Source organism: Streptomyces sp. NPDC006140, from assembly GCF_040628815.1.
GTDB lineage: Bacteria > Actinomycetota > Actinomycetes > Streptomycetales > Streptomycetaceae > Streptomyces.
In genome coordinates, this window is record NZ_JBEXTS010000018.1 from 61,318 (window position 1) to 164,831 (window position 103,514).

Annotated in this window: 92 protein-coding genes, 1 pseudogene and 1 riboswitch; of the genes and pseudogenes, 42 read left to right on the forward strand and 51 right to left on the reverse strand. The window is 71.8% G+C overall.

Annotated features, from left to right (window positions below):
• Window positions 1-220: 220 nt before the first annotated feature.
• Window positions 221-952, reverse strand: coding sequence for a class II aldolase/adducin family protein (locus tag ABZ386_RS34905; RefSeq protein ID WP_358967595.1), 732 nt, complete (start codon window positions 950-952; stop codon window positions 221-223).
• A 194-nt stretch (window positions 953-1,146) separates the two neighbouring features.
• On the opposite strand from ABZ386_RS34905, the gene ABZ386_RS34910 reads away from it, so the two are divergent.
• The 16 genes from ABZ386_RS34910 to cobC all read left to right on the forward strand — a co-directional run bounded on the left by ABZ386_RS34910 (window position 1,147) and on the right by cobC (window position 21,056).
• Window positions 1,147-1,899 (forward strand): lysozyme, encoded by a 753-nt coding sequence (locus ABZ386_RS34910; protein WP_358967597.1) that lies wholly within the window; start codon window positions 1,147-1,149, stop codon window positions 1,897-1,899.
• A gap of 143 nt (window positions 1,900-2,042) precedes the next feature.
• Entirely contained in the window at window positions 2,043-3,281 is a 1,239-nt protein-coding gene (locus ABZ386_RS34915; protein WP_358967600.1) for an inorganic phosphate transporter, read from the forward strand.
• A 31-nt stretch (window positions 3,282-3,312) separates the two neighbouring features.
• Window positions 3,313-3,534: a hypothetical protein gene (locus tag ABZ386_RS34920; RefSeq protein WP_031108151.1), complete on the forward strand. Its 222-nt coding sequence runs from the start codon at window positions 3,313-3,315 to the stop codon at window positions 3,532-3,534.
• A 178-nt stretch (window positions 3,535-3,712) separates the two neighbouring features.
• A riboswitch (cobalamin riboswitch) is annotated at window positions 3,713-3,787 on the forward strand.
• A 122-nt stretch (window positions 3,788-3,909) separates the two neighbouring features.
• A complete protein-coding gene (locus ABZ386_RS34925; protein WP_356504015.1) occupies window positions 3,910-4,851 on the forward strand; it encodes a cobalamin biosynthesis protein in 942 nt (313 codons plus the stop codon).
• On the forward strand, window positions 4,848-6,356 hold the full coding sequence (locus tag ABZ386_RS34930) for a cobyric acid synthase (protein WP_351346712.1): 1,509 nt from the start codon (window positions 4,848-4,850) through the stop codon (window positions 6,354-6,356). Before ABZ386_RS34925 ends, ABZ386_RS34930 begins: the two co-directional genes overlap by 4 nt.
• On the forward strand, window positions 6,353-10,009 hold the full coding sequence (cobN, locus tag ABZ386_RS34935; protein WP_358967603.1) for a cobaltochelatase subunit CobN: 3,657 nt from the start codon (window positions 6,353-6,355) through the stop codon (window positions 10,007-10,009). Before ABZ386_RS34930 ends, cobN begins: the two co-directional genes overlap by 4 nt.
• On the forward strand, window positions 10,006-12,000 hold the full coding sequence (locus tag ABZ386_RS34940) for a putative cobaltochelatase (RefSeq protein ID WP_351346716.1): 1,995 nt from the start codon (window positions 10,006-10,008) through the stop codon (window positions 11,998-12,000). Before cobN ends, ABZ386_RS34940 begins: the two co-directional genes overlap by 4 nt.
• Window positions 12,000-12,599: a cob(I)yrinic acid a,c-diamide adenosyltransferase gene (gene cobO, locus ABZ386_RS34945; protein WP_356614384.1), complete on the forward strand. Its 600-nt coding sequence runs from the start codon at window positions 12,000-12,002 to the stop codon at window positions 12,597-12,599. Before ABZ386_RS34940 ends, cobO begins: the two co-directional genes overlap by 1 nt.
• Complete coding sequence (locus tag ABZ386_RS34950) at window positions 12,596-13,972, forward strand: cobyrinate a,c-diamide synthase (RefSeq protein WP_358967606.1); 1,377 nt, start codon at window positions 12,596-12,598, stop codon at window positions 13,970-13,972. The genes cobO and ABZ386_RS34950 overlap by 4 nt, the downstream gene beginning before the upstream one ends.
• Window positions 13,969-14,700 (forward strand): precorrin-2 C(20)-methyltransferase, encoded by a 732-nt coding sequence (cobI, locus tag ABZ386_RS34955; protein ID WP_355726387.1) that lies wholly within the window; start codon window positions 13,969-13,971, stop codon window positions 14,698-14,700. The genes ABZ386_RS34950 and cobI overlap by 4 nt, the downstream gene beginning before the upstream one ends.
• Window positions 14,701-14,750: 50 nt before the next feature.
• Complete coding sequence (gene cobM / locus ABZ386_RS34960) at window positions 14,751-15,569, forward strand: precorrin-4 C(11)-methyltransferase (RefSeq protein WP_351346724.1); 819 nt, start codon at window positions 14,751-14,753, stop codon at window positions 15,567-15,569.
• Window positions 15,566-16,801, forward strand: a complete 1,236-nt coding sequence (cbiE, locus tag ABZ386_RS34965; RefSeq protein WP_358967609.1) for a precorrin-6y C5,15-methyltransferase (decarboxylating) subunit CbiE — start codon at window positions 15,566-15,568, stop codon at window positions 16,799-16,801. Before cobM ends, cbiE begins: the two co-directional genes overlap by 4 nt.
• Window positions 16,798-18,498 (forward strand): precorrin-3B C(17)-methyltransferase, encoded by a 1,701-nt coding sequence (cobJ, locus tag ABZ386_RS34970; protein WP_358967611.1) that lies wholly within the window; start codon window positions 16,798-16,800, stop codon window positions 18,496-18,498. The genes cbiE and cobJ overlap by 4 nt, the downstream gene beginning before the upstream one ends.
• Window positions 18,495-19,082, forward strand: coding sequence for a precorrin-8X methylmutase (locus ABZ386_RS34975; protein WP_037756942.1), 588 nt, complete (start codon window positions 18,495-18,497; stop codon window positions 19,080-19,082). Before cobJ ends, ABZ386_RS34975 begins: the two co-directional genes overlap by 4 nt.
• Entirely contained in the window at window positions 19,079-20,011 is a 933-nt protein-coding gene (locus ABZ386_RS34980; protein ID WP_356504025.1) for a sirohydrochlorin chelatase, read from the forward strand. Before ABZ386_RS34975 ends, ABZ386_RS34980 begins: the two co-directional genes overlap by 4 nt.
• Complete coding sequence (gene cobC, locus ABZ386_RS34985) at window positions 20,001-21,056, forward strand: Rv2231c family pyridoxal phosphate-dependent protein CobC (RefSeq protein ID WP_358967615.1); 1,056 nt, start codon at window positions 20,001-20,003, stop codon at window positions 21,054-21,056. Before ABZ386_RS34980 ends, cobC begins: the two co-directional genes overlap by 11 nt.
• A 4-nt stretch (window positions 21,057-21,060) precedes the next feature.
• Here the strand turns inward: cobC and ABZ386_RS34990 are convergent, their stop codons facing one another.
• The 3 genes from ABZ386_RS34990 to ABZ386_RS35000 all read right to left on the reverse strand — a co-directional run bounded on the left by ABZ386_RS34990 (window position 21,061) and on the right by ABZ386_RS35000 (window position 24,146).
• Window positions 21,061-21,711 (reverse strand): hypothetical protein, encoded by a 651-nt coding sequence (locus ABZ386_RS34990; RefSeq protein WP_351346735.1) that lies wholly within the window; start codon window positions 21,709-21,711, stop codon window positions 21,061-21,063.
• Between the two features lie 269 nt (window positions 21,712-21,980).
• Window positions 21,981-22,895 (reverse strand): SCO1860 family LAETG-anchored protein, encoded by a 915-nt coding sequence (locus tag ABZ386_RS34995; RefSeq protein ID WP_358967618.1) that lies wholly within the window; start codon window positions 22,893-22,895, stop codon window positions 21,981-21,983.
• A 159-nt stretch (window positions 22,896-23,054) separates the two neighbouring features.
• Window positions 23,055-24,146, reverse strand: a complete 1,092-nt coding sequence (locus ABZ386_RS35000) for an amidohydrolase family protein (RefSeq protein WP_351346741.1) — start codon at window positions 24,144-24,146, stop codon at window positions 23,055-23,057.
• 160 nt (window positions 24,147-24,306) lie between these two features.
• Here ABZ386_RS35000 and ABZ386_RS35005 point away from each other — a divergent pair, with 160 nt between their 5' ends.
• The 6 genes from ABZ386_RS35005 to thpD all read left to right on the forward strand — a co-directional run bounded on the left by ABZ386_RS35005 (window position 24,307) and on the right by thpD (window position 29,759).
• Complete coding sequence (locus ABZ386_RS35005; protein ID WP_351346743.1) at window positions 24,307-25,407, forward strand: aminotransferase class V-fold PLP-dependent enzyme; 1,101 nt, start codon at window positions 24,307-24,309, stop codon at window positions 25,405-25,407.
• 266 nt (window positions 25,408-25,673) lie between these two features.
• Window positions 25,674-26,207 (forward strand): DinB family protein, encoded by a 534-nt coding sequence (locus ABZ386_RS35010; protein ID WP_358967621.1) that lies wholly within the window; start codon window positions 25,674-25,676, stop codon window positions 26,205-26,207.
• Window positions 26,208-26,546: 339 nt separating this feature from the next.
• Window positions 26,547-27,053: a diaminobutyrate acetyltransferase gene (ectA, locus tag ABZ386_RS35015; RefSeq protein WP_190049214.1), complete on the forward strand. Its 507-nt coding sequence runs from the start codon at window positions 26,547-26,549 to the stop codon at window positions 27,051-27,053.
• A gap of 76 nt (window positions 27,054-27,129) precedes the next feature.
• A complete protein-coding gene (ectB, locus tag ABZ386_RS35020) occupies window positions 27,130-28,401 on the forward strand; it encodes a diaminobutyrate--2-oxoglutarate transaminase (protein WP_351346748.1) in 1,272 nt (423 codons plus the stop codon).
• Between the two features lie 43 nt (window positions 28,402-28,444).
• Window positions 28,445-28,843 (forward strand): ectoine synthase, encoded by a 399-nt coding sequence (locus tag ABZ386_RS35025; RefSeq protein ID WP_351346750.1) that lies wholly within the window; start codon window positions 28,445-28,447, stop codon window positions 28,841-28,843.
• A 16-nt stretch (window positions 28,844-28,859) separates the two neighbouring features.
• The gene (thpD, locus tag ABZ386_RS35030; RefSeq protein ID WP_198678409.1) at window positions 28,860-29,759 is read left to right on the forward strand and encodes an ectoine hydroxylase; all 900 of its coding nucleotides are present in this window, start codon (window positions 28,860-28,862) and stop codon (window positions 29,757-29,759) included.
• A gap of 84 nt (window positions 29,760-29,843) precedes the next feature.
• Here thpD and ABZ386_RS35035 read toward each other — a convergent pair whose 3' ends face one another.
• From ABZ386_RS35035 to ABZ386_RS35055, 5 genes are all read right to left on the reverse strand, one after another.
• On the reverse strand, window positions 29,844-30,896 hold the full coding sequence (locus ABZ386_RS35035) for an aminotransferase class V-fold PLP-dependent enzyme (protein WP_356614397.1): 1,053 nt from the start codon (window positions 30,894-30,896) through the stop codon (window positions 29,844-29,846).
• A gap of 95 nt (window positions 30,897-30,991) precedes the next feature.
• Window positions 30,992-31,714: a DsbA family oxidoreductase gene (locus ABZ386_RS35040; protein WP_358967623.1), complete on the reverse strand. Its 723-nt coding sequence runs from the start codon at window positions 31,712-31,714 to the stop codon at window positions 30,992-30,994.
• A 74-nt stretch (window positions 31,715-31,788) separates the two neighbouring features.
• Window positions 31,789-32,295, reverse strand: coding sequence for a GNAT family N-acetyltransferase (locus tag ABZ386_RS35045; RefSeq protein ID WP_351346756.1), 507 nt, complete (start codon window positions 32,293-32,295; stop codon window positions 31,789-31,791).
• A gap of 55 nt (window positions 32,296-32,350) precedes the next feature.
• Window positions 32,351-32,959 (reverse strand): DUF1349 domain-containing protein, encoded by a 609-nt coding sequence (locus ABZ386_RS35050; protein ID WP_351346758.1) that lies wholly within the window; start codon window positions 32,957-32,959, stop codon window positions 32,351-32,353.
• A gap of 100 nt (window positions 32,960-33,059) precedes the next feature.
• A complete protein-coding gene (locus ABZ386_RS35055) occupies window positions 33,060-34,589 on the reverse strand; it encodes an aldehyde dehydrogenase (NADP(+)) (protein WP_358967626.1) in 1,530 nt (509 codons plus the stop codon).
• 132 nt (window positions 34,590-34,721) lie between these two features.
• Here ABZ386_RS35055 and ABZ386_RS35060 point away from each other — a divergent pair, with 132 nt between their 5' ends.
• The 6 genes from ABZ386_RS35060 to ABZ386_RS35085 all read left to right on the forward strand — a co-directional run bounded on the left by ABZ386_RS35060 (window position 34,722) and on the right by ABZ386_RS35085 (window position 40,514).
• Window positions 34,722-35,495, forward strand: coding sequence for an IclR family transcriptional regulator (locus tag ABZ386_RS35060; protein WP_031117296.1), 774 nt, complete (start codon window positions 34,722-34,724; stop codon window positions 35,493-35,495).
• A 4-nt stretch (window positions 35,496-35,499) separates the two neighbouring features.
• Window positions 35,500-35,970: a GNAT family N-acetyltransferase gene (locus ABZ386_RS35065; RefSeq protein WP_351346763.1), complete on the forward strand. Its 471-nt coding sequence runs from the start codon at window positions 35,500-35,502 to the stop codon at window positions 35,968-35,970.
• Between the two features lie 114 nt (window positions 35,971-36,084).
• Entirely contained in the window at window positions 36,085-37,086 is a 1,002-nt protein-coding gene (locus ABZ386_RS35070) for a hypothetical protein (RefSeq protein WP_355727683.1), read from the forward strand.
• Window positions 37,083-38,342 (forward strand): histidine kinase, encoded by a 1,260-nt coding sequence (locus ABZ386_RS35075; protein WP_351346767.1) that lies wholly within the window; start codon window positions 37,083-37,085, stop codon window positions 38,340-38,342. Before ABZ386_RS35070 ends, ABZ386_RS35075 begins: the two co-directional genes overlap by 4 nt.
• A complete protein-coding gene (locus ABZ386_RS35080) occupies window positions 38,339-39,001 on the forward strand; it encodes a response regulator transcription factor (protein ID WP_351346769.1) in 663 nt (220 codons plus the stop codon). The genes ABZ386_RS35075 and ABZ386_RS35080 overlap by 4 nt, the downstream gene beginning before the upstream one ends.
• Window positions 39,002-39,056: 55 nt before the next feature.
• Window positions 39,057-40,514: a penicillin-binding transpeptidase domain-containing protein gene (locus ABZ386_RS35085; protein ID WP_358967631.1), complete on the forward strand. Its 1,458-nt coding sequence runs from the start codon at window positions 39,057-39,059 to the stop codon at window positions 40,512-40,514.
• A 69-nt stretch (window positions 40,515-40,583) separates the two neighbouring features.
• On the opposite strand, the gene ABZ386_RS35090 is transcribed toward ABZ386_RS35085, so the two are convergent.
• Window positions 40,584-42,041: an NCS2 family permease gene (locus ABZ386_RS35090; RefSeq protein ID WP_355727159.1), complete on the reverse strand. Its 1,458-nt coding sequence runs from the start codon at window positions 42,039-42,041 to the stop codon at window positions 40,584-40,586.
• A 272-nt stretch (window positions 42,042-42,313) separates the two neighbouring features.
• Between ABZ386_RS35090 and ABZ386_RS35095 the strand changes: the two genes are divergently transcribed.
• The 3 genes from ABZ386_RS35095 to ABZ386_RS35105 all read left to right on the forward strand — a co-directional run bounded on the left by ABZ386_RS35095 (window position 42,314) and on the right by ABZ386_RS35105 (window position 44,686).
• Window positions 42,314-42,913, forward strand: a complete 600-nt coding sequence (locus tag ABZ386_RS35095) for a SigE family RNA polymerase sigma factor (RefSeq protein WP_351346775.1) — start codon at window positions 42,314-42,316, stop codon at window positions 42,911-42,913.
• Window positions 42,910-43,767: a hypothetical protein gene (locus ABZ386_RS35100; protein ID WP_356504046.1), complete on the forward strand. Its 858-nt coding sequence runs from the start codon at window positions 42,910-42,912 to the stop codon at window positions 43,765-43,767. The genes ABZ386_RS35095 and ABZ386_RS35100 overlap by 4 nt, the downstream gene beginning before the upstream one ends.
• A gap of 85 nt (window positions 43,768-43,852) precedes the next feature.
• On the forward strand, window positions 43,853-44,686 hold the full coding sequence (locus tag ABZ386_RS35105; RefSeq protein ID WP_351346779.1) for a pectate lyase: 834 nt from the start codon (window positions 43,853-43,855) through the stop codon (window positions 44,684-44,686).
• 549 nt (window positions 44,687-45,235) lie between these two features.
• Here the strand turns inward: ABZ386_RS35105 and ABZ386_RS35110 are convergent.
• Genes ABZ386_RS35110 through ABZ386_RS35120 form a run of 3 tightly spaced genes read right to left on the reverse strand, consistent with a single transcriptional unit; the run spans window position 45,236 to window position 47,472 of the window.
• On the reverse strand, window positions 45,236-45,721 hold the full coding sequence (locus tag ABZ386_RS35110; RefSeq protein WP_358967634.1) for an erythromycin esterase family protein: 486 nt from the start codon (window positions 45,719-45,721) through the stop codon (window positions 45,236-45,238).
• Window positions 45,621-46,298: a 2-phosphosulfolactate phosphatase gene (locus tag ABZ386_RS35115; protein WP_356504124.1), complete on the reverse strand. Its 678-nt coding sequence runs from the start codon at window positions 46,296-46,298 to the stop codon at window positions 45,621-45,623. The genes ABZ386_RS35110 and ABZ386_RS35115 overlap by 101 nt, the downstream gene beginning before the upstream one ends.
• Before the next feature lie 19 nt (window positions 46,299-46,317).
• A complete protein-coding gene (locus ABZ386_RS35120) occupies window positions 46,318-47,472 on the reverse strand; it encodes a right-handed parallel beta-helix repeat-containing protein (protein WP_356668713.1) in 1,155 nt (384 codons plus the stop codon).
• Window positions 47,473-47,707: 235 nt separating this feature from the next.
• On the opposite strand from ABZ386_RS35120, the gene ABZ386_RS35125 reads away from it, so the two are divergent.
• Complete coding sequence (locus ABZ386_RS35125) at window positions 47,708-49,915, forward strand: family 43 glycosylhydrolase (protein WP_351346783.1); 2,208 nt, start codon at window positions 47,708-47,710, stop codon at window positions 49,913-49,915.
• 3 nt (window positions 49,916-49,918) lie between these two features.
• Here ABZ386_RS35125 and ABZ386_RS35130 read toward each other — a convergent pair whose 3' ends face one another.
• From ABZ386_RS35130 to ABZ386_RS35230, 21 genes are all read right to left on the reverse strand, one after another.
• On the reverse strand, window positions 49,919-51,076 hold the full coding sequence (locus ABZ386_RS35130) for an alpha/beta fold hydrolase (protein WP_356668712.1): 1,158 nt from the start codon (window positions 51,074-51,076) through the stop codon (window positions 49,919-49,921).
• The gene (locus ABZ386_RS35135; protein ID WP_358967637.1) at window positions 51,063-52,343 is read right to left on the reverse strand and encodes a pectate lyase; all 1,281 of its coding nucleotides are present in this window, start codon (window positions 52,341-52,343) and stop codon (window positions 51,063-51,065) included. The genes ABZ386_RS35130 and ABZ386_RS35135 overlap by 14 nt, the downstream gene beginning before the upstream one ends.
• Complete coding sequence (locus tag ABZ386_RS35140) at window positions 52,321-53,439, reverse strand: pectinesterase family protein (RefSeq protein WP_358967639.1); 1,119 nt, start codon at window positions 53,437-53,439, stop codon at window positions 52,321-52,323. Before ABZ386_RS35140 ends, ABZ386_RS35135 begins: the two co-directional genes overlap by 23 nt.
• 102 nt (window positions 53,440-53,541) lie before the next feature.
• Window positions 53,542-54,849: a pectate lyase gene (locus ABZ386_RS35145; protein WP_351346791.1), complete on the reverse strand. Its 1,308-nt coding sequence runs from the start codon at window positions 54,847-54,849 to the stop codon at window positions 53,542-53,544.
• Window positions 54,850-54,882: 33 nt separating this feature from the next.
• Window positions 54,883-55,680, reverse strand: a complete 798-nt coding sequence (locus ABZ386_RS35150) for a rhamnogalacturonan acetylesterase (protein WP_351346793.1) — start codon at window positions 55,678-55,680, stop codon at window positions 54,883-54,885.
• 100 nt (window positions 55,681-55,780) lie between these two features.
• Window positions 55,781-57,130: a sugar ABC transporter substrate-binding protein gene (locus tag ABZ386_RS35155; protein WP_351346795.1), complete on the reverse strand. Its 1,350-nt coding sequence runs from the start codon at window positions 57,128-57,130 to the stop codon at window positions 55,781-55,783.
• A gap of 49 nt (window positions 57,131-57,179) precedes the next feature.
• Entirely contained in the window at window positions 57,180-59,171 is a 1,992-nt protein-coding gene (locus ABZ386_RS35160; protein ID WP_356504058.1) for a pectinesterase family protein, read from the reverse strand.
• A gap of 30 nt (window positions 59,172-59,201) precedes the next feature.
• The gene (locus ABZ386_RS35165) at window positions 59,202-60,710 is read right to left on the reverse strand and encodes a family 43 glycosylhydrolase (RefSeq protein WP_356614603.1); all 1,509 of its coding nucleotides are present in this window, start codon (window positions 60,708-60,710) and stop codon (window positions 59,202-59,204) included.
• 14 nt (window positions 60,711-60,724) lie between these two features.
• Complete coding sequence (locus tag ABZ386_RS35170) at window positions 60,725-61,573, reverse strand: PmoA family protein (RefSeq protein ID WP_351346799.1); 849 nt, start codon at window positions 61,571-61,573, stop codon at window positions 60,725-60,727.
• Window positions 61,570-62,757 carry a Gfo/Idh/MocA family oxidoreductase gene (locus ABZ386_RS35175; protein WP_358967641.1) on the reverse strand — a complete coding sequence of 396 codons (1,188 nt, stop codon included), beginning with the start codon at window positions 62,755-62,757 and terminating at the stop codon, window positions 61,570-61,572. The genes ABZ386_RS35170 and ABZ386_RS35175 overlap by 4 nt, the downstream gene beginning before the upstream one ends.
• Window positions 62,754-64,040, reverse strand: coding sequence for a pectate lyase (locus ABZ386_RS35180; RefSeq protein WP_351346803.1), 1,287 nt, complete (start codon window positions 64,038-64,040; stop codon window positions 62,754-62,756). Before ABZ386_RS35180 ends, ABZ386_RS35175 begins: the two co-directional genes overlap by 4 nt.
• On the reverse strand, window positions 64,037-64,906 hold the full coding sequence (locus ABZ386_RS35185; RefSeq protein WP_351346876.1) for a carbohydrate ABC transporter permease: 870 nt from the start codon (window positions 64,904-64,906) through the stop codon (window positions 64,037-64,039). Before ABZ386_RS35185 ends, ABZ386_RS35180 begins: the two co-directional genes overlap by 4 nt.
• Before the next feature lie 23 nt (window positions 64,907-64,929).
• On the reverse strand, window positions 64,930-65,865 hold the full coding sequence (locus tag ABZ386_RS35190) for a sugar ABC transporter permease (protein WP_114251309.1): 936 nt from the start codon (window positions 65,863-65,865) through the stop codon (window positions 64,930-64,932).
• 156 nt (window positions 65,866-66,021) lie between these two features.
• Window positions 66,022-67,752, reverse strand: a complete 1,731-nt coding sequence (araD, locus tag ABZ386_RS35195; protein WP_358967644.1) for an L-arabinonate dehydratase — start codon at window positions 67,750-67,752, stop codon at window positions 66,022-66,024.
• Window positions 67,749-68,660, reverse strand: a complete 912-nt coding sequence (locus ABZ386_RS35200) for a dihydrodipicolinate synthase family protein (RefSeq protein ID WP_358967647.1) — start codon at window positions 68,658-68,660, stop codon at window positions 67,749-67,751. Before ABZ386_RS35200 ends, araD begins: the two co-directional genes overlap by 4 nt.
• Complete coding sequence (locus tag ABZ386_RS35205; RefSeq protein WP_114251312.1) at window positions 68,657-69,316, reverse strand: GntR family transcriptional regulator; 660 nt, start codon at window positions 69,314-69,316, stop codon at window positions 68,657-68,659. Before ABZ386_RS35205 ends, ABZ386_RS35200 begins: the two co-directional genes overlap by 4 nt.
• Window positions 69,317-69,467: 151 nt before the next feature.
• Window positions 69,468-70,079: a TIGR03086 family metal-binding protein gene (locus tag ABZ386_RS35210; protein WP_356504064.1), complete on the reverse strand. Its 612-nt coding sequence runs from the start codon at window positions 70,077-70,079 to the stop codon at window positions 69,468-69,470.
• A 241-nt stretch (window positions 70,080-70,320) separates the two neighbouring features.
• Window positions 70,321-71,619: a YrhB domain-containing protein gene (locus ABZ386_RS35215; protein WP_351346813.1), complete on the reverse strand. Its 1,299-nt coding sequence runs from the start codon at window positions 71,617-71,619 to the stop codon at window positions 70,321-70,323.
• Between the two features lie 3 nt (window positions 71,620-71,622).
• Window positions 71,623-71,940 carry a YrhB domain-containing protein gene (locus ABZ386_RS35220; protein WP_037756979.1) on the reverse strand — a complete coding sequence of 106 codons (318 nt, stop codon included), beginning with the start codon at window positions 71,938-71,940 and terminating at the stop codon, window positions 71,623-71,625.
• On the reverse strand, window positions 71,941-73,689 hold the full coding sequence (locus ABZ386_RS35225; protein WP_358967651.1) for a putative T7SS-secreted protein: 1,749 nt from the start codon (window positions 73,687-73,689) through the stop codon (window positions 71,941-71,943).
• Entirely contained in the window at window positions 73,689-74,039 is a 351-nt protein-coding gene (locus tag ABZ386_RS35230) for a hypothetical protein (RefSeq protein ID WP_355720125.1), read from the reverse strand. Before ABZ386_RS35230 ends, ABZ386_RS35225 begins: the two co-directional genes overlap by 1 nt.
• Window positions 74,040-74,653: 614 nt before the next feature.
• On the opposite strand from ABZ386_RS35230, the gene ABZ386_RS35235 reads away from it, so the two are divergent.
• Window positions 74,654-75,892 carry an MFS transporter gene (locus tag ABZ386_RS35235; RefSeq protein WP_356668703.1) on the forward strand — a complete coding sequence of 413 codons (1,239 nt, stop codon included), beginning with the start codon at window positions 74,654-74,656 and terminating at the stop codon, window positions 75,890-75,892.
• Here ABZ386_RS35235 and ABZ386_RS35240 read toward each other — a convergent pair.
• Both ABZ386_RS35240 and ABZ386_RS35245 read right to left on the reverse strand, forming a co-directional pair.
• Window positions 75,829-76,992, reverse strand: a complete 1,164-nt coding sequence (locus ABZ386_RS35240; protein WP_358967655.1) for a hypothetical protein — start codon at window positions 76,990-76,992, stop codon at window positions 75,829-75,831. The genes ABZ386_RS35235 and ABZ386_RS35240 overlap by 64 nt on opposite strands.
• Window positions 76,989-77,930, reverse strand: coding sequence for a 5-dehydro-4-deoxyglucarate dehydratase (locus tag ABZ386_RS35245; RefSeq protein WP_351346824.1), 942 nt, complete (start codon window positions 77,928-77,930; stop codon window positions 76,989-76,991). Before ABZ386_RS35245 ends, ABZ386_RS35240 begins: the two co-directional genes overlap by 4 nt.
• A 221-nt stretch (window positions 77,931-78,151) precedes the next feature.
• Here ABZ386_RS35245 and ABZ386_RS35250 point away from each other — a divergent pair, with 221 nt between their 5' ends.
• From ABZ386_RS35250 to ABZ386_RS35275, 6 genes are all read left to right on the forward strand, one after another.
• Window positions 78,152-78,961, forward strand: coding sequence for an NAD(P)-dependent oxidoreductase (locus ABZ386_RS35250; RefSeq protein ID WP_351346826.1), 810 nt, complete (start codon window positions 78,152-78,154; stop codon window positions 78,959-78,961).
• Between the two features lie 291 nt (window positions 78,962-79,252).
• Window positions 79,253-80,020 (forward strand): DeoR/GlpR family DNA-binding transcription regulator, encoded by a 768-nt coding sequence (locus ABZ386_RS35255; protein ID WP_358967658.1) that lies wholly within the window; start codon window positions 79,253-79,255, stop codon window positions 80,018-80,020.
• Window positions 80,021-80,099: 79 nt separating this feature from the next.
• Window positions 80,100-81,473 (forward strand): sugar ABC transporter substrate-binding protein, encoded by a 1,374-nt coding sequence (locus ABZ386_RS35260; RefSeq protein ID WP_358967661.1) that lies wholly within the window; start codon window positions 80,100-80,102, stop codon window positions 81,471-81,473.
• Window positions 81,470-82,411: a sugar ABC transporter permease gene (locus ABZ386_RS35265; protein WP_358967664.1), complete on the forward strand. Its 942-nt coding sequence runs from the start codon at window positions 81,470-81,472 to the stop codon at window positions 82,409-82,411. Before ABZ386_RS35260 ends, ABZ386_RS35265 begins: the two co-directional genes overlap by 4 nt.
• Entirely contained in the window at window positions 82,408-83,232 is an 825-nt protein-coding gene (locus tag ABZ386_RS35270) for a carbohydrate ABC transporter permease (RefSeq protein WP_351346834.1), read from the forward strand. The genes ABZ386_RS35265 and ABZ386_RS35270 overlap by 4 nt, the downstream gene beginning before the upstream one ends.
• The gene (locus tag ABZ386_RS35275) at window positions 83,229-84,224 is read left to right on the forward strand and encodes a zinc-dependent alcohol dehydrogenase family protein (RefSeq protein ID WP_358967667.1); all 996 of its coding nucleotides are present in this window, start codon (window positions 83,229-83,231) and stop codon (window positions 84,222-84,224) included. The genes ABZ386_RS35270 and ABZ386_RS35275 overlap by 4 nt, the downstream gene beginning before the upstream one ends.
• On the opposite strand, the gene ABZ386_RS35280 is transcribed toward ABZ386_RS35275, so the two are convergent.
• From ABZ386_RS35280 to ABZ386_RS35295, 4 genes are read right to left on the reverse strand one after another with little or no spacing between them, the layout of a single operon-like run.
• Window positions 84,130-84,831, reverse strand: a complete 702-nt coding sequence (locus ABZ386_RS35280; RefSeq protein ID WP_351346838.1) for a hypothetical protein — start codon at window positions 84,829-84,831, stop codon at window positions 84,130-84,132. The two genes, ABZ386_RS35275 and ABZ386_RS35280, sit on opposite strands and share 95 nt — an antisense overlap.
• 36 nt (window positions 84,832-84,867) lie before the next feature.
• Complete coding sequence (locus tag ABZ386_RS35285; RefSeq protein WP_356504075.1) at window positions 84,868-85,818, reverse strand: polyprenyl synthetase family protein; 951 nt, start codon at window positions 85,816-85,818, stop codon at window positions 84,868-84,870.
• A 5-nt stretch (window positions 85,819-85,823) separates the two neighbouring features.
• Entirely contained in the window at window positions 85,824-86,732 is a 909-nt protein-coding gene (locus ABZ386_RS35290; protein WP_358967670.1) for a UbiA family prenyltransferase, read from the reverse strand.
• Between the two features lie 2 nt (window positions 86,733-86,734).
• On the reverse strand, window positions 86,735-87,505 hold the full coding sequence (locus tag ABZ386_RS35295; protein ID WP_351346844.1) for a class I SAM-dependent methyltransferase: 771 nt from the start codon (window positions 87,503-87,505) through the stop codon (window positions 86,735-86,737).
• Window positions 87,506-87,678: 173 nt separating this feature from the next.
• On the opposite strand from ABZ386_RS35295, the gene ABZ386_RS35300 reads away from it, so the two are divergent.
• Window positions 87,679-88,899 carry a TerD family protein gene (locus ABZ386_RS35300; protein ID WP_351346846.1) on the forward strand — a complete coding sequence of 407 codons (1,221 nt, stop codon included), beginning with the start codon at window positions 87,679-87,681 and terminating at the stop codon, window positions 88,897-88,899.
• Between the two features lie 338 nt (window positions 88,900-89,237).
• Here ABZ386_RS35300 and ABZ386_RS35305 read toward each other — a convergent pair whose 3' ends face one another.
• The 6 genes from ABZ386_RS35305 to ABZ386_RS35330 form a co-directional block, all read right to left on the reverse strand.
• Window positions 89,238-89,819: a helix-turn-helix domain-containing protein gene (locus ABZ386_RS35305; RefSeq protein WP_351346847.1), complete on the reverse strand. Its 582-nt coding sequence runs from the start codon at window positions 89,817-89,819 to the stop codon at window positions 89,238-89,240.
• Between the two features lie 68 nt (window positions 89,820-89,887).
• Window positions 89,888-90,757 (reverse strand): carbohydrate ABC transporter permease, encoded by an 870-nt coding sequence (locus tag ABZ386_RS35310; protein WP_358967673.1) that lies wholly within the window; start codon window positions 90,755-90,757, stop codon window positions 89,888-89,890.
• Window positions 90,747-91,766, reverse strand: a complete 1,020-nt coding sequence (locus ABZ386_RS35315; protein WP_351346851.1) for a sugar ABC transporter permease — start codon at window positions 91,764-91,766, stop codon at window positions 90,747-90,749. Before ABZ386_RS35315 ends, ABZ386_RS35310 begins: the two co-directional genes overlap by 11 nt.
• 1 nt (window position 91,767) lies before the next feature.
• Window positions 91,768-93,060 carry an extracellular solute-binding protein gene (locus tag ABZ386_RS35320; RefSeq protein ID WP_358967676.1) on the reverse strand — a complete coding sequence of 431 codons (1,293 nt, stop codon included), beginning with the start codon at window positions 93,058-93,060 and terminating at the stop codon, window positions 91,768-91,770.
• A 280-nt stretch (window positions 93,061-93,340) separates the two neighbouring features.
• Window positions 93,341-94,378 carry a LacI family DNA-binding transcriptional regulator gene (locus tag ABZ386_RS35325; RefSeq protein WP_355722971.1) on the reverse strand — a complete coding sequence of 346 codons (1,038 nt, stop codon included), beginning with the start codon at window positions 94,376-94,378 and terminating at the stop codon, window positions 93,341-93,343.
• A 56-nt stretch (window positions 94,379-94,434) separates the two neighbouring features.
• The gene (locus tag ABZ386_RS35330; RefSeq protein WP_351346857.1) at window positions 94,435-94,839 is read right to left on the reverse strand and encodes a VOC family protein; all 405 of its coding nucleotides are present in this window, start codon (window positions 94,837-94,839) and stop codon (window positions 94,435-94,437) included.
• Window positions 94,840-94,975: 136 nt separating this feature from the next.
• Between ABZ386_RS35330 and ABZ386_RS35335 the strand changes: the two genes are divergently transcribed.
• The gene (locus tag ABZ386_RS35335) at window positions 94,976-95,491 is read left to right on the forward strand and encodes a DinB family protein (RefSeq protein ID WP_351346859.1); all 516 of its coding nucleotides are present in this window, start codon (window positions 94,976-94,978) and stop codon (window positions 95,489-95,491) included.
• Between the two features lie 60 nt (window positions 95,492-95,551).
• Here the strand turns inward: ABZ386_RS35335 and ABZ386_RS35340 are convergent, their stop codons facing one another.
• The 4 genes and pseudogenes from ABZ386_RS35340 to ABZ386_RS35355 all read right to left on the reverse strand — a co-directional run bounded on the left by ABZ386_RS35340 (window position 95,552) and on the right by ABZ386_RS35355 (window position 100,256).
• Window positions 95,552-96,613 carry a 1-aminocyclopropane-1-carboxylate deaminase gene (locus tag ABZ386_RS35340; protein ID WP_358967679.1) on the reverse strand — a complete coding sequence of 354 codons (1,062 nt, stop codon included), beginning with the start codon at window positions 96,611-96,613 and terminating at the stop codon, window positions 95,552-95,554.
• Between the two features lie 139 nt (window positions 96,614-96,752).
• A pseudogene (locus ABZ386_RS35345) lies at window positions 96,753-97,199 on the reverse strand (FCD domain-containing protein); the annotation flags it as partial.
• Window positions 97,200-97,242: 43 nt separating this feature from the next.
• The gene (locus ABZ386_RS35350; RefSeq protein WP_351346861.1) at window positions 97,243-98,685 is read right to left on the reverse strand and encodes an alkaline phosphatase PhoX; all 1,443 of its coding nucleotides are present in this window, start codon (window positions 98,683-98,685) and stop codon (window positions 97,243-97,245) included.
• Between the two features lie 152 nt (window positions 98,686-98,837).
• Entirely contained in the window at window positions 98,838-100,256 is a 1,419-nt protein-coding gene (locus ABZ386_RS35355) for a hypothetical protein (protein WP_351346863.1), read from the reverse strand.
• Window positions 100,257-100,562: 306 nt separating this feature from the next.
• On the opposite strand from ABZ386_RS35355, the gene ABZ386_RS35360 reads away from it, so the two are divergent.
• Window positions 100,563-102,392 carry an endonuclease/exonuclease/phosphatase family protein gene (locus ABZ386_RS35360; protein WP_358967682.1) on the forward strand — a complete coding sequence of 610 codons (1,830 nt, stop codon included), beginning with the start codon at window positions 100,563-100,565 and terminating at the stop codon, window positions 102,390-102,392.
• Between the two features lie 44 nt (window positions 102,393-102,436).
• Here ABZ386_RS35360 and ABZ386_RS35365 read toward each other — a convergent pair whose 3' ends face one another.
• Window positions 102,437-103,138 carry an antibiotic biosynthesis monooxygenase gene (locus ABZ386_RS35365; protein WP_351346867.1) on the reverse strand — a complete coding sequence of 234 codons (702 nt, stop codon included), beginning with the start codon at window positions 103,136-103,138 and terminating at the stop codon, window positions 102,437-102,439.
• Window positions 103,139-103,514: the final 376 nt, after the last annotated feature.

Genomic DNA, 103,514 nt, shown 5'->3' on the forward strand with positions numbered 1-103,514 from the left:
GCCTGCCGGCCGGGAGCGGAAGCGATGTCGGCCTGCCGGCCGGGAGCGGAAGCGATGTCGGCCTGCCGGCCGGGAGCGGAAGCGATGTCGGCCTGCCGGCCGGGAGCGGAAGCGATGTCGGCCTGCGGGGATGGGGTCGGAAAGGCTGTGGCGGAGCGGGTCGGCTTGTGCGGGCGGTGGTGGCAGGTGGTGCCGTGTGATCCCCGCCCGGGCGGCGCGGTTACCGGCGCTGGCCGTAGTCGCGCAGGCGCTCTTCCACCTCCGTCAGTTGTTCGCGGGAGAGCAGGCTCGGGGACATGCCCGGCACCGACGTGGCGGTCAGCCACAGGCGGCACATCCATTCCAGTTGGGCGGTGCGGTCGTAGGCCTGGTCGAGGGTGGCGCCGTAGGTGACGGTGCCGTGGTTCTGGAGGAGGCAGCCGGAGCGGCCGGGGAGGGCGCGGAGCATGTTCTCGGCCAACTCGTCGGTGCCGTACGTGGCATACGGGGCAACCCGGACGGGCCCGCCGAGGGCGGCGGCCATGTAGTGGATCAGCGGGAGCTCGCTCACGAGCGTCGAGACGGCCGTCGCGTGCACGGCGTGGGTGTGGACGACGGCGCGGGCGTCGGCCGTGCGGTAGACGGCGAGGTGCATGGGCAGTTCGCTGGTCGGGACGAGCGTGCCGAGGACCTGTCGGCCGTCGAGGTCGACGCCGGTCACGTCGCCGGGGGTCAGCCGGTCGTAGGGGACGCCCGACGGCGTGACCAGGACGGTGTCCCCGACGCGCACCGAGACGTTGCCCGACGTGCCGACGACGAGCCCCTCGGCGACCGTCCTGCGGGCCGTGGCGACGAGGTCCTCCCAGGCGCTCGCCTCCTCGGGCCGGACCCCCCTGCGCCGCGGCTCCCCCGCGCCCGGTCCGCCGTCCCGGACGTCCCGTCCGCCCCGTTCGTCACCTCGCTGCTCAGCCATGCGGCGATCCTGCCAGCCGGCCCCTCGGCCCGCCGCCGAGCGGGGGCACTTTAGACCGGAAGCCGAACATCCGTAAGGGTGCAGACCGGCACAAAGCACTCCCGATCTTTCTTGGCCGGAGATCTCCGGGCATTCAACGATCTTCCAGTACGCTCTGGGGGATTTGCCTACACGTCGCCATTCCGGGGGGAAACATGGCCCGTGACCGCACACCGACCCGACGCCGCGGCCGATGGCTCGCGCTGTACGCGGCGGCACTCGCCCTGGGAGGGACGGCGCTGGCCGAGGCGCCGGCCTCGGCGGCGAGCCGTCCGAAGGGACACGACGTCTCGTCCCACCAGAAGAACGTCGACTGGCAGAGCGCGAAGAAGAAGGGCGCCCGGTTCGTCTACGTCAAGGCGACCGAGTCCACCACCTACCGCAACCCGTACTTCGGTCAGCAGTACAACGGCTCGCGCAACGCGGGCCTCGTCCGCGGCGCGTACCACTTCGCACTGCCGAACCGGTCGTCGGGCGCGGCGCAGGCGGCGCACTTCGTGGGCAACGGCGGCAGCTGGAGCGCGGACGGCTGGACGCTGCCTCCCGCGCTCGACATCGAATACAACCCGTACGACAAGAAGCGAAAGTGCTACGGCCTGAGCAAGGCGCGGATGGTCGGCTGGATCAGGTCGTTCAGCGACGAGGTCAAGCGGCTCACCGGCCGCCGCCCGGTGATCTACACGACCACCCACTGGTGGAAGACGTGCACGGGCAACAGCTCCGCCTTCGCCGCCGACCACTCGCTGTGGATCGCCCGCTACGACTCGGCGAGCGCGGGGACGCTGCCCGCGGGGTGGTCGTCGTGGACCTTCTGGCAGTACGACAACGGCAGCGGCGCCCTGCCGGGTGACCAGAATCTCTTCAACGGGTCACTCGATCGACTGAAGCGGTTCGCAAGGGGCGCCTGATCGTAGGGGCGCAAGGCCTGCTCAGCGGGGTGGAACGCCGACCTTCCGCTGCGGACACCCCTGCGCCCCTCCCAGTTCATCTTCCGTTCACTCAGGTTACCTACGTTCGTCTGGCCAACGACCTCGAACGATTGCCTGGGTAAATGGAAAGCTTCTCGCTGATCCTCGCGATTGTGGTGGTAACCGCACTCGCGTTCGATTTCACGAACGGTTTCCACGACACCGCGAACGCGATGGCCACGACCATTTCCACGGGCGCCATGAAGCCCAAGGTCGCAGTGGCCATGTCCGCTGTCCTCAACCTGGTCGGCGCCTTCCTGTCCGTCGAAGTCGCCAACACGATCTCCAAAGGCCTCGTCGACGAGGCCGGTATCCGTCCCGAGGTCATCTTCGCCGCCCTGGTCGGCGCGATCCTCTGGAACCTGCTGACCTGGCTGGTCGGTCTGCCGTCCAGTTCCTCGCACGCCCTGATGGGCGGTCTGATCGGCGCCACGATCGCCTCGGCGGGCGTCGGCGCGGTGCACGGCGACGTGCTGGTGACGAAGGTGCTGATCCCGGCGATCGCCGCCCCGCTGGTCGCGGGCATCGCGGCGATGCTCGCCACGCGGCTGACGTACTCCCTGGGCAGGAAGGCCGACGGCAAGGCCTCCGAGAAGGGCTACCGGGCCGGCCAGATCGCCTCCGCGGGCCTGGTCTCCCTGGCGCACGGCACCAACGACGCGCAGAAGACGATGGGTGTCATCACCCTGGCCCTGGTCGCCGGCGGCGCCGTCGCGCCCGACTCCGACCCGCCCATGTGGGTCATCCTCTCCGCGGGCATCGCGATCGCGCTCGGCACCTACCTCGGCGGCTGGCGCATCATCCGCACCATGGGCAAGGGGCTGACCGACCTCCAGCCGCAGCAGGGCTTCGCCGCCCAGACCAGCGCGGCGACGGTCATCCTGGCCTCCTCCCACCTCGGCTTCTCCCTGTCCACCACGCACTCCGTGTCCGGCTCCGTGATGGGCGCCGGTCTCGGCCGCAAGGGCGGCGTGGTCCGCTGGTCGACGGCGACGCGCATGTTCGTCGCCTGGGGTCTGACCCTGCCGGCGGCGGCCCTGGTGGGCGCGCTCGCCGAGTACGTGACCGGCTTCGGCGACTGGGGCACCGCCGTGGTGGCCGTCTTCCTCGTCGCCTCGTCGGCGGCCATCTGGAAGATCTCCCGGCGGGAGGTCGTCGACCACACCAACGTCAACGACACGGACGACGCGGAGCCCGCCGGTGTGGTGACCACGGCGATGGCCGCGGTGACGCCGCCGCCGGCCGGTGCGGCCGCCGACGCGCCGCCGTTCCCGGCCCAGGCCACCGCCGAGCGCACCCCCTCCACGACCACCACGGTCTGACCCGCCCACCGGCAGCGAGAAGGAAGCAGAGATGAAGATCGACTGGGCGGCCCTCGGTTCCGTCTTCGGCGTGAGCCTCGTCGTCACCGTGGCCCTCGTGGGCCTGTTCACCCTCGGCATCACCGGCCTGTCGCGCCGCGAGCGCGCGGTCGCCGAGGGCGGGTCCGCGGGCCTCGCCGTCACGGGCGCGTACGCGTGCTTCGCGGCGTGCGCGGCGGCCGTCGGGTACGGCATCTATCTGATCGTGGCCTGACGGCCCGACCGCACATCGTGTCCCCCGGGCGGCACGGGACCCCGGTCCCGTGCCGCCCGGTCGTCGTGTGCCGGCAGGGGCCGGTGTGGGGTTCTCCACACTCTCCCCGCGCAGGTCAAGGGCAAGTTGACGGCGGTTCGCGGCCGTGGTGGACTTCCGGGGCCAGTACGGCGGCAGGAGAGGAAGCCGGTGTGAGTCCGGCGCGGTCCCGCCACTGTCACCGGGGTAGCCATCCCCCGGGAGCCAGGAACTCTCACCGCCGGTCACGTCGAACCAGGGCGCGGACACCCTGAGTGAGGACACGTATCGCCATGCGCGGCTGCCGATCGAGGTTCAGCACACCACCCCTGCCTGCCCTGTTGGCCGGCTGAGCCCATGGGTGCCGGTCGCGTCTTCGCGTACGGTGCCGCCGCCGGCCTGATCGGTGACCTGCTGCTCGGCGATCCCCGCCGGGGGCATCCGGTCGCCGCGTTCGGGCGGGCCGCGGGTGCCGTGGAACGGGTGTTGTGGCGGGACCACCGCGGGTGGGGCGCGTCGCACACCCTCGTGTGCGCGGGAGGCGCCGTCGCGCTGGGGGCCGTCGCCCAGCGTGCGGTGCGCTCCTCCGCCGTCGCCTCCGTCGCGCTCACCGGTGCCGCCACCTGGGCCGTTGTCGGGGGGACTTCGCTCGCGCGCGAGGCGCGGACCATCGGACGGGCCCTGGAGACGGGCGACGTCGAGGCGGCCCGGGCTCGGCTGCCGCATCTGTGCGGGCGGGACCCGCAGGCCCTCGACGCCGACGGCATCGCCCGGGCCGTGGTGGAGTCCGTCGCCGAGAACACCTCCGACGCGGTCGTGGGGGCGCTGGTGTGGGGGGCCGTCGGCGGAGTGCCGGGGCTGCTCGGGTTCCGGGCCGTCAACACCCTCGACGCCATGGTGGGGCACAAGTCGGCCCGTTACCGCCGCTTCGGGTGGGCCTCCGCGCGGCTGGACGACCTCGCGGGGTGGCCGGGGGCGCGGCTGACGGCCGTCCTGGCGACGCTGGCCGGGCCGGATCCGCGCGGTGCCGTGCGCGCCTGGCGGGCGGACGCGGCGCGGCACCCGAGCCCCAACGCCGGGCCTGTGGAGGCCTCGTTCGCGGGGGCGCTCGGGGTGCGGCTGGGCGGGACCCTGTCCTACGGCGGGCGGGTGGAGCACCGGCCCGTGCTCAACGGGGCGGGGCGGGGCGTCGGCATCCGGGACGTCGAACGGGCCGTGCGGCTGTCCCGGCGCGTCGGCTGGCTCGCGCTCGGCGTCTGTGTCGCCGCGCGCCACATCACGAAGGGGCGTACGTCATGAGCGGTGGGCTTCTCGTCGCCGGAACCACCTCCGACGCGGGCAAGAGCGTCGTGACGGCCGGGATCTGCCGGTGGCTGGTGCGTCAGGGCGTCAAGGTCGCGCCCTTCAAGGCGCAGAACATGTCCCTCAACTCGTTCGTGACACGCGAGGGCGCCGAGATCGGGCGGGCGCAGGCCATGCAGGCGCAGGCCTGCCGGATCGAGCCGACCGCGCTGATGAACCCCGTGCTGCTCAAGCCCGGGGGCGAGCAGAGCAGTCAGGTCGTGCTGCTGGGCAAGCCGGTCGGGGAGATGAGCGCGCGCGGCTACCACGGCGGGCGGCAGCAGAAGCTGCTCGGGACGGTGCTGGACTGCCTGGAGCAGTTGCGGGGCACGTATGACGCGGTGATCTGTGAGGGGGCCGGTTCGCCCGCCGAGATCAACCTGCGGCGGACCGACATCGTCAACATGGGCATCGCCCGCAACGCCGGGCTTCCGGTGCTCGTCGTCGGCGACATCGACCGGGGCGGTGTCTTCGCCTCGTTCTTCGGGACGGTGGCGCTGCTGTCCCGCGAGGACCAGGCGTGCGTCGCCGGGTTCCTCGTCAACAAGTTCCGCGGGGACGTCTCCCTGCTGGAGCCCGGTCTGGAGATGCTCCAGGACCTCACGGGACGGCGGACGTACGGCGTGCTGCCCTTCCGGCACGGGCTCGGCATCGACGAGGAGGACGGGCTGCGGGTGTCCCTGCGGGGAGCCGTGCGGGAGTCCGTCGTCGCGCCGCCGCTCGGGGAGGACGTGCTGCGCGTCGCCGTGTGCGCCGTGCCGCTGATGTCCAACTTCACCGACGTGGACGCCCTGGCCGCCGAACCGGGCGTCGTGGTGCGGTTCGTGGACCGGCCCGAGGAACTGGCCGACGCCGACCTCGTCGTCGTGCCCGGCACCCGCGGCACGGTCCGCGCGCTGGACTGGCTGCGCGAGCGGGGGCTCGCCGACGCCCTGGTCCGCAGGGCCGCCGAGCAGCGTCCGGTGCTCGGCGTCTGCGGCGGCTTCCAGCTCCTCGGCGAGCACATCGAGGACGACGTCGAGAGCCGCCGCGGGCATGTCGACGGGCTCGGGATCCTGCCCGTGCGGGTGCGGTTCGCCCGTGAGAAGACCCTCACCCGGCCGGAGGGCGAGGCCCTCGGCGAGCGGGTCGAGGGCTACGAGATCCACCACGGGGTCGCCGATGTCACCGGCGGCGACCCCTTCCTGGACGGCTGCCGGGTCGGCCAGACCTGGGGCACCCACTGGCACGGCTCGCTGGAGTCGGACGGCTTCCGGCGGGCGTTCCTGCGCGAGGTGGCGGCCGCCGCGGGCCGCCGTTTCGTGCCGGCTCCGGACACCTCGTTCGCCGCGCTGCGCGAGGAGCAGCTCGACCGGCTCGGCGACCTGATCGAACAGCACGCGGACACGGACGCGCTGTGGCGGCTCATCGAGTCCGGCGCGCCGCAAGGACTGCCCTTCATCCCACCGGGAGCACCCGCATGAGCACTGTCTTGTTGTTGTCGACCGCCGACACGGACCTGCTGGCGGCCCGGGCCGCCACGGGTGCCTCGTACCGGATCGGCAATCCGACCCGCGTGGACGTGCGCGAGGAGCTGCCGGCGCTGCTGGACGGCGCCGACCTCGCCGTGGTGCGGCTGCTCGGCGGCAAGCGGGCCTGGGAGGACGGGCTCGCCGCGCTGAAGGCCTCGGGGGTCCCCACCGTGCTGCTGGGCGGCGAGGCCGTGCCGGACGCGGAGCTGATGGCCGAGTCGTCCGTGCCCGCCGGGGTCGTCGCCGAGGCGCTGAAGTACCTCGTGGAGGGCGGGCCGGAGAACCTCACCGAGCTGGCCCGGTTCCTGTCCGACACCGTGCTGCTCACCGGTGAGGGCTTCGCCGCGCCGCGGAAGATGCCCGAGTACGGCGTGCACGGCGAGCGGGCGCACCACGAGGGGCGCCCGACCGTCGGTGTGCTCTTCTACCGGGCCCACGAGCTGAGCGGCAACACGGCCTTCGTGGACACCCTGTGCGACGCGATCGAGGCCCACGGCGCCAACGCGCTGCCGGTGTACTGCGGTTCGCTGCGCGGGGCGGACGAGGGGCTGTACGAGATCCTGGGCCGGGCGGACGCCCTGGTCGCCACCGTCCTGGCCGCCGGCGGCACGCACGCCTCGCAGGCCTCGGCCGGCGGTGACGAGGAGGCCTGGGACATCGGCGCCCTGGCCGAGATGAACATCCCGGTGTTGCAGGGGCTGTGCCTGACGTCCTCGCGGCAGGCCTGGGAGGAGTCGGACGCCGCCCTGTCCCCCATGGACGCCGCGATGCAGGTGGCGATCCCGGAGTTCGACGGGCGGCTGATCACCGTGCCGTTCTCCTTCAAGGAGCAGGGCCCGGACGACGTGCCCGTGTACGTGGCCGACCCGGAGCGGGCCGCGCGGGTCGCCGGCATCGCCGTACGGCACGCCCGGCTCAAGCACAAGGAGAACGCGGAGAAGAAGCTCGCGCTGGTCTTCACCGCGTACCCGACCAAGCACTCGCGGGTCGGCAACGCGGTCGGGCTCGACACGCCGGCCTCGGCGGTGCGGGTGCTGGACGCGCTGCGGGACGCCGGGTACGCCGTCGAGGGCTATCCGGACAACGGTGACGAGCTGATCCACCGGCTGATCGAGGCCGGCGGGCACGACGTGGAGTGGCTGACGGAGGAGCAGCTCGCCTCGGCGCCCGCGCGGGTGCCGCTGGCGGACTACCGGGCCTGGTTCGACAAGCTCGACCCGGAGCTGAAGGACGCCATGACCGAGGCGTGGGGCGAGCCGCCGGGCGGCCTCTACGTCGACGGGGACGACATCGTGCTGGCGTCCCTGCAGTTCGGGAACGTCGTGGTGATGATCCAGCCGCCGCGCGGCTTCGGCGAGAACCCGATCGCGATCTACCACGACCCGGACATGCCGCCCTCGCACCACTACATGGCCGCCTACCGCTGGCTGGAGCACAGTTTCGGCGCCGACGCCATCGTGCACATGGGCAAGCACGGCACCATGGAGTGGCTGCCGGGCAAGGGCCTCGGGCTGAGCGGCGGTTGCGCCCCGGACGCCGTCCTCGGCGACCTGCCGCTGATCTACCCGTTCATCGTCAACGACCCCGGCGAGGGCACCCAGGCCAAGCGCCGCGGCCACGCCACCGTCGTCGACCACCTCGTGCCGCCGATGGCCCGCGCCGACACCTACGGCGACCTCGCCAAGCTGGAACAGCTCCTCGACGAGTACGCGCTCGTCTCCGACCTGGACCCGGCCAAGGCCCCGGCCGTGCGGGCGCAGATCTGGACGCTGGTGAAGGCGGCCGAACTCCACCACGACCTGCACGTCGACGAACAGCCCGACGACGAAGAGTTCGACGAGTTCGTCATGCACATCGACGGCTACCTGTGCGAGATCAAGGACGTGCAGATCCGCGACGGACTGCACATCCTCGGCGGCGGCCCGGTCGGCGAACCGCGCGTCAACCTGGTGCTGGCCGTGCTGCGCGCCTCTCAGGTGTGGGGCGGGCAGGCCGGCGCGCTGCCCGGGCTCCGGGCGGCGCTGGCGGAGCACTTCGGGCTGGTGGAGAAGGAGCTGCTGGCCGAGCCGGGCGCCCCGGTGAAGGTGCCGGCCGAGCTGGCGGACCTGGTCGACGGCCCCGCCCGCAGCGCCGCCGACGCGATCGACCTGCTGGAGCAGCTGTGCCGGCGGTTCGCCGAGGGCATGGAGGAGCGCGGCTGGGCGGTCGCCGAGAGCGCGCCGCTGGTGCGGGAGGTCCTCGGCGCCGAACTGCCCGAGGCCGTCGCCGTGCTGGAGTTCGCCTGCAATGAGGTCGTGCCCCGGCTGGCGCGCACCACCGACGAGATCGGGCACATCCTGCGCGCCCTGGACGGCGGTTACGTCCCGGCCGGTCCCTCCGGCTCGCCGACCCGCGGTCTGGTCAACGTCCTGCCGACGGGCCGCAACTTCTACTCGGTCGACCCCAAGGCGATCCCGTCCCGGCTCAGCTGGGAGGTCGGGCAGTCGCTCGCGGACTCGCTGGTGCAGCGGTATCTGACGGACACCGGCGAGTACCCCAAGTCCGTCGGCCTGACGGTGTGGGGCACCTCGGCCATGCGCACCCAGGGCGACGACATCGCCGAGATCCTGGCGCTGCTGGGCTGCCGCCCGGTGTGGGACGACGCCTCGCGCCGGGTGACCGGGTTCGAGGTGATCCCCCTGGCGGAGCTGGGCCGGCCGCGCATCGACGTCACGGTCCGCATCTCCGGGTTCTTCCGGGACGCGTTCCCGCACGTGGTGGGGCTGATCGACGACGCCGTGCGCACGGTGGCCGAACTGGACGAGCCCGCCGACGCCAACTACGTCCGGGCGCACGCCGACGAGGACACCGCCGAGCACGGTGACCGGCGCCGCGCCACCGCCCGTATCTTCGGCTCCAAGCCGGGGGCTTACGGGGCCGGTCTGCTGCCGCTGATCGACGCCCGCAACTGGCGCTCCGACGCGGACCTCGCCGAGGTGTACGCGGTGTGGGGCGGCTACGCCTACGGGCGGGGGCTCGACGGGCGGGCCGCGCGCGGGGACATGGAGACGGCGTTCAAGCGGATCGCGGTCGCCGCGAAGAACGTCGACACCCGCGAGCACGACCTGGTCGACGCCGACGACTACTTCCAGTACCACGGCGGCATGGTCGCCATGGTCCGCCACCTCACCGGCGCCAGCCCCGAGGCGTACGTCGGCGACTCGGCCACCCCGGACCAGGTGAAGACCCGCACGCTGGGCGAGGAGACCCACCGCGTCTTCCGGGCCCGGGTGGTCAACCCGCGCTGGATGGCGGCCATGCGGCGGCACGGCTACAAGGGCGCCTTCGAGATGGCGGCGACCGTGGACTACCTGTTCGGGTACGACGCCACGGCCGGGGTCGTGGACGACTGGATGTACGAGAAGCTCAGCGCCGAGTACGTCTTCGACCCGGAGAACCGGGACTTCATGAAGAAGTCCAACCCGTGGGCGCTGCGCGGGATCACCGAGCGGCTGCTGGAGGCCGCAGAGCGTGGGCTGTGGGCCGAGCCGGACGCCGAGACGCTGGAACGGCTGCGCGCCACCTACCTGGAACTCGAAGGCGACCTGGAGGGCGACGAGAAGTGACCACCCCCTTTCCGTTCACGGCCGTCGTCGGCCAGGACGACCTGCGGCTCGCGCTGCTGCTGAACGCCGTGTCACCGGCGGTCGGCGGTGTGCTGGTGCGCGGCGAGAAGGGCACGGCCAAGTCGACGGCGGTTCGGGCGCTGTCGGCGCTGCTGCCTCAGGTCCCGGTCGTCCCCGGCTGCCGTTTCTCGTGCGACCCCGCCTCCCCCGACCCGGGGTGCCCGGACGGGCCCCACGAGGCCGGCGGCGGTGTCGAACGGCCCGCGCGCATGGTGGAGCTGCCCGTCGGCGCCTCCGAGGACCGGCTCGTGGGCGCGCTGGACATCGAGCGGGCGCTGTCTGAGGGCGTGAAGGCCTTCGAGCCCGGCCTGCTCGCCGACGCGCACCGCGGGATCCTCTACGTCGACGAGGTCAACCTCCTCCACGACCACCTGGTCGACCTGCTGCTGGACGCCGCCGCGATGGGCGCCTCGTACGTGGAGCGCGAGGGCGTCTCCGTGCGGCACGCCGCGCGGTTCCTGCTCGTCGGCACGATGAACCCCGAAGAGGGCGAGCTGCGGCCGCAGTTGCTCGACCGGTTCGGGCTCACCGTCGAGGTCGCGGCCTCCCGGGAGCCGGACCAGCGGGTGGAGGTCGTGCGCAGGCGGCTGGCCTACGACGACGATCCGGCCGGGTTCGCGGCCCGGTGGGCCGAGGAGGAGGCGGAAGTACGGGCGCGGATCGTGGCGGCGCGTGAGCTGCTGCCGTCGGTGCGGCTGGGCGACGGGGCGCTGCGGCAGATCGCGGCGACCTGCGCGGCCTTCGAGGTGGACGGCATGCGCGCCGACATCGTGATGGCCCGCACCGCGACCGCGCTGGCGGCCTGGGCGGGGCGTACGGACGTGCTCGCGGAGGACGTGCGGCAGGCGGCCCTGCTGGCCCTCCCCCACCGGCGGCGGCGCAATCCCTTCGACGCGCCGGGGCTGGACGAGGACAAGCTCGACGAGACGCTGGAGGAGTTCGGCGGCCCGGAGGACGACGACCCGGACCCGGACCCCGGGCCGGACGGGCCCGGCGGGGGCGGCGGGCAGCCTGACCCCGGCGAGGGTCCCGAGGGTGGTGACACCGGTGCCCGGCCCGAGGCCGGGGAGGGCGGGCAGCCGCAGCCGTCGGGCGGCGGCGAGCAGTCGGCGGTACGGCCCTCCGAGCCGTTCCGCACGAAGGTGCTGAGCGTGCCCGGGATCGGCGAGGGTGCGGCCGGGCGGCGTTCGCGGGCGCGGACCGAGCACGGGCGGACGACCGGGGCCCGGCGGCCCCGGGGCGCGCTCACCAAGCTGCACCTGGCGGCGACCGTGCAGGCCGCGGCCCCGCACCAGCGGGCGCGCGGACGGTCCGGGCCGGGCCTGGTCGTGCGCCGGGACGATCTGCGGCAGGCCACCCGCGAGGGGCGCGAGGGCAATCTCGTGCTGTTCGTCGTGGACGCCTCCGGGTCGATGGCGGCGCGGCAGCGGATGAGCGCCGTGAAGGGTGCCGTGCTGTCGCTGCTGCTGGACGCCTACCAGCGGCGGGACAAGGTGGGGCTGGTGACCTTCCGGGGCACGGGCGCGGACGTCGCGCTGCCGCCGACCTCGTCGGTGGACGCGGCGGCGGCCCGGCTGGAGTCGCTGCCGACGGGCGGGCGGACGCCGCTCGCGGCGGGGCTGCTGCGCGCGCACGACGTGCTGCGGGTGGAGCGGCTGCGCGATCCCGCGCGGCGGCCGCTGGTCGTGCTGGTGACCGACGGGCGGGCCACCGGTGGCCCCGAGCCGGTCGCCCTGGCCGGGCGTGCGGCTCGGCTGTTCGCGGCCGACGGGGTCGCCTCCGTCGTCGTGGACTGTGAGTCGGGGCCCGTGCGGCTGGGGCTCGCCGGGCAGCTCGCGGGTGAGCTGGGCGGTACGGCCGTGACGCTGGACGAGCTGCGGGCGGACAGCATCGCCGGGCTGGTGAAGGACGTACAGAGGAGGGCAGCGTAATGCCGCAGGGACAGCCGAGTGTGGTGCCGGACGACGGACTGACGACCCGGCAGCGCCGCAACCGGCCGCTGGTCGTGGTGCACACGGGCGTGGGCAAGGGCAAGTCCACCGCCGCGTTCGGGCTCGCGTTGCGGGCCTGGAACCAGGGGTGGCCCATCGGGGTGTTCCAGTTCGTCAAGTCGGCGAAGTGGAAGGTCGGCGAGGAGAACGCGCTGCGGGTGCTGGGGGCGTCCGGGGAGGGCGGGTCCGTCGACTGGCACAAGATGGGCGAGGGCTGGTCGTGGGTGCAGCGCGACGACCAGATGGACAACGAGGAGAAGGCCCGCGAGGGCTGGGAGCAGGTCAAGCGGGACCTGGCGAACGAGACGTACCGGCTGTACGTGCTCGACGAGTTCGCGTACCCGATGCACTGGGGGTGGGTCGACACCGACGAGGTCGTCGACGTCCTGCGGGACCGGCCCGGGACCCAGCACGTGGTGATCACCGGGCGCAACGCCCCGGAGAAGCTCGTGGACTTCGCCGACCTCGTGACCGACATGTCCAAGGTCAAGCACCCCATGGACGTCGGGCAGAAGGGGCAGAGGGGCATCGAGTGGTGAGTGCTTCCGTCCCCCGGCTGGTCATCGCCGCGCCGTCGTCCGGCAGCGGCAAGACCACCGTCGCCACGGGGTTGATGGCCGCGTTCGCCGCGCGGGGGCTCGCCGTGTCCCCGCACAAGGTCGGGCCGGACTACATCGACCCCGGGTACCACGCGCTCGCGACCGGGCGGGTGGGACGGAACCTGGACGCCTACCTGTGCGGGCCCGACCTGATCGGGCCGTTGTTCCTGCACGGGGCGCGGGGGTGTGACATCGCCGTCGTCGAGGGCGTGATGGGGCTGTACGACGGGGCGGCCGGGGAAGGGGAGCTGGCCTCCACCGCTCAGGTCGCGAAGCTGCTGCGGGCGCCGGTGGTGCTGGTCGTCGACGCGTCGTCGCAGTCGCGGTCCGTCGCGGCGCTGGTGCACGGGTTCGCGTCCTGGGACCCGGAGGTGCGGGTCGGGGGCGTGATCCTGAACAAGGTCGGGTCAGACCGGCACGAGGAGCTGCTGCGGGAGGCGCTGGATTCGGCCGGGGTGCCGGTGCTGGGGGTGTTGCGGCGGGCGGAGCAGGTGGAGACGCCGTCGCGGCATCTGGGTCTTGTGCCGGTCGCCGAGCGGCGGGCCGCGGCGGTGGAGGCCGTGGCGGCGATGGGGGCGCAGGTCTTGGACGGCTGTGACCTGGGGGCGTTGGAAGCCCTGGCGCGTGCAGCCGGTGCCGTATCAGGGGGCTCCGTCCCCTGGACCCCCGCCTCGCCCACCCACCGCCCGACGCGGTCGGACGAGCAGCAGGCGCCCGTCGTCGCCGTCGCCGGTGGCCCCGCCTTCACCTTCTCCTACGCCGAACACACCGAACTGCTCACCGCCGCCGGGGCGCAGGTCGTCACGTTCGACCCCCTGCGGGACGAGGAACTGCCCGAAGGGACCGCCGGGTTGGTGATCGGGGGCGGGTTCCCCGAGGTGTACGCCGCCGAGCTGTCCGCCAACGAGCCGTTGCGCAAGGCCGTCGCCGAGCTGGCGAACAGCGGCGCTCCCGTGGCCGCCGAGTGCGCCGGGCTGCTGTACCTGTGCCGGGAGCTGGACGGGCTGCCGATGTGCGGAGTGCTGGACGCCGGGGCGCGGATGAGCGAGCGGCTCACGCTGGGCTACCGGGACGCCGTGGCCGTCGGCGACAGTGTGCTCGCGGCGGCCGGGACGCGGATGCGCGGGCACGAGTTCCACCGGACCGTCGTGGAGCCCGGGTCGGGGGCGGAGCCCGCCTGGGGCGTCCGCACACCCCGGCCCCGGGTCGAAGGTTTCGTACAGCGCGGTGTGCACGCGAGTTATCTGCACACGCACTGGGCGTCCGAGCCCGGTGTCGCCCGTCGGTTCGTGGAGAGGTGCCGGACGTCATGAGCAGCAGGCTGGTCGGAGTCGGGGTCGGCCCCGGGGATCCGGAGCTGGTGACCGTCAAGGGCGTGAACGCCCTGCGCGCGGCGGACGTGGTCGTGGTGCCCGTGATGGACACGGGCGAGCGCGGGCGGGCCGAGGCGACCGTGGTGCACTACGTGCCCGAGGAGAAGGTCGTCCGGGTCGTGTTCGCGCTGAACGAGCGCAGCGACCGGGCCCGGCGCGAGGCGGCCTGGGACGCGGCGGGCGAGCGGGTCGCCGAACTGCTGCGCGCCCACGCGACCGTGGCCTTCGCGACCATCGGCGACCCCAATGTCTACTCGACCTTCACCTATCTCGCGCAGACCATCGCCGAGCTGGTGCCGGGGACCGTCGTCGAGACCGTGCCCGGGATCACCGCCATGCAGGACCTCGCCGCCCGGTCGGGTGCCGTGCTGACCGAGGGGACCGAGCCGCTCACGCTGGTGCCCGTCACCGCGGGGGCGACCGTGCTGAAGGAGGCCCTCGCCGGGCCCGGGACCGTCGTCGCCTACAAGTTCGGCCGGCAGGCGCACGAGGTCGCCGAGGCGCTGCGCGAGACCGGGCGGATCGGGGACGCGGTGTGGGGGTCGGCGCTGGGGCTGGCGGAGGAGTCGATCCGCCCGGCCGCCGACCTCGACGGCGCTCCCCTGCCCTATCTGTCGACGCTCATCGCGCCCGCCCGGCGCGAGGGCGGCCGGGGCGGAAAGCTCTGACCGGGCCGCCCGTTCATCACCGTCCAACCCCTGTACGAGAGGACCCACCCATGGCCGACGCCCCCGCCGGCAAAGTGACCTTCGTCGGTGCCGGCCCCGGCGCCGCCGACCTGCTGACGTTCCGCGCCGCGCGCGCCATCGCCGAGGCCGACGTCGTGATCTGGGCGGCCAGCCTGGTCCAGGCCGAGGTCCTCGACCACGCGCGCGAGGGCGCGGAGATCCTCGACTCGGCGACCATGTCCCTGGAGGACGTCGTCGCCGTGTACGAACGGGCCCGCCGCGAGGGCCTGAAGGTCGCTCGTATCCATTCCGGTGACCCCGCCCTGTGGGGCGGTACGCAGGAGCAGCTGGACCGGTGTGCCGAGATCGGGATCGCGACCGAGATCGTGCCCGGGGTGTCGTCCTTCTCGGCCGTGGCGGCGCTGGCGCAGCGCGAGCTGACCATCCCGGAGGTCGCGCAGTCCGTGGTGCTGACCCGGCTCGGCGGCGGCAAGACGCCCATGCCGCCCGGTGAGGAGGTCCGCGAGTTCGCCAAGCACGGCACGACCATGGCGGTGTTCCTGTCCGCAGCCCGCAGTGGGCAGCTGGTGCGGGAGCTGCTGGAGGGCGGGTATCCGACGACGACCCCGGTCGTGGTGGCGTACCAGGCGACCTGGCCGGAGGAACTGGTCGTGAAGTGCACGATCGGCACGCTGGAGGAGACGGTCAAGGAGCACAAGCTCTGGAAGCACACGCTGTTCCTGGTCGGACCCGCCCTCGACGCGCACGGCACCCGCTCGCACCTGTACCACCCGGGGCACTTCCACGGCTACCGCAAGGCCGACCCCGAGGCCCGCCGGGCGCTGCGCGAGCGGGGGGCGAGTACGTGATCACGGTGATCGGCACGGGGACGGGGGCGGCGCCTTCCGGTGACGTCCTCGCCGGTGCCGAGCTGGTCGTGGGCGGGCGGCGGCATCTGGACGCCGCCCGGCTGCCGGAGGGCGCCGAGCGGGTCGTGCTCGGGCCGCTCGCGCCTGCCCTCGACACCATCGGGGAGTACGTCGCGAAGGACCGGCCGGTGCTGGTGCTGGCCTCCGGGGACCCCGGGTTCTTCGGGATCGTCCGGGTGCTGGCCGAGCGGTTCGGGCCGGAGCGGCTGGACGTGCGGCCCGGGGTGTCGTCGGTCGCCGCCGCGTTCGCGCGGATCGGGCTGCCGTGGGACGACGCCGTGGTGGTGAGTGCCCACGGGCGTGGGCTGCGCACGGCCGTCAACGTGTGCCGGGCGCGGGCCAAGACGGCCGTGCTGACCGGGCCGGGTGCCGGTCCGGCCGAGCTGGGTGCGGCCCTGGCGGGCTGGGACCGGGTGCTGGTCGTCGCCTCCGGGCTCGGCTCGGCGGACGAGCGCGTGGAGCGGGTGACGCCCGCCGAGGCCGCCGCCCGGGACTGGGGCACGGCGGTGAACGTGGTGCTGTGCCTGGAGCCGGCGCGGGCGCTCGGACCCGTGCGCACGGTCGCGGGCCCTGGGGAGCAGCCGGCCGGCTGGGCCCTGGACGAGGCGGAGTTCGCCCACCGCGACTCGATGATCACCAAGTTCGAGGTGCGGGCGCTGGCCCTGGCCCGGCTGGGTCCCCGGCTGGGTGACCTGGTGTGGGACGTGGGCGCGGGCTCCGGCTCGGTGGCCGTGGAGTGCGCCCGGCTCGGGGCGGCGGCCGTCGCCGTGGAGAAGGCGCCCGACGGGGTGGAGCGCGTCCGCGCCAACGCCGCCGCGCACGGGGTGGACGTACGCGTGGTGCACGGCGCTGCGCCGGCCGCGCTGGAGGAGCTGGCCGACGACCCGGACGCCGTGTTCGTCGGGGGCGGCGGGCGGGAACTGCCCGCGATCGTCGCCGCGTGCGCCCGGCGGGCCCGGCGCACGGTGGTCGTCGCGATGGCCGCGCTCGACCGGGTGCCGGCCGCGCGCGAGGCCCTGACGAGCGCCGGGTTCTCCTGCGACGGGGTGCTGTCGCAGTCGTCCCGGCTCGCGCCGCTGCCGGGCGATGTGACCCGGCTGGCGGCGACCAATCCGGTTTTCCTGTTGTGGGGTGTCCGTGAGCCCCTGGATCGTGAGGGAGTTGCCCAGTGATCGGCCTCATTTCCGCCACCGCGGCGGGGGCGGCGGCACGCGACCGGCTGGCCGCGGCGTGGCCGGACCGCACCCGCGTGTACGACGGGCCCGTGGGGGACGCCGTCCGGCGGGCGTTCGCGGAGTGCGAGCAGCTCGTGTGCTTCCTGGCGACCGGCGCGGTCGTGCGGATCGTCGGCCCGCTGCTGGCCGACAAGGCGAGCGACCCGGGCGTGGTCTGTGTGGACGAGGCCGGGCGGTTCGCCGTGTCGCTGGCCGGCGGGCACGGCGGCGGCGCGAACGAACTGGCCCGCGCGGTCGGTGAGGTGCTGGGCGCCGAGCCCGTGGTGACCACGGCGACGGACGCCGTCGACCTGCCCGGCCTGGACACGCTCGGCCTGCCCGCGGAGGGCGATGTCGCCGGTGTCTCGCGGGCCCTGCTCGACGGTGAGCCGGTGGCGCTGCGGGCCGAGGTGCCCTGGCCGCTGCCGCCGCTGCCGGTGGCGGCGGAGGGGGCGTACACGATCCGGCTGACGGACCGGCTCGTCGAAGCGGCCGAGCGGGAAGTGGTGCTGCGGCCCCCGTCCCTCGTCGTCGGCGTGGGCGCCTCCTCGGGCGTGCCGGCCGAGGAGGTGCTGGGGCTGGTCGAGTCGGCGCTGCGGGAGGCGGGGCTGTCCGCCCGCAGCCTCGCCGAGGTCGCCACCGTCGACGCCAAGGCCGAGGAGCCCGGGATCGTCGAGGCCGCGCGGCGGCTCGGGGTGCCGCTGGTGACGTACCCGGCCGGGGAGTTGTCCGGCGTCGAGGTGCCCAACCCGTCCGACGCGCCCCTCGCCGCCGTCGGCACGCCCTCCGTCGCGGAGGCGGCGGCGCTGGTGCGCGGCGGCGAACTGCTCGTGCCGAAGCGGAAGTCGGAGCGCGCCGACGGCACCCCGGCGATGGCGACCTGTGCCGTCGTACGGCGGCCCGGGCGCGGGCGGCTCGCGGTGGTCGGGCTCGGGCCGGGCGCCCGGGACCTGCTGACGCCGCGTGCGAAGGCCGAACTGCGGCGCGCCGCCGTGCTCGTCGGGCTCGACCAGTACGTCGACCAGATCAGGGACCTGCTGCGGCCCGGCACGCGGGTGCTGGAGTCGGGTCTCGGCGCCGAGGAGGAGCGGGCCCGCACCGCCGTCGAGGAGGCCCGCAGGGGGCAGGCCGTCGCGCTGATCGGCAGCGGCGACGCGGGCGTGTACGCGATGGCCTCGCCCGCGCTCGCCGAGGCCTCCGACGACATCGACGTGGTCGGGGTGCCCGGCGTGACGGCGGCCCTCGCGGCGGCCGCGATCCTGGGTGCGCCGCTCGGCCACGACCACGTGTCGATCAGCCTGTCCGACCTGCACACGCCCTGGGAGGTCATCGAGCGCCGGGTGCGGGCGGCGGCCGAGGCGGACATCGTCGTCACCTTCTACAACCCGCGTTCGCGCGGCCGCGACTGGCAGTTGCCGAAGGCCCTGGCGATCCTCGCCGAGCACCGCGAGCCCGAGACGCCGGTCGGTGTCGTGCGGAACGCCTCGCGGCCGGACGAGTCCAGCCGGCTCACCACGCTGGGCGCTCTCGACCCGGCGACGGTCGACATGATGACGGTCGTGACCGTGGGCAACACGGCGACCCGGGACATCGCGGGGCGCATGGTGACGCCGCGCGGCTACCGCTGGCAGAGCGGGCGGGAGGGCGCCGAGTGAACCGCGTCGTGCATCCCATCGAGGTGGAGTCCTACCGTCGGCTGCGTGCCCGGCTGGACACCTCCCACTTCCCGCCGCTGACCCGGGCGGTCGTGGAGCGGGTCATCCACTCCGCCGCCGACCTCGACTACGCCACCGACCTCGTGATGGCCGAGGCCGACCTGGAGAAGGCGCACGCCGCGCTGCACGCGGGGGCGCCCGTCGTGGTGGACGTGGAGATGGTCGGGGCCGGCATCACCCGCCGCGAGACCGTCTGCCGTCTGCGGGACGCCGAGGCCGGGCCCGGGCTGACCCGGTCCGCGCACGCGATCCGGCTCGCCTACGAGCAGGTCGGCCCGGGCGCCCTGTGGGTGATCGGCAACGCCCCCACCGCGCTGGAGGAACTGCTGACCCTGGACGCCGACCCGGCGCTCGTCATCGGCCTGCCCGTCGGGTTCGTCGGCGCCGTCGAATCGAAGGCCGCGCTGCGCGAGAGCGGGCTGCCCGCCGTGAGCAACGTGTCCGAGAAGGGCGGTTCGGCGGTCGCCGCCGCCGCGCTCAACGCCCTGCTGTACCACCCCACTTCCGCCGAGGAGAAACTGTGACCACCCCGCCCGCCCTGCTCATCGCCGGCCACGGCACCCGGGACGACGCCGGAGCCGAGGCGTTCCGCGACTTCGTACGGGAGCTGGGGGCCCGCCACCCCGAACTGCCCGTCGCGGGCGGCTTCATCGAACTGTCCCCGCCGCCGCTCGGCGAGGCCGTCACCGAGCTGGTCGAGCAGGGCGTGCGGCGCTTCGCCGCGGTGCCGCTGATGCTGGTGTCGGCCGGGCACGCCAAGGGCGACATCCCGGCCGCGCTGGCCCGCGAGAAGGAGCGCCACCCCGGCATCTCGTACACGTACGGGCGTCCGCTGGGCCCGCACCCGGCGCTGCTGAGCGTGCTGGAGCGGCGGCTGGACGAGGCGCTGGGCGCCGGGTCCGGGCGGACGCCCGGGGACCGCTCCGACGTGACGGTGCTGCTGGTGGGGCGCGGGTCGACGGACCCGGACGCCAACGCCGAGGTGCACAAGGCGGCGCGGCTGCTGTGGGAGGGGCGCGGCTACGCGGGCGTGGAGACGGCGTTCGTGTCGCTGGCGGCGCCGGACGTGCCGAGCGGGCTCGACCGGTGCGTGCGGCTGGGCGCGAAGCGGATCGTGGTCCTGCCCTACTTCCTGTTCACGGGCATCCTGCCGGACCGGGTACGGCAGCAGACGGAGGGCTGGGCGGCCGCCCACCCGGAGGTGGAGGTGCGCTCGGCCGACGTCATCGGTCCCGAGCCGGAGCTGCTGGACCTGGTGTGGGAGCGGTACGAGGAGGCTCTCAAGGGTGATCTGCGGATGAACTGCGACTCGTGCGTGTACCGCATCGCGCTGCCGGGCTTCGAGGACAAGGTGGGGATGCCGCAGCAGCCGCACTTCCACCCGGACGACGACGACCACCACCACGGTCACGGGCACGGGCACCACCACGGCGCGCACTCGCATGCCCACTGACGACGGGCCCGATCTGCGGCACCACGGGGACGCGGAGGTCCGTGACGACGGCGGCTCGCTGATCGACCTGGCCGTGAACGTCCGCGCGGACACACCGCCGGCCTGGCTGCGGGAGCGCATCGCCGGGTCGCTGGGCGGGCTCGCGGCCTACCCGGACGGCCGGGCGGCGCGCGCGGCGGTGGCGGCCCGGCACGGGCTCCCGGTGGAGGGGGTGCTGCTGACGGCGGGCGCGGCGGAGGCGTTCGTGCTGCTGGCGCGGGCGCTGAAGGTGCGGCGGCCGGTCGTCGTCCATCCCCAGTTCACCGAGCCGGAGGCGGCGCTGCGGGACGCGGGGCACACGGTCGACCGGGTGCTGCTGCGGGAGGAGCACGGCTTCCGGCTCGACCCGGCGGCCGTCCCCGAGGACGCGGACCTTGTCGTGATCGGCAACCCGACGAACCCGACGTCGGTGCTGCACCCGGCGGACGCGATCGCCTCCCTCGCCCGGCCCGGGCGGATGCTGGTGGTGGACGAGGCGTTCATGGACGCCGTGCCGGGCGAGCGGGAGTCCCTGGCCGGACGGGTCGACGTGCCCGGGCTCGTGGTGCTGCGCAGCCTGACCAAGACCTGGGGGCTGGCCGGGCTGCGCATCGGGTACGTGCTGGCGGCGCCGGAGACCGTCGAGGAACTGGAGCGGGCCCAGCCGCTGTGGCCGGTGTCGACGCCGGCGCTGGCGGCGGCCGAGGCGTGCGTGGGGCCGCGGGCGGTGGCCGAGGCGGCGCACGCCGCTCACCGCATCGCGGCGGACCGGGCCCACCTCCTGGCGGGCCTCGCCCGGTTCGCGCCGGCCGGACTGCGGGTGGCCGGGCCCGCGGAGGGCCCCTTCCTCCTGGTCCGTCTGCCGCACGCGTCCGCCGTACGCCGGCGCCTGCGCGACCTCGGCTACGCCGTGCGCCGCGGTGACACGTTCCCGGGCCTCGGCGGGGAGTGGCTGCGGCTGGCGGTGCGGGACCGGAGGACGAGTGACGGTTTCCTCCGGGCGCTGGAGCGTGCCGTGGAGGGCTGACGGCTCAGATCCCTGTCGCCTTGGGCGGGGCCGTCCCGGCCGGGGCGCCGTCCTGGGGGCGGCGGGACAACAGGACGCTGGTGACGGCGATCCACAGGCCGCCGGCCATGAAGGCGAAGAACCCGGCCCAGGGGACGAAGACCAGCACGCCGATCACGACGGCGGCCCAGGCCAGCCAGCGGGGCAGCGGGCTGACCGCGGCGCGGACGGTGGCCAGGCCCGCGCCCAGCAGCAGCACGCCCAGGCCGCCGACGAACGGGATGAAGAAACTCTCGCTGAGGGCGTTGAGGGCCTGGAGCGCCGGGCCGGACGCCGTCGGTTCGTCGGCGAGGTCCACCAGGGCCAGCGTGAGCGCGGACCCGGTCAGGAAACCGAGGGCGAGCAGCAGCCCGCCGCCCAGGACCACCCGGTGCAGCCAGCCGCCGCCGGCCGGGACGTCCCGGACGACGTGGGCCAGGTGGGCGGCGAAGAAGACGAAGAAGACCGCCGCCAGCACCAGCAGGTACAGGCCCGCTCCGGTCTGGGCCTCGTGGTCGGCGTAGAACGCCCTGGCCTCGGACCCGGTGGCGTCGTAGTCGGGGGTATCGCCGAAGAGCAGGAAGCCGACCAGGGTCAGGACGACGGCCACCAGTCCGGTCAGCGGTGCGATACGCATGAGGACCTCCCGCCCGGCAGGGTCCACCCCCTCACCTTCCACGCTGGCAGAGGTGTGCGCGGCCCGCCATGCGGGGCCGGTCGTCGCCCGCCATGCGGGCCCGGGCGTCGGCTCCGGCGGCGGGCGGGACGTCCGCGTGGTTCGCCGTGCAGGCCCGGGCGTCAGCTCCGGCGGCGGGCCGGAGGCCCGGGTGGCCCGCCGTGCGGGCCCGGGCGTCAGCTCCGGCGGCGGGCCGGAGGTCCGCGTGGCCCGCCATGCGGGCCCGGACATCAGCTCCGGCGGCGGGCCAGGACGACCGCTCCCCCGCCGGCGGCGAGCAGGGCGAGCGCGCCGCCCACGAGGTACGGCGTGGTCGAGCCGCCGCCCGTCTCGGCCAGGTCCTCTTCCTCGGCGGGTGCCCCCTGCGGCCTGACGCCGGCGGGCGGGGCGGAGGGTTCGGCCGGGGGCCGGGCCGCGGCTTGCGGTGCGGGTGTCCGGCAGCTCGCCTCGGCCAGGGTGAGCGTGCCGGTGACCTCGGCGACGTTCAGCTTCCCCGGGTTCACGGACACCTTGAGTTCGAGGGCGGTGGCGGCGGCCGAACGGGCCGTCGTCCGGGTGCTGGACAGGTCCAGGCGCACCTCGCCGACGCCCGGTACCCGGACGTCCGTCGGGCCCCCGGCGGTCAGGGTCACGCGCTTGCCGAGGACGGTCACCGAGCCGGGCAGGTCGGTCGTGGCGACCGGCTCGCGGCCGACCTCGCAGACGGCCCGGGACGTGATCTGCTCGACCTCGATGAGGGACAGCAGCGGCAGGCCGGGGACGTGCAGGCGGGCGTGGGCCAGGGTGGTGCTCGCCTCGGCTTTCGCGGCGGTCGTCGTGGCGCTCGCCCGTGCCGCCTCCGCGCGCAGCACGCTGAAGGGCCGGCCGCCGTCCACGGCGTCCAGGCGGGCCGTCAGCGTGGTCTTCTCGGCGCTCCGAGGGGCCGCGACCTCGTTGAGGGAGACGGCGAGCGGGACGTTCACCGACTTGTTCAGCAGCGAGACGTCCAGGCCGGTGCGCAGGACGGCGGCGCTCGCGCGGCCGTGGTCGCCGGTGGCGTGCGCCGGGCTCACGCCGGTCAGGGCCGCGGGCCCGGCGGCGAGGGCCGTGGCCGTGGCGACGGTCGCCAGCCGGCGTGCGGGCATGCGGAAGGAAGTGCTGTTCACGGTGGGGACTCCCAGGAGAGACAGGCTCGGGACCCGCAAAGAATCGCGCCGCCCGGGGAACGGCGTCAGCGAACTGACGCCGCTTCACTCCAACGTGACGAGACCGACGGTGTATTCGAATCCCTCGGCACAGGCGTTCCCCGCCGTCACCCCTGGTGGCTAGCCGACCACGCGCCCGTTCAGCACCACGCGCCGCGGTGACGTCAGCACCCGTACGTCCGTGCGCGGGTCCTCGTCGTAGACGACCAGGTCGGCGGGGGCGCCCTCGTCGAGGCCGGGGCGGCCGAGCCAGGTGCGGGCGCGCCAGGTGCCCGCCGCCAGGGCCTCGACGGGCGGGATGCCGGCGGTGACCAGTTCGGCGACCTCCGCCGCCGCGAGGCCGTGGGCGAGGCCGCCGCCGGCGTCGGTGCCGACGAAGACGGGGATGCCGGCGTCGTAGGCGTTGCGGACGGTGTCGTAGCGGCGGGCGTGGAGCCGGCGCATATGGTCCGACCAGCGCGGGAACTTGGCCTCGCCGCCGTCGGCGAGCTGCGGGAAGGTCGCGATGTTGACGAGGGTCGGCACGATGGCGACGCCGCGATCGGCGAACAGCGGGATGAGGTCCTCGGTGAGTCCCGTGGCGTGCTCGATGCAGTCGATGCCCGCCTCGACGAGGTCCCGCAGGGAGTCCTCCGCGAAGCAGTGCGCGGTGACCCGGGCGCCCAGGCGGTGCGCCTCGGCGATCGCCGCCTCCACCGCGCCGCGGGGCCAGCAGGCCGACAGGTCGCCGAGGTCGCGGTCGATCCAGTCGCCGACCAGCTTCACCCAGCCGTCGCCGCGCCGGGCCTCCTGGGCGACGTAGGCGACCAGGTCCTCGGGCTCGATCTCCCAGGCGTAGTTGCGGATGTAGCGGCGGGTGCGGGCGATGTGCCGCCCCGCGCGGATGATCTTGGGCAGGTCCTCGCGGTCGTCGACCCAGCGGGTGTCGGACGGCGAGCCGGCGTCGCGGATCAGCAGGGTGCCCGCGTCCCGGTCGGTCAGCGCCTGCTTCTCGGCGACGTCCTGCGGGACCGCGCCGTGCCGGTCGAGCCCGACGTGGCAGTGGGCGTCGACGAGGCCGGGCAGGGCCCAGCCCTCGACGCTGTGGATGTCGCGGGCGCCGGCGGGGCGGTCGTAGGAGACGCGGCCGTCGACGACCCACAGTTCGTCCCGGACGTCCTCGGGCCCGACGAGCACCCGTCCCTTCACGTGCAGCACCGCGTGATCGCTCATGTACGGCACCTTAGTGAGCCGCCGGTCGTGGCCTGAAGGGGCCCGGTGTGCGGGATTCCGCCTCGAGGGGGACCGGTGCCTGGGGCTCCGCCGCGAAAGGGCGCGGGGGCCGCCGGTTACCCTCGATGCGGTCGAACCTGTGAGTGAAGAGAGCTTTGCCGTGACGCATCCGTTTCTGGACCTGGCCCCGCTCGGCGCGGACCGCTTCGCCGCGATCGAGGACAGCGTGGCGCGGCTGCTGAGCACCGATCAGGACGTGGTGATCATGCAGGGTGAGGCGCTGCTGCCGCTGGAGGGCGCGATCCGCGCCGCGGCCGGGCCGGGCACGACGGCGCTGAACGTCATCACGGGCCCGTACGGGCAGACGTTCGGCGACTGGCTGCGGGACTGCGGCGCGACGGTGGTCGACCTGGCGGTGCCCTTCCACACGGCGGTCACGGCCGAGCAGATCCGGCAGGCTTTCTCCGAGCACCCGGAGATCGACTTCGTGTCCCTGGTGCACGCGGAGGCCGCGACCGGCAACACCAACCCGGTCGCGGAGATCGGCGAGGTGGTGCGGGCGCACGGGGCGCTGTTCTACCTGGACGCGGTGGCGTCGATCGGGGCCGAGCCGGTGCTGCCGGACGCGTGGGGCGTGGACCTGTGCGTGATCGGGGCGCAGAAGGCGATGGGCGGCCCGGCCGGGGTGTCGGCGGTGTCGGTGAGCGAGCGGGCCTGGGCCCGGATGGCGGCGAACCCGAAGGCGCCGCGACGGTCGTACCTGTCGCTCCTCGACTGGAAGGAGCGGTGGATCGACGGCGGCCGCAAGGCGCTGCTGCACGCGCCGGCGCAGCTGGAGATGCTGGCGCTTCAGGCGTGCGTGGAGCGGATCGAGGCGGCCGGGCTGGACACGGTGATGGCCCGGCACGCGTCGGCCGCGGCGGCCACCCGGGCCGGGGCGCTCGCGCTCGGGGGCGGGCTGGAGCCGTACGTGTACGAGGCGCGGGACGCGGCACCGGTCGCGACGACGCTGCGGGCGCCGGCGGGGGTGGTGGCGTCGGAGCTGGTGGGCCGGGCCCTGGAGGCGGATCCGGCAGCGCCGGTGGCCGCCGGCGGAGGTGCCTTGGCCAAGGAGATGATCCGCGTCAACCACTACGGCGCGGACGCGACACCCGGCGCGGTACGGGCAAGCCTGACGGCACTGGGGGCCGCCCTGTCGGAGAAGGGGCTGTCGGTGGACGTGGAGGGGGCACTGCGGGCGGCGGAGACGGCGTGGCGGTAGTGGCCGCGGGCCGCCGGGGCGGTGGCGGGGGCACTGCAGGCCGCTGACGCGGCTTGGCGATGGCCGCCGGCCGCCAGGGCAGCGCGGCGACAGCCGCTGACCTCCAGACGGCGCGGCGGTCGCCGTCGGCTGAGATCCACCAGGGGTTCCTCCCTCGGCCCCTGGCCCCCAGCCAGCGTCGCCCGCGGACGCCGGACCGGCCGGATCATGGCGGTCGGCGGTACGCGGCACCCGGCGGTGCCGGGGGCCCGTGCCATGCTCCCCGTATGACCACCGACACGCCTTCCGGTGCCACCCTCCCCGACGGCCGTCCCGTCCCCCTGCTCACCGGCGACGAGCGGGCCATGCTCGAGAGCTGGCTCGACTTTCACCGGGCCACGCTGGAGCTGAAGTGTGCCGGGCTGGACGACGCGCAGGTGCGGATCCCCTCGGCGCCGCCGTCGCAGCTGACGCTGCTGGGGCTGGTGCAGCACCTCGCCGAGGTCGAGCGGAACTGGTTCCAGCGGGTGGCCGGCGGCGCCGACGTGCCGCCCGTGTTCGAGGACGAGACCGGCTACGCGCTGAATCCCGCGCGGGGCCTCGACGAGGCGCTCGGGATCTGGCGGCGGGAGATCGCGCGGGGGCGGGAGCTGTGCGCCGGGCTGCCGCTGGACCACGTCGGGCGGGTGGCCGGGGGGCCGGTGCCCGGGATGGAGGTCGGTCTGCGCTGGGTGCTCCTGCACATGATCGAGGAATACGCGCGGCACAACGGTCACGCCGATCTCCTGCGGGAACGTATCGACGGAGTGACCGGGGCCTGAATTACACGTGCTTTCCGCAACATCTCACATGTAAGCTGGCACACAATTAAGAATACTTCCAAGAACAGCTTCCCGTATTCTTATGCCCGCTTTTCCCGGTCGTAAACGCGTAGATTTTGAGGATACTCGGCGAGGCAATTCGGGGAGATCTCGTGGCGGTTACACGGCTGTGACGCGTTACACACTGTGACGGCTTTGCCCGGTATTATCCGGACAATATCGGGCATAACTCCGCCCTCTCCTGCGTGTCCTCGCGCCCGCGTGATAACACAGACCAGCCTCATTCGTAACCCCCACCGGCGATGCAATTTTGAATTTCGCTGGGTAAGTTCAATTCGCATGACTGCCGTACAAGCAGATCCGCAAATCGACCGCCCCACGGTGGCTGACGGAGCCGCACTCTGGCGGATGGCGAAGGACTCGAAGGTTCTCGACCTGAACTCGTCCTACAGCTATCTGCTGTGGTGCCGTGACTTCGCCGCCACGTCGGCCGTCGCGCGTGACGAGCACGGCGAGCCGATGGGCTTCATCACCGGGTACGTGCGGCCGGACAGCCCGCGCACCCTGCTGGTCTGGCAGGTGGCGGTGGACGAGGCCCACCGCGGGCGCGGGCTGGCGGCCGCGCTGCTCGACGGTCTGGTCGCGCGGACCGTGGCCGAGCGCGGGGTGACGACGGTGGAGACCACGATCACCCCGGGCAACACCGCCTCGGAGCGCCTGTTCACGTCCTTCGCCGAGCGTCACGGCGCGCGACTGGAGCGCGAGGTGCTGTTCGACACGGGCCTGTTCCCCGACGGGCCGCACGACCCGGAGGTCCTGTACCGCATCGGCCCGCTGCCCCACTGAGACTTCCCCACCGAGACTCCCCCCTGACTCCCGCAGACTTCGCAGACTTCCCCCACGCACCGAGGAGCGATTCGTCGTGACCATCACCCAGCCCGACCTGAGCGTCTTCGAGACCGTCGAGTCCGAGGTACGCAGCTACTGCCGCGGCTGGCCCACCGTCTTCGACCGTGCGGTGGGCAGCCGCATGTACGACGAGGACGGCCATGAGTACCTCGACTTCTTCGCCGGAGCCGGGTCGCTGAACTACGGGCACAACAACCCGGTCCTGAAACGCGCGCTGATCGACTACCTGGAGCGGGACGGCGTCGCGCACGGGCTCGACATGTCGACCACCGCCAAGCGCACGTTCCTGGAGGCCTTCCAGAACCTGCTGCTGCGCCCGCGCGACCTGCCGTACAAGGTCATGTTCCCCGGCCCCACCGGCACCAACGCCGTCGAGGCCGCGCTGAAGCTGGCGCGCAAGGTGAAGGGGCGCGAGTCGATCGTGTCGTTCACCAACGCCTTCCACGGCATGTCGCTGGGCTCGCTGGCCGTCACCGGCAACGCCTTCAAGCGGGCCGGCGCCGGCATCCCGCTGGTGCACGGCACGCCGATGCCGTTCGACAACTACTTCGACGGCCAGGTCCCGGACTTCCTGTGGTTCGAGCGGATCCTGGAGGACCAGGGCTCCGGCCTGAACAAGCCCGCCGCCGTGATCGTCGAGACCGTGCAGGGCGAGGGCGGCATCAACGTGGCGCGGCCCGAGTGGCTGCGCGCGCTGGCCGACCTGTGCGAGCGGCAGGACATGCTGCTCATCGTCGACGACATCCAGATGGGCTGCGGCCGTACCGGTGCGTTCTTCTCCTTCGAGGAGGCCGGCATCACGCCGGACATCGTCACCGTCTCCAAGTCCATCAGCGGCTACGGCCTGCCCATGTCGCTCTGCCTGTTCAAGCCCGAGCTCGACGTCTGGGAGCCCGGCGAGCACAACGGCACCTTCCGCGGCAACAACCCCGCCTTCGTCACGGCCACCGCCGCGCTGGAGACGTACTGGGCGGACGGCTCCGCGATGGAGAAGCAGACCCGCAAGCGGGGTGAGCAGGTCGAGCAGGCGCTGATCTCCATCACGGAGGAGAACCTGGCCGACGTGAAGGAGTACCGGGGCCGCGGCCTGGTGTGGGGCATGGAGTTCCACGACAAGGCCCGCGCCGGCAAGGTTGCCAAGCGCGCCTTCGAACTCGGGCTGCTGATCGAGACGTCCGGCCCGGAGAGCGAGGTCGTGAAGCTGCTTCCCGCCCTCACCATCACGCCCGAAGAACTGGACGAGGGCCTGACGACGCTGGCCCGTGCCGTCCGCGAGACCGCCTGACCAACCAACCGGCACCACCCCACCTAGGAGGCATCGCAGCACCGTGATTGTCCGTTCGTTCAAGGAGATCGAAGGTACCGACCGGCACGTGAAGGCGGCGTCCGGCACGTGGGAGAGCAAACGCATCGTCCTCGCCAAGGAGAAGGTCGGCTTCTCCCTGCACGAGACGGTCCTGTACGCGGGCACGGAGACGTCGATGTGGTACGCGAACCACATCGAGGCCGTCGTCTGCGTGGAGGGCGAGGCCGAGCTGACCGACCACGAGACCGGGAAGTCGTACACCATCACGCCCGGCACCATGTACCTCCTGGACGGGCACGAGAGGCACACGCTGCGGGTCAAGCAGGACTTCCGCTGCCTCTGCGTGTTCAACCCGCCCGTGACCGGACGGGAGGACCACGACGAGAACGGCGTATACCCGCTGCTCACCGAGGAGGTGTGACGTTTCCATGACGACCATCACCGACACCACCACCGGTATCCCGGACCTCTACCCCAGCCGCGGCGCCACCGAGGTGCTGACCCCGCGTCAGGACCCGGTCGTCTGGGGCGCGCCGGACGCGCCCGGCCCGATCGATCCGGCCGACCTGCTGTCCTACGAGCGCGACGGCTTCCTCGCCATCGACCAGCTCATCACGGACGACGAGGTCGCCGTCTACCGCAACGAGCTGAACCGGCTGGTGAACGACCCGGACATCCGTGCCGACGAGCGGTCGATCGTCGAGCCGAAGTCCAAGGAGATCCGCTCGGTCTTCGAGGTCCACAAGATCAGCAAGGTCTTCGCCGACCTGGTCCGTGACGAGCGGGTCGTCGGCCGGGCCCGGCAGATCCTCGGCTCGGACGTCTACGTCCACCAGTCGCGGATCAACGTCAAGCCGGGCTTCGGGGCGAGTGGCTTCTACTGGCACTCGGACTTCGAGACCTGGCACGCCGAGGACGGTCTGCCGCGGATGCGCACGGTGTCGGTCTCGATCGCGCTGACCGAGAACTACGACACCAACGGCGGTCTCATGATCATGCCGGGGTCGCACAAGACGTTCCTCGGGTGCGCGGGGGCCACGCCGAAGGACAACTACAAGAAGTCGCTGCAGATGCAGGACGCCGGGACGCCCTCCGACGAGGCGCTGACCCAGCTGGCCTCGCAGCACGGCATCAAGTTGTTCACGGGCAAGGCCGGTTCGGCGACCTGGTTCGACTGCAACTGCATGCACGGCTCGGGCGACAACATCACGCCGTTCCCGCGCAGCAACGTGTTCATCGTGTTCAACAGCGTGGAGAACCCGGCGGTGGAGCCGTTCGCGGCACCGGTGCGCCGCCCGGAGTTCATCGGGGCGCGGGACTTCACTCCGGTGCGGTGACGTGACGGTGTGACACAGCTGCCGGGTGGGGCCTCCTCGTGTGGGACGGGAGGCCCCACCCGGTTTTCTCATGCCTTCATGCCTTCATGCCTTCAGGGCGTCCAGGAGCCGGTCGACGTCCGCCGCCGTGTTGTACAGGTGGAACCCGGCGCGCAGGTTCCCCGCCCGGTCCGACACCTCGATGCCCGCCCGGCTCAGCTCCCCCTGCCGGTGGCCGAGCCCCGGCACGGACACGATCGCCGACCCGGGCGAGGGCACCGGCGCGTGGCCCAGTTCGGCCAGCCCGGCGCGGAAGCGGTCCGCGAGGGCGACATCGTGGGCGTGGACGGCGTCGACGCCGATCTCCTCGATCAGTTCCAGGGAGGCGCGCAGCCCGGCGTAGCTGAAGAGGGACGGGCTGATGTCGAACCGCCGTGCCGACTCGGCGAGTTGCTCGACGGGTCCGTAGCAGCTCTCCCAGGGGACCTCACCGGCGACCCATCCGGCGAGCAGCGGGGTGAGTCCGCCGAAGTCCGGCGGGGCGACGAAGAACGCGGCCCCGTGCGGCCCCAGGAGCCATTTGAAGCCGACGGCGGCGAGGAAGTCGTCCGCGTCGGCGTCCATCGGCAGCCAGCCGGCGGACTGGGAGGCGTCGACGTAGGTGCGGGCGCCGTGCGCCCGGGCGGCCTCGCGCACGGCGGGCAGGTCGGCGAGGCGGCCGTCGGCGGACTGGACGGTGCTGACCGCGACGAGCGCGGTGCCGGGCCGGACGGACTCGGCGAGCCGCTCCAGGGGGACGGCCCGCACCTTGAGGTCGCCGCGCGCGTGGAACGGGTGCACCAGGGAGGCGAAGTCGCCCTCCGCCGTGAGGACTTCGGCGCCGGCGGGCAGGGCGGCGGCGATCAGCCCGCCGTACTCGGCGATCGAGGCCCCGGTCGCGACGCGCTCGGCCGGCACGCCGGCGAGCCGGGCGAAGCAGGCGCGGACGATCTCCACGTTCTCGTACAGGGGACCGATGGGCGTGCCGTCGGCGCGCATCCGCACCGCCTCGTGCAGGGCGGTGACGGTACGGGCGGGCAGGAGCCCGTTGCTCGCGGTGTTGAGGTAGCTGCGCTTCGGGGCGAACTCGGCACGGACGAGGTTCTCGAAGGTCTCCATGGGACCACTGTGCGGCCCCTGGATCTCCCCGTCCATTGCCGATTTCTGCGTGATGTCGCTAAGGAACGCTTATATATGCGCTCCGAGCTGCGCGTTCAGCGCTGGGGCACCGCGCAGCCGTCCGGGCCGCAGGCGTCGGCGCCGCCGGCCTCGCCGCCGTCGACGATCTTCAGCGGCGCGCGCTCGCCGTACGCCTGGGTCAGGGCCTGGGCGAAGATCTCGGCGGGCTGGGCGCCGGAGACGCCGTACTTGCGGTCGAGCACGAAGAACGGCACACCGCTCGCGCCGAGCTGCGCGGCCTCGCTCTCGTCGGCCCGCACCTCGGCGGCGTACGCCTGCGGGTCGGCGAGCACCGCACGGGCGCCCGCCGCGTCGAGACCGGCGGCCGCGGCCAGCTCCACCAGCCGCTCGTCGTCGTTGAAGACCGAGCGCTCCTCGGCGAAGTTGGCCCGGTACAGCAGGTCGAGCAGCTGCTCCTGGCGGCCCTGCTCCTTGGCGAAGTGGAGCAGGCGGTGCATGTCGAAGGTGCTGCCGTGGTCGCGGCCGCGGGTGCGGTAGTCGAGGCCCTCGGCGGCGGCCTGGGCGCCCAGGTTGTCCTCGCCCGCCTCGGCCTGGGCCGCGCTCATCCCGTACTTCCTGGTGAGCATCGTGATCACGGGCTGGATGTCGTCCTTGGCACGGCCCGGGTCCAGCTCGAAGGAGCGGTGCACCACCTCGACGTCGTCGCGGTGCGGGAAGTCCCGCAGCGCCTTCTCGAAGCGGGCTTTGCCCACGTAGCACCAGGGGCAGGCGATGTCGCTCCAGATCTCGACGCGCATGTGTCGGCTCTCTCCAGGTCGTACGGGTACGGAGACTCCCTCCGCCGGGTGCATGAACGTTCAAGCAGCGTGGTTCATTCCCCGGGCACCGTGAAGCACAGCCGGAGGTGGTGGTCGTCCGGGCCGGCCGGGTGCTCCGGGTCGGGGACCCAGCCCTGGCGGGCGTAGAAGCCCTGCGCCCGCTCGTTGCCCGTGTGCACGTCGAGCACGGCAGCGCGTACGCCGTCGACCCGCCACTCCTCCACGCAGGCGGTGTGCAGGGCCGTCCCGATGCCGGACCGCCACCGGTCCGGGTCGACGTGGAACTGCAACAGCTTGACGACACCCGGCGGACCTCCCTCCGGTCTGCGGAAGCAGGCGAGGCCGGCCAGGCCGCCGTCGTGCACCGCGCACAGCACCCGCCCGCCGGGGCGCGTGATCGCCTCCCGCCAGCGGGCCCGCCAGTCGGCCCCGTCGTCCGGGAAGCCGTCCGGGTAGTACGTGGCCCGGGCCCGCCGGTGCAGCGCGGCGACCTCCCCGGCCTCGGCGGGCAGAACGGTCCTGATGACCAGGGGTGCGACGGTTCGGCTCTCTTCGATCATGCCGCGGAGGACGTGCCCGCCTGCGGCGCGGTTCCCAGCCGGCCGCGCCGGGCGTTCAGCTGCCGTCCCTCAGGTCCTTCGGCCACTCCGGCCGGAACTCGATGTGGTCGTACGTCACCACGCAGCCCTCCCCCATCGGCGACTGGGCCATGAAACCGACCAGGGCCGCGCCCGTCTCCTTCTCGTCGCCGAGGGTGAAGAGGCGGACGAAGGTCCACCGTTCGCCGTCGCGGGAGGCGTGGAAGGCGAACGCGCGGCCCGTGCGGCTCACCCGGAGCCAGACAGAACTGCCGTCGACGGTGAAGGAGTTGGCGTCGTCCGAGTGCCCCCGGGTGACGACCGTGCAGACGGTGGGGACGTCCGGGGAGTACTCCAGGCAGAGCTTCGCCCAGGCCCGCTCCCCCACGTGGACGTAGAGCACCCCGGCGTCGAAGGCCGCGCCGAACCCGACCGTGACCTTGGCGATCAGCTGGAAGTCCCCTTCGGGCGCCCCCAGCAGCCGCGGCGCGTCGGAGGCGGGGTCCAGCCCCTCCCCGGTGGGCGGCACAAACCGATCCTGCCGCGCCCCGGCCCACCCGGTGAGCACGCCGCCCTCGTAGGACCACTGCGCCTCGGGCCCGTACGTGCGCAGAGGGAAAGGAAGTTCGGGAAGTTCCAGTTCCATTCGACCAAGCCTTCCAGTTCCGCCCCCAAGGGGCGCGGGGAACTGCGCGATCAACCACAACGCGCCGACAGCCCGCAATCCACCCGCGCCCCTACGGCGCTTATCGCTCCAGCCGCCCGTTGAACCGCCGAGGCAGGCCCAGCGGGTTCTCGTCCCGCAGCTCCGCCGGAAGCAGCGCCTCCGGAGCGTTCTGGTAGACGACGGGCCGCAGCCACCGCTCGATCGCCGTCCCACCCACCGACGTGGACGTCGACGTCGTCGCCGGGTACGGCCCTCCGTGATGCTGCGCCGGCGCGACGGCGACACCCGTCGGCCACCCGTTCACCAGCACACGCCCGGCCAGCGGCGTCAGCTCCTGCAGCAGCTCCGCGCCGCGGCCCTCACCCGCCGCCTCCTCCTCGGACAGCTGCACCGTCGCCGTCAGGTTGCCCGGCAGCCGCGACAGCACCGCCTTGACCTCGGCATCGTCCTCGTAGCGGGCCACCACGGTGACCGGCCCGAAGCACTCCTCGAGGAGCAGGTCGTGCTCGCCCTCCTGGGCCAGCCTGCTCGCCGGGACGGTGAGGAAGCCCGCGCTGACGGTGTGCTCGCCGCCCGCGCCCGGCGTGACCGGGGATTCGACGTCGGGCAGTTCGGCCCGCTCGGCGACGCCCGCGACGAAGTTGTCGCGCATGCGGTGGTCGAGCAGGACCCCGGCGTCGGTGTCGCTGACGGCGTCGGTCAGGGACTTCAGCAGGGCGTCACCGGCGGCGCCGGACGGCGCGAGCACCAGGCCCGGCTTCACGCAGAACTGGCCGACGCCGAGCGTCATGGAACCGGCGAGGCCCGAGCCGATCGCCTCGGCGCGCTCGGCGGCGGCGGCCTCGGTGACGACGACCGGGTTCAGGGAGCCCAGCTCGCCGTGGAAGGGGATCGGCACCGGACGCGCGGCCGCCGCGTCGAACAGCGCGCGTCCACCGCGCACCGACCCGGTGAAACCGGCCGCCGCGACCAGCGGGTGCTTGATCAGCTCGACACCGGCCTCGAAGCCGTGGACCAGGCCGACGACGCCCTCGGGGATGTCGTGCCGGGCGGCGGCGCGGCGCAGCACCTTGGCGACGTACTCGGACAGGCCCGGGTGGTCCGGGTGGGCCTTGACGACGACGGGGCAGCCGGCCGCGAGGGCGCTCGCGGTGTCGCCGCCGGCGACCGAGAAGGCGAAGGGGAAGTTCGACGCCGAGTAGACGGCGACGACGCCGAGGGGCACCTTGTAGCGGCGCAGGTCCGGGATCGGCGGGGTGGCCGTGTCGTCGGGGTGGTTGATGACGACGTCGAGGAAGGCGCCCTCGTCGACGATGTCGGCGAAGGCCCGCAGCTGGTAGCAGGTGCGGGCGAGCTCGCCGGTCAGCCGGACCGGGCCGAGCGCGGTCTCGGCGTCGGCGGTCTCGACGAGGCCGTCCTTGGCCGCCTGAAGCTCCTCGGCGGCGCTGCGCAGGAAGGCCGCGCGGACCGTGCGGTCGGCGAGGGCGCCGCGCACCTCGTGCGCGGCGCGGACGGCGGCGTCCACCTCCTGGGCTGTGGCCTCCACCGCAACCTGTTCACGCTGCTTCCCGGTTCGGGGGTCGACACTCCAGACTGGTGCTGCTGCCACCGCGGGTCCCTCCACACATGTATTGCCGCAGTACTGGGTCATCCACCAGGGACGTTCGATATACTGAACGCTGTCTCTGATGATGAATATGCTGTGGAGACTATTTCCCGTCGAACGAAGGGGTCAAGGGCGATGTCGGCTGGCGAGACGGGCGGCGGGGCGCAGGTCAAGTCCGCGGTGAGAACGGTTGAACTGCTCGAATACTTCGCCGGGCGTCCCGGTATGCACTCCCTGGCCTCGGTCCAGGAAGCCGTCGGGTACCCGAAGTCCAGTCTCTACATGCTGCTGCGCACCCTGGTCGAGCTGGGCTGGGTGGAGACGGACGCGACGGGCACGCGGTACGGCATCGGGGTGCGGGCCCTGCTGGTCGGCACGTCGTACATCGACGGCGACGAGGTCGTGGCGGCGGCCCGGCCGACGCTGGACCGGCTCTCGGACGACACGACGGAGACGATCCACCTGGCCCGTCTGGACGGCACGAACGTCGTCTACCTCGCCACCCGCCAGTCGCAGCACTACCTGCGCCCGTTCACCCGGGTCGGCCGCCGGCTGCCCGCGCACTCCACGTCCCTCGGCAAGGCGCTGCTGAGCACGTACTCGGACGAGCAGGTCCGCAAGATGCTCCCGGAGACGCTGCCGGCGCTGACGGAGAACACGATCACCGACCGGGAGAAGCTCATCGAGGAGCTGCACCAGGTCCGCGAGCAGGGCTTCGCCGTGGACCGGGAGGAGAACACGCTGGGGCTGCGCTGCTTCGGCGTGGCGATCCCGTACCGCACCCCGGCGCGGGACGCGATCAGCTGCTCGGTTCCGGTGGCCCGGCTGACGCCGGCGCACGAGCAGTTGGTGAAGGACGCGCTGTTCGACGCGCGGGACCGGCTGACCCTCGCGACGCGGAGGCTCTGAATCCATGGAGGTCGCACTCCGACCCGTCCACGACAGCGACCTGCCGGTGTTCTTCCGGCAGATGAACGACCCCGAGTCCCTGCACCTGGCGGCCTTCACCGCCAAGGACCCCGCCGACCGGGCCGCCTTCGACGCCCACTGGGCGAAGATCCGGTCCTCGTCCGACGTGGCGCGGACCGTCCTGGCCGACGGCGACGTGGTCGGCCACGCGGCGGTGTACGGGGAGCCGGGCGAACGCGAGGTGACGTACTGGGTCGACCGCGCCTACTGGGGGAAGGGCATCGCCACGGCGGCCCTGCGGGCGCTGCTGACCGAGGTGCCCGAGCGTCCCCTGTACGCCCGGGCGGCTTCGGACAACGCGGGGTCGCTGCGCGTCCTGGAGAAGTGCGGGTTCCGCGCCTCGGCCACGGCCCGGGGCTACGCGCAGGCCCGGGGCGCCGAGATCGACGAGACGGTGCTGATCCTGGAGGGCTGAGCCGCCCTCCCCCGTCCGGTCCTGGAAGGTTGAGCCCGCCCTCCCCCGTCCGGCGGAGGCGGATCGTCGCCGCGCAGGAGGTGCCGCCGGCCCGCCGCGCGGGAGCCTGAGCGCATGACGCAGTCACTCGCTCCCGCCTCCGTCGACGGACCCGCCGTCCGTCCCAGCCGCCCCCGGCGCGTCCTGCGTGCCGTCGCCGTCCTCTCCTGCGTGCCGTACCTCGGTCTCAAGGCCGCCTGGATCGCCGGGAGCCGCGTCGGCATCCCCGAGGGCAGCCCGCTGCTCGACGACCGCCTCGCCATGGCCGTGATCAACGGCGTCTCCGTCCTGCTGGACAGCGCGGTGATCGTGCTGGCGCTGGTGCTGACCCGGCCGTGGGGGCTGCGGGTGCCCGCGTGGCTGCTGGCGTTCCCCGTGTGGGTGGCGACCGGGCTGCTCGCGCCGATCATGGCCGGGTTCCCGGCGCAGCTGGTCGTGCGGGCGTTCGGCGCGGGTGAGTCCCCGGGGAAGGAGCCCTTCCTGGACGAGTGGGTGTTCGCCGTCGTGTACGGGGGGTTCATCGCCCAGGGGCTCGCGCTCGGCGGTCTCTTCGTGCTCTACGCCCGCGACCGCTGGGGGTATCTGTGGCGCGGCCGGGTGGGGGACCTGCCCGTCGGGGTCCTCGGGCCGGCGCACCGGGCCCTCGCCGTCGCGGCGGCCGTGCTCGCCCTGCTGCCCCTCACCCTGCACGCGCTGTGGGCCTGCGGCGTCACCGCGGGGCTCAGCGAGGGACGCGCGGCGGACCGGGGCGGTGACTTCTACGTCCTGGAAGCCGTCTTCGTGGTGTTCCTCGTCGCGGCCGTCGCCGGCGGCGTCCTGCAGGCCTTCCGGCGCGGGCGGGCCCTGCCCGTGTCGGTGCCGCTCGGTCTCGCCTGGGTCGGCTCCGGCGCGGTGGCCTGCTGGGGCGGCTGGCTGTCGCTCGCCTCGCTCGGCGGTGCCGGGAACATCGCCGACCGCCCCACGCCGCTGATGAGCCTCGCCTACGCTGGGCAGATGCTCGTCGGCCTCCTCGTCGCCGCCATCGGCGCCTACTCCTTCGCGGAGCGCTCGGCCCGGGCCGAGCGGGCGGCGGCGTGAGGGGTTTCGCCCGGTTCCTGCTCGGGCGGCGGGCCCGGCAGCGCTGGATCCACCTGATCCTCGGCGGCGCGCTCGCCATGCCGTACTTCCTGGTCGGCTCGGTGATCCTCGGCCCGGTCACCGGCTCCACGGACCTCTTCGGGTCCTTCCCCCTCCAGCTCGCCTCGTTCGGCGTGGGCCTGCCGATCGCCGCCGTCACCTCCCTGTTCCCGCTGACCCGGCCGCTGGAGTCCGCCGCCGTCCGCTGGCTGTGCGGCGTCGACGCGGACCGGCTCGCCCTCGGACCGGCCCGGACCCGGGACGAGAAGGCCCGCACGGCGGCCTGGTTCACGCTGCATCTCGGGGTGGGCGGGATCATCGCGGGGATGTCGCTGGCCCTGCCGCCGTTCGCCGCCGTGCTCATCGTGCTGCCGGTCTTCGCGGGGCTGCGCGGTACCCGGCTCGGGCTGCCCGAGGTCTTCGACCACGCCTGGGCACTGGCGCTCGCCCCGGTCGTGGGCGTGGCGTCGCTCGTCGCCCTCGCCGGCTGCGCGGCCGGCTGCGGCGCGCTGCTGGCCCGCTGGGCGCCCGCCCTGCTCGGCCCGTCGCCCGAGGACCGGCTCGCCGCCGCCGAGGCACGCGCCGCCGACCTGGCCGTACGCAACCGGCTGGCCCGGGAGCTGCACGACTCCGTGGGCCACGCCCTGAGCGCGGTCACCCTCCAGGCGAGCGCGGCGCGCCGCGTCCTCGACTCCGACCCGGAGTTCGTCCGCGAGGCCCTGGCCGCCATCGAGGACACGACCCGGCGTACCGTCGGCGAACTCGACGCCGTCCTGGGCGTGCTGCGCGAGGGCGACGCCCCCGGCACGGCCCCGGCGCCCACCCTGGCCGCCGACCTCGACGGCCTGCTGTCCCGGACCCGGGCGGGCGGCGCGCGCGTGTCCGCCACGGTCGACGCCGACCCCGGGGCGCTGCCCCCGCTGCTGTCGCGCGAGGCCTACCGCATCGTGCAGGAGGGGCTGAGCAACGCCCTCAGGCACGCCGGTGGGCGGGTCGCCGTGGAGGTGCGGATCGCGGTGGCGGGCGGGGACCTGGAGATCACCGTGGAGAACCCGGTGACCGGCACCGCGCCCTCCCGCCCCGGCGGCGGCCACGGGCTGCGCGGCATCGCCGACCGGGCGCGGCTGCTGGGCGGCACCACGACGGCGGGCACCGCCGGGCCGGCCGGAGACCTCTGGCGTCTGCACGTACGCCTGCCGATGAAAGGACCCGCATGACCAGCCCGACGCCGATCCGTGTCGTCCTCGCCGACGACGAGCGCATGGTGCGCACCGCGCTGCGCGCCATACTCTCCGCCGAGCCGGATCTGGAGGTGGTGGGCGAGGCCGCGACCGGCGCCGAGGCCGTGTCCGTCGTCCGGGAGGTGCGGCCGGACGTCGTCCTCATGGACGTCCGGATGCCGGAGACCGACGGCATCCGCGCCACCGAGCAGATCCTCGCCACCCTGGACGAGCCGCCCCGGATCGTCGTCGTGACGACGTTCGAGAACGACTCCTACGTGTACGACGCGCTGCGCGCGGGAGCCGCCGGGTTCCTGCTGAAGCGGGCGGACGCGGACGCGCTGGTGCAGGCGGTCCGGCTGGTGGCGCGCAGCGACAGCCTGCTGTTTCCGGCGGCCGTGCGCACGCTCGCGGCCGAGCACGCCCGCGCGCACCCGGCGCCGCCCGCCTGGGTGGCGAAGCTCACGGCACGCGAGGGGGAGGTGCTGCGGCACATGGCGCGGGGGCTGACCAACGCGGAGATCGCGCGCCGGATGGCGGTCGGCCCGGCCACGGTGAAGTCGCACGTGGCGGCGGTGCTGGCCAAGACGGGGACCCGGGACCGCACGCAGGCGGTCATCGCGGCGTACGAAGCGCGCTTTCTGAACGGCGGATGAGAAAACCGGACGGGAGGGAACGATCCGCCCGACCTCACTCGTCCTCCTGTTCGGAATGAACAAGACGATCAGGCGCGCATCGGTCTTCACGCTGCTGCTGGTGTTGGCCCTGCTGGGCAGGGCGACCTGGGTGCAGTTCTACGAGGGCCAGGCGCTCGCAGACGACAAGGACAACCGGCGGAACGCCATAGAGACGTACTCGGCGCCGCTCGGGAACATCATCGTGGCCGGCCGGTCGATCACCGGCTCGGCGCCGACCAAGAACAGCGACCTGAAGTACAAGCGCACGTACACGGACGGCAAGCTGTACGCGGCGGTGACGGGATACGCGTCGCAGGCGTACGCGCCGACCCAGCTGGAGGGCATCTACACCGACCTCCTCAACGGCACGGACAACCGGCTGAAGTCCGTGATGGACACCCTCACCAACCAGCGCGCCGCACCGGGCAACGTGGTCACGACGATCGACCCGGACGTGCAGAAGGCCGCGTACGACGCGCTCGGCGACAAGAAGGGCGGTGCCGTCGCCATCGACCCGAAGACCGGGAGGATCCTGGCCGTCGTGTCGACGCCGTCGTACGACCCGTCGTCGCTGACGGACGCCAACACGGCCGGGGTGGCCTGGAAGCGGCTCAACGCCGACCCGGACAAGCCGCTGACCAACCGTGCGCTGCGCCAGCCGCTGCCGCCCGGCTCGACGTTCAAGCTGGTCGTCGCCGCGGCCGCGCTGGAGGACGGGCTGTACTCGTCGGTGGACGAGAAGACCGACAGCCCGAACCCGTACCCGCTGCCGGGCACGAGCCGGACACTGGACAACGAGAACGCGAGCGCGCCGTGCGCGAACGCCTCGATCCGGGTGGCGTTGCAGTACTCCTGCAACAACGTCTTCGGGAAGATGGCCGTCGACCTGGGCCAGGACAAGGTCAAGGCGATGGCCGACAAGTTCGGCTTCAACGACGACAAGCTGGACGTGCCGGTCCGGGCCTACACCAGCGTGTACCCGTCGGACATGTACCCGTCGGAGACGGCGCTGACGGGCATCGGCCAGTTCGATGTCACCGCTACCCCGCTGCAGATGGCCATGGTGTCGGCGGCCATAGCCAACGGCGGCAAGCTGGTCTCGCCGCATATGGTGTCGCAGATCACCAACAGCGGCGGCGACGTGCTGCAGAGCTACGACGACGAGGCGGGCACGAAGGAGATCGTCTCCTCCTCGACCGCCGAGCAGCTCGAGTCGGCGATGCAGACGGTCGTGGAGAAGGGCACGGGCACCAACGCCCAGGTGCCGGGCGCGACGGTGGGCGGCAAGACGGGCACGGCCCAGCACGGCGAGAACAACAGCCAGGTGCCGTACGCCTGGTTCACCTCGTACGGCAAGTCCGACTCGTCGGGCAAGGAGGTCGCCGTGGCGGTCGTCGTCGAGCAGTCGAACGCGGCCCGCTCGGAGGTCAGCGGCAACGGCCTGGCGGCGCCGGTCGCCAAGGCGATGATGGAAGCGGCGCTGAAGGACTGAACCTCGGACGTCCATGAGACGTCTGTACAGATGGGCCGCCCCCATCCCCCCGGGGGCGGCCCTTCGGCGTTACTTGGCCCCGAGGAGCTGCTCGACGGGGTCGATCGCGAAGTACACCAGGAACAGGGCCGAGGTGGCCCACAGCAGCCAGTGCACCTCCTTGGCCCGGCCGAGCACGGCCTTGATGACGACGTAGGCGAGGAAGCCGGCGCCGATGCCGTTGGTGATGGAGTAGGTGAACGGCATCACGGCGATGGTGAGGAACGCGGGGATGGCGATGTCGTAGCGGTCCCAGTCGATGTGCTTGACCTGGGTCATCATCAGGAAGCCGACGGCGACCAGGGCGGGGGCGGCCGCCTGGAGCGGGACGATGGTGAGCAGCGGGGTCAGGAACAGCGCGAGGGCGAACAGGCCGCCGGTGACGAGGTTGGAGAAGCCGGTGCGCGAGCCCTCGCCGACGCCGGCCGCCGACTCGATGTAGGAGGTCGCGGAGGAGGCCGAGGCCGCGCCGCCGGCGACCGCCGCGGCACCGTCGATGAGCAGGACCCGGCCGAGGTTCGGGACCTTGCCCTCCTCGTCCAGCAGGCCCGCCTCGGCGCTGACGCCGACGACCGTGCCCATGGTGTCGAAGAAGTCGGACAGGATCAGCGTGAAGACCAGCAGGACGACGGTGATGACACCGACACCGGGGGCGCTGAAGGCACCGAACAGGTCGAAGTCGCCGAGGAGTCCGAAGTCGGGGGCGTCGACGAGCTTGTCGGGCCAGGAGGGTGTGGTCAGGCCCCAGCTCTTGATGTCGGCCATGGAGTTGATCACTACGGCCAGCACGGTCATGGTGACGATGCTGATCAGGATGGCGCCCTTGACCTTGCGGGCGAGCAGGCCGATCGTCAGCAGCACGCCGAGGCAGAAGACGAGCATCGGCCAGCCGGCGAGGGTTCCGGTGCCGCCCAGCTGAACGGGCACGGTGGTGTTCGCGGCGTCCGGGATGCGGCTGACGAACCCGGCGTCGACGAAGCCGATGAAGGCGATGAACAGGCCGATGCCGACGCTGATCGCCTGCTTGAGCGGCTGGGGTATGGCGTGCATGACGGCCTCGCGCAGGCCGGTGACCACCAGCACGCAGATCAGCAGGCCCTCCAGCACGATCAGGCCCATCGCGTCGTCCCAGCTCATCAGCGGGGCGATCTGGAAGGCGACCACGGCGTTCAGGCCGAGTCCGGCGGCGAGGGCGAGCGGCAGGTTGCCGGCGACGCCCATGATGATCGTCATCACGGCGGCCACCAGGGCGGTCGCGGTGGTGAGCTGGACGGCGTCCAGCTGGTGCCCGAACTTGTCCTTGGCGCTGCCCAGGATGATGGGATTCAGGACAAGGATGTAGGCCATCGTGAAGAAGGTGGCGAAGCCGCCGCGTATCTCACGGCCGAAGGTGGATCCCCGCTCGGAGATCCGGAAGAACCGGTCGACGCTGTTCACCGGGGGTGGCGCGGCGGTCGGCCGGTCGGCCGTCTGCTGCGGTTCGGACATGGCGCGTGCTCCTTGGTGCCTGGGTGATCGGTGTGCGGATGCTGGCTGGATTGTTCCCGCGTTGAACCCCGTTCAGGTTTTCTCCGTGTTACGGAATCGGAGTCCGGCCTGCCCAACGCCGTTCGAAGCTCCGTACGAACCATCCTGAGAACGCTGCTACGCTTCCCGATCTCGTCCGGACCTCCCCCGGATGATCACATGTCATCTACATGACACTCACCGGCACCCCCCGGCCGGGGAGTGCCCGAAGCCGCTGCGAGGAGAGGTCGCCCGTGGGCACAGTCGTCGACGACGCCGCCTCCGTGGAGTTCCACGCCTTCTTCGAGCGCCACTACGCCGAACTGTCCCGTCTCGCCTACCTGTTGACGGGCGAGTCGGACACCGCCGACGACCTGGCGGCGGACGCGTTACTGGCGCTGTGGCACCGCTGGGACCGGGTGCGCGCTGCCGACCATCCGGCCGCCTACGCCCGCGGTGTGGTCGCCAACCTGGCCCGTACCCGGATCCGCAGCGCCGTGCGGGAACGGCGGCGCATCGCCCTGTTCTGGTCGCAGCGCGAGGAGAACACCGAGAACCCGGACGTCGCGGGCGTGGTCGACGTCCAGGAGGCCCTGCGCAGGCTGCCGTTCCGCAAGCGCGCCTGTGTGGTGCTGCGGCACGCGTTCGACCTGTCGGAGAAGGACACCGCGCTCGCCCTCGGCGTGTCGGTGGGTACGGTGAAGAGCCAGACCTCGAAGGGAATGGCCGAACTCCAGCGGTTGCTGGGGACACAGGGTGTGCCGCAGCGGATGCACGCGGCGGTGGGCGCACCCCGCTGCGCACCCGCCGTGGAAGGCGTGCGCACCGGTGAGGGCGGAGGGAGGGACCGATGACCATGCGGCGGGACGTGCACGAGGAGCTGCGCTCCCGGCTGCACGCGGCGGCCGGGGGCCACGAGCCCGACCGGGAGCGCATCCTGGCGCGGGTCGAGCGCGGCATGGCCGGTCCGGCCACATCCGGCCACCGGGCGACGCGTCCGCCGGTGTTCGGCTGGATGCGGGTGGCCGGTGCGACGGCCGCGGTGGCGAGCGTGCTGGCGGTGGGCGGTTACGCGGTCGCGTCCGCGGTGAAGGAGGAGACGGCCCCGCGGCAGCAGGAGGTGGCGACGCCGCCGACGCCCACGCCGTCACCGGAGGCGACGAGCCGGCCGCCCGCGCCGCCGGTGGACCCGACGCCGAGCAGCCCGCCGGAGCGGCGGGAGTCCGGCCCGCCGCCCTCGAGGACGCCGAGCCCGCCCGCCGCCGAGCGGCCGCCCGCGGCCACGCAGGACGGGCCGCTGTGGTCGGACGGCTCGGTCGACCCGCACAGCAACGACTTCTGGGCGCAGAGCAACATCACCCTCAAGACCCGCGAGCAACTGACCGACCTGACCGTGCAATTGCGGGTCGCCCAGACCGGCGGGGTCTCCGACACGGGCGCCTGGCGCTCCCTGCCCGAGCACGACTTCACCCTCACCGTCGCGGAGCAGGACGGCTTCCTCGTCTACACCTGGACCCTCAAGGAGGGCCGCACGGTCCCGGCGGGCGAGTGGGTGTTCGCGGGGCAGTTCGACCACGACCGCGGCGGCCGCGACGCCGGCGCGGACCGCTACACGGTGACGGCCGCCGCCGGCGCGGAACGGCTGTCCGTAGGCGGCGGTTTCGCCGCCGTGGACGACGACGGAGACGGCGGCGGGGACGACTCGTGAAAAATTCCTGAAGGCGCGGCAACCCTTTCCTCACCAGTGGCGACCACCAGGCGCAAGAGTCACCACCCAGTTGAGGAATCGGTACATGACTGCACCAGCAGAACAGCGCGTCCGCCACCGCCGCAGCGTCACCAAGCGGCGGGCGGTGATCGCCGGGGTGTCGGCGTTCGGCATCACGGGTGCGGCGATCATCACGACGTCGATGCTGTCGACGGCGGGCGCCGCGTCCTCCTGGCCCACCGACAAGGGCAAGACGCCCGTGTCGAAGACCATCCCGGTCTCCGGTGTCCGCGACGGCGGGATGAAGATGTTCTACGGCACCGGCGCGCTCGGCGGCGGCGGCCAGGACGAGGGCCAGGACCCGCTCTTCGAGCTGGCCGACGGCGCGGTGCTGAAGAACGTCATCATCGGCACCCCGGCCGCCGACGGTGTGCACTGCAAGGGCAGCTGCACCCTGCAGAACGTGTGGTGGATGGACGTCGGCGAGGACGCGGCCAGCTTCAAGGGCAAGTCGTCCTCGGCGGTCTACAAGGTCATCGGCGGCGGCGCGAAGAACGCCGACGACAAGGTGCTGCAGTTCAACGGCGCCGGCACGCTGAACGTGTCGGGCTTCCAGGTGCAGAACGCCGGCAAGCTGGTCCGCTCCTGCGGCAACTGCAAGACGCAGTACAAGCGCACGATCGTGCTCAGCGACATCGACGTCACGGCGCCGATGAACTCGATCGTCGGCGTGAACGCCAACTACGGCGACACGGCCACGCTGTCGAAGATCCGCATCCACGGCGACAGCAAGAAGAAGATCAAGACGTGTGTGCGCTTCGAGGGCAACAACACGGGCAAGGAGCCCAAGGAGCTGACCCCGCCCGGCCCGGACGGCAAGACCTGCAAGTTCAAGGCCTCGGACATCAGCTACCAGTGACACCGCGGCACCTGTGAGCTCCGGCCGGACCGAAACCCCCTCGGTACGGCCGGATGCCGGATGTCCGGGCCCCCAGCCGGACCCTCGGCACCCCCGACCCTCCGGAGCCCCCCTCCGGAGGGTCGAGCAGCCCTGGCCGAGCCCCCCTCGGCCGGTCGGCAGGACGCCCCCGCCGGTTCGCTCGACACTGTGGGCGAATCCTGGGTAACGGGGGGCGTCCAGGAGGTCGGGAGAGGCTGGGAACCGGTCGACACTGCGACGTAGGCCAGTCCGTCGAACTCTTCGGCCAGGGAGGCAGGGATCAGGTTGAAGCGATAGCTCCAGCGCGGCACCGTGGCGCCGAAGCTTCGCATGCGATGCCGGCCGTCGAGCCATTCCCTCACTGCCGTCGGCGCGTTGGCTGCGCTGCGCAGAGATCCGGTTGGTGACGAGGGCGCCGGCTCGGGGACCAGGCCACGGGCCGGGCCACATCCGACGGGCGCGGAAGGAGCCACTGCCGAACAGCAGGCCGAGTGCGTAGTAGGCGTCGCCGTACCGTGTACGCAGGTGCTACCCCGTCGCTGGTACCGAGCCACCGTGACGGCTCTTGGTGATGTGCCCGTTGTGAGCCCAGAGGGAGACCTTGGTGGATGGATCGTTGAGGATTCCCCCGACGGCCTCGGCCATGTACCGGTCGCGTACGGCGAAGACGGTCTGCTCCGGGTCCGTGTGCTGCCTGGCTCGCGTCACCAAGTCGGCCGCCTGCACCAGAATTCGGGCATGCCGGAGAGCGTCGGCCGCTCCGAACCTGCGTTCACGGAGGAACCCCAGCAGTTCTTCTGCATCCTGCACCAGGCGCCGCTGAGGATCAGGTCCGCGGCCCATGCCCTGGCCCGGCTCGCTGTCGCCGCCGGCACCACTCGGGTCGGCCGCCCGCCGCCACCCCGGCCGGCAATCAGAGTACGGCGCACGGACGGAGGACCATGAGCGAGTCTTCCGAGGTCGCCACCATGGCAAAGGGGAACCGGTCGAGCTCAAGACAGAGTGCGACGTCATCAGGATGGACTCCTTGACGCACACCCTCCGCCAGCTCGGCGGCGGCGCGCGACTCGGCAGCGCGGCGGACGAACTCAGCAGCATCCGTCCCGACCTCGGTGGCCCTCCGAGCGATGTATTGAGCGCACGCCAGATCTTCATCGGCCTGCCCATCCTCGCCAGTGACCACGAACGTGACACTCTCACTCTTGCGTGTCCGCAAGAGCCGAGCCGTTGCCTCCGCCACCACGAAGCTGGCGCACAGCACCAGCGACGCCTCCTTGACCGCGAGGGCACCGACCGTCCCTGCCGTGGTCTTCTGCACAACGGTCCGTCCGCCAAGGTCAATGGACCGCAGCAGGCCCGGCGAGTTGACGGTGTCGAATCCTGGCGCGGGCGGACCGTCTTTGAGCGCCACCCAATCCTGGTGGCGAGCCTTGAGTGCCAGGGCTTCGTCCAGCGACTCAGCAAGAACGATCTTTTCCGCCCCCTGGGCAAAGGCCCAGGCAGCCACGGTGAAAGCACGCATGACGTCGACTACGACCGCCACGGACGGGGCTTCGTCCAGCTCAGGGATGCCAAGGAAACGAGAGTTCATTCCGATCATGATGGCGTACCTAGTCCATCGTCGAGCCGATGGTGGTGGAGCCGGTCGTCAGGAACGTGGTCGCGGGGAGGGAGCCGTCCGCCTCGCGTGCCCCGTACGCGCTTTTGGCGTCCGTCGACCGGAAGGGCGGGGTGGCGACACCGCTGTCCCAGTTGTTGCCGGCCGAGACGGTCGAGGAACCCAGCTCGGCGTGGCCGCCCTTGTCGCTGACGGCGAGGTTCCTGCCGAGGCGGGCCGTGCCGGTGGCGAAGGAAAAGCCGCTCCGCGCGTTGGCGTACGCGGTGTTGCGGTTCAGGGCGATGGCGCCGGTGTTGGAGTTCTCGGTGAAGCCGTGGAGTGTGTTGTCCCAGGCCGCGTTGTCGTGGACGACATGGGCGACGGAGGCGCCCCCGCCGCCGAGTTCGAAGCCGTTGCCGTTGCCTTCGAAGGCCGTGTCGTTCCAGCGGTTCTCGCCGTTGCCGAAGGCCCAGGAGTGCTCGATGGTGACCGGCGAGGAGAACTGCCACAGGTCGAGGCCGTCGTCGGAGTTGTGGTACAGCCGGGCGCCGGTGATGCGGTTGCCCGTGCCGGAGCCGAACTTCACGGCGATGCCGTCGGCGTTCTGACCGTGGCCGGCCGGGTCGTGGTTGCCGTGGCTGTCCAGGTTCTGCACGAGGTTGCCGATGGTGCCGTCGCCGCGCAGGGTGAAGCCGGAGTCGCCGTTGCCGGTGGTGACGAGGTTCCTGAAGATCCCGCCGACCGAGGAGGTGGCGACGAAGCCCTGGGCCGGGGAGTCGGCGAAGGTGAGGTCCTGGACGGTCCAGTAGTCGCCGTGCAGGGCGACCAGCCAGGAGCCGGCGGGCAGTCCGGAGCCGTCGATCCGCACCTTCTCGCCCTGGTGGGCCCGCAGGGTGATGCGTGCGGAACTCGTGCCGTTCGCGGTGGACTTGAGGGTCGCGGTCGGATGGTAGGTGCCGCCGCGGACCTGGATGGTGGTGCCGGCGCCGGCGTTCTTCACGGCCGCTTCGAGCTGGGCCGTGGTGGAGACGGTGACGGTCGTGGCGGCGGCCCGCGCACCGCCGGTCGTCAGCCCGAGGTAGACGCCGCCCGCCCCCGCGGCACAGGCCACCGCGGCGGCGATGGAGAGCGTACGGGTCCTGCGGTGGCGTCCGGGGCTGAGCAGCACGGAGCGATCCTTTCCTAGGGAATCGGGGACGGAAACGGCTCGGAGGGGCCCGCTCCGGCGCGTTGTCCGACCACCAGTCGCCGCCGTGCGGGAAAGGGTTGCCGCCGGGGCCTCGATGTTCCGAAAGTTTCGGAACCAACCGCCTCATGCACACCCGTTGACGCCCTGCTTCCCTCCGGTGACACTCCGAGGGCCGCCATCCAACAGAACCCCCCAGACTCCGACAGGAAGTTTCATGCGCCCCCGCACGCTACTGCTTCCGTTCCTGGCCCTCACCGGCCTCCTCCTGACCCTCCTCACGGCACCGCCGAGCACCGCCGATCCCGGAGCACCACCCGTGAAGCACTCCAAGTACGCCGGCTATCTCTTCGCCTACTTCACGGGCGAGGGCACCGCGGACGGCGAGCAGATCCGCTACGCCCTCAGCCGCGGCAACGACCCGCTGCACTGGCGTGAACTGAACGCCGGCAAGCCGGTGCTGACCTCGACGATCGGCGAGAAGGGCCTGCGCGACCCGTTCGTCATCCGCTCCCCCAAGGGCGACAAGTTCTTCCTGATCGCCACCGACCTGCGGATGTACAAGAACTCCAGCGGCAGCTGGGACCAGGTCCAGCGGCACGGCAGCAAGTCGATCATGGTCTGGGAGTCCACCGACCTGGTCAACTGGACCGACCAGCGCCTGGTGAAGGTCTCCCCGGACAACGCGGGCAACACCTGGGCCCCGGAGGCCTACTGGGACGACGAGCTGGGTCAGTACGTCGTCTTCTGGGCGTCGAAGCTGTACGCCGACGACGACCCGGACCACAAGGGCAACACGTACAACAAGATGCTGTACGCGACCACGAAGGACTTCCGCACCTTCAGCGAGCCGAAGGTCTGGAACGACCCGGGCTACTCGGTGATCGACTCCACGGTCGTGAAGTACAAGGACGAGTACTACCGCTACACCAAGGACGAGCGGGACCCCAGCTCCTCCAGCCCCTGCTCGAAGTTCATCACCGGGGAGAAGTCGACCTCCCTGACGTCGACGAAGTACGACTTCGTGGCCGACTGCATCGGCAAGGGCGCGATGGACCGCGGTGAGGGCCCGACGGTGTTCAAGTCGAATACCGAGAAGAAGTGGTACCTGTTCATCGACGAGTACGGCGGCCGCGGCTACGTCCCGTTCGAGACCACCGACCTCGCCTCCGGCAAGTGGACCCCGTCGACGGACTACCAGCTCCCGGCGAGCCCCCGGCACGGCACCGTCCTGCCGGTGACGCAGAAGGAGTACGACCGCCTGCTGGCCGCGTACCCGTCGACGCCCACCTCGGTGGTGGACGCGACGGCGAAGCACCAGAAGGGCTACTCGATCGTCACGGACAGCGCCTCGAAGGTCGTCCTGCCGATGGAGCCCGACGCCGACCTGCGGCGCCTCGCCCCGAAGCTGTGGGTCGGTGAGGGCGCCACGCTCAGCCCGAAGTCCGGCACCCGCCGCGACTTCCGCAAGCCGCAGACGTACACGGTGACGGCGGCCGACGGCACCAAGCGCACCTGGACGGTCGAGGCGGTCCGCACCCGCAGCCCCATGCTGCCGGGCCTGAACGCCGACCCCGACGTGCACTACCTGAACGGCCGTTACTGGATCTACCCGACGACGGACGGCTTCCAGGGCTGGAGCGGCACGAAGTTCAAGGCGTACTCGTCGAAGGACCTGGTCCACTGGAAGGACCACGGCGTCATCCTCGACCTCGGGCCGGACGTGGCCTGGGCCGACAAGTACGCCTGGGCGCCCGCGATCGCCGAGCGGAACGGCAAGTACTACTTCTACTTCTGCGCCGAGCAGCAGATCGGCGTGGCGGTGGCCGACTCCCCCGCCGGCCCCTTCAAGGACGCCCTGGGCAAGCCGCTGGTCGCCAAGGGCGGTGCGCTGAAGGGCCAGATGATCGACCCGTCGGTCTTCACGGACGACGACGGCCAGGCGTACCTGTACTGGGGCAACGGCCACGGGTACGTCGTCCCGCTGAACGACGACATGGTGTCGTACGACGCGTCGCAGGTGAAGGACATCACCCCGGCGAACTTCCGCGAGGGCTCCTTCGTGATCAAGCGGAAGGGCACGTACTACTTCATGTGGTCGGAGGACGACACGCGCAGCGAGAACTACCACGTGGCGTACGCGACGGGACCGTCCCCGCTCGGCCCGTGGACCAAGCGCGGGACGATCCTTCAGAAGCGGCCCGAGTACGGCATCCTCGGCACCGGTCACCACTCGGTGGTGAACGTCCCCGGCACCGACGACTGGTACGCCGTCTACCACCGCTTCGCCCTCAACGGCCCCGGCCGCCCGGGCGGCGACGGCATGCACCGCGAGACGACCATCGACCGCATGGAGTTCGCGGCCGACGGCAGCATCAAGCCGGTGGTACCGACGCTGGAGGGGATCAAGCCGGTACGGCGGTGAGCCTCACAGGACGTCGTCGAGCCAGCTGAAGACCTCGTCCTGCATCTGATCGGTGAAGACGTGGCCGAGTTCCGGCCACGTCTTCACTCGTATCCGCTCCTCGGCGTTCCGCGCACGCCAGACGGCACGCAGTTTGTCGTACGCGACCCGCACGCCCTCGGCCGGGAAGAGCGTGTCCAGCCCGCCGTGGAAGAACAGCATCGGCCGGGGGGCCGCGATGCTCGCCACGTCGGGGATGTCGAGGTGCCGGGCGAGCCCGGGGTGGAGCATGTAGTACGCCGACTGCCCGCGCAGCGTGTTGTTGCCGGGCACCATCATCTCCTTCAGGCCGGTCATCCAGCAGACGCTCGCGGCGGCCGCGATGTGGTCGCTGAGGGCGGCGGTCTGCCAGGCCCGGTAGGCGCCCATGGAGAAGCCGACGGCCGCGACCCGCCGGGCGTCCACCCGGTCGAGTCCGGCCAGGAAGGCGGCGGCCCGCTGGTCCTCCCGGGCCATGAGGCCGGCCAGTGAGGAGCCGAGGTTGTAGAAGTTGGACGCCAGGGCCTGCTGCTGCTCGTATGCGAGGGGCCCGCGGTCGCCCCAGCCGAGCGCGTCCAGGCACAGCACCACATAGCCGCGCCGGGCCAGTTCGTCGCCGACGAACCGCCCGCTGAAGTACTTGTCCGCCCAGGTGCGGGCCGAGGCGAGGCGGGTTTCGTCGTACCAGGGCCGGACGAGTTTCTCCTTGCCGATGTCGAACCGGGCGCCGTGGTCGTGCAGCAGCAGCACGGCCGGGAAGGGGCCGCGGCCGTGCGGGGTGAGCAGGACGCCCCGTACGCGTTCGTAGCGGGTGAGGGAGACGGTCACCGACTCCCGTGTGAAGCCGTCTCCCGGGGAGCGGTCGCCGAACTCCGGCGCGTACGGCGTGCTGTCCTGCCGCTCGACGAGGAGGTGCTCCTCGACGGTGGCCCGGGCGGCACGCCGCCAGGCCCGGAAGTCCCGGACCGGGGACCGTCCCCAGGCGAGCGGGAAGGTCAGGGCGTCCTTCAGCGCCGGATGGAACTCGGGCAGCGGACCGTCGACGACCGCCGCCTCCGCCCCGCTCACCGCTCCCCCGCCCAGCAGCGCCGTACCGGCCCCGACCACGAACCTCCGCCGCCCCAGATGCTCATGGGCGCCCATCCGGCCTCCCCGCTCCGGCGTGCCGCAGCACGTACCGCTCGACGGCCGACGGGGACGTCAGGGGGCGGTAGTCGTAGACGTCGGCGGGATCCCAGCCGACGTCACTCCCGAGGCCGAGCCCGCTCGCCACGGCGTTCAGCCGGGCGGGCCGGCCGTTGAACCAGGAGCCGGTGTCGTGGAACCGCTCGCCCCCGTACGCGGCGAGAGCGACGGACGGTGCCGCTCCCGGATACCGGAAGACGTTGCGCTCGGAGAAGATCGCGGACTCCACGCCGACGCCCAGGGCGTAGAGCGGGGGCCGTCCCCGGTGGACGTTGTTGACGGCGTGCACCTGCCCGAAGCGGACGCGCGGGGCGCGCTGCCCGATGCCGTCGAAGAGGTTGCGGGCGAAGGTCACCTTGAGATGCCCCCGGTCCCGGTCGCCGCGCCCGTCGCCCGAGCCGATCAGGATCGCCTTGTCGTGGTCCTCGAACCGGCTGTCGGAGACGGTGACGAAGTCGGAGCCGTCCTCGATGTCCAGCAGCCCGTCGTGGCGCTGGACGCGCTCGCCGTGGAAGCCGGGGGGCGCCTCGCGGTCGGGGAACCGGCCGTCGGTGAAGGTGCAGTGGTCGATCCAGATGTTCCGGCCGGTGATGACGGTGAGCGCGTCGAAGCGGGCGTTCCAGCTGCCGTGCGTGCCGTCGTCCGGGGACCAGCCGGTGAAGTGGTCCACGGGTGCCTCCAGGTGCAGGCCGCGCACGATGATGTTCCGGCCGGTGTTGACGGTCAGGAACACCCCGAGCAGCCGGGCGTCGCGGCCGGCGCCGACGAGCGTGGTGTTGCTCGGCACGGTCAGCTGGATCTGCGCCTTCTCCATGTTCGACCCCGTCTGGCGCAGCTGCCGCTGCCGCTTGCAGTGGTCGAAGCGGGTGTCGGACCAGGCGGAGCCGTCCTCCCCGAAGCAGGACATGTACGTGCCGAGGCCGTATCCGGGCGCGTAGTCCTGCTCGCCGAGCAGGGAGCCGTCGTCGCTCTCGTGGCCGTTGATGTCCCCGACGACCCGGATCACCTTGGGCGCGGTGGGCTCCCCGCCGTTGGCGAGCGCCTCCTTCAGCTCGGCGCGCGTGTCCACGGTCCAGGTCCTGCCGCCCGCCCCGCCGGTGGTGCCGGGGCCGGCCGAGGCCCAGCCGACGGGCCCGCGTTCGGCGGCGGAGACCGGCGGGGCAGGCCAGAGCAGGCACACGCCCAGGAGGAGAGCGGCGGCCCTACGCATGGGGCCGCCAGTCACCGAGGTAGGTCTCCTTGGTGTGCGAGCGGGCCTGGTCGCGGGTGAGTTGCGGCCGGTTCTCGGGGATCGTGATCCGGGCGCCGGGGCCCGCGTTCCGGTACTCGGCGAACCGCATGGACTGCCAGGGATGGGCGTCCCGCATGTCGGTGTAGGGGGCCGCCGCGTCGATGCCCGGGCCGAGCCAGGTGTTCCGGACGGTGAGCATGGGGCGGGCGGTGGTGTCGGAGCTGGGCACCCAGGGCCGGGCCAGCTTGTAGAAGCCGTCGGGCGCCTCGCTGCTGACGCGGCTCCTGGTCACCAGGTAGCCGAGCGGGTTGGCACCGGCGGTCGACGGCGCGAAGACGAAGCCGTACGGGGCGCCGGGCAGGTCGGTCCTGGACAGGGTCCGGAAATGGCAGTGCTCGAACACGGCCGTCGCCCGCCCGAAGACGAAGTCGACGTCGCCCTCGGCGTAGCAGTGGGCGAAGTACTGGCGGGCGAAGGTGCCCAGCGCCATCGAGTCGGCGTAAAGGGTGTCCTGGTGGCCGAGGAACCGGCAGTGGTGGAAGGCGGACCGGTCGCCCTGGACCTTCAGGGCGACGGCCTGGGTGCCGGAGAACCCGGGGTGGTCGGCGCGCAGCCAGTCGTTGGCGAAGGTGATCCAGCGGGCGGTGAAGCCGTCGGCCTGCACGGTGGCGGTGGCGGAGCCGCTGGTGCCGTAGGTGCCGCCGCCGGGCTTGGGGGTCCCGGCCGCGTTGTCGTAGACGATCACGACGTCCCGGGGATTCTCGCTCGCCCCGATCCAGGTCATCTCCGTGCGGGCCGGGTCGACGGCGACGGTCTGCCGGTAGACGCCCGGGGCGATGACCAGGGTGTACCCGCTGCCGTTCGCGGCGGCCACCGCGTCCCGGACGGTGGTGAAGTCACCGGCACCGCCGGGGTGCACGTACAGGGCTTTGGGATCCGTGCGGGCGGCCGGTGAGCCGTACCGGCCGAACGGGCGCGGGCGGGCGGCGGCCCGCGCGGGGCCGGAGGCGAGGCCGAGGGCGGCCCCGGCGGCGGCGCTCGCGGTGAGGAACCCGCGGCGGGAGAGGGAACGACGGTGCTGCGAGAGCATGCGGCTGCTCCTTCGCGGTGCGGCTGGTGCGTGCGGGGTGGGGAAGGGCCGGGGCGGGGGTGCGGTGCGGGCCGCCCCGGCCTGTTCCGGGAGCGGGTCGGGTCAGCAGACGCGTCCGGCGCCCGCCCGGGCGCCGACGATGCCGGGGACGGCCTTCGCGGGGTCGACGCCCGCCCGCAGGGCCGGGGTCCAGCCGGCACCCGACTGGAGCGTCTCCCCGGGGATCTCCGCGTTGTGCACGGCGATCAGGTCGACGGCCTTGCCGTTGACGACGTTGCCGTTGGCGGTGACCGGCGCCTCGTTCCACTTCTTGAGGATCTTCGCCGGGCTGATGCCCTGCGCCAGCGTGAACGCGTTGTGCTCGGCGACGAGCCGGGACTCCTTGCCGATGCCGTAGACGTAGCCCCACTTCTGGCCCTTGGTGACCACGAAGTGGTTGTTGTACGAGTCGACCTGCCCGAACCGCACCCGCGGGGCCCGCTCGACGATGCCCTCGAAGCGGTTGTGGTGCAGCGTGACCTTCAGTTTGCCCGTGTCGTCGGCGGTGGCGCTGTCGCTGTTGCCGATCAGCATGGTCTTGTCGTGGTCGTTGAAGGAGTTCCAGGACACGGTCACGTAGTTGGAGCCGCGCACGACGTCGAGGAGCCCGTCGTGCCGCTGGAAGACCTTCCCGAAGTAGGAGGGCAGGGAGCTGTCCGGGTGGCGGCCGTCGGTGAGGGTGTTGTGGTCGATCCACACATGGGTGGAGCCGTACACCACGACACCGTCGTACTCGGAGTTCCAGGCGCCGGTCTTGTTGTCGTCGGTCGGGTCCCACTGCGGGAAGCAGTCGACCGGCGCCTCGATGGTGAGGTTGCGGACGATGACGTTGTCGACACCCTTGATCTGCAGGCTGCCGCCGAGGATGCCCGAGTTCTTGCCCACGCCGATGATCGTGGTGTTGGCGGGCACGGTCGCCTTGATGGCCTTGTCCTGGCCGGCGGCGGACGCGGCCCGCAGTTCCTCCTGCTCACCGCTGACCGGCTTGTCGTGGCCCCAGACGGCGGGGTCGTAGGCGGCGAGGTACTTCTGGAAGTCGTACCCCTCGGCCGCGAACGCGTCGCAGCCCTCGGAGACGGCGTCGATCATCCCCTTCACCTTGATGATCTTGGGCGCGGAACCGCCGTTCTTCAGGGCGGCTCTGAACTGCTCCCAGGTGGTGACGGTGTAGACGTGCTCGGCGTCGGCCTGGGCGCCGCCCTTGGTCCCGGTGCCGTACGCGCCCCAGCCGTCGCCCGCGCCGAGGGTCTGGCGGGCCGCGTCCCGCGGCTGGGCCTGGGCGCCGGTGCCGGTCAGGGACAGCACGAGCGCGGTGCAGCCGGCCAGCACGACGGCCCTCATGGCATGATCATGACACTTCCGAACGTTCATGGTGCGGCTCTCTTCCTGCTGCGTCGGGGGGTGTTACACGGCGGCCTGCGGCCAGGTGATCCACGACTCGGGGATCCGCTCGTCCAGCCGGCGCACATCGCGCGGCCCGAGCACCCGGGTCCGGAGCAGTTCCTTCGCCACGAGCCGGGCCACCTCGATGGCTCCCGGCGGATTGAAGTGCGTGTTGTCCTGCTCGGTGGCGGTCCAGTTGAAGTACTTCTTCGTCTCCTCGACCCCGAGCTCCTGCCACCGGGCGATCGACAGCGCCTGGATGTCGAGCAGCGCGACACCCTCCTCGACTGCGAGCGCCCGCATGGCCGCCGGGTACTCCCCGTGCGTGGGCAGGGCCTTCCCGGCGGTGTCGAACCGCCGCCGCTCCACGGACGTGGCCAGCACCGGCCGCGCCCCACGGGCCCGGGCCCCGTCGACGTACCTCCGCAGATGCTCCCGGTACGTCGTCCAGGGCTCGGTGTAGCGCGCCGGGTCCTCCTTCTTCGCGTCGTTGTGCCCGAACTGGATGAGGAGGAAATCCCCGGGCCGGATCGCGGAGAGAACGGCGTCGAGCCGCCCTTCGTCGATGAAGCTCTTCGAACTCCGTCCGTTCACCGCGTGATTGGCGACCGCCAGATCCTTGCGGAGAAAGAACGGCAGCGCCATTCCCCACCCGGTCTCGGGCGCGGCATCGGAGTATTTCTGGGCGGCGGTGGAGTCACCGGCGATGTAGAGGGTGCGGGGGTTTCGGTGACCGCCGGCTTGAGCGGTACCGGCTACGGACAGAGCGAGAGGCATGGAGACGGCTGCGGCAGTGACTTGTCTACGGCTGAGAGACATGCGAGAAACTCCTTAGGGGCGCGGGGAACTGCGCGACAAGCCACGGGGCGGCCCGCACTCTGCAGACCACAGGCCGCCCCACGGCGAAACCCAGCAAGAATCACCCGTTCTGCTGGTTCCACTCCTCCTGCGCGGTGTTCAACTGCTCGGCCAACGTGTCCAGGAATTCCTTCGCGCTCATCTTCCCGAGCAGCACCTTCTGGAAGTTCGGCTCATTGTCGGCCTTGGAGATCGTGTTCCAGTCCGGCAGGTAGTACGGCAGCTGCACGATCGTCGTCGACCCGTCCGACAACGCGTCAGCGGCCAGCTTCGTGGGCTCGGCCTTCGAGATCCACGCGTCCTGCGCCGCGTCCGTGTTCGACGGCACCTGTCCGGCCGACTCGTTGAACTTCGAGTTCTCCGCCTTCGACGTGGCGAACTCGATGAACTTCCAGGCGGCGGCCTTGTTCTTGGAGCTCTTGAACAGCCCGATTCCGTCGACCGGGTTGGAGACCTGTACCCGCTTCCCGCCGGGCCCGGTCGGCTGCGGAATGCCGCGGAACTTGTCGACCCCGAGCGCCTTCACGTGGTCCTGGTACGACCCGAGGTTGTGGTTCAGCATCCCGATCGTGCCGGAGTCCCACTGCGCGACCATCTTGGTGAAGTCGTTGTTGAGGTCGGCCGCGGGGGTGACCTTCTTGTACAGCTTCGCGTACTTCTCCAGCGCGGCCACGTTCTTGGGGTCGTTGACCGTGGTCTTCTCACCACTGGAGTCCCAGAACGAGGTGATGCCGGACTGCCCGTACATCGCGTCGAGCGCCTGGGCGATGGAGCCCGCGCCGCCCCGGATGGTGTAGCCGAACTCGTTCTTGTCCTTGTTCGTGAGCTTGTCGGCGGCCGTGAAGAACCGCTCCCACGTCGTCGGCTCCTGGAGCCCCGCCTTCTTGAAGAGGTCGGTGCGGTAGTACAGCACACCGTTGTTCGCGGAGGTCGGGATCGAGTACAGCTTGTCGTCACCGCCGCCGGCCGCCTTCAGCGACTCGATCATGTCCTTGTTGAGCTTGCCGTTCAGCGAGGACTTGGCGAGCCGGTCGTCGAGCGGCTCCAGCGCGCCCTGCGCGGCAAACCCGGCGAGCATCGCCGCGCCCACACCGCCGACGTCCGGCAGGCCGCCGCCCTGGAGGGCGGTGTCGACCTTGGACTGGTACTCGGTGGAGGCGATCCCGACGTACTCGACCTTGATGTCGGGGTGCGCCTTCTCGAAGTCGGCGATGATCCCCTTCCATGCCTCGGTGCGGACACCGCCGTTGTTGTCCCAGAAGACGATCTTGCCCTTGCCGCTTCCGTCGGCGCCCTTGTCACCGCCCGCCCCGCTGCCGTCGTCGCCGCAGGCGGTGACGGTCAGCGCGAGCACGGCCCCCAGGGCGACGGCCGTGGCGGCGCGCCTGCTTCTGCGATTGCTGATCTTCATTGGTCGGCTCTCTTCTTCTGGATCCAGCGGAACTTGAAGGTGTGGGGGGTCAGTGGCGGGTGTGGGGCGCCCAGTCGTCCGTGCCCTTCAGGTAGGCGGCGACGGTGTGGGACCGCGCCTCCTGGTGGCTCAGCTGCGGACGGTCGGCGGTGACCGTCGCGCCCGCTCCGTGATTGCGGTACTCGGCGAACCTCGCGTCCTTCCACGAGAACCCGCCCATGTCGGTCCACGGAGACGTCTTGATCGCGGCGGGCAGTTCGGTGTCCCGGATGAGCACCTGGCCGATCGCGTCCGGTTCACCGCCCGGGTGCCAGGGCCTGCCGAGGTGGAACGACCCGGCCGGGGCGTCGCTGACGATCCTCGACCGGGTGATCAGGAACCCGTACGGGTTGCCCTTCCAGGTCGAAGCCGCGGTGATGTAGCCGTTGTTGGTGTCCGAGCCCCGGCTCAGCGCCCGGATCACCGACCGCTCGATCACCGTGGTGGCCCGGCCGTAGACGAAGTCGACGTCGCCCTCGATGTAGGAGTCGCGTACGTAGACCCGGCTGACGGTGGTCAGCTTGGGGCTGTCGGTCATCAGCGTGTCCTGGTTGCCCAGGAACGCCGTGTCGTCGAAGACGATCCGGTCGCCGGTCGTCTTCATCGCCAGCGCCTGCTCGCCCTTCAGCTCGTGCGCTGCCTCGTCGAAGTCGTTGCTGAAGGTGAGGTGGCGTGCCGTGACGTCGTTCGCGGCGATCCGGACGGTGGCGCTCCCCGTCGAGCCGCCGTACTCGGCGGGCGTGTCGAAGACGATGACGGTGTCGGAGCGGTGCCGTCCGGTGCCGCGCAACTCGATGTGCGGCTTGCCCGCCGGGATGACCACCTTCTCGCGGTAGGTGCCCGGCGCGACGGCGATCGTCACCGGCACGTCGTTGCCCTCGGGCACGGCGTCCACGGCCGCCTGGACGGTCGGGTGGTCGCCCGGGACGTGCAGCGTGACCGGTCCGCCGATCCGCTTCTGCGGTCCGGAGAACCGCTTCACCAGCGCGGGCACGGCCGCGGCCGGGTCGAGCCGGTAGGGGTAGAACTCCCGCGGGTCGAACGCCGTGCCCCACGCGTCGTGCCGGCCCGTGGTGTTCTTCAGGACCGACCCGCGCTGCACCAGCTCGGCGGTGGCGTCGGCCTGGTAGGGGTGCTGGACGCCGTCGTAGAAGCTGTTCTCGATGACCATCTTCGTCCGGCCGCGCGACCAGTTGCCGTACGTCCACACGGGGTCGCCGTCGGCGAGCTGCGAGGACAGGTAGTTGTTGTAGAGGTGCGCGTAGGCGCAGTTGTCGGCGGACGGGTTGCGCTGCTTGGTGCCGCGGAACCAGTTGTGGTCGACGGTGATCTGCGTCTTGACGTTCGGGGTCCAGCCGATGCCGAAGGTCTTGTTGTTGTTCGTGAACTGGTTGTAGGAGACGGTGACGTACTCGCTGTCCTTGCGGATGTCGAGCTGACCGTCGCAGATCCGCGAGAACCGTATGTGGTCGATCCACACGTGGTGGGCCGTGTCGAGGCGGATGCCGTCGTAGTCGGTGTCCTTGCAGTCCCAGTTGCCCTCGACGGCGGTGTCGCGGATGGTGAGGTTGCGGATGATCACGTTGTGCGTGCCGGCGTCGAGGGTGAACCCGCCGTGGACGATCTCGGCGGTGTCGCTCACGCCGATGATGGTCTTGTCCGAGGCGACGGGTATCTCCGTGCCGAAGGGGTCCATGTCCAGGGATCCCTTGACGCGGATGACGTACGGCTCCTCGGCCGCCGCGTACTTCGCCAGCGCGGCCTGGTCGGTGACGGTGACGACCTTGCCGCCCGCCCCGCCGGTGGTGCCGCCGGCGAGGGAGGCGAAGCCGTGCGGCCGGTCGGTCCAGCGGTCGGCGGCGGGCGCGGCCCGATCCGTCGGGGCTGCCTGGGCGTCACCGATCGCCCCGAGCCCCAGCGCGGCGACGAGGCCGAGCACGGCGGCCACGACCGTGCCGGGCTGCCCCGGTCTGGACAAGCGCTTGCTACGGAGGTGCGTCATTGCGGCTCCCAACAGGCGTACTGGGGTGACTTATGAGGGCGTGACTCTGAACCGCGTGAAGGTCGCGGCTCCGGCGTGCCCGCCTCCGGCGGGCGCGAGGGCGAACAGGCCGAGCAGGGCGCCGACCCAGCGCCAGGAGGTCGCGGCGAAGACCGGGCCGGACGGCCGGAAGCCGTCGCCGGTGTCGGCCGAGAAGCGGCAGCGCGCTCCCGCGCCGGCCTCGATCCGCAGCCGGGCCCGGCCGTCGGGGGCGAGCCGGGCGTGGTCGGCGTCCCGCTCCCGGTCGGCGACGCCCTCGGCGAAGCGGTGCACGAGGTGCACGGCCCCGTCGGCGCCCCGCTGGAGCCCGATCCAGGAGAACGCGTCCCCGAGCACTACGAGTCCCGCCCGCGCGCCCGGCTCGTCGCTGTCGAGCCGCAGCTCCACCTCGACCGCGCAGGGCTTGCCGGGCAGCCGCTGGGTGAGCACGCTCGGGAGTTTGCGCAGGTCATGGGCGTCGGCCGAGCGGACGCAGGTCAGCCGCAGTCCGTCCCCGGAGTGCTGGGTGGCCCAGCCGTCGCCGGGGTTGGCCGTCCACTGCCACTGGCGGCCGAACCGTCCGCCGGGGAAGTCGTCGTCGGTGGCGGGCGCGGCGGGCGGCTGCGGCGGCAGGGCGGGGCGGCGGTGTCCGGTGACGGGGGCGCCGTCGTCGCCGAGCACCGGCCAGCCGTCCTGCCCCCACGACATCGGCTGGAGGTGCACGACCCGGCCGTAGGGGCCGCGCTGCTGGAAGTGCAGGAACCAGTCCTCGCCGGACGGTGTGCGCACCCAGCCGCCCTGGTGGGGGCCGTTGACGTCGGTGTCCTTCTGCTCCAGGACGATGCGCTCCTCGTACGGCCCGAAGAAGCCGCGCGAGCGGAAGGCTCCCTGCCAGCCGGTCTCCACTCCCCCGGCCGGGGCGAAGATCCAGAACCAGCCGTCGTGCCGGTACAGCTTGGGTCCTTCGAGGGTGAACCAGCCGGGTATGCGGTCGCCGTCGACGATCACCTTGCCGTCGTCGAGGAGTTCGGTGCCGTCGGGGCGCATCCGGTGGCCGGTGAGCCGGTTCTTGACGCCGGAGCGGGACTTGGCCCAGGCGTGGACCAGGTAGGCCTCGCCCGTCTCCTCGTCCCACAGGGGGCAGGGGTCGATCAGGCCCTTGCCCGCCTTCAGCAGGTGCGGCCGGGTCCAGGGTCCCCTGATCTGCGGGGCGTTGACCTGGAAGATGCCCTGGTCGGGATCGCCCCAGAAGATCCAGAAGCGGTCGTCGTGGTGGCGCAGGGACGGGGCCCACACTCCGCAGTCGTGCCGGGGCGCGGCGAACGCGGCAGCCGGTTCGAGGCGTTCGAGGGCGTGGCCGACGAGGGTCCAGTTGACCAGGTCGCGGGAGTGCAGCAGCGGCAGGCCGGGGGCGCGGCCGAAGCTGGAGGCGGTCAGGTAGAAGTCGTCGCCGACGCGGACGACGTCCGGGTCGGACCAGTCGGCGTCGAGGACGGGGTTGGTGTAGGTCCCGGCGGTCAGGGGCGTTGAGGAGGTCACGGGCTCACCGCCTTGCGGACGAGGGCCGCGGCGGCGTCCCGGTCGAGGCGGCCGTCGGCGACGACGGTGACGACCCGGCGGACGGCGGTCTCGCCCGGCGGGATCGGCAGCCGCTCGTCGTACGCCAGCGAGGAACCGACCCCGGGGTACTCCTCGGTCCGCACGAACCAGGGGTCGCGCCGGGTCTGTTCGGTGGCGCCGGCGAAGACCAGCGTCCAGCCGTCCCCGGCGAGGGCGAGCCAGTCGGCGCGCCTGCCGTGCGCCCCGGCCTCGCCCTCGGTGTCGGCCGTGAAGACCTCCGGCGCGGCGGCCTCCTTGCGGGCCCGCCAGAAGAAGCCGCCGTAGGCCGCGCCCGGGCGGCCGTTGGTCGCGGGGCTGCCGATCGACAGCGGGCTCTGCGTGACGTTGGTGAGGGAGAAGGTGAGGTCCAGCGCCCAGGCCTGGTCGGTGAGTTCGGTGGCCGCGACCGTGCGGCGCTCGCGCAGCAGCTCACCGCCCGCGGCGACCCAGCGCAGCTCCTCGACGAAGCCGTCGGGGTCGCGCAGCTGGAAGGCGATGTGCCGCTGGGAGCCGTGGTTGTCCAGCTCGGTCGGGCCCTGGTCGCGGACGTAGGTGCGCCCGCCCCAGAAGTTGAACCCCTCGACGTCGGGAACGGCGACACCGACGCCGAGGTGGTGTGCGTGGTCGGCGGGGGCCAGCTCGGTGACCGCCGTGCCGGCCAGGGTGGTGACGGGGTGCAGGTAGGGCCGCGGGGAGAGCCGGGCGGGCAGCTCGGGCCGGGTGACGTACCGGCCGACCGGCCGGCCCGCGACACGCAGCACCGCGGTGTCGTTGCTGCTGGTCATCTGGTGCTCACCTCTTTCGACAGGTGCTCCGCGGCCAGGGCCCAGGGGGCGCCCAGCTCGGAGTAGAGGGAGAGGGTGTCGGCGGCGGCCGCGACGAGCCCGTCGATGCCGGGCACCACCCGGCGGTTCTCGCCGGGGATCCGGTGCCAGGCGGTGTCCGGCAGCGGAGCCGGGTCGGGAGCCTTCCGGATGGCCTCCACGACCTTCATGAAGGCGCCCGTCTCGTCCGGCGGGACGAGGAGGTCCGCACCGGTGGTGAGGTGGTCGACGAGGTTCTCCAGCAGGTCGGTGCGGCCGTGCTCGAACTCCTCCGGGCCGTGCCCCGCGCGCTGGAGCAGCACGCGGTCCTGCTTGTACCAGAAGGTGATACGGCCGCTGCTGCCGTGCACCAGGACGTACGGCTCGTCCGCCTGCTCGGCGCACAGGGTCGCGGCGACGGTGACCGGGGGGCCCTGCGCGGTGGTGATCCGTACGCAGGAGGTGTCGTCGGACTCGATGGCGTTGGCACGCAGCAGCTCGGTCTCGATGGCGGTGACGTCCTCGGCGCGGGTGCTGCCGCCGAGGGCGAGCGCGGTGGCGACGGCGTGCGCGAGGGGGTTGGTCAGCGCCCCGTCGATCACGTCGACGCCGTTCATCCGCCGTTTGCCCGCCCAGGGCGCCCGGCGGAAGTAGTCCTCGTCCCGCACCCAGGCACCGGCTCCGCCGAGCCCGACCAGCTGCCCGATCGCGCCCTGGCCGACCAGCTCGCGGATGGCGGGCAGGGCGTGCGAACCCAGCGACTGGAAGCCGATCTGGCAGACGACCCCGGCCGCGGCGACCCCGTCGGCCATCCGGCGGAACTCCGCGTAGGAGGGGGCGGGCGGCTTCTCCAGGAGGAGGTGCACGCCCCGTTCGGCGGCCGTGAGGGCGAGGTCGGTGTGGGTGGGGATGGGAGTGCAGATCACGGCGATCCGGGCCCCGGTGGAGTCCAGCAGGGCGCCGAAGTCGGCGGACTGCTCGGGGGTGCCGAGGTCGCCGAGTTCGTCGGCGGTCAGCGGTGTCAGCTCGCAGACGCCGGCCAGCCGGACGAGGCCCTGCTGCTGGAGCCGGCGGATGTTCTCCATGTGCCAGCGGCCGTGACCGCGGGCGCCGGCGAGGACGACAGGCACAGGTGTGTTCATGGCGTCGATCATGCGGCCGGTCATGGGATCCTCCCCGCTCCCGCGCCGCGGGCCACCGCCCGGTCGGCCGCGGCGGCGCTGTCGACCGGGCCGTGCAGGACGGGCGTCCAGCCGACGTCGTCCGTCAGATCGCGCTCGCTGCCGGAGTTGTAGGCGTTGTAGATCATGAGCAGGTCAACCGGAAAGCCGTTGAAGAGCGTGCCGCTCTGGTGCAGGGCGCTGCCGTTCCAGCTCTTGACCAGGTCGGCGACCTCCACGTGGCCGGGCGCGTGGAAGGCGTTGTTCTCGGCGTGGATCCTCGACTCGGTGGAGACGCCGAGGGAGTAGCGGTAGTCGTCGCCGGTGATGTCGTAGCGGTTGTTGTAGACGTGCACCTGACCGAAGCGGACGCGCGGGGCCCGCTGGACGACGGACTCGAACGCGTTGTGGTGCAGGGTGACGCGGAGTTTGCCGCGATCGCCGGTGGCGGTGTCGCTGTTGCCGATCAGCATCGCCTTGTCGTGGTCGGCGAACCGGCTCCAGGAGACGGTCACCAGGTCGGAGCCGTTGGTGATGTCGAGCAGGCCGTCGTGGCGGAGGTAGTTGCGGGCGAAGTAGGTGGGTTCCTTCGCGTCGGGGTGACCCCGGTCGGAGGCGGTGATGTGGTCGACCCACACATGGGTGGCGCCGGCCAGCCAGAGGTTGTCGTAGGCGGCCTTCCAGTCGCCGAGGCCGCCGGTGTTGGGCTGCCAGACGGGGAAGCAGTCGTAGGCGTCGCGCAGTTCGAGGTTGCGGATGATCACGTTGTCCGCGTTGCGCACCTGGAGGCTGGCGCCCTTGAGGACCGCCTTGTCGCCGAGGCCGACGATCGTGGTGTTGGAGCCGACGGGCAGCACGATCCGCTCGGCCTGCTTGGCGGCGGAGGCCTGGCGGGCCTCCTCCTGGGGGCCGCTGGGCTTGGCGGCGCCCCAGGTGCGGGGGTCGTAGGCGGCGAGGTACTTCTTCAGGCTGTAGCCGCCGGTGGCGTAGTCGGCGCAGTCCAGGCGGTCGCCGTCGTCGTCGGTGTTGGCGTCGATGGTCCCGGCGATCCTGATGATCTTCGGGGTGTCGCTGCCGCCGTCCAGGGCGCGGACGAGCCCGGCGCGGTCGGTCACGGTGTACACGTGGCCGGCGTCGGCGGCCGCTCCCCCGGTCGTGCCCTCGCCCTCGGCCGCCCAGCCGTCGTTCGCGGGGAGGGTGTCGCGGCCGAGGTCGCGGGTCTCGGCGTGCGCCGGGACGCAGAGCACCCCCAACAACCCGACGGCGACGGCGAGTTGTCTGATCCTCATCCCTTCACCGCCCCCGCGCTGAACCCGGTGATCAGCCACTTCTGGATGAAGGCGAAGACGATCACGACCGGCACGGCCGCGATGATGCCGCCCGCCGCGAGGGCGCCCAGGTCGACGCTGTCCGCGCTCATCAGGGTGTTCAGGCCGACCGGGATGGTCTGCTTGTCCTGGTTGTTGAGGAACATCAGGGCGAACAGGAAGTGGTTCCAGGAGTGGACGAAGGCGAAGGAGCCGACGGCGATCAGGCCGGGCCGCAGCAGCGGCAGCACGACGATCCGGAAGGCCGTCATACGGTTGCAGCCATCCACCCAGGCCGCCTCCTCCAGGGAGTACGGCACGTTCTTGATGAAGTTGCTGATGAGGATCATCGACAGCGGCAGCTGGAAGACCGTCTCGGCGAGGATGACACTGCCGAGGCTGTTGATCATCTGGAGTTCGGCGAAGATCTCGAACAGCGGGACCAGCAGCAGCGCGCCCGGCACGAACTGGGAGCACAGCAGCCCGAGCATGAACGCCCGCTTGATCTTGAAGTCGAACCGGGCCAGGGCGTAGCCGCCGGCCAGGGCGACGAGGGTCGTCATGACCAGGGTGGCGACGCCGACGAGCACGCTGTTGGTGAAGTAGGTGCCGAAGCTGCGCTCCGTCCACACCTTCTCGAAGTGGTCGAAGGTCATCGGCCAGGGCACCAGCGACGTCGAGCCGGCCGGGCGCAGGGCGAACAGCAGGATCCAGTAGAAGGGGATGAGGGTGAAGACCAGGTAGATCCCCAGGGGCAGGTAGATCTGCCAGCGGGGCGCCTCGTCCCAGGCCCGGTTGCGCTTCGCCGGACGCGGCGGTTCGGGGACGGCGTCCACGGGTGCGGGCACCGTCTTGGTGGCTTCCTTGACGCTCACTTGCTCTCGCCTCCGAACTTGCTCAGCCGCAGGTAGACCATCGAGCAGAAGAGCAGGATCACGAACGCCACCGTGGTCAGGGCCGACGCGTAGCCGAAGTTGTGGGCGTCGACGGATGTGTTGGCGATGTACAGCGGCAGTGTGGTCGTCTCGCCCGCGGGGCCGCCGCCGGTCAGGGTGTAGAGCAGGTCGACGTTGTTGAACTCCCACACCGCGCGCAGCAGCGTGGACAGGATGATGGCGTCCTTCAGGTGCGGCAGCGTGATGTGCCAGAACTGCTTGATGCGGCTGGCGCCGTCGACCTCGGCGGCCTCGTAGAGGTCCTTGGAGACGGACTGGAGGTCGGCGAGGATGAGGATCGCGAAGAACGGCACGCCGCGCCACAGGTCGGCCACGATCGCCGCCGGGAAGACGGTGGAGGTGTCCGAGAGCCAGCTGGTGCCGTAGGAGCCGATGCCGATGTCCGCGAGGTAACGGGTGATGCCCGTCTGGGAGTTGTAGAGCAGCACCCAGATCGCGGAGGTGAGCACGCCGGAGACGGCCCACGGGGAGAAGACCAGGGCGCGGCCCAGGCCCCGGCCCACGAAGGTCTGGTTGACGATGAGGGCCAGCGCCAGACCGAACAGCAGCTGGAGTCCGACCTCGACGAAGACCCACTTGGCGCTGAAGACCAGGGTGTCCCAGAAGACGGGGTCCTCGGTGAAGGCGTGGACGAAGTTGTCGAAGCCCGCGAATCCGTTCCGCCAGGGCTTGGTGGGGTTGTAGTTCTGCAGGCTGTAGTAGAAGACGCTGATGACCGGGTAGGCGATGAAGCCCAGCATGAGCAGGGCGGCCGGGGCGATCAGCAGGTAGGGGAGCCTGCGCGGGGTGGCGGAGGCACGGCGCCGCCGGGGTGGCGCGGGCGGTTTCGCCACGGCTGCGGCTTGGGCCATGACTGTTCTCCGTTCTCAGTACGTCGTGGTACGTCGTGCGTCGGTGCGTGCGCGGGAAGCGCTTTCTCCCTGGGCAGGGTCGTGCCGGGTCGTGCTGAGGTGCGTGGGTGGTGCGGTGGCGCGTAGGTCGTGCGGTGGCGCGCGAGTCGTGCCGGTTCAGCTCGCGTACGGGTCGGTGACCCGGCCCGGGCGGGCGAGGAACTCGAAGTCGCAGCCGGTGTCGGCCTGCGTGATCTGCTCGTTGTAGAGCGCGCCGTAGCCGCGCTCGTACCGGGCGGGCGGCGGTGTCCACTCCGCCCTCCGGCGCTCCAACTCCTCTTCTGTCACGTTGATTTGGAGGAGCCTGGCCTCGACGTCGAGGGTGATCGAGTCACCGGTGCGGACCAGGGCGAGCGGCCCGCCGACGTACGACTCGGGCGCGATGTGCAGCGCGCACGCGCCGTAGCTGGTGCCGCTCATCCGGGCGTCGGAGATCCGGACCATGTCCCGTACGCCCTGCTTCAGCAGGCGGTCGGGGATCGGCAGCATGCCGTACTCGGGCATGCCCGGCCCGCCCTTGGGCCCGGCGTTGCGCAGCACCAGCACGCTGTCGGCGGTGATGTCCAGCCCGGGGTCGTTGATCGTGCGCTGCATGGTCTTGTAGTCGTCGAAGACGACCGCGGGACCGGTGTGCTTGAGCAGGTGCTGCTCGGCGGCGATGTGCTTGATGACGGCGCCGTCGGGGCAGAGGTTGCCGCGCAGCACGGCGACCCCGCCCTCGTCGGCGACCGGATGCTCGCGGGTGCGGATCACGTCGTCGTTGTGGACGACGGCGCCCTCGATCTGCTCCCGCAGCGTGCCGTTGACGGTCGGCCGGTCCAGGTGCAGCAGGTCGGTGATCCGCGAGAGGAACGCGGGCAGACCCCCGGCGAAATAGAAGTCCTCCATGAGGTACGTCTGTCCGCCGGGCCGGACGTTGGCGAGGACCGGCACGGTGCGGGCGATGCGGTCGAAGTCGTCGAGCGTGAGATCGACCCGGCAGCGCCCGGCCATCGCGATCAGGTGGATGACCGCGTTGGTGGAGCCGCCGAGCCCGAGCACCGTGGTGACGGCGTCCTCGAAGGCCTCGCGGGTGAGGATGCGGGACGGCTTGAGCGCGGTCCAGGCGAGTTCCACGGCACGGCGCCCGGAGGCGGCGGCCATGCGCTCGTGCCCGGAGTCGACGGCCGGGATCGAGGAGGCGCCCGGCAGCGTCATGCCGAGGGCCTCCGCCGCCGCGGTCATGGTCGACGCGGTCCCCATGGTCATGCAGTGACCGGGCGACCGGGCCAACCCGCCCTGCAGCTCGCGCAGTTCGCAGTCGGTCAGGTTGCCCGCGCGGTGCTCGTCCCAGTACTTCCACATGTCGGTGCCGGAGCCGAGGGTCTCACCGCGCCAGTGGCCCGGCAGCATCGGCCCCGCGGGCACGAACAGCGCCGGCACGTCGGCCGAGGCCGCGCCCATGAGCAGCGCGGGCGTCGACTTGTCGCAGCCGCCGAGCAGCACGGCCGCGTCGACCGGGTACGACCGCAGCAGCTCCTCCGTCTCCATGGAGAGGAGGTTGCGGTAGAGCATGGGGGTCGGCTTCTGGTAGGTCTCGGAGAGCGTGGCGACCGGGAACTCCAGCGGGAAGCCGCCGGCCTGCCACACGCCCCGCTTGACCGCCTCGGCGCGCTCGCGCAGATGGACGTGGCAGGGGTTGATGTCGGACCAGGTGTTCAGCACGGCGATCACCGGGCGGCCCTGGTACTCCTCCGCCTCGTAACCGAGCTGCCGCATCCGGGCGTTGTGCGACCAGGTGCGCAGCTGGCCCTCGACGCCGTACCACTGGTGGCTCCGGAGCTCCTCGGGGCGCAGCCGGCCGGTCATATCGACCACCCCGCGGCGATCGCGGCGACCTCGGCGCGCTCGTCCTCGCGGAGCGTCCGGCTCGGCGGGCGGACCTCGCGGCGGCACAGGCCGAGGGAGGCGAGGGCCTCCTTGACGACGGTGACGTTGTCGGCGGAGCCGTTGGCCGCGCGCAGTTCCTCGAAGCGGCGGATCTGCTCCCAGACCTTCATGGCGGCCGGGTAGTCGCCGGAGCGCAGCGCCTCGATCATGTTCAGGGAGACGGCCGGGGCGACGTTCACCAGCCCGGACGTGAAGCCGGTGGCGCCCGCGGAGAAGTAGGAGGGGGCGTAGGGCTCGGCGAGCCCGGCGACCCACACGAACCGCTCCAGGCCGGCGTCCCGGGCGAACGCGGCGAACCTGGCGGCGTCCGGCACGGCGTACTTCACGCCGATGACGTTCGGGCAGGCGTCGGCGAGTTCGGCGAGGCGGGCCCCGGTGAGCTGCTGGTTGCGGATGTACGGCACGACGCCCAGCTCGGGCACGGCCTCGGCGACGGCGCGGTGGTAGTCGACCCAGCCGGCCTGGGAGACGTAGGGGTGGACGGGCTGGTGGACCATCACCATCTGGGCGCCCAGCTCACGGGCGTGCCGGGCGGAGGCGACGGCGGTCGGGATGTCGTGCCCGACGCCCACGAGGATCGTGGCCCGCTCCCCCGCTTCGTCGATCGTCAACTCGGTGACGAGACGGCGCTCCTCGGGGGTGAGGGCGTAGAACTCGCCGGTGTTGCCGTTCGGGGTGAGGGTGGTGATGCCGCCGTCGAGCAGACGGCGCAGCAGGGCCCGGTAGGTGTCCTGCTCGACGGAGCCGTCCTCGGCGAACGGGGTCACCGGGATCGCCACCACGTCGGCCAGGGCCGCCCGCTGGGTCTCGAACGCCACGCTGCTCATTCCTGACCTTCCTGTTCCAGTGCTGCCTGGGGGAAAGCGCGCTGCACGAACGACGCGATGTGGGCGTGGAGCGCGCGGGCCGCGCCGTCGGCGTCGCCGTCGAGGGCGAGCCGGAGGATCTCCCGGTGCTCGCCGGCCTCCCGCTCCCAGGAGGGCGAGGCGGCCCACGCGACGGCGGAGACCAGGGCGGCCTGGTCGCGGACCTCGTCGAGCATCCGGCCGAGCAGCGGGTTGCCGCAGGGCAGGTACAGGGCGCGGTGGAACTCCCGGTTGGCGAGGGAGCGTTCGGCGGTGTCGGTGGCGACGTCGGCCCGGGTCAGCGCGTCCCGCGCGGCGTCCAGGGAGGCGCCGCGCTGCACGGCCCGCTTCAGGGCCTCGGGCTCCAGCAGCAGTCGCACGTCGTAGACCTCGCGCGCCATGTCCGCGTCCACCATGCGCACCGTGACGCCCTTGTACTGGCTCATCACGACCAGCCCGGTCCCGGCGAGGGTCTTGAGCGCCTCGCGCACCGGGGTCTTCGACACCCCGAACTGCGCGGCGAGCTCGGTCTCGACCAGCGCCTGCCCGGGGGTCAGCTGCCCGGTGAGGATGCGGTGTTTGATCCCCTCCAGCACGTACTGCGTGCGGGAGGGGATCGGCGTGGGCACAGAGGTCATGCGCGCCTCTCGGATCTCGCGATCTCGGTGGATCGCGTATCGGATCTCGCGTATCGCGTCTCATATATGACGTACGAAGTACGACGCGATGACGGTAGGAGGGCGCGTTTGTTTCGTCAATGCTTCTGACGCAATAAGCAGCAATCGCTTTCTACGACCTGGGCTTCCACCCCGGATCCCGGCCGCTCAGCCCCACCGCCCGGTCCAGCAGCGGCGCATCGGGACCCACCGGGACCACAGGCCCGAAGATCTCTCCCCGGCTCGGGTCGTCGACGCTCGCGGCGAGGAAGTCGTGGCAGACCTGGAGCGCCACCGGGTCGGGGGTGTACTCCTGGCCGGTCGCGCGGGCCAGGTCCCAGCCGTGGATCACCAGCTCGTCGGTGGCGACGAGCCCGGCGACCTCGCCCGGCAGGTCGACGCCCCCGGCCCGGGTCATGCCGGTCCACGCGGCCGGGTCGCGCCAGGCGTCGGCCAGTTCGGCGAGGATCTTGGGCAGTTCCGCGCGCCAGCCCGGCCCGATGTCCGGGAGCGTGGAGCCCGGGCTGGTGTCGGTCGTGGCGCCGAGGTCCTTGCGGCCGGCGTCGCGGAAGGCGATGGTCAGCCCGGCCAGGTGGCCGAGCAGGTGGCGCACCGCGTACTCGGGGCAGGGAGTCGTCCCGGCCAGCTGCTCGTCGCCGACACCGGCCACCAGCTGCGCCAGGGCCTCCGTCTGGGGTCCGAGGTCGAGGGTCGGGCCGGTCGTGCCTGGAGTGCTGTCGGTCATGGGGCTGCTCCTCCGTGTGTCATCCGGAAGGTAGACCGCCACCGACCGCAGAACTCATCGCCCACTCGGCGTTTCCCTGCTCTCCGTCTACGGCCCCGCGTCGCACGGGCCGGCCGGTGCGACGGGCGTGCCGCGACGGCCCACCGGCCGGGATGACGCCCCCCGACGGCCCGGGCGAGACGTGCGTCGCCCCGGCCATCGGAGGCCGGGTGCTCGTCGGCGCTGCCTGCCCGGACGTCCCTCAGCGGTACCGGACGACGTGCAACCGGTGGACTCCCGTCGGGTCCAGGACGGCCGGCTCGCCCGACGCGCCGTCGACCAGGACGACGCCGTCCTCCAGGCGGAGCGCGTTCACCAGCTGGCCGACGGCCTCGCGGCCCCGGCCGTCCGTACGGCGAGCCCAGATCAGGGCGCGGGCCGCGACGGGCAGTGCGGAAGCCGCCTCGACCGCCGCCGCCCAGTCCTGGTGCTCGGACACGGACAGCACGGCGCCGAGGTCGGCGAGCGTCGACTCGAACCACGCGGCGCGGGCGGGAGGCGGCGGCTTCGGGAGGTCCGCCGTGCCGGGTGTGCCGCCCGCGTCCCAGCGGGCGAGCCAGCCCCACGGGTCGGTGTTGGGCAGGCCGAAGGGCGCGGTCTCGTCCTTCGGGACCACGACCGTCGCGTCGAGCATGCAGTCCTGCCAGTGACCTTCGCGCAGGAAACGGCTCGTGTTGCAGGAGAAGACCCAGCCGCGCGTGGTCTCGTCCTGCGCGGTCGGGGCGTGCAGTTCCACTTCGCCGTGGTAGGCGTCCTGAAGCCAGCGGCGTGCTTTGTCGACCGCGGAGGCGAAGTCGGGTGCCGCGTGCTCCCACGGGTCGAGGCGCGGCGTGAACGCGCCGGGCAGCGCGCGGAGCAGCACGAGTTCACGGACCATGGACGGGTCGAGGCGGGCGAGGGAGGAGGTCAGCGCGTCGAGGAGAACCACTTGTCCCTTGTGGTTGTGCGCGTAGAGCAGGTTGCCGGTCGCCTCGTGGCCACCGATCTCCCGGCGGACCCAGACCAGGCCACGGGTGTCCGGCCCGGTCTCCGTGACCGCCCGGATCACGTCGTCCCACCCCCCGGCCCCGACGCGCGTGAACTCGGGGAAATAGCGACGCGTCAGCCGTTCCCACCAGCCGGGCGCCTCGTCCGACGGCTGCCAGGGCAGGGGCGTGGAGGGGGCGCCGTTGATCGTGGAGTGCAGAGTCACGACACATCCGCGGATGTTGATCCGACGGGGCTGCGTCTCGACCCGGCGAGCCGCGTCTTCCGGTGCCACGGGTTCCAGGTCCGCGAGTGGGGCACTGGGCGCCGGGTGGAACGGGGTCCCGCCGTCCTTGGGGACGACGACCGACGCGGCCAACATCGGCGTCTCCGGAAACCCCGGCTGCGGCAGCGGTCGGCAGGCCATCAGCCATGCGGCCGTCGTTTCGTGCACGGGGTGCCCGACGGCCAGCCGCACGAGTCCACCGTAGGTGGCGTTCAGCCAGGCGGTTGCCCTCTGGTCGGGACTCGACATCCCTCAGTGCCCCCTCTTCGGCGGCCATCCATGGGGCCATTCACCCGTCGCGCGGAGTTCCATGTACTTGTCCGCCGGAAGGTAGGTCGGGGAGAAGTGCGGATCGGTGCCGTCGTGCGGTACCACGATGAGCGACGTGAACGGAGCCTGCGTGGGGTCGCCCGTGTCGATGTGTTCCTTGAAATCGAAGCGCACGGTCCAGCCGTAAGGGAACCGGATCGCTGTTTCCGGCAGCATTACTACAGAATCGGGCTTCTCAGGGAAAGCCTTGGTTTTCAGGTATTCGGCGGCCGCCGCCACGGCCTCGTCACGACTCAGCACTTAGGAGCTCCCATCGCGGTAAGGAATGTGTCCGATCGATGACACATTTTTCTCCAGTATTCCGAGGGTTCCTGACTGCCCGTCGAGGAAAACGACCCCGTGCTTGGTATTCACGGCATTGAAGACGTGGGCGCTGCCGTCGGGTCGGCTCACGTACACGGCGCTTCTCGAACCCTCTCCGCGCGCCTGGAGGTCTCGGATGATGTCATCGTAGCTCTTGACCATGTCGTATTGGCCCTTGGCCCTGTCCTTGAGGCCGAGTTGCTCCGGGGGAATGTGATCCGGCTGCAGCTTGGGCGCCGCACTCACCTCGACCCCGTCCAGCCTGCGGTCCACGGAGACGACGTTATGGCTGCAGTTGTCTCGATAGCCAGGAGTATCGGTATTGTTGACGTCCTTCAACCACGGATATTCGCTGTCCAGAAACTCCTGGGCCTTCTGTGGGTCCACGGAGTCGTAATGGATGGCTTTTTCCTTGACGTGGTCCGTGGACCGTGCGAGGTCGCTCCAGTCCTTGGGCGCCACGTCGGCGGCCTCGTCCGCGACCTTCGCACCGTTGGGTACGGCCTTCGCGGCTCCCGCTCCCGTCTCCATCCCCTCCCTCACCGCAGCGCGCAGACCGCCCCGCGCCAGCCCCGCGCCCTTCGTACCGATGAGCTCGGGCACCAGGCGGCCGATGAACTCGGACGGGTCCTTCTTGAAGCCGTCCACGGCGGCGTTCAGCGCGCGCTCGGGGTGGGCCGCGGTCGAGACCAGGCCGGAGAGCGTCAGGGAGATGTTCTGGAGGTACTCCGCGGTGTGGGTCAGGTTGTAGGGGTCGACCGGGTTCAGGCCGCGGGCGAAACTGACCAGGCCCGCGGTGCCTTTGACGACACCGCCCACGACGTGGTTGAGCTCGACGCCGGTCGCCACGAGGCCGTCGACCACGTTGCCGGTCAGGCGGTCCAGCGGCGGCGGCTCCGCCGGGGCGTGGGCGAGTGCCTTCCTGATGTCCGCCTCGGCGTCACCGGCGGCGGTGTTCCGCTGAGCACGGGCCCGGGCCAGCTTCTCCCGGGCCTGCCGGATGGTCTCCCTGCCGGGGTCGTGGAACGGCCCGGGAGTGGGGCCGGGGTCCTGGTCCGCCCGCACCTTGGCGTTGTAGGCGTCGACCTTCTGGTTGTACTCCCCGATGGCCTTCTCGGACGCGCTCTTGCCTCGTGCGTACAGCTCGATGGCCTCCTGCGCCTGCTGCTGCGCCCACTTCACCGTGCCCGCGTACGCGTCCAGGGCTGTGGCGGCGGTTTCGCATGCGTCGGCGGCCCGGAGCCACTTCGAGGGGTGAACGCCGAACTTCTCACGGAAGGCGTCCCCGGCTTCGCCGCGCCAGGCGGAGGAGTCGACCTTCTTCATCCCCGAGCCGACCTTGTCGAAGGCGGCGGAGAAGTCCCGCAGGTGCTTGGCACTGCTCCGGATCTTCTCGGGGTTGCCGTGGACCAGCTCGTTGGCCTCCTCGGTCTGGCCGAGCTGCTGCTCGCCCGGTGTGGCTCCGAGGTCGGACGCGACCTCGTCGCCCCAGTCCTCCACCGCGTCCGCGGCACCCTCCAAACCGACCCGGTCCAGGCCGTCACCGAGCCGGTCGGTACCCCAGTCGACGCCCTCGCCGACGACCTTCTTACCGGCGTCGACGCCGTCCTCGAGAACATTCAGTCCGTGGTTGACGCCGTCCTTCAGCCTGCCCAGGCCGCCGCCGATGTCGTCGAGGACGCCCATCAGCCCGCACCCCCGCCGCCCTGCATCCGGGCGCGCTCCTCCGGCGAGGGGCCGAACTGCTCGTCCAGCACCCGCTCCCACGTCGCATCCGAGACCCCGGCACGCTCGCGAATGCTCTCGGGCGCCATCCCCATGCCGACCAGGTTCTCGGACGTCATGACGTCCCGGCCCGCGTCCCGCCAGCCCTGGGCGCTGGTCTCCCAGGCCCGGTCGAAGGACTCCTTGCTGTAGTCGGCGTCCCTGGTCTGGGTGACCGGGTTGTTCGACCAGACCTCGCCCCAGTCCTTGCCGGTGATCTCGTCCTCCGAGGCGTGCGGATTGCCGATCACCGAGTTGACGCCGACCTTCATCGCTCCTGCGACGTACTGGTCGGTTTCGTAGTACGTCCCGGCCGCGAGCCCCGTCTTCAGCGCGAAAGCGACGGCACCTCAGCGACCGTGGACGCCTCAAGTGGCCTCGGGGCACAATCCGGATCAGCCGGTCGAGTCGTCTCGCCAGAACCGGACTTGTCGGAAACCGGCTGCCGACCGGGAGCCACGGGTGACTCGGGCCGTTGGGTCATCTCCGCGTACTCGGCGAGTCGGGAACGCCGTATCGGCGTCTCCGTGCCACCCCCCAAATCTGTCACAACGCAACCTTTGCACATGACGCACCAACGCTTCCCCCTAGCCTCATGGGCCACCTCGGTCACACACAAGATCGATACGCAAAGATCACGATTGTCGGTCCGGTCAGGTGTGAAAGAGGCAGCCGACGTGGGCGAGCCTCCGAACGGAGAGGGAGCTTGTGACGACGCGAGCCGATGGCACCGAGCGGACCATGTACACCTGGCCATGAGCGCAAGGCCAGTCGCTTCGGAGCCTTCGCCGGTCTCACCCGCGCCCTCCCCCGCTGTCGCAGAGATGCCGTTCTAAGGAACCTGCCCGATCCCCTCCCCAGGGCCTTAGCGCCACGCTGGGCAGGCATGACGACGAGAACGACCTGGCCCCTGGTGCGGGTCCTGCGCGACCGTGACTCCGCGCTCTGCCTCTCCGCGGTGGTGGTCTCCGGCTTCGGGACCTCGGCCCTGTGGCTGGCGTCCGGCGTGTGGGTGAAGGACCTCACCGGCTCGGACGGCCTGGCCGCGCTGTGCCTGCTCGCCATGTGGCTGCCGACCCTGGCCGGGCCGCTGCTGGGCGCCCTCGCCGACCGGGGCCGCCGCAAGCCCCTGCTGATCGGCTTGAACGTGCTCCTGGGTGCCCTGCTGCTCACCCTCGTGAGCGTCGACGCCCCGGGCGACCTGTGGCTGCTGTACGCGGTGCTGTTCGTGTACGGGGCGGCGGGTGTCGTCCATGACGCGGCCGAGTCGGCCCTCGTCGCGACCGCCGTCGGCCCGTCCCTGCTCGGCGACTTCAACGGCCTGCGCATGACCGCCACCGAGGGCATGAAGCTCCTGGCCCCGCTGGCGGGCGCGGGCCTGTACGCGGCGTACGGCGGCGCGGGCGTCGTACTCCTGGACGCGGCGACGTTCGTGCTGGCTACGGGCTTGTACGCCCTGCTGCGCGCCCGGGAGGAGAAGCCTCCGCCGCCCATCCGGAGCAGCCGGCAGCGGACCGCCGAGGGCGCCCGCCACCTGTGGGCGCACCCCGTGCTGCGCCCCCTGGTCCTGGCGGGCGGCGCCACCATGCTGTTCGCCGGCCTGAACGGGGCGATGGTGTACGCCGTCGTCGACGACCTCGGGCACTCCCCCGCGTACGCCGGTGTGCTGTACGCCGTGCAGGGCGCCGGTTCGGTCGCCGTCGGCCTGCTCTCCGGCACCGCCTTGCGCCGCCTGGGGGCGCTGCGCTTCGCGGCGCTCGGCATCGCGCTGCTGGCGCTCGCGGTGGCCCTGCGCGCGGTGCCGTCCGACCCGGTGGCACTCGGGTGCAGCGCGGCGATCGGGGCGGGGTTGCCCGCGGTGCTGATCGCCGCGCTGACGTCCGTGCAGCGCGAGACGCCGGGCCCGCTGCTGGGCCGTGTCACCGCCACGGCCCACACCCTCGTCTACGCGCCGAACGTGGTCGGGCTGGCCGCCGGGGCGGTCCTGGTCGAGGCGGTGGGCCACCGGCTGGTGCTGGTGGCCCTGGGCATGGGCCTGCTGGTGACCGCGGCCCGGCTGTCTCAGAGCCGGGCGAGGGCGGAGCGGACCGTCTCCAGATCGCCGTCGGACGCCAGCCCGGCGTGATACAGCCGCAGCTCGGTGGCGCCGAGGCGCCGCGCCCCGGCGGCGTCGGCGGCGAGGGTGCCGGGGCTGCCGCCCATGCCCGAGACGACGGTGAAGTTGGCGGCGATGACGGCGCCCTCCCGGCGCTGCTGCGCGAACGGCGCCAGCGTGCCGGTGCCGCCCGCGCAGGGGACGACCACGCCGTCCGCGACGGACAGGATGTGCGCGGGGTCCACCCCGGGGTTGGCGCCCACGTGGTAGGAGACCGGGTCCGCGTGCAGCAGCACCTGGAACCCCTCGGGTGCGGCCGACCGGACCGCCGCGACGGCCTCCTCCTGGAGCGTGCGGGCGGTTTCGTCGCGGTACGCGCGCGTGGTGTTCGCGAGCGTCTCCCCGAGGAGCTTCTCGATGCCCGGCCAGCCCCCGTCGGACGGCGCCCCCTGCCAGACCGGCTCCAGCGCGGTCCGTACGGCCGCGGCCAGCCGGTCCGCGTCCAGGCCGTGCCGGCCGTAGCCCTCCCGGCAGGACGGGCAGAAGCAGAGCGCCATCAGGTACTGCCCGGCGTCCCCGAGGCCGACGCCGCCGGTCTTGTCGTGGGCGTGCAGATGCTGCAGGCCGTACCAGCCGAGGGACTCCAGCTCGGTGCCGCGTGCCCCGGGCCGTACGGCGGCCTCGGCCGCCAGGTCGGTCAGGTACGCGCGCGTGGCGGGCTGCGCGATGCAGGGCGCCCAGGGGTAGCGGTCGCCGTAGGCGTTGACGACCGAGGTGTCCGGGTGCTCGGCGCCCAGGCGGGAGTTGTGGGCGAGGACGACCCAGGTGTGCACCTCCAGGCCGGCCTCCGCCAGCGCGCCGGCGGCCTCGCCGAAGGCGTCCCCGGGGGCCCAGTCGCCGGCCGCGTAGGGGCGCAGCTCCCGCCCGTTCCAGCGGTCGTCCGCCGGGTACAGCACGGCGGCGTGTTCGGCGGTGACGATGCGGTGGCGCGGGTGGCGGGGCGTGAGCGCGCGGGTGGAGTGGTAGGCGGCGGCGAGCGTCACCTGCGCCACGCCGAGCGCGGCGATCCGGGCGGGCGCCTCGGGGTCCCCGTTGACGTCCCAGGGGTAGACGAATGCCGACGCCTTCACTTGGCCTCCTCCAGCAGCGCGTAGCCGCGTTCGATCAGTTCGGCGAGCTGCTTGACATGATCCTCCGTCGGCTCGTGCAGCGGGGGCCGGACCTCCCCCACGTCCAGTCCGCGCAGCCGTACGCCGGCCTTGACCAGGGCGACGGCGTAGCCGCGGCCCTGGGCGCGCAGCTCGACGAACGGGCGGAAGAAGCCGTCCAGCAGCCTGTCCACGGTGGCGTCGTCGCCGGTCCGGAGGGCCTGGTGGAAGGCGAGGGCGAGCTCGGGCGCGAAGCAGAACACGGCGGACGAGTAGAGCGTGACGCCGAGGGCGCGGTAGGCGAGCTGGGTCTGCTCGGCCGTCGGCAGGCCGTTGAAGTAGAGGAAGTCGCCCGGCACCTCGGTGCGGACGGCGCTGACGATCCGCTGCATGAGGTCGAGGTCGCCGAGCCCGTCCTTGAGGCCGATGACGCCGTCGGTGCGGGCCAGTCCGACGACCGTCTCCGGGGTGAAGACGGCGTTGTCGCGCTGGTAGACGATGACCGGCAGGGCGGTCGCGGCGGCGACCTCCCGGTAGTGCCGCAGCAGCCCCTCCTGCCCGGCGACCACGAGGTAGGGCGGCATGGCGAGCAGCCCGTCCGCCCCGGCCGCCTCCGCGATACGGGCGTAGCGCACCGCGAGCGCGGTGCCGTACCCGGCGCCGGCGACGACCGGCACGCGCCCCTCGGCCGCCTCGACGGCGACGCGTACGCAGGCCTCGAACTCCTCGGGGGTCAGCGCGTGGAACTCGCCGGTGCCGCAGCAGGCGAACACGGCGGCGGCTCCGGCCTCCACCCCGCGTCGGACATGCGTGCGGTAGGCGTCGAGGTCCACGGAGCCGTCGGGTCCGTAGGCGGTGACCGGGAAGAACAGCGGCCCGCTGGGGACGTTGAGTCGAGCGGCGAGAGGGGCTGACGTCACAAGCTCTCCCGGTTCCATATTCATGATTGGCGTCTACATTTCTGAACATCTCCACGCTAAGGTGCCGCCTTGGGACCGGTCAAGCGCGCGCACCCGCGTCACACCAGCGGATTCATCCCTTCCGCAGCACACTTGACGGTTCCGCCTCATCTCCTTAGCGTGTCCACGCATATGAATGCCGTGCGCTCATGTGCACGGTTGGCGATCAAGGAGATCCGAGGATGCCCGCTCCCCGCACCGTCCTGCTCACCGGCGCCGCCGGCGGCCTCGGCACCCTGATGCGGGACCTGCTGCCCGAATACGGCTACGAACTGCGCCTGCTCGACCTGCGCCCCGTCGAGGGCGCGCCGGACGCGATCATCGCGGACCTCGGGGACAAGGACGCCGTGCGCGAGGCGGTCCGGGGCGTCGACGCGATCATCCACCTCGCGGGCATCTCCCTGGAAGCCCCCTTCGAGAAGATCCTCAAGGCGAACATCGAGGGCACCTACCACCTGTACGAGGCCGCCCGCGAGGAGGGCGTCGGCCGGATCGTCTTCGCCTCCTCCAACCACGCCGTCGGCTACACCCCGCGCCCCCAGGGCGACGACCCGCTGATCCCGATCGACACCCCGCGCCGCCCGGACACCTTCTACGGCCTGTCCAAGTGCTTCGGCGAGGACCTGGCGCAGCTCTACTGGGACAAGCACGGCCTGGAGACGGTCTCGGTGCGGATCGGCTCCTGCTTCCCCGAGCCGACCAGCGTGCGCATGCTCTCGGTGTGGATGAGCCCCGCCGACGGCGCCCGGCTCTTCCACGCGGCCCTGACCGCCGAGCACGTCGGCCACACCGTCGTCCACGGCTCCTCCGCCAACACCCGCCTGTGGTGGGACCTCGGCACGGCCCGGGCGCTCGGCTACGAGCCGCAGGACGACTCCGAGCCCTGGGCCGAGAAGCTCATCGCCGAGCAGGGCGACCTGGACCCGGGGAACGAGGCGCACGCCTACCTCGGCGGCCACTTCGTGACGGACCCGCCGATCTGGCCGTACTGACCGGAAAGAGACGGCGCACACGGGCGGGCGGGCACGAAACGGGCCTGCCCGCCCGGGCATTCGGGCAACGCCCTCAGAGGCGTGGGGAACCGCGCGACCAGCCGCGACGCGCCCGCAGACAGCCACGACCTCCCCGCGACGGCCCGCACACGCTCAAGACCGAACGGGCCCACCCGGGCAGGATCGCGCCCGCAACAGACCTGGCCACCGCGATACACCCGCTGTAGAACTTCCTCCATGGCCCGACCGAGGGCCCGAACGGGCAGCACGGCAGGAAGGCGGGTGACGGCCATGAACAGAACCGCGGAAGAACGCCAGCGCGAGATCGTGCTGGCCGCCCGGCGCGACGGATCGGTCGACGTCACCGCCCTCGCCGCCGCACTGGGCGTGGCCAAGGAAACGGTACGGCGGGACCTGCGCGTCCTGGAGGACCACGGCCTGCTCCGCCGCACCCACGGCGGCGCCTACCCCGTGGAGAGCGCCGGGTTCGAGACGACGCTCGCCTTCCGCGCCACCAGCCACGTCCCCGAGAAGCGCCGGATCGCCGCCGCCGCGGCCGAGCTGCTCGGGGACGCCGAAACCGTCTTCGTCGACGAGGGCTACACCCCGCAGCTCATCGCCGAGGCACTCCCCCGGGACCGGCCGCTGACCGTGGTCACCGCGTCCCTGCCGGTCGCGGGCGCCCTCGCCGGGACCGACACCGTCTCCGTCCTGCTGCTGGGCGGACGGGTCCGCTCCGGCACCCTCGCCACCGTCGACCACTGGACGACGAAGATGCTGGCCGGCTTCATCGTCGACCTGGCGTACATCGGCGCCAACGGCATCTCCCGCGAGCACGGCCTCACCACCCCCGACCCGGCCGTCAGCGAGGTCAAGGCCCAGGCGATCCGGGCCGCCCGCCGCACGGTGTTCGCGGGCGTGCACACCAAGTTCGGAGCGGTCAGCTTCTGCCGGTTCGCCGAGATCGGCACGCTGGAGACGATCGTGACGAGCACCCTGCTGCCGACGGCCGAAGCCCACCGCTACTCGCTGCTCGGACCGCAGGTCATCCGCGTCTGACCCACCCCCCTTCGTCCCCCACCGGGCACCTCCATGCCCTGCCATGCCCCTTATGTCCCCATACATCCAGGAGCGATCCATGCGAACCCAGAGCCGACGACGGCCTCCGCGAGCCCCGCTCGCCCTGGCCGCCGCAGGGACGCTGCTCGCCCCGCTGCTCTCCGGCTGCTGGGTCGGGGCGGGCGGGGCCGGATCCGGCGGCGACGCCGTCAACGTCCTGATGGTCAACAACCCGCAGATGGTCGAGTTGCAGAAACTGACCCGCGCCCACTTCACCAAGGAGACGGGCATCAAGGTCAACTTCACCGTCCTGCCGGAGAACGACGTCCGCGACAAGATCAGCCAGGACTTCGCCAACCAGGCCGGCCAGTACGACGTCGCCACGCTGTCCAACTACGAGATACCGATCTACGCCCGCAACGGCTGGCTGCACGAGATGAACACCTACGTGGCCAAGGACCCGGGCTACGACGAGCAGGACGTGCTCAAGCCGATGCGCCAGTCCCTCACCGGGGCGGACGGCAAGCTCTACGGCCAGCCCTTCTACGGCGAGTCGTCGTTCCTGATGTACCGCAAGGACGTGTTCGAGAAGCAGGGCCTGACGATGCCCGCCCGCCCCACCTGGCAGCAGGTGGCGGACCTCGCGGCGAAGGCGGACGGCGCCGAGCCCGGCATGAAGGGCATCTGCCTGCGCGGCCTGCCCGGCTGGGGCGAGGTGATGGCCCCCCTGACCACCGTCGTGAACACCTTCGGCGGCACCTGGTTCGACAAGAACTGGAAGGCGCGGCTCGACTCCCCCGCCTTCGTGAAGGCGACGAAGTTCTACGTCGACCTGGTGCGCGAGCACGGCGAGTCCGGCGCGGCCCAGTCCGGTTTCGCCGAGTGCCTGAACAACATGACCCAGGGCAAGGTCGCCATGTGGTACGACGCCACCTCTGCGGCCGGATCCCTGGAGGCGGCGAACTCCCCCGTCAAGGGCAAGGTCGGCTACGCCCCCGCCCCGGTGGAGAAGACGGAGTCCTCCGGCTGGCTCTACACCTGGGCCTGGGGCATCCAGCAGGCCTCCCGCAACCCCGACAACGCCTGGAAGTTCGTCTCCTGGGCGTCCGGCAAGGAGTACGAGCAGCTGGTCGGCGACGAGGTCGGCTGGTCCAACGTCCCGGCCGGCAAGCGGGCCTCGACCTACGCCAACCCCGCCTACCGCAAGGAGGCCGCCGCCTTCCAGGAGATGACCAGGGAGGCCATCGAGCAGGCCCGGCCGGACGACCCCGGGGTGCAGCCGCGGCCCGCGCCCGGCATCCAGTTCGTCGGCATCCCCGAGTTCACCGACCTCGGCACCAAGGTCTCCCAGGAGATCAGCGCGGCCATCGCCGGACGCCAGTCCGTCGAGTCGGCCCTGAGGAAGTCGCAAGCGCTCGCCGAGAAGATCTCCGAGGAGTACGAGGGACGATGACCGCCACGACCACGGCCCCCGTGGCCGCTCCCGAGACGCGCGCCCCGGTCCGCCGCCCCTCCGCCCGGCTGCGCGCCTGGGCGACCCGCGCCCCGCTGCTCCCCGCCCTGATCTTCATGATCGTCGTCACCCAGCTGCCGTTCGTGGCCACGCTGGTGATCTCCTTCTTCGACTGGAACAGCCTCTACCCCGACGCCCGGCGGTTCGCGGGCCTCGCCAACTATCAGGAGGTCCTCACCGACGCCGACCTGCGCCACTCGGTGTGGACGACCGTCCTGCTGACGGTGGCGGTGGTCCTGGCCAGCCTGGTGCTGGGGCTTGTGCTCGCCCTGCTGCTGGACCGCAGGTTCCGCGGCCGGGGCATCGTACGGACGCTGCTGATCGCGCCCTTCCTGGTGGTGCCGGTCGCGGCGGCCCTGCTCTGGAAGCATGTGCTCTACAACCCTGAATACGGCTTGTTCAATGGGTTGTTGCACTATGTGGGCGGCCCACAGCCCGACTGGATCTCGAACACCCCGCTGCTGGCCATCGAGGCCTCGCTCGTCTGGCAGTGGACGCCGTTCATGATGCTGATCCTGCTCGCCGGCCTGCAGAGCCGCGACCACGAGCAGATCGAGGCGGCCCGGGTCGACGGCGCGAGCGACTGGCAGATCTTCGTCCATCTCACGCTCCCGCACCTGCGCCGCTACCTCGAACTCGGCGCCCTGCTGGGCTCGATCTACATCGTGCAGAACTTCGACGCGGTCTTCACGATCACGTCCGGCGGCCTCGGCACCGCCAACCTCCCCTACACCGTCTACCAGAGCTTCTACCAGGCCCACGAGAACGGCCTCGCCTCGGCCGCGGGCGTCCTGGTCGTCATCGGCTCGATCGTCATCGCGACCTTCGCCCTGCGCGTGGTGTCGTCCCTGTTCCGCGAGGAGGTGTCCCGCGCATGAGCGTCGTACGCCGTAACGGTCCGGTCCTGCTGGCCTGGCTGGCCGGGATCGTGTTCTTCCTGCCCATCGCGTGGATGGCGCTGACGTCCTTCCACTCGGAGACGGACGCGGCGACCAACCCGCCGTCCTTCGCGGCCGCCCTGACCCTGGACGGCTATCGCGAGTTCTTCGGCGCCGGCGGCGGCGCGAGCCCCTGGCCGGCGCTGATCAACTCCACGGTCGCGTCCGTGGCGTCGACCCTGCTGGTCCTGCTGCTCGCCTTCCCCGCGGCCTACGCGCTGTCCATCAACCGCGTCCGCAAGTGGACGGACGTGCTGTTCTTCTTCCTCTCCACGAAGATGCTGCCGGCCGTGGCGGGTCTCCTCCCGATCTACCTCTTCGCCAAGAACGCCGGGATGCTCGACAACATCTGGCTGCTGGTCATCCTCTACACCTCCATGAACCTGCCGATCGCGGTGTGGATGATGCAGTCCTTCCTCGCCGAGATCCCGGTCGCCGTCATCGAGGCGGCCCGGGTGGACGGGGCCCGGTTGCCGACGGTCCTGGCACGGGTGGTGGCCCCGATCGCCCTGCCGGGCATCGCCGCCACGGCGTTGATCTGCTTCATCTTCAGCTGGAACGAACTGCTCTTCGCCCGGGTGCTGACGGGCGTGGTCGCCGAGACCGCCCCCGTCTTCCTGACCGGCTTCATCACCAGCCAGGGCCTGTTCCTGGCGAAGGTGTGCGCCGCGTCGCTCGTCATCTCCCTGCCGGTGCTCGCCGCGGGGTTCGCCGCCCAGGACAAGCTGGTCCAGGGCCTGTCGTTGGGAGCCGTGAAATGAAGGCCGCCGTCATCGAGTCCGTGGGCAGGGCCGTCGTCGCCGAGGTCCCGGACCCGACGCCAGGCCCGCGCGAGGTCGTCGTCGAGGTCGCGGCCTGCGGCCTGTGCGGAACCGATCTCCACATCCTCCAGGGCGAGTTCGCCCCGAAGCTGCCGATCGTGCCGGGGCACGAGTTCGCGGGCGAGGTCGTCGGCGTCGGCACCCAGGTCACGGAGGTGTCGGTCGGCGACCGGGTCGCCGTCGACCCGTCCCTGTACTGCTACGAGTGCCGCTACTGCCGTACGGGCCACAACAACCTCTGCGAACGCTGGGCGGCGATCGGCGTGACGACGGCCGGGGGCGCGGCGCAGTACGCCCTCGCCCCGGTGGCGAACTGCGTGAAGCTCCCCGACCACGTCCGCACGCAGGACGCGGCGCTCGTGGAGCCGCTGTCCTGCGCGGTGCGCGGCTACGACGTGCTCCGCTCCCGCCTCGGCGCGCACGTGCTGATCTACGGCTCCGGCACGATGGGCCTGATGATGCTGGAGCTGGCCAAGCGCACGGGCGCGGCGAGCGTGGACGTCGTCGACGTGAACCCGGCCCGCCTGGAGACGGCCCGCCGCCTCGGCGTCTCGGGGTCGGCCGCCAACCCGGACGAGCTGGACCGCCCGCAGGGCTGGGACCTGGTCGTCGACGCCACCGGCAACGCGGCGGCGATCCAGGACGGCCTGGACCGCGTGGCGAAGGCGGGCACCTTTTTGCAGTTCGGCGTCGCCGACTACGCGACCCGCGTGACGATCGACCCGTACCGCATCTACAACCAGGAGATCACCATCACCGGCTCGATGGCGGTGCTGCACAGCTTCGAGCGGGCGGCGGAGCTCTTCGCGAACGGCGTCCTGGACCCCGGGGTCTTCATCAGCGACCGGATTCCTCTGGAGCGGTATCCGCAGGCGCTGGAGCAGTTCGCGGCGGGGGTGGGGAGGAAGATCGTGGTGGTGCCGCAGCCGTAGCGACCCGGGTGTGCCGCCGGAGCAGCAGGGCGTAGGCCGTGTCCAGAACGGCGGCGCACACCCCCAGCGCCAGCGCGAGCACGCTCCTGGTGTCCTCCACGACGACGATGGTCGCGGCGGCCGTACCGATCCCCTTCGACACAGCGATCGTCAGGGACTGGCCCGCCGCGTTCCCCCGCTGCCCGAGCATGCCGAGAAAGGCCAGCGACATGACCACGTTGCTGAAGAGCGCGGAGTAGGCGTCGACCGGATGGCCGTCGAATTCCCGCGCGACCAGGTAGTTCACCACGAGGCAGCCCGCGAGGAAGGCGACACTCCAGGGAACGAAGTACCTCTCGTCGTACCGGAGTGAGAACTCCGGTCGCCCGTACTTGAAGTACGCGACCAGGATCGCGATGTCGAAGAGGAACCAGACGATGTTGATCGCGATCTGGAGCGCGTACGGGCTGGGTTCCACAAAGGCGTAGGTGAACTCCCAGGTGATGTTCAGCGCCAGGGCCACGAAAGGCATTCCGTAGGTCCGGTCCCTGAATCCCCGCAAAATGATGGCGACATAGGCGGTCGTCCAGGCGATTCCGGCGACAAGGGACAGTGCGGTGGCCGTCATGTGCCGTGTTCCCCTCCTCGGCGAGTCATGGATGGGTCAGCGGTCGCGATAGGCCGCGCGCAACGCCATGGCGGCGAATTCCCGCTGCCAGACCGGGGCCAGTGAGGATGCCCGGACCGCCGCGCAGGCTTCCTCGGTCAACCGCTCGATCCGCCGCTCCACTTCCGCCGCCCCGCCGTTCGCCGCCATGCGTCCGCGCAGCGCCGCGGCGTCCCAGCCGTGCCCGGCGCTCTTCCCAGTGCGTTCGCTGTCGTCGGCCACGCCGATGAGGTCGTCGCGCAGTTGGAATGCCTCACCCAGTTTCTCACCGTACGTCTCGAAAGCCGGGGCGAGATCGGACCGGCCGGCCACGGCCGCGCCTATTTCGAGGGGGCGGCGAACGGTATAGCTCCCGGACTTCCACACGGCGATCCAGCGGGCGAGTTCCGGGGTCACCTCGCCTCTGACCGCCGTGTCCACATCCAGGTATTCACCGACGATCAGCTCTATGCGCAGTTCGTCCCAGATGGGTTTCACCTCCGGCGGCAGACCCGCCATGAGGCGGTCGGCGTAGGCGAGCGCCAGATCTCCGGCGAGTACGGCGACACTCTCGCCGAAGCGCCGGGGTTCGCCGTTCCAGCCCTGCGCCCGGTGCTCCTCGGCATGGCGTGCGTGAGCCGTCGGGAGACCGCGGCGGAGCCGGGCGCCGTCGGCGACGTCGTCGTGGAGCAGGGCGCAGGTGTGCAGGAACTCCAGGGCCGCGGCGGCGTCGACGATCTCCGGGGCGTCGGGGGTGCCGCCCGCCGCGAGGTAGCCGCTCACGCAGAACAGGGGCCTCAGGCGTTTTCCGCCCGCTCTGATGAGGGAGGCCACCTCGCCGACGGGCACCACGGCGCGCTCCCCGTGCGCCGACCAGCGGTTCAGCTCCTCCTTGAGGACTCCTGCCAGGCGTTCCTCGACCGCGGCGAGCAGGCCGGACCGGACCGAGGACACGGACGTGGGATCCACGGGCGTCATCCCCTCACCACGCGAACGACGACGGGCAGGAACAGCTGGAACAGGAAGAGCAGGCCGAGTTCGGCGAACCAGCAGAACCGCTGGCTGCGTACCAGCAGCACGGGCCGGAAGGCGACGAGCCAGGACATGACGGCTCCGATGCCGAGGCAGAGGACGGCCAGGGTCCGCAGCGGCGTCCCGAGACCGGGAATGTCTCCCCCGCCGTCCAGCAGGCCCACCCCCGCGTACAGCACGATCCACGGCACCGTGTAGCCGGCCACGCCGATGGCGTGCACCCCCCGCGTCGGGATCTTCATGGCGAGCGAACTGCCGCCGACGTGCGCGTCGCCCGCCAGGTCCTTGATGTCCTTGAGCGGGATCACGAACAGGTGGTGGAGGAAGCAGACCAGGCCCACGAGCAGGATCACGCCCTTGCCCGCGCCGGCCGATGCGTAGAGCGACGTGCAGCTCAGCACGGCCAGCACACCGCACACCGTCGAGGTGACGAGGGTCAGCGGCCCGAGCAGCCACTGCCGTCCGAACCGCACGCCGGGGAAGGAGTACAGCAGGGAGAACAGCAGGTGCAGGGCGAACATGACGGCGCCGAACGCGGGCGGGGCGAGCGCGAGCGCGCACAGCACGGAGCCCGCGAAGCAGCTCGCGACCACGGCCCACCCCTGGGCGATCGAGACCCTGCCGGAGGGGAACGGCCGCTCCGGGTGGTTGATCCGGTCCGCCTCCACGTCGTTGATGTCGTTCAGAACGCTGCAGAAGCCCTGGGCGAACAGGCCGAAGAGCCCGACCGCGATCACGTCGGACACCGCCGGCGACGCGTCGACGGCCCATTCACCGAAGAGGTACAGCGCCAGCGCCTGAAGAACGATCATCACCGTGATTTCCCAGCGGCAGATGATCGTGCTGACCATGCTCACAATTTCGGCAGAACGAGCATGCCGACCATTCCCAGGTCGTGGAACACGGCACCCGGATATTTTCGCGCTTGCGCCCGCCACAGGCCGCGCGGAAACGTGTAGTCCGCGGTATAGCGCTGGAGATCCTTGAACGCCGGCTCCTCGGGCAGCCGGTACAGGCCCATGGACCGTACGACGCCCCGGACCGGGGGAAGCTTGCGCACCTTCGCGTGGGCCAGGCACAGACGCAGGAAACTCCCGGCGAGCATTCCGGGAGAGACGCTGCCCACGGGGGCCCGGCTACTGGTCAGCACTTCCACGGCGATGACTCGCCCGCCGGGTTCGGCGAGGTCGTGCAGGCGCCTGAGGTAGTCGGACGGATTCCCCATGTAATCGGCCACGAAGCTACTGGCGACCACCTGTGCGGGCCGCAGCCGGGCAGCCGCTTCGAGAAAGTCGTCCTGCACGACATCGAGGCGCGCGCCGGGCCTTCGATCCAGCAGCGGGGCGAGCCGGCGGCGGCACTCCTCGGCCGCGTCGGATATCTCCACGACGGTCACTTCGCGCAGGGCGGGCCGCTTGTGCAGCACCCGCCGCATCCACAGTCCGGTGGCCGCCCCGACTTCCAGGATGCTGGACGCGTCCCGGGGAACGTAGTGGGCCATCAACGACCCGAGATAGGCGTCGTTACCGCCGATCCTGTCCGTGAAGTAACCCTGTTCGTTCAGGGTGTTGTACGCATGGGCAATTCGTGCTCTGCGTGAGGCATGCCGCTCCGGTAAGGCCACCGATTCCCCCTGATATTCGGTTCAGGCCAGGGCTGTGCTGGTTCAGCCTGCACGAGGCGACGATGGCGGCGCAAGACAGGTGCCGTCCGTTCCTCTCCGGCGACGGCCGCCCGATTGGCGGTGCGGTAAGGGAACGGTAAAGCGGTGCCGGTCGTTCACCTGGCATGACAGCTATGACCCCCGGCTCGAACATCCCCCTCTCCGCCGCCCGCGTGACGGTGGACGTCGCCGCGCCCGTGCGGCTCGACGTATCGGGCCTGCTGCTCACCGCCGACGGCAAGGTGCGCTCCGACGACGACTTCATCTTCTACAACCAGCCGTCGGGCCCCGGCGTGGCGTACCGCTCGGGCGGCGGCTCCGCACCCGACGCGATCACGGTCGACACGGCCGCGCTCCCCCCGGGCATCGAGAAGATCGTCGTCACGGCCAGCCCGGACGCCGCGGGCCAGACCTTCCAGGGCATCGAGCCGACGGCCACGATCCGCAACGCGGACGACAGCTCCGTCCTGGCCACGTTCACGCCCCCGCAGCTCGGCAGCGAGACGGCCCTGGTGATCGTGGAGATCTACCTGCGCAACGGCCAGTGGAAGGCCCGCGCCGTCGGCCAGGGCTACGCCAACGGCCTCGCCGGCATCGCCACGGACTTCGGTGTGACGGTGGAGGAACCGGCCGCCGCCCCGGCCCAGCCGATGAGCCCGCCGCCGGCCCCGGTGCAGCCGCCCGTCGCTCCCGTGCAGCCGCCGGCCCCGCCCGTCGCCACGCCCGCCGCACCCCCTGCCGCCCCGGCCACGCCCCCGCCGCCCGCGCCCGGCGCCGGGAAGATCAACCTCGACAAGGGCCGCGTCAGCCTCCAGAAGAACCAGACCGTGTCGCTCATCAAGGGCGGCCGGCCCCTGCTCTCCCAGGTCAAGATGGGCCTCGGCTGGGAGCCGGCGTACCGCGGCAAGGACATCGACCTGGACGCCTCGGTCATCGCCTACGGGCCGCAGCGCAACCACATCGACAGCTGCTACTTCGGCAAGCTGCAGATCATCGGCGGCGCGATCCGGCACTCCGGCGACAACCTCACGGGCGAGGGCGGCGGTGACGACGAGGTCATCACGGTCGACCTCGGCCGCCTCCCCCAGGAGGTCACCGGCCTGGTCTTCACGGTGAACTCCTTCTCCGGCCAGAAGTTCACGGAGGTCGCCAAGGCGTACTGCCGCCTCCTGGACGGCACGACCGGTGAGGAACTGGTCCGCTTCGACCTCACCAGCGCCGAGGCGCAGACCGGCGTGATGATGGCGAAGCTGATCCGCCAGTTCTCCGGCGAGTGGGACATGACGGCCCTGGGCGACTTCGTGAAGTCCCGCACGGTGAGGGGCATGGTCAAGCCGGCAGCCCAGGCACTCTGACCGCACCCGCACGCCCCAGGGAACGCCCCCGGCCCAGGTCCGCGCCCGCCGCGCCCACCTGCCGGGGGCACCCCGCGCCCGCGCCTGTATCGGAGACACCGTGCCGCTCGCCTGCCGGGGGCACCGTATCGCCCACCTGCCGGGCACCCCGCCGCCCGCCTCCCGGGGGATGCCCTGCCTCCCACCTGCCAGACAGACCGTCCCGCCCACCTCCCGGAAGCACCCCGCCACCCACCTGCCAGACGCACCGTCCGACCCGCCTCCCGGAAGCACCGTGCTGCCCGCCCGCCGGGTGGCACCCCACCGCCCCTCCCGTCGCCTTCCCCCCGCCCGGCGGGTCAGTGAGCGCGAGCCCTCGGCTCCAACCCCTCCAGCAGCAGGCCGAGATACCGGCGGATGTGCCGGCCCTCCCCGTCCGCCAGCTCCGACGCCGTCGCCACGCCGTGGGTCAGTCGCAGGACGTCGATCGGCTCCACGTCCCGCCGCAGCGTGCCCTCCTCCTGGGCCGCACGGACCAGCCGCCCGGCCGCGCTCCGCACCGAGTCGCCGCAGGCCGTGGCCACGGCCGAGTCGCCCTCGGTGACGGCCGGGCCGAGGAGCGCCTTCAGGCCGCGCATCCGGATCATGCCGACGCCGAGTTCGTACAGCCACTCCCCCAGCGCCTCACCCGGCGGCCGTTCGGCCGCCAGCGTGTCGGCCCGCGCCACGAGCGCCTCGATCCGGTCGAGGTAGGCCGCCTCCAGCAGCGCCTGCCGCGTCGGGAAGTGCCGGTACAGCGTGCCCGAGCCCACCCCCGCACGCTTGGCGATGTCGTCGAGCGACGCGCTCTCCCCGTGCTCGGCGAACGCCTCCACGGCCACCTTCAGCAACCGCTCGTGGTTGCGCCGAGCATCCGCCCGCATGGGCCTGACCTGCGCCACGCAGCCACTCCTCATAAGCCGGGGACCCTCTCCGCACCTTACCGACACGGAGCCCCTGAAGCCCGCCCTCACATCTTCATGGCCCCGGCCGCGAGGTCCCGCAGGAAGTGCCGCGCCCCGATCAGGAACACCACGATCAGCGGGATGACGCTCATCAGCGCACCGGCCATCACCAGCGCGTAGTCGGCGTTGTAGAGGACGTTCAGGTTCGCCAGGGCCACCTGGAGCGTGACCTTCTCGGGGTCGATCATCACGACCAGGGGCCAGATGTAGTCGTTCCAGAGGCCGATGAACGTGAAGATGCCGAGGAAGGCCAGGGCCGGGCGGAACAGCGGCAGGGCGACCGTCCAGTACAGGCGGAAGAAGCCGGCACCGTCGATGCGCCCGGCGTCCAGCAGTTCGTCCGGCAGGGAGTTCTGGGCGTACTGCCGCATCCAGAAGATGCCGAAGGCGTTTGCCGCGCCGGGGATGATCAGCGCCTTCAGCGAGCCCGCCCAGCCGAACTCCGCGATGGTGACGAACTGCGGCACCAGGGAGAGCTGGGCCGGAATCATGTACGTGACCAGCAGCGTCCCGAAGAGGAACTTCTTCCCCGGGAACGCGTACTTGGCGAAGGCGAACGCGGCCAGCGAGTCGAAGAACAGCACGAGCGCGGTGCCGGCCACGGCGACCACGACCGTGTTGAACAGCGAGCCGAAGAAGTCGATGGTGTCGAGCACCCGGCCCATGTTGTCCAGCAGATGCGGCCCGGGCACCAGCTTGGGCGGGTAGCGGTAGATGTCCTCGCTCGTGCCGGAGGCCATGACCACCAGCCAGTAGAAGGGGAACAGCGAGACCAGCACCCCGGCCAGCAGCGCCGCCCGGACACAGATCCGGGAGATCCTGCTGCCGGAGCCGATCGCGAGCCCCGCGTTCCCGGTCGTCCTGTCAGCGGCCATCGCGAGCCCCCTTGCGGCGCAGCAGTGCGGTGACACCGGGCCGGCGGTCGTCGTCGGAGCCGGACACCAGCCGCCAGTTGATGATCGTGAACACGGCGATGATGGCGAAGAGCAGCCAGCCCATCGCGGCGCCGTAGCCGAACTGGTGCTCTTTGAAGGCCTTCTGCCACAGGTAGAGCACGATGGTCATCCCTTCCTGACCGGGCCCGCCCGTGGTTCCGACGTCGGTCGACTGGAAGAGCACCTGGGACTCGGTGAAGATCTGCAGGCCGTTGATGGTGGAGGTGATGGCGGCGAACAGGATCACCGGCCGCAGCTGCGGCACCACGACCCGGAAGAGGGTCTGCCGGCTGTTCGCGCCGTCGACGCGGGCGGCCTCGAAGTGCTCGGTGGGGATGGCCTGGAGGCCCGCCAGGAAGATCAGGGCGTTGTAGCCGACCCACCGCCAGATGATCATGAGGGAGACGGACGACTTGATGCCCCACTCGGAGGAGAGCCAGCCGATGCCGTCGAGCCCGACGGCCCTGAGCACCGCGTTGGCCAGGCCCGCCTGGGCGAAGACCGAGCCGAAGACGATGGTCATGGCGACCATCGAGGTCACGTTGGGGATGAAGTACGCCACCCGGTAGGCGCCGGCGAAGCGGACCTGCGAGTGCAGCAGGAACGCCAGCACGAGCGCCAGGAACAGCATCGGCACCGTCGACAGGAACCAGATCTCGAAGGTGTTGAGCACGGCGTGCCAGAACACCGAGTCCTGGAGCAGCCAGCCGTACTGCTTGAGCCCGACGAAGCGCATGTCCCCGATGCCGTCCCAGTCCTGGAAGGACAGGTACATGGAGAAGACGACGGGGAAGGCGCCGAAGACGGCGAACAGCACGTAGAACGGGGAGATGGCGAGGAGCGGCGGGAGGTACCGTCGGCGTCCGCCGGGCGGGGTGGATCCGGTACGGCGGTCAGGGCGCCGTTCGTCCGCCGCCGGCGCACCGGCCGGATCGAGAACCGTGGCCATGTCAGCTCACCCCCAGCCGGGACAGCGTGGTCTCGGCGGTGTGCACGGCGTCCCGCCAGGCCCGGTCGGGGTTCTTGCCGAGCATCTCCACGTTGGTCAGCTCCTGGAAGAACGGGGTGTTGGCGGTCTCCTCGTAGGGGCTGAAGTAGACGACCGGGGCCTTCTCGGCGGCCGGGCCGAAGACGTCGATGGGCTGCTGACCGCCGAAGAAGGGGTCGGGCGTGTGCATCGCCGGGTCGGCGTAGGCGGCCGGAGTGGTGGGGAACAGGGCCATCTCCTGGTAGCTCTTGAGCTGGTTGGCCGGGCTGAGCAGCCACTTCAGGAAGGCGAAGGCGGCTTCCGGGTCCCGGCAGTAGCGGGTCAGGGTCACGTAGGAGCCGCCGTAGTTGCAGGGGCCGTCGGGCAGGGTGGTCAGCCGCCAGGAGCCGGAGGTCTTCGGCGCGGTGTCCTTCAGGCCGTTGATGGCCCACACCGCCGTGGTCATGGTGGCGACCCGGCCCCCGCTCATGGCCGCGTTGAAGTCGGGTGTGCCATCGGTGATCCGGGCGCTGAGTCCCTGGCGGAGGAGGTCCACGGACAGGTCCCAGGCGCGCCGGACGTGCTGCTGGTCGCCGATGAAGCGGTTGTCGGCGTCCACGAACTGACGGGGGCTCTGGAGCAGGACCTGCTGGAAGACGTTGCCGATGTTGCTGACGAGGTAGGGCCTGCCGGGGCCCTTCGCTCGCAGTGCCCGTCCGGCGGCGATGAACTTCTCCCAGGTGGGCAGCCCGGCGGCGACGTCTTCGGGTTCATGGGGCAGTCCGGCCTTCTCGAAGAGGTCCCGGCGGTAGTAGAGGGCGGTGGGGCCGGCGTCGAGGGGGAAGCCGATCATCCGGCCCGTCGGGGTGAAGCAGGCCTTCCACTTCCAGTCGAGGTACTGGTCGCGGACGGATTCCGCGCCGAGCGTGCGCAGGTCGAGGAACTCGTCCTCGTCGGGGAAGAACGTGGCGAGGTTGTCGTTGTTGACGACCGTCAGGTCGGGGACGTAGGCGCGGGCGGCGAGGCTGGTGCGCACCTTGGAGTCGATGTCGCCGTCCGGGACCTGGGCGCCCTTCACCCGCACGCCCGGCAGGCCCGGCACGCCGCGTGCGGCGGTGGCGAGCAGTTTGTCGCTCAGCGAGCCCTTCCAGTACCAGAGGCTGAGGTGGTCGGTGCCGGCGGAGGCCGACCCCTGCTCGGCGCCGCATCCCGTCAGCGCCAGCAGGCCGGCGCCCGCGCCGCCCAGGGAGGCCCCCAGAAAGCGTCTGCGGGACATCGTTCGGTGTTCCATGGGCGCGCACTCGCTTTCCGGGCAGGCCGCGGCCGGGCACAGCTGTGCCGCGGGCCCGTTCACACGGGGATGGGGGGACGCTTCCGGGATGAGGAAGTGAAGACAACGATGTCGGCGGGCTCTGTGGTCGTGCCGACGGTCGCGCGAGGGGGTTGGCGTGGGGGCCGTGAACGTTCACGTGAGCGTTGCCGTCGAGTATCGGGGCGCCCGAAAACCGGTGTCAAGGGACGTGCGCGGCCGATCTACGGGCCCTGATCCACGGGGGTCAGGCGGACTCGCGGATCACCAGCTCGGGCGTCACCCACGCGTCCGCGCCCCGCAGCGGCTCCTCACCCGCGCGCAGCCGGGCCACCTGCTCCACGGCCAACCACCCCAGGCGCCGCTTGTCGATGTGCAGGGTGGTCAGGGCGGGCTCGACCAGTTCGCCCAGGGAGAGGCCGTCGAAGCCCAGAACGGCCAGGTCGTCCGGGACGCGCCGGCCGTGGCGGCGGGCGGTGCGCATCGCCCCGACGGCGATCAGGTCGTTGAAGCCGAAGACCGCGGTGATGCCGGGCCGCGCCCGAAGCAGCCGTTCCATGCCGGCCTCGCCGCCCGCCACGCTGTGCTCGGGGCACACCACGACCCAGTCCTCGTCGACCGGCAGCCCGAGCCGCCGCACCTGCTCCAGGAAGGCCAGCCTGCGGGGACCGGGGCCGTGCACGCCGTCCAGCATGCCGATCCTGCGATGCCCCGCGCGGTACAAGTGGTTCATGCCCTGCTCGACACCGGTGGCGGCGTCGATGCCGACGGCCGCGAACCGGGTCTGCTGCGGACCACGCTCCAGCAGCACCAGCGGCACGCCCCCGAGGTGCCGGGTGAGCACGTCGTCGGGGTCCTTGAAGTAGCCGACGACCGCGTCCGCCTGGTGGGAGAGCACGTCGAGGGCCTGCCGCTCCCTGCCCTCGTCGATGCGGGAGTCCCACACCACGACCTGCCAGCCGCGCTGCTCGGCCGCCTCCAGCACCCCGGCGGCCACCTCGGGGAAGAACGGGTTGCGCAGGTCCGGGATGACCAGACCCGCCGTCACCGCCCCCTTCTGGACGAGTCCGCGCGCGAACCGGCTCGGCCGGTAGTCCAGGAGCCGCGCCGCCTCCAGGACCCGCTCCTTGGTGGCCGGGTCGATCTCACCCTTGTCGTTGACCGCGCGGGAGACCGTCTGACGTGACACCCCGGCCAGCCGGGCGACGTCATGGATCGTGGCCCGGCGCCGCGCACCGTCGGGCCGCTCGGCACCCGGCTCCGCGCGCTGATTGTCCGTCCACACGCTGAGCACTGTATCCGGCAGCGGAGGCCGTCCGGCAGGGGCAGCCGGGCGGCCCTTCAGCCGTCCAGCTCGGTGAACAGCGTCAGCTGCAGGGCCCCGGGGGCGTCGAGCCGGGAGTTCAGGGAGTTCCAGGGGGTGCGGGTGGGCTCGGCGATCACCTCGGCTCCGGCGGCGGCCAGCCTCGCCGTCGTGGCGGCGGAGTCGTCCACCTGGAAGGCGACCCGGACGTGCCCGGCCACCCGCCGCCCCACCTCGACCTCGTCGATGAACGCGGCGTGATTCGGGTCGGTCAGCTCCAGCGTGGCCCGCCCCGCCTCGAGGATCGTCACCCGCCCGCCCTCGGAGGCGAACGCACCCCGCTCGGCCAGTCCGAGCACGTCCCGGTAGAAGTGCAGCGCGGCGTCGTAGTCGTCCGCCGTCACCACCAGACGGAGTTCACGAACGGCTGGTTCATCGGACATGACGGCTCCTCCGGGCCTCGGGTAACCGCACACAACCCACCGACCGACCGGTTGATTCCCGTCCGGCCGGTCCGGTGCGGTGGGCGGCCGAAAATCCGGAGACAGCCCGAGGCCGGGCACGCTACCGTCCGCCGGCATGGCCCCTTCACTCGAACGTCCCCCCTTTCAGGCAGACGAACGCACCGCGCTCATCGGATGGCTGGACCTGCAACGGCAGATCCTGCGCTGGAAGTGCGAGGGCCTCAGCGAGGCGGACGCGCACCGCTCCGTCATCCCGACGTCGCCGGCGATGACGATGGCCGGGCTGATCAGCCACATGCGCTGGGTCGAGCACACCTGGCTCGAGGTGTTGTTCCTCGGGGGCGACGAGAGGGGCAACCCGTCCTTCGACGAGACGGACGAGGACGCCAACTGGCGCACCGACTCCGTCACTCTGCGGCAGGTGCTCGCGGACTACGAGGCCCAGTGCGCCCGCAGCAACGAGATCGTGGCCGCGGCCTCCCTGGACGACGTCGGCCGCCACCCCGGCTACCGCTCCGGCAAGGCCAACCTGCGCTGGATGCTCATCCACCTCATCGAGGAGACCGGCCGGCACGCCGGGCACGCGGACATCGTGCGGGAGCTGCTGGACGGAACGAAGGGGTACTACTGAGGCCGGAAGTGCCGCCGGGCCGGGTCCGCGAGGCCGGGGCAGCCTGAGGCGGGCGCGGCGTCAGCCGGGGGCCGTGGTCCGCACCGGCCGTGTCGCCGACGCGGCCTGGAACAGCGCGCTGTACGCGTTCAGGGCGGGCTGTCCGCCCAAGTGGGCGTAGAGCACCGTCGCGTCGGGGCCGATCTCGCCCCGGGACACCAGGTCGATCAGCCCGGCCATGGACTTCCCCTCGTACACGGGGTCGGTGACCATCCCCTCCGTGCGGGCCGCGAGCCGCATCGCCGCCAGGGTGGTCTCGTCGGGGATGCCGTACACGCCCGCGTGGTACCGCTCGTCCAGTTCGACGTCGGCCTCGGTCAGCTCGCGTTCGACGCCGATGAGCCGCCCGGTGCCGTGCGCGATCCGGGCGATCTGGGCCCGGGTGGCGGCCGGTTTCGCGGAGGCGTCGATGCCGAGGACGCGCCGGGGCCGCCCGCCGGCCTGCTCCAGCGCGGCGAACCCGGCGACCGTGCCGGCCTGGGTCGACCCGGTCACCGAGCACACGACGACGGTGTCGAAGAAGACGCCCAGCTCCCGCTCCTGCTCGGCCACCTCGTACGCCCACCCGGCGAAGCCGAGGCCGCCGAGCGGATGGTCGGAGGCCCCGGCCGGGATGGCGTAGGGCTTCCCGCCCGCCTCCTCGACCTCCCGGAGCGCCTGCTCCCAGCTCTCCTTGAACCCGATCCCGAACCCGGCGCGCACCAGCCGTACGTCGGCCCCGGCGAGCCGGCTGATCAGGATGTTGCCGACCTTGTCGTACACGGCGTCGGGCCAGTCCACCCAACTCTCCTGCACGAGCACGCACTTGAGCCCGGCCCGGGCGGCGACCGCCGCGACCTGGCGGGTGTGGTTGGACTGCACCCCGCCGATCGACACGAGCGTGTCACAGCCCTGGGCGAGCGCGTCGGCGACCAGGTACTCCAGCTTGCGCGTCTTGTTCCCGCCGTAGGCGACACCGGAGTTGCAGTCCTCGCGCTTGGCCCAGAGGGAGGCGCCGCCGAGGTGCGCGGTCAGCCGTTCCAGGGGGTGGACGGGCGAGGGCCCGAAGAGCAGCGGGTAACGCGCATACGAGGAAAGGGACATGGGTCCTCCCTGGGGCTCGGGGGTTCGCTGGTCCGGGGACTCGCAGGCCCCGGGGTTCGCCGGGCCGGGACTCGCCGGGCCGGGGTTCACTGGTCCTGGGATTCGCCGGACCTGGAGTTCGCCGGACCCTGCGTTCGTCTCAGTCGGCAAGCGCTTCGAGCCCCCGCCAGATCTCCGCCGTGACGCGGACCGCCTCGGCCGCGTCACCCCCGGCGCAGGCCTCGATCAGCCGCTCGTGCAGGCCGGCCGAGCGGCAGCTGCCGCCCTCGCCGAAGCGCCGGCGCTCCAGGCGGCGGATGAGCGGGGTGTAGCGGGCGACGGTCGCGGCGGCCGCCCGGTTGCCGCTCACCCGGACGAGGACGTCGTGCAGTTCGTCGTCCGCGCGCAGGGCCGTGTCCACGTCCCCGGCTCCCACGGCCGCGGCCAACCGCTCGTTCGCGGCGCGCATCGCCGCGATGTCCGCGGCGGACAGCCGGGGCACGGCGACCCGCGTGGCGAGTTCGTGCATGGCGCCGACCACGGCGGCGGCGTCCCGGACGTCGGCGGCCACGAGCGGGGTCACCCGGGTGTAGCTCTGCGGCTTGCTGGGAAAACCGATCAATAGCCACTCGTTCGGGTGACTGGACCCCTTACCGGCGTTGCCGCTTCCAGGGGCCGGTGATGGCCACCAGGATGCCCGGGTCCTGGATGTTGGCGTAAAGGGTCCTGCCGTCGGGCGAGAAGGTGACGCCGGCGAACTCGCTGTATTCCGGCTCCTCCTCGGTACCGATGTTCAGGTCGTTGCGGGCGATCGGGTAGGTGCGGCCGCTGTCGGTGGCGCCGAAGAGGTGGGAGACGCCCTCGCCGTCCTCGGCGAGGACGATGCCGCCGTACGGGGAGACGGTGATGTTGTCGGGGCCGTCGAACGCGCCGTCCTTCGACGGGTCGGGGTTCACGCCGAGCAGCACCTTCAGGGTCAGCGTCCGGCGCCTGGGGTCGTAGAACCAGACCTGGCCGTCGTGCTGTACGGGGCTCTCCTCACGGGCGTACGAGGAGACGATGTAGGCGCCGCCGTCGCCCCACCACATGCCCTCCAGCTTGCGGGCGCGGGTGACCTCGCCGTCGCCGAACTGCTTGCGCACCGGGGTCGTCCGGGCGTCGCGGTCGGGCACGTCCACCCAGTCGACGCCGTAGACGGTGCCGGTCTTCGTGGCGCGGGACAGGTCGTCGACGAACCGGCCGCCGGAGTCGTAGCACTTGGGCGCCTGGAGGACTCCGGCGTCGTCGGCGAGTTCGCGGAACTTCCCGGGGCCGTACGCAAAGCCCTTGGGCGGGGTCCAGCGATAGAAGAGGCCGTTGGGCTCGTCGTCGTCCTCGGTGAGGTAGGCGTGGCCGCGCCTGGGGTCGATGACGACGGCCTCGTGGTCGTAGCGGCCGAAGAACTTCAGCGGCTTGGGGTGGCGGTTGGCGCGCCGGTCGACGGGGTCGACCTCGAAGACGTAGCCGTGGTCCTTGGTCATGCCGTTGGTGCCGGCCCGGTCGGAGTTCTCCTCGCAGGTGAGCCAGGTGCCCCACGGAGTGGCGCCGCCCGCGCAGTTGGTGGAGGTGCCGGCGATGCCGACCCACTCGGCGACGCGCCCGTCGGGGCGCACCTCGACGACCGTGCAGCCGCCGGACGCGGCCGGGTCGTAGACGAGGCCCTCGGTGAGCGGCACCGGGTGCTTCCAGTTGGCGCGGGGGCCCTTCAGCTCGTGGTTGTTGACGAGCAGGGTGGTACCGCGTGGGCCGTCGAAGGCGGCGGTGCCGTCGTGGTTGGACGGCGTGAACTCGCCCGACTCCAGCCTGGTCCGGCCGCTGTAGGTGAGGATCTTGTACGTGAACCCGGCGGGCAGGGCCAGGATCCCCGCGGGGTCCGGGACGAGCGGCCCGTAGCCGACCCCGTGCCCGGCGTCCGCCGCGCCCTCCGCGCTGTCGGTGTCGTAGGACGCGAGGGCGTTCGGTGCGGTGGCGAGGGCACCGACACTGCCCGCCAGCGCGACACCGGCACCGGTGATCGCGGAGGTTCTGGCGAAGTCCCTGCGGGTGAGCGACATGGATGTCTCCTGTGACGGGGGATGCCGTGGAGGGTGGCGGACCTCGTTCGGCGACACCGTCCCGCTCACATGTGAACACCGGTTGAACAACCCCTCAGGGGCGCGGGGAACTGCGCGACAAGCCACGACGAACCCGCGCCCGTCGGACGGGATCAACCACCCTGTTGGGACCGCGCCTTGAACGCCGCCTTCCGCGCTTCCTTCGCCACCTTCTTGTCCGGATGCAACCGCCCCATCGCCTCCAGCACATCGGCGGTCGCGGGATGGTCGACCCGCCAGACAGCCTCGAAGAACCCGCCGTGCTGCCGCGCAAGCCCCTCGACCAAGGCCCGCAGCTCCTCGGAATTGCCCTCCGCCGCCAGTTGCGCGGCCACCGTGTCGATGGTCAGCCAGTAGACCATCGCCTCCGACGGCGCAGGCACGTCCACCGCACCGTGCTCGGTGAGCCAGACACGGGCGAGGCCCCCCAGCTCGGCGTCGTCGAGCACCTCCCGCAACGCCGGCTCGGCCGAGGCGCCCACCAGCGACAGGGCCTGCTGGCACCGCAGCCGCCGCAGCGGAGCCCCGGCGTCGGAGCCCCGGGCCGCCGCCAGCAACTCCCGCGCCGCGGTCAGCGATTCCCGCCGCTGGAGCCACTGCTCGGTCTCGGCCTGCGCAGCCGCCGGCGGGAACGCGGCCGTGCCGTCGAGCAGTGCGTCGGCCCCCTTGTCCGCGAGGTCGCCGACGGCCGGCGCCTCGAATCCGGCCTCCAGCAGCCGGGCGCGCATCCCGTACAGGCCGAGCGGGGTGAGCCGGACCATGCCGTAGCGGGAGACGTCGGTGTCGTCGACGGGCGCCGCGGGCTCCTCGTCGGCATCGGCCATGAGCGCCTCGTCGACGGGCCGGTAGGCCACGAGCCCCACCGGCTCCAGCATCCGGAACTGGTCGTCCAGCCGCATCATCGCGTCGGAGACCTGCTCCAGGACGTCGTTGGTGGGCTCGCCCATGTCGCTGGGCACGATCACCGAGGCGGCGAGCGCCGGCAGCGGCACGGGGGCGTCGCCGGGTGTGTCCTCGCCGGCGGTCAGCAGGTAGAGGTTGCCGAGCACGCCGTCGAGGAACTCGGCCTCGGCCTCGGGGTCCCAGTCGAGGGCGGAGAGGTCGACCTCGCCGTCCTCGTCGACGAGGCCGTCCAGGTCGGGCACGCTCGCGTCGGCGAGCACGGTCTCCAGGGCCGCGAGCCACACGGCGAGCACGTCCTGCGGGGAGCCGCCGGTGAGCAGCGCGAGGTCCTCGCCCGCGCGGACGGTGCCCTCCTCCTCGTCGACGACCTCGACGAGCCCGGTGTCCACGGCCACCCGCCACGCCTCGCTGGCGTCGGCGGCGGCGTCGTCCCCGCTCAGCCCGAGCACCTCGGCGGCGGCGGGCAACTGCTCGTCGACGAGCCCGCCCCCGGCGTCGACCCGGGTGTCCGGCCCGGCCCAGCGGGCGAGCCGGGCGGCCCGGGACAGCAACGGCGTGGACAGCGCGTCGCGCGCCAGCTCCGCTTCGGGGTGCAACCGCACCGGCGGCAAGGGGGAGCTGTCTGACATCGGCTGTTTCTCCTAGCGGCGCCTCATACGACTCAGCCGCTCAGCCTAGACGGATTTCCACCCATGCCGCCCACTTCATCTCCCCGTCAGCCGCCGTACATGGCCGAAACCTTGACAAGTGAGGTGAGCAGGCTGGAGATTGACGCGCGTAGAAGTCGGCGGACACTTGTTCACCGGGCCTGCCCCACCACGTGGCCCGTCCGCAGCCGTCTACGCGCGTCACACCGCCCGCCCCACAGGTAGCGGCAGACAGTCCGAGCACCACCCTCGTCCCGGCGCCCTGTCACGTCCCCGGAGGGAATCCCGTTGCCGAGCAAGTCGTCCGCGCGCCTCGCCGCGCTCACCGTCGCCGCCGCGTGCTCCGCGGCATCCACGATCGTCCTCACCACCCCCGCGCACGCGGAATCGGTCCGCGTCCACGACATCCAGGGCAGCACCCGGATATCCCCGTACGCCGGCCGGCAGGTCACGGACGTGACCGGAATCGTCACCGGCGTCCGCACCTACGGCTCGTCCCGCGGCTTCTGGATCCAGGACCCGAACCCGGACGCCGACCCGGCGACCAGCGAGGGCGTCTTCGTCTTCACCAGCTCCACCCCGAAGGGCGTGGCCGTCGGTGACTCCGTCAAGGTCAGCGGCACGGTCTCGGAGTACGTCCCCGGCGGCACCACCTCCGGCAACCAGTCCCTGACGGAGATCACCAAGCCGACGACCACGGTCCTCTCCAGCGGCAACCAGCTCCCCGCCGCCACGACGATCGACGCGAAGTCGGTCCCCGCCGCCTACGCCCCGGCCGGCGACACCGCCGCGAACGGCTCGGTCAACGCCCTCCCCCTCCAGCCCGCGCAGTACGCCCTGGACCACTACGAGTCCCTGGAGGGCATGACCGTCCGGGTCGCCGACACCCGCGTGGTCGGCGCCACCGATCCGTACACCGAACTCTGGGTGACGGTGAAGCCGCACGAGAACCGCAACCGCCGCGGCGGCACGGTCTACGGCTCCTACGACGCCCAGAACACGGGCCGCCTCCAGATCCAGTCCCTCGGCCCGACGGCGGACTTCCCGAAGGCGAACGTCGGCGACACCCTCACGGGCACCACCGCAGGCCCCCTGGACTACAACCAGTTCGGCGGCTACACCCTGGTCGCCGGCGAACTCGGCACGCTGAAGAGCGCCGGCCTGCAGCGCGAGACCACCCGCAAGCAGCGCTCCGCCGAACTGGCCGTCGCGACCTACAACGTCGAGAACCTGGACCCGACGGACGACACGTTCGCCGCCCACGCCGCCGCGATCGTGAACAACCTGCGGTCGCCGGACATCGTGTCCCTGGAGGAGATCCAGGACAACAACGGCGCGAAGAACGACGGCACGGTCGCCGCCGACCAGACCCTCACCAAGCTGATCGACGCGATCGTCGCGGCCGGAGGCCCGCGCTACGACTGGCGCTCGATCGACCCCGCGAACAACACCGACGGCGGCGAGCCGGGCGGCAACATCCGCCAGGCGTTCCTCTTCAACCCGGAGCGCGTCTCCTTCAAGGACAGCCCGGGCGGCGACGCCACGACGGCCACCGGCGTGACGAAGATCCACGGCAAGGCGCACCTGACGCTCAGCCCCGGCCGCATCGCCCCCGCCGACGAGGCCTGGAAGAACAGCCGCAAGCCCCTGGCCGGCGAGTTCGTCTTCCGCGGCCGCTCGGTCTTCGTGATCGCCAACCACTTCAACTCCAAGGGCGGCGACCAGGGCCTGACTTCCCAGTACCAGCCGCCGTCCCGCAGCTCCGAGACCCAGCGCCACCAGCAGGCCACGCTGGTGAACGCCTTCGTCAAGGACATCCTGGACACCCAGAAGAACGCGGACGTCATCACGCTCGGCGACATCAACGACTTCGAGTTCTCCCAGACCACGAAACTCCTCGAAGGCCGGGGCGAACTGTGGTCCGCGATCAAGTCGCTGCCCCGCAACGAGCGTTACTCGTACGTCTACCAGGGCAACAGCCAGGTCCTCGACCAGATCCTGATCAGCCCGTCGATCCGCCGCGACTGCGACTTCGAGTACGACAGCGTGCACGTCAACGCGGAGTTCAACGACCAGATCAGCGACCACGACCCGCAGGTCCTGCGGTTCCGCCCGTAGCACGACGAGGGCCGGCCGGACACCGCGTCCGGCCGGCCCACCCCTCAGGGCACCAGCCCGAGCACGTGGTCGTACCGCCTGACCGAACCGTTCTCCAGCAGCCCGGGCCAGTTCTGCACCCGCTTCCACAGCTCGGTCGCCGAGCCGACACCGTCGCCCGGCGCGGCCAGGGCGTCGATGTGCGCCTGGGCGCTCTCCCACTCGGCGTAGTTGAGCACCCGGGTGCCGTCCGTACTGAGGTGGAAGTGGGCGGAGATACCGCCGGGATGCGGTTCCGGCTCGCTCTCCAGCGCCTCGAACACCGCGTCGACCCAGGCGCGCTGCCGGTCCGGGTCGGGCCCGTCGAACCGGACGTCGACGATCACCACACACCCCGGAACGGGCGCCGCGCCCTCACGCGCGCCGCTGCGGTAGTGCCGGTACCGCACGAGTTCCACCCGCTCGATCCCGGGCACGGCGGTGTCGATCTCGTCGACGCGCTCCTGCCGATGGCTCTTCACGAACGCCTCGTACGCCGGCTCGCTCCGCCACTGCGAGTAGTGCAGCAAGGTGTCCCCGTCGTGCCCGGCGTACACGTGGTACCCCAGCAGGTCTCCGGTCGGCCAGGGCCGTCGCTCCCAGGCCCGCGCGATCGCGTCCACGGCCTGCCGCTGCCGCTCCGGGGTCCCGACCCGCCAGGTACTGAAGAAGGGAGCACCGATGCGAGGGTCGGTGAGATCGGGATGCTGTTCGGTCCGCCGGGCCATGGAACACTCCAGTCGTGTACGCCGATTGCGACACCCCTCACCCTTCAACCTCGACCGAACTTGAGGTCAAGCGGGGTTCCACGACTCGGCGCGCTGCACTGAGGCGGGGTGGGTCCGCAGCCCGGCGTAGCGGGGTACCTCCCCCAAGCTCTCGGCTTCGCTCGAGCAGGGGGGACCCCCACGCCCACCCGTGCCGCCCTCAGCGGCACGCATGCCCGCAGCTAAGGCAGCCAGCAGGCGGGAGCCACGACGCACCCGCACCCGCCGTACGGCGCAAGGGGCCGTGTCGGGGGGTGTCCGCCCGCAGCGGTTGGCGCGTCAACGAACGGTTAGTCGGTTCGCAAGTCGATCGCGCCGTTCCGAGGACGGACACCCC

Coding starts and splice junctions, on each gene's coding strand:
- ABZ386_RS35190 (WP_114251309.1), bottom strand. CDS start 65,865: ATGGCCCAAGCCGCAGCCGTGGCGAAACCGCCCGCGCCACCCCGGCGG.
- ABZ386_RS34925 (WP_356504015.1), top strand. CDS start 3,910: ATGGGTGCCGGTCGCGTCTTCGCGTACGGTGCCGCCGCCGGCCTGATC.
- araD (WP_358967644.1), bottom strand. CDS start 67,752: ATGACCGGCCGGCTGCGCCCCGAGGAGCTCCGGAGCCACCAGTGGTAC.
- ABZ386_RS34905 (WP_358967595.1), bottom strand. CDS start 952: ATGGCTGAGCAGCGAGGTGACGAACGGGGCGGACGGGACGTCCGGGAC.
- ABZ386_RS35300 (WP_351346846.1), top strand. CDS start 87,679: ATGACCCCCGGCTCGAACATCCCCCTCTCCGCCGCCCGCGTGACGGTG.
- ABZ386_RS35105 (WP_351346779.1), top strand. CDS start 43,853: ATGACTGCACCAGCAGAACAGCGCGTCCGCCACCGCCGCAGCGTCACC.
- ABZ386_RS35145 (WP_351346791.1), bottom strand. CDS start 54,849: ATGAACGTTCGGAAGTGTCATGATCATGCCATGAGGGCCGTCGTGCTG.
- ABZ386_RS34915 (WP_358967600.1), top strand. CDS start 2,043: ATGGAAAGCTTCTCGCTGATCCTCGCGATTGTGGTGGTAACCGCACTC.
- ABZ386_RS35355 (WP_351346863.1), bottom strand. CDS start 100,256: ATGTCAGACAGCTCCCCCTTGCCGCCGGTGCGGTTGCACCCCGAAGCG.
- ABZ386_RS35180 (WP_351346803.1), bottom strand. CDS start 64,040: ATGAGGATCAGACAACTCGCCGTCGCCGTCGGGTTGTTGGGGGTGCTC.
- ABZ386_RS35330 (WP_351346857.1), bottom strand. CDS start 94,839: ATGTCCGATGAACCAGCCGTTCGTGAACTCCGTCTGGTGGTGACGGCG.
- ABZ386_RS35070 (WP_355727683.1), top strand. CDS start 36,085: ATGACGCAGTCACTCGCTCCCGCCTCCGTCGACGGACCCGCCGTCCGT.
- ABZ386_RS34930 (WP_351346712.1), top strand. CDS start 4,848: ATGAGCGGTGGGCTTCTCGTCGCCGGAACCACCTCCGACGCGGGCAAG.
- ABZ386_RS35235 (WP_356668703.1), top strand. CDS start 74,654: ATGACGACGAGAACGACCTGGCCCCTGGTGCGGGTCCTGCGCGACCGT.
- ABZ386_RS35280 (WP_351346838.1), bottom strand. CDS start 84,831: ATGACGGCCACCGCACTGTCCCTTGTCGCCGGAATCGCCTGGACGACC.
- ABZ386_RS35200 (WP_358967647.1), bottom strand. CDS start 68,660: ATGAGCAGCGTGGCGTTCGAGACCCAGCGGGCGGCCCTGGCCGACGTG.
- ABZ386_RS35040 (WP_358967623.1), bottom strand. CDS start 31,714: ATGCGCGTCGAGATCTGGAGCGACATCGCCTGCCCCTGGTGCTACGTG.
- ABZ386_RS35050 (WP_351346758.1), bottom strand. CDS start 32,959: ATGGAACTGGAACTTCCCGAACTTCCTTTCCCTCTGCGCACGTACGGG.
- ABZ386_RS35125 (WP_351346783.1), top strand. CDS start 47,708: ATGCGCCCCCGCACGCTACTGCTTCCGTTCCTGGCCCTCACCGGCCTC.
- ABZ386_RS35045 (WP_351346756.1), bottom strand. CDS start 32,295: ATGATCGAAGAGAGCCGAACCGTCGCACCCCTGGTCATCAGGACCGTT.
- ABZ386_RS35275 (WP_358967667.1), top strand. CDS start 83,229: ATGAAGGCCGCCGTCATCGAGTCCGTGGGCAGGGCCGTCGTCGCCGAG.
- ABZ386_RS35110 (WP_358967634.1), bottom strand. CDS start 45,721: ATGACGTCGCACTCTGTCTTGAGCTCGACCGGTTCCCCTTTGCCATGG.
- ABZ386_RS35090 (WP_355727159.1), bottom strand. CDS start 42,041: ATGTCCGAACCGCAGCAGACGGCCGACCGGCCGACCGCCGCGCCACCC.
- ABZ386_RS35365 (WP_351346867.1), bottom strand. CDS start 103,138: ATGGCCCGGCGGACCGAACAGCATCCCGATCTCACCGACCCTCGCATC.
- ABZ386_RS35215 (WP_351346813.1), bottom strand. CDS start 71,619: ATGTCGAGTCCCGACCAGAGGGCAACCGCCTGGCTGAACGCCACCTAC.
- ABZ386_RS35225 (WP_358967651.1), bottom strand. CDS start 73,689: ATGGGCGTCCTCGACGACATCGGCGGCGGCCTGGGCAGGCTGAAGGAC.
- ABZ386_RS35155 (WP_351346795.1), bottom strand. CDS start 57,130: ATGAAGATCAGCAATCGCAGAAGCAGGCGCGCCGCCACGGCCGTCGCC.
- ABZ386_RS35230 (WP_355720125.1), bottom strand. CDS start 74,039: ATGAAGGTCGGCGTCAACTCGGTGATCGGCAATCCGCACGCCTCGGAG.
- ABZ386_RS35140 (WP_358967639.1), bottom strand. CDS start 53,439: ATGCTCTCGCAGCACCGTCGTTCCCTCTCCCGCCGCGGGTTCCTCACC.
- ABZ386_RS35010 (WP_358967621.1), top strand. CDS start 25,674: ATGACCACCGACACGCCTTCCGGTGCCACCCTCCCCGACGGCCGTCCC.
- cobI (WP_355726387.1), top strand. CDS start 13,969: ATGAGCAGCAGGCTGGTCGGAGTCGGGGTCGGCCCCGGGGATCCGGAG.
- ABZ386_RS35290 (WP_358967670.1), bottom strand. CDS start 86,732: ATGGTCAGCACGATCATCTGCCGCTGGGAAATCACGGTGATGATCGTT.
- ABZ386_RS35210 (WP_356504064.1), bottom strand. CDS start 70,079: ATGACCGACAGCACTCCAGGCACGACCGGCCCGACCCTCGACCTCGGA.
- cobC (WP_358967615.1), top strand. CDS start 20,001: ATGCCCACTGACGACGGGCCCGATCTGCGGCACCACGGGGACGCGGAG.
- ABZ386_RS35310 (WP_358967673.1), bottom strand. CDS start 90,757: ATGGCCGCTGACAGGACGACCGGGAACGCGGGGCTCGCGATCGGCTCC.
- ABZ386_RS35315 (WP_351346851.1), bottom strand. CDS start 91,766: ATGGCCACGGTTCTCGATCCGGCCGGTGCGCCGGCGGCGGACGAACGG.
- ABZ386_RS35255 (WP_358967658.1), top strand. CDS start 79,253: ATGAACAGAACCGCGGAAGAACGCCAGCGCGAGATCGTGCTGGCCGCC.
- ABZ386_RS35035 (WP_356614397.1), bottom strand. CDS start 30,896: ATGGAGACCTTCGAGAACCTCGTCCGTGCCGAGTTCGCCCCGAAGCGC.
- ABZ386_RS35340 (WP_358967679.1), bottom strand. CDS start 96,613: ATGTCCCTTTCCTCGTATGCGCGTTACCCGCTGCTCTTCGGGCCCTCG.
- ABZ386_RS35175 (WP_358967641.1), bottom strand. CDS start 62,757: ATGACCGGCCGCATGATCGACGCCATGAACACACCTGTGCCTGTCGTC.
- ABZ386_RS35205 (WP_114251312.1), bottom strand. CDS start 69,316: ATGACCTCTGTGCCCACGCCGATCCCCTCCCGCACGCAGTACGTGCTG.
- ABZ386_RS35265 (WP_358967664.1), top strand. CDS start 81,470: ATGACCGCCACGACCACGGCCCCCGTGGCCGCTCCCGAGACGCGCGCC.
- ABZ386_RS35100 (WP_356504046.1), top strand. CDS start 42,910: ATGACCATGCGGCGGGACGTGCACGAGGAGCTGCGCTCCCGGCTGCAC.
- ABZ386_RS35000 (WP_351346741.1), bottom strand. CDS start 24,146: ATGAGCGATCACGCGGTGCTGCACGTGAAGGGACGGGTGCTCGTCGGG.
- ABZ386_RS35320 (WP_358967676.1), bottom strand. CDS start 93,060: ATGTCCCGCAGACGCTTTCTGGGGGCCTCCCTGGGCGGCGCGGGCGCC.
- ABZ386_RS35065 (WP_351346763.1), top strand. CDS start 35,500: ATGGAGGTCGCACTCCGACCCGTCCACGACAGCGACCTGCCGGTGTTC.
- ABZ386_RS35115 (WP_356504124.1), bottom strand. CDS start 46,298: ATGAACTCTCGTTTCCTTGGCATCCCTGAGCTGGACGAAGCCCCGTCC.
- ABZ386_RS35260 (WP_358967661.1), top strand. CDS start 80,100: ATGCGAACCCAGAGCCGACGACGGCCTCCGCGAGCCCCGCTCGCCCTG.
- cobN (WP_358967603.1), top strand. CDS start 6,353: ATGAGCACTGTCTTGTTGTTGTCGACCGCCGACACGGACCTGCTGGCG.
- ABZ386_RS35160 (WP_356504058.1), bottom strand. CDS start 59,171: ATGACGCACCTCCGTAGCAAGCGCTTGTCCAGACCGGGGCAGCCCGGC.
- ABZ386_RS35335 (WP_351346859.1), top strand. CDS start 94,976: ATGGCCCCTTCACTCGAACGTCCCCCCTTTCAGGCAGACGAACGCACC.
- ABZ386_RS35250 (WP_351346826.1), top strand. CDS start 78,152: ATGCCCGCTCCCCGCACCGTCCTGCTCACCGGCGCCGCCGGCGGCCTC.
- cobM (WP_351346724.1), top strand. CDS start 14,751: ATGGCCGACGCCCCCGCCGGCAAAGTGACCTTCGTCGGTGCCGGCCCC.
- ABZ386_RS35130 (WP_356668712.1), bottom strand. CDS start 51,076: ATGGGCGCCCATGAGCATCTGGGGCGGCGGAGGTTCGTGGTCGGGGCC.
- ABZ386_RS35350 (WP_351346861.1), bottom strand. CDS start 98,685: ATGTCGCTCACCCGCAGGGACTTCGCCAGAACCTCCGCGATCACCGGT.
- ABZ386_RS34920 (WP_031108151.1), top strand. CDS start 3,313: ATGAAGATCGACTGGGCGGCCCTCGGTTCCGTCTTCGGCGTGAGCCTC.
- ABZ386_RS35060 (WP_031117296.1), top strand. CDS start 34,722: ATGTCGGCTGGCGAGACGGGCGGCGGGGCGCAGGTCAAGTCCGCGGTG.
- cobO (WP_356614384.1), top strand. CDS start 12,000: ATGCCGCAGGGACAGCCGAGTGTGGTGCCGGACGACGGACTGACGACC.
- ABZ386_RS35170 (WP_351346799.1), bottom strand. CDS start 61,573: ATGACCAGCAGCAACGACACCGCGGTGCTGCGTGTCGCGGGCCGGCCG.
- ectA (WP_190049214.1), top strand. CDS start 26,547: ATGACTGCCGTACAAGCAGATCCGCAAATCGACCGCCCCACGGTGGCT.
- ABZ386_RS35150 (WP_351346793.1), bottom strand. CDS start 55,680: ATGTCTCTCAGCCGTAGACAAGTCACTGCCGCAGCCGTCTCCATGCCT.
- ABZ386_RS35080 (WP_351346769.1), top strand. CDS start 38,339: ATGACCAGCCCGACGCCGATCCGTGTCGTCCTCGCCGACGACGAGCGC.
- ABZ386_RS35270 (WP_351346834.1), top strand. CDS start 82,408: ATGAGCGTCGTACGCCGTAACGGTCCGGTCCTGCTGGCCTGGCTGGCC.
- ABZ386_RS34910 (WP_358967597.1), top strand. CDS start 1,147: ATGGCCCGTGACCGCACACCGACCCGACGCCGCGGCCGATGGCTCGCG.
- ABZ386_RS35085 (WP_358967631.1), top strand. CDS start 39,057: ATGAACAAGACGATCAGGCGCGCATCGGTCTTCACGCTGCTGCTGGTG.
- ABZ386_RS34990 (WP_351346735.1), bottom strand. CDS start 21,711: ATGCGTATCGCACCGCTGACCGGACTGGTGGCCGTCGTCCTGACCCTG.